At 39.6% G+C, this 83,503-nt stretch carries 85 protein-coding genes, 2 tRNA genes, 1 rRNA gene, 1 other RNA gene, 1 pseudogene and 1 other annotated feature; of the genes and pseudogenes, 47 read left to right on the forward strand and 43 right to left on the reverse strand.

Features of this window, described 5'->3' with window-relative positions; all coding sequences use genetic code 11:
• The 9 genes from ACFQIC_RS14315 to tadA form a co-directional block, all read right to left on the reverse strand.
• A 16S ribosomal RNA gene (locus tag ACFQIC_RS14315) occupies window positions 1-135 on the reverse strand; the annotation flags it as partial.
• Window positions 136-243: 108 nt separating this feature from the next.
• Window positions 244-468 carry a hypothetical protein gene (locus tag ACFQIC_RS14320; RefSeq protein WP_204712313.1) on the reverse strand — a complete coding sequence of 75 codons (225 nt, stop codon included), beginning with the start codon at window positions 466-468 and terminating at the stop codon, window positions 244-246.
• A gap of 12 nt (window positions 469-480) precedes the next feature.
• On the reverse strand, window positions 481-744 hold the full coding sequence (locus ACFQIC_RS14325) for a pro-sigmaK processing inhibitor BofA family protein (RefSeq protein WP_204712312.1): 264 nt from the start codon (window positions 742-744) through the stop codon (window positions 481-483).
• Window positions 745-812: 68 nt separating this feature from the next.
• Window positions 813-1,085, reverse strand: a complete 273-nt coding sequence (locus ACFQIC_RS14330) for a YaaL family protein (RefSeq protein WP_390217279.1) — start codon at window positions 1,083-1,085, stop codon at window positions 813-815.
• Between the two features lie 101 nt (window positions 1,086-1,186).
• A complete protein-coding gene (gene recR / locus ACFQIC_RS14335) occupies window positions 1,187-1,783 on the reverse strand; it encodes a recombination mediator RecR (RefSeq protein ID WP_204712308.1) in 597 nt (198 codons plus the stop codon).
• Between the two features lie 11 nt (window positions 1,784-1,794).
• Window positions 1,795-2,112, reverse strand: a complete 318-nt coding sequence (locus tag ACFQIC_RS14340; RefSeq protein WP_204712306.1) for a YbaB/EbfC family nucleoid-associated protein — start codon at window positions 2,110-2,112, stop codon at window positions 1,795-1,797.
• Window positions 2,113-2,141: 29 nt separating this feature from the next.
• Complete coding sequence (dnaX, locus tag ACFQIC_RS14345) at window positions 2,142-3,845, reverse strand: DNA polymerase III subunit gamma/tau (protein ID WP_204712304.1); 1,704 nt, start codon at window positions 3,843-3,845, stop codon at window positions 2,142-2,144.
• A gap of 198 nt (window positions 3,846-4,043) precedes the next feature.
• An RNA gene (gene ffs, locus ACFQIC_RS14350) (signal recognition particle sRNA large type) lies at window positions 4,044-4,309 on the reverse strand.
• A 65-nt stretch (window positions 4,310-4,374) separates the two neighbouring features.
• Window positions 4,375-4,842, reverse strand: coding sequence for a tRNA adenosine(34) deaminase TadA (gene tadA, locus ACFQIC_RS14355; RefSeq protein ID WP_390217282.1), 468 nt, complete (start codon window positions 4,840-4,842; stop codon window positions 4,375-4,377).
• Between the two features lie 90 nt (window positions 4,843-4,932).
• Here tadA and ACFQIC_RS14360 point away from each other — a divergent pair, with 90 nt between their 5' ends.
• Complete coding sequence (locus tag ACFQIC_RS14360; protein ID WP_204712302.1) at window positions 4,933-6,222, forward strand: glycoside hydrolase family 18 protein; 1,290 nt, start codon at window positions 4,933-4,935, stop codon at window positions 6,220-6,222.
• A 318-nt stretch (window positions 6,223-6,540) separates the two neighbouring features.
• On the opposite strand, the gene ACFQIC_RS14365 is transcribed toward ACFQIC_RS14360, so the two are convergent.
• From ACFQIC_RS14365 to acsA, 5 genes are all read right to left on the reverse strand, one after another.
• Complete coding sequence (locus tag ACFQIC_RS14365) at window positions 6,541-7,311, reverse strand: DUF3891 family protein (protein ID WP_204712300.1); 771 nt, start codon at window positions 7,309-7,311, stop codon at window positions 6,541-6,543.
• A 142-nt stretch (window positions 7,312-7,453) separates the two neighbouring features.
• The gene (locus ACFQIC_RS14370) at window positions 7,454-7,966 is read right to left on the reverse strand and encodes a type 1 glutamine amidotransferase domain-containing protein (protein ID WP_204712298.1); all 513 of its coding nucleotides are present in this window, start codon (window positions 7,964-7,966) and stop codon (window positions 7,454-7,456) included.
• Between the two features lie 91 nt (window positions 7,967-8,057).
• Entirely contained in the window at window positions 8,058-9,371 is a 1,314-nt protein-coding gene (locus tag ACFQIC_RS14375; protein WP_204712296.1) for a lysine N(6)-hydroxylase/L-ornithine N(5)-oxygenase family protein, read from the reverse strand.
• Window positions 9,372-9,385: 14 nt separating this feature from the next.
• Window positions 9,386-10,708 (reverse strand): purine/pyrimidine permease, encoded by a 1,323-nt coding sequence (locus ACFQIC_RS14380; protein ID WP_204712294.1) that lies wholly within the window; start codon window positions 10,706-10,708, stop codon window positions 9,386-9,388.
• 139 nt (window positions 10,709-10,847) lie between these two features.
• Window positions 10,848-12,557 carry an acetate--CoA ligase gene (gene acsA, locus ACFQIC_RS14385; protein ID WP_204712292.1) on the reverse strand — a complete coding sequence of 570 codons (1,710 nt, stop codon included), beginning with the start codon at window positions 12,555-12,557 and terminating at the stop codon, window positions 10,848-10,850.
• A gap of 360 nt (window positions 12,558-12,917) precedes the next feature.
• On the opposite strand from acsA, the gene queF reads away from it, so the two are divergent.
• On the forward strand, window positions 12,918-13,415 hold the full coding sequence (gene queF, locus ACFQIC_RS14390; RefSeq protein WP_204712290.1) for a preQ(1) synthase: 498 nt from the start codon (window positions 12,918-12,920) through the stop codon (window positions 13,413-13,415).
• Between the two features lie 1,108 nt (window positions 13,416-14,523).
• On the opposite strand, the gene aldA is transcribed toward queF, so the two are convergent.
• Window positions 14,524-15,975 (reverse strand): aldehyde dehydrogenase, encoded by a 1,452-nt coding sequence (aldA, locus tag ACFQIC_RS14395; RefSeq protein WP_204711522.1) that lies wholly within the window; start codon window positions 15,973-15,975, stop codon window positions 14,524-14,526.
• A 127-nt stretch (window positions 15,976-16,102) separates the two neighbouring features.
• On the opposite strand from aldA, the gene ACFQIC_RS14400 reads away from it, so the two are divergent.
• Complete coding sequence (locus ACFQIC_RS14400; RefSeq protein ID WP_204711524.1) at window positions 16,103-16,291, forward strand: hypothetical protein; 189 nt, start codon at window positions 16,103-16,105, stop codon at window positions 16,289-16,291.
• A 298-nt stretch (window positions 16,292-16,589) separates the two neighbouring features.
• Here ACFQIC_RS14400 and ACFQIC_RS14405 read toward each other — a convergent pair whose 3' ends face one another.
• The 3 genes from ACFQIC_RS14405 to ACFQIC_RS14415 form a co-directional block, all read right to left on the reverse strand.
• Entirely contained in the window at window positions 16,590-16,841 is a 252-nt protein-coding gene (locus ACFQIC_RS14405; RefSeq protein WP_204711526.1) for a hypothetical protein, read from the reverse strand.
• A 111-nt stretch (window positions 16,842-16,952) separates the two neighbouring features.
• Window positions 16,953-17,051, reverse strand: a complete 99-nt coding sequence (locus tag ACFQIC_RS14410) for a YjcZ family sporulation protein (protein WP_204711528.1) — start codon at window positions 17,049-17,051, stop codon at window positions 16,953-16,955.
• Window positions 17,052-17,196: 145 nt separating this feature from the next.
• Complete coding sequence (locus ACFQIC_RS14415; RefSeq protein WP_204711530.1) at window positions 17,197-17,853, reverse strand: M50 family metallopeptidase; 657 nt, start codon at window positions 17,851-17,853, stop codon at window positions 17,197-17,199.
• 93 nt (window positions 17,854-17,946) lie between these two features.
• Here ACFQIC_RS14415 and modA point away from each other — a divergent pair, with 93 nt between their 5' ends.
• The 4 genes from modA (at window position 17,947) to ACFQIC_RS14435 (ending at window position 20,283) form a co-directional block, all read left to right on the forward strand.
• The gene (gene modA / locus ACFQIC_RS14420; protein WP_204711532.1) at window positions 17,947-18,714 is read left to right on the forward strand and encodes a molybdate ABC transporter substrate-binding protein; all 768 of its coding nucleotides are present in this window, start codon (window positions 17,947-17,949) and stop codon (window positions 18,712-18,714) included.
• A gap of 13 nt (window positions 18,715-18,727) precedes the next feature.
• Window positions 18,728-19,405, forward strand: a complete 678-nt coding sequence (gene modB, locus ACFQIC_RS14425) for a molybdate ABC transporter permease subunit (protein WP_204711590.1) — start codon at window positions 18,728-18,730, stop codon at window positions 19,403-19,405.
• A gap of 13 nt (window positions 19,406-19,418) precedes the next feature.
• On the forward strand, window positions 19,419-20,045 hold the full coding sequence (locus tag ACFQIC_RS14430) for an ATP-binding cassette domain-containing protein (protein ID WP_204711534.1): 627 nt from the start codon (window positions 19,419-19,421) through the stop codon (window positions 20,043-20,045).
• Between the two features lie 67 nt (window positions 20,046-20,112).
• Complete coding sequence (locus ACFQIC_RS14435; protein ID WP_204711536.1) at window positions 20,113-20,283, forward strand: hypothetical protein; 171 nt, start codon at window positions 20,113-20,115, stop codon at window positions 20,281-20,283.
• A 1,277-nt stretch (window positions 20,284-21,560) separates the two neighbouring features.
• Here ACFQIC_RS14435 and ACFQIC_RS14440 read toward each other — a convergent pair.
• Window positions 21,561-22,391 carry an N-acetylmuramoyl-L-alanine amidase family protein gene (locus ACFQIC_RS14440; RefSeq protein ID WP_204711538.1) on the reverse strand — a complete coding sequence of 277 codons (831 nt, stop codon included), beginning with the start codon at window positions 22,389-22,391 and terminating at the stop codon, window positions 21,561-21,563.
• A gap of 213 nt (window positions 22,392-22,604) precedes the next feature.
• Here ACFQIC_RS14440 and ACFQIC_RS14445 point away from each other — a divergent pair, with 213 nt between their 5' ends.
• On the forward strand, window positions 22,605-22,961 hold the full coding sequence (locus ACFQIC_RS14445) for a helix-turn-helix domain-containing protein (protein ID WP_204711540.1): 357 nt from the start codon (window positions 22,605-22,607) through the stop codon (window positions 22,959-22,961).
• 112 nt (window positions 22,962-23,073) lie between these two features.
• On the opposite strand, the gene ACFQIC_RS14450 is transcribed toward ACFQIC_RS14445, so the two are convergent.
• The 3 genes from ACFQIC_RS14450 to ACFQIC_RS14460 form a co-directional block, all read right to left on the reverse strand.
• A complete protein-coding gene (locus ACFQIC_RS14450; protein ID WP_390217287.1) occupies window positions 23,074-24,183 on the reverse strand; it encodes an N-acetylmuramoyl-L-alanine amidase in 1,110 nt (369 codons plus the stop codon).
• On the reverse strand, window positions 24,176-24,475 hold the full coding sequence (locus ACFQIC_RS14455; protein ID WP_390217289.1) for a holin: 300 nt from the start codon (window positions 24,473-24,475) through the stop codon (window positions 24,176-24,178). Before ACFQIC_RS14455 ends, ACFQIC_RS14450 begins: the two co-directional genes overlap by 8 nt.
• Window positions 24,476-24,793: 318 nt before the next feature.
• Window positions 24,794-24,866 (reverse strand) — tRNA-Arg (locus tag ACFQIC_RS14460).
• A 158-nt stretch (window positions 24,867-25,024) separates the two neighbouring features.
• On the opposite strand from ACFQIC_RS14460, the gene ACFQIC_RS14465 reads away from it, so the two are divergent.
• Both ACFQIC_RS14465 and ACFQIC_RS14470 read left to right on the forward strand, forming a co-directional pair.
• Window positions 25,025-25,666, forward strand: coding sequence for a deoxynucleoside kinase (locus ACFQIC_RS14465; protein WP_204711544.1), 642 nt, complete (start codon window positions 25,025-25,027; stop codon window positions 25,664-25,666).
• Complete coding sequence (locus ACFQIC_RS14470; protein WP_204711546.1) at window positions 25,663-26,346, forward strand: deoxynucleoside kinase; 684 nt, start codon at window positions 25,663-25,665, stop codon at window positions 26,344-26,346. Before ACFQIC_RS14465 ends, ACFQIC_RS14470 begins: the two co-directional genes overlap by 4 nt.
• A 21-nt stretch (window positions 26,347-26,367) precedes the next feature.
• Here the strand turns inward: ACFQIC_RS14470 and ACFQIC_RS14475 are convergent, their stop codons facing one another.
• The 8 genes from ACFQIC_RS14475 to ACFQIC_RS14510 form a co-directional block, all read right to left on the reverse strand.
• Window positions 26,368-26,634, reverse strand: coding sequence for a hypothetical protein (locus tag ACFQIC_RS14475; RefSeq protein ID WP_204711549.1), 267 nt, complete (start codon window positions 26,632-26,634; stop codon window positions 26,368-26,370).
• Between the two features lie 221 nt (window positions 26,635-26,855).
• Window positions 26,856-26,948, reverse strand: a tRNA-Ser gene (locus tag ACFQIC_RS14480).
• A 209-nt stretch (window positions 26,949-27,157) separates the two neighbouring features.
• Window positions 27,158-28,432: a serine--tRNA ligase gene (gene serS / locus ACFQIC_RS14485; protein ID WP_204711551.1), complete on the reverse strand. Its 1,275-nt coding sequence runs from the start codon at window positions 28,430-28,432 to the stop codon at window positions 27,158-27,160.
• Window positions 28,433-28,732: 300 nt separating this feature from the next.
• Window positions 28,733-28,954, reverse strand: a binding site (T-box leader).
• 57 nt (window positions 28,955-29,011) lie between these two features.
• On the reverse strand, window positions 29,012-29,605 hold the full coding sequence (pdxT, locus tag ACFQIC_RS14490) for a pyridoxal 5'-phosphate synthase glutaminase subunit PdxT (RefSeq protein ID WP_204711553.1): 594 nt from the start codon (window positions 29,603-29,605) through the stop codon (window positions 29,012-29,014).
• Between the two features lie 42 nt (window positions 29,606-29,647).
• Window positions 29,648-30,532, reverse strand: coding sequence for a pyridoxal 5'-phosphate synthase lyase subunit PdxS (pdxS, locus tag ACFQIC_RS14495; protein ID WP_204711555.1), 885 nt, complete (start codon window positions 30,530-30,532; stop codon window positions 29,648-29,650).
• Window positions 30,533-30,653: 121 nt separating this feature from the next.
• Entirely contained in the window at window positions 30,654-31,991 is a 1,338-nt protein-coding gene (locus ACFQIC_RS14500; protein ID WP_390217292.1) for a serine hydrolase, read from the reverse strand.
• Between the two features lie 106 nt (window positions 31,992-32,097).
• Window positions 32,098-33,567 carry an IMP dehydrogenase gene (gene guaB, locus ACFQIC_RS14505; RefSeq protein WP_204711556.1) on the reverse strand — a complete coding sequence of 490 codons (1,470 nt, stop codon included), beginning with the start codon at window positions 33,565-33,567 and terminating at the stop codon, window positions 32,098-32,100.
• Window positions 33,568-33,938: 371 nt separating this feature from the next.
• Window positions 33,939-34,067 (reverse strand): hypothetical protein, encoded by a 129-nt coding sequence (locus ACFQIC_RS14510; RefSeq protein ID WP_390217294.1) that lies wholly within the window; start codon window positions 34,065-34,067, stop codon window positions 33,939-33,941.
• Window positions 34,068-34,379: 312 nt separating this feature from the next.
• Here ACFQIC_RS14510 and ACFQIC_RS14515 point away from each other — a divergent pair, with 312 nt between their 5' ends.
• Window positions 34,380-35,087, forward strand: coding sequence for a YaaC family protein (locus ACFQIC_RS14515; RefSeq protein ID WP_204711557.1), 708 nt, complete (start codon window positions 34,380-34,382; stop codon window positions 35,085-35,087).
• A 12-nt stretch (window positions 35,088-35,099) separates the two neighbouring features.
• Here ACFQIC_RS14515 and ACFQIC_RS14520 read toward each other — a convergent pair whose 3' ends face one another.
• From ACFQIC_RS14520 to dnaA, 8 genes are all read right to left on the reverse strand, one after another.
• Window positions 35,100-36,200 (reverse strand): HD-GYP domain-containing protein, encoded by a 1,101-nt coding sequence (locus ACFQIC_RS14520; RefSeq protein ID WP_204711558.1) that lies wholly within the window; start codon window positions 36,198-36,200, stop codon window positions 35,100-35,102.
• 79 nt (window positions 36,201-36,279) lie between these two features.
• Window positions 36,280-38,811 (reverse strand): DNA gyrase subunit A, encoded by a 2,532-nt coding sequence (gyrA, locus tag ACFQIC_RS14525; RefSeq protein WP_204711559.1) that lies wholly within the window; start codon window positions 38,809-38,811, stop codon window positions 36,280-36,282.
• Window positions 38,812-38,884: 73 nt separating this feature from the next.
• Entirely contained in the window at window positions 38,885-40,807 is a 1,923-nt protein-coding gene (gene gyrB / locus ACFQIC_RS14530) for a DNA topoisomerase (ATP-hydrolyzing) subunit B (RefSeq protein WP_204711560.1), read from the reverse strand.
• Between the two features lie 34 nt (window positions 40,808-40,841).
• Window positions 40,842-41,126 carry an extracellular matrix regulator RemB gene (gene remB / locus ACFQIC_RS14535; RefSeq protein WP_204711561.1) on the reverse strand — a complete coding sequence of 95 codons (285 nt, stop codon included), beginning with the start codon at window positions 41,124-41,126 and terminating at the stop codon, window positions 40,842-40,844.
• Between the two features lie 9 nt (window positions 41,127-41,135).
• On the reverse strand, window positions 41,136-42,254 hold the full coding sequence (gene recF / locus ACFQIC_RS14540; protein WP_204711562.1) for a DNA replication/repair protein RecF: 1,119 nt from the start codon (window positions 42,252-42,254) through the stop codon (window positions 41,136-41,138).
• A gap of 17 nt (window positions 42,255-42,271) precedes the next feature.
• Window positions 42,272-42,493 carry a S4 domain-containing protein YaaA gene (gene yaaA / locus ACFQIC_RS14545; RefSeq protein WP_204711564.1) on the reverse strand — a complete coding sequence of 74 codons (222 nt, stop codon included), beginning with the start codon at window positions 42,491-42,493 and terminating at the stop codon, window positions 42,272-42,274.
• 407 nt (window positions 42,494-42,900) lie between these two features.
• On the reverse strand, window positions 42,901-44,043 hold the full coding sequence (gene dnaN, locus ACFQIC_RS14550) for a DNA polymerase III subunit beta (protein ID WP_204711566.1): 1,143 nt from the start codon (window positions 44,041-44,043) through the stop codon (window positions 42,901-42,903).
• Between the two features lie 165 nt (window positions 44,044-44,208).
• Window positions 44,209-45,564 (reverse strand): chromosomal replication initiator protein DnaA, encoded by a 1,356-nt coding sequence (dnaA, locus tag ACFQIC_RS14555; protein ID WP_204711568.1) that lies wholly within the window; start codon window positions 45,562-45,564, stop codon window positions 44,209-44,211.
• Window positions 45,565-46,232: 668 nt separating this feature from the next.
• Here dnaA and rpmH point away from each other — a divergent pair.
• The 8 genes from rpmH to ACFQIC_RS14595 all read left to right on the forward strand — a co-directional run bounded on the left by rpmH (window position 46,233) and on the right by ACFQIC_RS14595 (window position 53,105).
• Window positions 46,233-46,367 carry a 50S ribosomal protein L34 gene (gene rpmH, locus ACFQIC_RS14560; RefSeq protein ID WP_204711570.1) on the forward strand — a complete coding sequence of 45 codons (135 nt, stop codon included), beginning with the start codon at window positions 46,233-46,235 and terminating at the stop codon, window positions 46,365-46,367.
• A gap of 83 nt (window positions 46,368-46,450) precedes the next feature.
• Window positions 46,451-46,804, forward strand: a complete 354-nt coding sequence (gene rnpA, locus ACFQIC_RS14565) for a ribonuclease P protein component (RefSeq protein WP_204711572.1) — start codon at window positions 46,451-46,453, stop codon at window positions 46,802-46,804.
• Between the two features lie 77 nt (window positions 46,805-46,881).
• Window positions 46,882-47,643, forward strand: coding sequence for a YidC family membrane integrase SpoIIIJ (gene spoIIIJ, locus ACFQIC_RS14570; RefSeq protein ID WP_204711574.1), 762 nt, complete (start codon window positions 46,882-46,884; stop codon window positions 47,641-47,643).
• Entirely contained in the window at window positions 47,640-48,257 is a 618-nt protein-coding gene (jag, locus tag ACFQIC_RS14575) for an RNA-binding cell elongation regulator Jag/EloR (RefSeq protein ID WP_204711576.1), read from the forward strand. Before spoIIIJ ends, jag begins: the two co-directional genes overlap by 4 nt.
• A 230-nt stretch (window positions 48,258-48,487) precedes the next feature.
• Window positions 48,488-49,864 (forward strand): tRNA uridine-5-carboxymethylaminomethyl(34) synthesis GTPase MnmE, encoded by a 1,377-nt coding sequence (gene mnmE, locus ACFQIC_RS14580; RefSeq protein ID WP_204711578.1) that lies wholly within the window; start codon window positions 48,488-48,490, stop codon window positions 49,862-49,864.
• Window positions 49,865-49,890: 26 nt separating this feature from the next.
• Window positions 49,891-51,780 (forward strand): tRNA uridine-5-carboxymethylaminomethyl(34) synthesis enzyme MnmG, encoded by a 1,890-nt coding sequence (gene mnmG / locus ACFQIC_RS14585; RefSeq protein ID WP_204711580.1) that lies wholly within the window; start codon window positions 49,891-49,893, stop codon window positions 51,778-51,780.
• A gap of 15 nt (window positions 51,781-51,795) precedes the next feature.
• Window positions 51,796-52,512 (forward strand): 16S rRNA (guanine(527)-N(7))-methyltransferase RsmG, encoded by a 717-nt coding sequence (gene rsmG, locus ACFQIC_RS14590; protein WP_204711582.1) that lies wholly within the window; start codon window positions 51,796-51,798, stop codon window positions 52,510-52,512.
• Between the two features lie 95 nt (window positions 52,513-52,607).
• On the forward strand, window positions 52,608-53,105 hold the full coding sequence (locus ACFQIC_RS14595; RefSeq protein ID WP_204711584.1) for a metallophosphoesterase family protein: 498 nt from the start codon (window positions 52,608-52,610) through the stop codon (window positions 53,103-53,105).
• Here the strand turns inward: ACFQIC_RS14595 and nei are convergent.
• The gene (gene nei, locus ACFQIC_RS14600; RefSeq protein ID WP_204711586.1) at window positions 53,087-53,914 is read right to left on the reverse strand and encodes an endonuclease VIII; all 828 of its coding nucleotides are present in this window, start codon (window positions 53,912-53,914) and stop codon (window positions 53,087-53,089) included. The genes ACFQIC_RS14595 and nei overlap by 19 nt on opposite strands.
• Window positions 53,915-54,683: 769 nt before the next feature.
• Here nei and ACFQIC_RS14605 point away from each other — a divergent pair.
• Together ACFQIC_RS14605 and ACFQIC_RS14610 are read left to right on the forward strand one after the other, a co-directional pair.
• Window positions 54,684-54,815: pseudogene (locus ACFQIC_RS14605) on the forward strand (hypothetical protein); the annotation flags it as partial.
• Window positions 54,788-55,123: a DUF2252 family protein gene (locus ACFQIC_RS14610; RefSeq protein ID WP_204711606.1), complete on the forward strand. Its 336-nt coding sequence runs from the start codon at window positions 54,788-54,790 to the stop codon at window positions 55,121-55,123. The pseudogene ACFQIC_RS14605 and the gene ACFQIC_RS14610, both read left to right, overlap by 28 nt.
• Before the next feature lie 509 nt (window positions 55,124-55,632).
• Here the strand turns inward: ACFQIC_RS14610 and ACFQIC_RS14615 are convergent.
• Entirely contained in the window at window positions 55,633-56,289 is a 657-nt protein-coding gene (locus tag ACFQIC_RS14615; protein ID WP_204711588.1) for a hypothetical protein, read from the reverse strand.
• Window positions 56,290-57,700: 1,411 nt separating this feature from the next.
• Between ACFQIC_RS14615 and ACFQIC_RS14620 the strand changes: the two genes are divergently transcribed.
• From ACFQIC_RS14620 to ltrA (ACFQIC_RS14640), 5 genes are all read left to right on the forward strand, one after another.
• A complete protein-coding gene (locus ACFQIC_RS14620) occupies window positions 57,701-57,925 on the forward strand; it encodes a DUF1659 domain-containing protein (protein WP_204708779.1) in 225 nt (74 codons plus the stop codon).
• Between the two features lie 32 nt (window positions 57,926-57,957).
• A complete protein-coding gene (locus ACFQIC_RS14625; RefSeq protein ID WP_204707988.1) occupies window positions 57,958-58,170 on the forward strand; it encodes a DUF2922 domain-containing protein in 213 nt (70 codons plus the stop codon).
• Between the two features lie 80 nt (window positions 58,171-58,250).
• Window positions 58,251-58,382 (forward strand): YvrJ family protein, encoded by a 132-nt coding sequence (locus ACFQIC_RS14630; protein ID WP_204707987.1) that lies wholly within the window; start codon window positions 58,251-58,253, stop codon window positions 58,380-58,382.
• Between the two features lie 1,247 nt (window positions 58,383-59,629).
• A complete protein-coding gene (ltrA, locus tag ACFQIC_RS14635) occupies window positions 59,630-60,958 on the forward strand; it encodes a group II intron reverse transcriptase/maturase (protein WP_204708780.1) in 1,329 nt (442 codons plus the stop codon).
• 650 nt (window positions 60,959-61,608) lie between these two features.
• Entirely contained in the window at window positions 61,609-62,910 is a 1,302-nt protein-coding gene (gene ltrA, locus ACFQIC_RS14640) for a group II intron reverse transcriptase/maturase (RefSeq protein ID WP_204708781.1), read from the forward strand.
• Between the two features lie 330 nt (window positions 62,911-63,240).
• Here the strand turns inward: ltrA (ACFQIC_RS14640) and ACFQIC_RS14645 are convergent, their stop codons facing one another.
• The gene (locus ACFQIC_RS14645) at window positions 63,241-64,110 is read right to left on the reverse strand and encodes an SDR family oxidoreductase (RefSeq protein WP_204708782.1); all 870 of its coding nucleotides are present in this window, start codon (window positions 64,108-64,110) and stop codon (window positions 63,241-63,243) included.
• Window positions 64,111-64,518: 408 nt separating this feature from the next.
• Here ACFQIC_RS14645 and ACFQIC_RS14650 point away from each other — a divergent pair, with 408 nt between their 5' ends.
• The 13 genes from ACFQIC_RS14650 to ACFQIC_RS14710 all read left to right on the forward strand — a co-directional run bounded on the left by ACFQIC_RS14650 (window position 64,519) and on the right by ACFQIC_RS14710 (window position 74,243).
• Complete coding sequence (locus ACFQIC_RS14650; protein ID WP_390217301.1) at window positions 64,519-65,430, forward strand: DMT family transporter; 912 nt, start codon at window positions 64,519-64,521, stop codon at window positions 65,428-65,430.
• 211 nt (window positions 65,431-65,641) lie between these two features.
• The gene (locus ACFQIC_RS14655) at window positions 65,642-66,079 is read left to right on the forward strand and encodes a DUF948 domain-containing protein (protein WP_204708784.1); all 438 of its coding nucleotides are present in this window, start codon (window positions 65,642-65,644) and stop codon (window positions 66,077-66,079) included.
• A gap of 30 nt (window positions 66,080-66,109) precedes the next feature.
• Entirely contained in the window at window positions 66,110-66,559 is a 450-nt protein-coding gene (locus ACFQIC_RS14660) for a DUF948 domain-containing protein (RefSeq protein WP_204708785.1), read from the forward strand.
• Window positions 66,556-66,810 (forward strand): hypothetical protein, encoded by a 255-nt coding sequence (locus tag ACFQIC_RS14665; RefSeq protein WP_204708786.1) that lies wholly within the window; start codon window positions 66,556-66,558, stop codon window positions 66,808-66,810. Before ACFQIC_RS14660 ends, ACFQIC_RS14665 begins: the two co-directional genes overlap by 4 nt.
• Window positions 66,811-66,832: 22 nt before the next feature.
• A complete protein-coding gene (locus ACFQIC_RS14670; protein WP_204708787.1) occupies window positions 66,833-67,369 on the forward strand; it encodes a hypothetical protein in 537 nt (178 codons plus the stop codon).
• Between the two features lie 249 nt (window positions 67,370-67,618).
• Window positions 67,619-67,981, forward strand: coding sequence for a hypothetical protein (locus ACFQIC_RS14675; protein ID WP_204708788.1), 363 nt, complete (start codon window positions 67,619-67,621; stop codon window positions 67,979-67,981).
• A gap of 1,229 nt (window positions 67,982-69,210) precedes the next feature.
• Complete coding sequence (locus tag ACFQIC_RS14680) at window positions 69,211-69,543, forward strand: hypothetical protein (RefSeq protein WP_390217304.1); 333 nt, start codon at window positions 69,211-69,213, stop codon at window positions 69,541-69,543.
• A gap of 162 nt (window positions 69,544-69,705) precedes the next feature.
• Window positions 69,706-70,146, forward strand: coding sequence for a GNAT family N-acetyltransferase (locus ACFQIC_RS14685; RefSeq protein ID WP_204708790.1), 441 nt, complete (start codon window positions 69,706-69,708; stop codon window positions 70,144-70,146).
• A gap of 135 nt (window positions 70,147-70,281) precedes the next feature.
• A complete protein-coding gene (locus ACFQIC_RS14690) occupies window positions 70,282-70,461 on the forward strand; it encodes a hypothetical protein (protein WP_204708791.1) in 180 nt (59 codons plus the stop codon).
• 389 nt (window positions 70,462-70,850) lie between these two features.
• Window positions 70,851-71,717: a nucleoid occlusion protein gene (noc, locus tag ACFQIC_RS14695; RefSeq protein WP_204708792.1), complete on the forward strand. Its 867-nt coding sequence runs from the start codon at window positions 70,851-70,853 to the stop codon at window positions 71,715-71,717.
• A gap of 134 nt (window positions 71,718-71,851) precedes the next feature.
• Window positions 71,852-72,625, forward strand: a complete 774-nt coding sequence (locus ACFQIC_RS14700) for a ParA family protein (RefSeq protein ID WP_204708793.1) — start codon at window positions 71,852-71,854, stop codon at window positions 72,623-72,625.
• Window positions 72,606-73,448 (forward strand): ParB/RepB/Spo0J family partition protein, encoded by an 843-nt coding sequence (locus ACFQIC_RS14705; protein ID WP_204708794.1) that lies wholly within the window; start codon window positions 72,606-72,608, stop codon window positions 73,446-73,448. The genes ACFQIC_RS14700 and ACFQIC_RS14705 overlap by 20 nt, the downstream gene beginning before the upstream one ends.
• A gap of 90 nt (window positions 73,449-73,538) precedes the next feature.
• Window positions 73,539-74,243, forward strand: a complete 705-nt coding sequence (locus tag ACFQIC_RS14710; protein ID WP_204708795.1) for a DUF554 domain-containing protein — start codon at window positions 73,539-73,541, stop codon at window positions 74,241-74,243.
• A gap of 1,524 nt (window positions 74,244-75,767) precedes the next feature.
• Here ACFQIC_RS14710 and yyaC read toward each other — a convergent pair.
• On the reverse strand, window positions 75,768-76,385 hold the full coding sequence (gene yyaC / locus ACFQIC_RS14715) for a spore protease YyaC (RefSeq protein WP_204708799.1): 618 nt from the start codon (window positions 76,383-76,385) through the stop codon (window positions 75,768-75,770).
• A 92-nt stretch (window positions 76,386-76,477) separates the two neighbouring features.
• On the opposite strand from yyaC, the gene ACFQIC_RS14720 reads away from it, so the two are divergent.
• From ACFQIC_RS14720 to rpsR, 7 genes are all read left to right on the forward strand, one after another.
• On the forward strand, window positions 76,478-77,494 hold the full coding sequence (locus tag ACFQIC_RS14720) for a YkvI family membrane protein (protein ID WP_204708800.1): 1,017 nt from the start codon (window positions 76,478-76,480) through the stop codon (window positions 77,492-77,494).
• A 155-nt stretch (window positions 77,495-77,649) separates the two neighbouring features.
• Complete coding sequence (locus ACFQIC_RS14725) at window positions 77,650-78,555, forward strand: mechanosensitive ion channel family protein (RefSeq protein WP_204708801.1); 906 nt, start codon at window positions 77,650-77,652, stop codon at window positions 78,553-78,555.
• Window positions 78,556-78,574: 19 nt separating this feature from the next.
• Window positions 78,575-78,772, forward strand: a complete 198-nt coding sequence (locus ACFQIC_RS14730) for a DUF951 domain-containing protein (protein WP_204708802.1) — start codon at window positions 78,575-78,577, stop codon at window positions 78,770-78,772.
• Window positions 78,773-78,961: 189 nt separating this feature from the next.
• Window positions 78,962-80,059, forward strand: coding sequence for a redox-regulated ATPase YchF (gene ychF, locus ACFQIC_RS14735; RefSeq protein ID WP_204708803.1), 1,098 nt, complete (start codon window positions 78,962-78,964; stop codon window positions 80,057-80,059).
• Window positions 80,060-80,196: 137 nt separating this feature from the next.
• Complete coding sequence (gene rpsF, locus ACFQIC_RS14740) at window positions 80,197-80,487, forward strand: 30S ribosomal protein S6 (protein ID WP_204708804.1); 291 nt, start codon at window positions 80,197-80,199, stop codon at window positions 80,485-80,487.
• Between the two features lie 12 nt (window positions 80,488-80,499).
• The gene (ssb, locus tag ACFQIC_RS14745) at window positions 80,500-80,982 is read left to right on the forward strand and encodes a single-stranded DNA-binding protein (protein WP_204708805.1); all 483 of its coding nucleotides are present in this window, start codon (window positions 80,500-80,502) and stop codon (window positions 80,980-80,982) included.
• A gap of 22 nt (window positions 80,983-81,004) precedes the next feature.
• Entirely contained in the window at window positions 81,005-81,232 is a 228-nt protein-coding gene (gene rpsR, locus ACFQIC_RS14750) for a 30S ribosomal protein S18 (RefSeq protein WP_204708806.1), read from the forward strand.
• 49 nt (window positions 81,233-81,281) lie between these two features.
• Here the strand turns inward: rpsR and ACFQIC_RS14755 are convergent, their stop codons facing one another.
• Window positions 81,282-81,719: an RrF2 family transcriptional regulator gene (locus ACFQIC_RS14755; protein WP_204708807.1), complete on the reverse strand. Its 438-nt coding sequence runs from the start codon at window positions 81,717-81,719 to the stop codon at window positions 81,282-81,284.
• A 220-nt stretch (window positions 81,720-81,939) separates the two neighbouring features.
• Between ACFQIC_RS14755 and hmpA the strand changes: the two genes are divergently transcribed.
• On the forward strand, window positions 81,940-83,166 hold the full coding sequence (gene hmpA / locus ACFQIC_RS14760; RefSeq protein ID WP_204708808.1) for an NO-inducible flavohemoprotein: 1,227 nt from the start codon (window positions 81,940-81,942) through the stop codon (window positions 83,164-83,166).
• Window positions 83,167-83,503 lie beyond the last annotated feature (337 nt).

Raw genomic sequence — 83,503 nt, forward strand, 5'->3', positions numbered from 1 at the left:
GTGTTACTCACCCGTCCGCCGCTCATTCCACAAGTTTCATCCCCGAAGGGAATCCACTTGCTTCTTGCGCTCGACTTGCATGTATTAGGCACGCCGCCAGCGTTCGTCCTGAGCCAGGATCAAACTCTCCATAAAAGTTGAGAATGAATTGCTCATTTGCACATCAAGTGTGCTTGTTTTACTTCCTTCTATATAATAGAAAGAATAATTGACGTACTGGTTGGTTCGTTCAGTTTTCAAAGATCAATTGGTTTGCCGCTTCAAAACAGCGACTAAATAAATATACCATGTTGTGAGTTTTAAGTCAACAACTTTTTCATGGTGTTTTTCTGTTGCTGTATTGCCTTGCGCCGCTCTCTTAATGCGACAAATAATACTATACCACGCAGGAAAAACCTTTGCAACACTTTTTAGTAAATCTCTTAAACTATTAATTAAAGGCAGAAAAAAAGACTGAGTTGTTGCCACTCAGTCCTTCTTTTACAATATCCAAACATGAATAGCTATTAACGATAAAACTCCCGGGACCCCTAATACAGCAGAGGCTGCTGCTGTAAATCCATTAATGGGGATATGAAGACCAAATTGAGCTCCAAATAAATTCACAAAAAACAATAATACCACGGCAATGACTACTCTCATCAAAGCTCGTCCTATCCATTTAATTGGGGAAGCTGGCATTCCTACTACTAACAATAACGGGATAGCTAAACCTAATAGTAGAATGACTAAAACCGGATCCATAAATAACCCCCTGTGTCGTTTACCTTTTATTAGTACAAGTTATGTTACTCGACACAGGGATAGTACATCTATTTAGAAAAAGCAGTAATATTACGGTGTCTTGCCTCCCGTAACAAGTAGAAGTATTTAGCTTTTGCTACAGATAAATCAAGTAACCCCTCTTCACTTGGTTCAATACTATGCTCCATAATATTCTCAAGTGTTTCCCATTCACTCTTCATTCGTTTTATATCAGCCAATAACCGTTGATCCATTGCTTTCTTTTTAGACCTTTTCGTTGTTAACACGTTCATCCACCCTTTGCTTCCCGCATAAACGGCAGTAAGATCTTCATACTTCAAGAATTTGAGTGAAAACAAGAAAGGAAGGTGCGTTTACGCCTGTAATGTTCGATTGGTTTAACTAGTTACCGAAAAAGGGCGTTCCTTACTGACATTTCACTTTATAAGTCCCTTCGACCTTCAAGAGCTTTAGATAAGGTTACTTCATCTGCATATTCCAAGTCTCCGCCAACAGGAAGTCCGTGCGCAATCCTCGTCATTCGTACACCAGACGGTTTTACCAACCGTGAGATATACATTGCCGTAGCTTCTCCCTCAATATTCGGATTTGTAGCTAAAATTAATTCCTCTACGCCTTCATCTTTCAAGCGATTAATTAAGCTTGGAACATTAATATCCTCAGGTCCAATTCCATCCATAGGAGAGATTGCACCATGTAATACATGGTACTTACCATGAAACTCCTTCATCTTTTCCATCGCAATGACGTCCTTAGGGTCTTGAACCACACAAATGATCGTTTTGTCCCTCGATTCATCCTGGCAAATAGAGCAAGGATCCTGGTCTGTGATATGACCACAACTTGTACAATGGGTAAGTTCCCGCTTTGCACTAACAAGCGCTTTACCAAAATCAAGAACATCGTCTTCTTCCATTTCAAGTACAAAAAAAGCCAGACGGACAGCCGTCTTAGGGCCGATCCCTGGCAGCTTTGTGAAACTGTCAATAAGTTTCGATATCGGTTCAGGATAATACATTTATATTCCTCCTAGAACATTCCTCCAGGCATACCTTTGGTGAATTCTCCCATTGTATCGTTCGTTCTATCGTCCACTTGTTTCAGTACATCGTTTGTTGCCGCAATAATTAGATCCTGAAGCATTTCAACATCGTCTGGATCTACAACTTCCTCATTAATCTCAACATCTGTAATTTCTTTTTTTCCACTAGCTTTGACTTTAACCATACCGCCACCAGCTGTTGCTTCAAAGCTTTCCTCGTGCAACTCTTCTTGAGCCTTCATCATTTTCTTTTGCATTTTCTGCATTTGCTTCATCATATTGTTATTGTTTCCTCCACCACGCATTATAAAACTCCTCCTTTTATTGTGTCACTTCAGTCTTGAATATCAATAAGGTTATCTCCAGCTAGTTTTCTAGCCTCAGAAATAAGGGGATCTTCTTCCCCTTCTTCTCTACTCGAAGGCGTTTCACCTTCTATCTCATCACTATTATTTTTCTGCTTGCGTACGTATTCTTCACGCAATTCTTTCCATTTTTCAATAGGAATTGGAATAATAGTTAATGGCTTGCCTGTAAATTCCGTTAGCAAAGGTTCAATCGTCTTCTGATGTTCCAAGGCTAATGAACAGTGAATATCATATCGAAAAGCTAACACAAGTGCTTTAGATGAGGCAGCACTAGGTTTGCTATTCAGTAACGTAGCGTGAGCCGGGGCATTGTTCTGCTTCAATCGCTCCATAAAGGCAGGCCATTGTTCTTGAACTTGCTTAAGCTCTTCTTTAGAGGCTTCGCTCAATACGATACGAATACGTTCATATGGTATATTATAACCGTTTCGGCTCGATCTTGCAGGTGTGCGCTTTTGAGGCTGAGCTTCAGTACTTGCAGTCGTTGGAGGATTAGCTTTTAATTGAGCTATTTCTTTCTCCATTTGTTCAAGTTTCTGTGAGAGCTTTTGCACGACACCTGATTCGACATTTGTTTCCTGAGTTGGTTGCTTATCTACTATATTAAGAATAGCTATTTCAATAAAAACCTTCGGACTCGTTGTCCACTTCATTTCTTGTTGGCACTTGTTGAATTCGCGAATCGTTTGTTGGATCCAACCCGGACTTAGGTCGTTTGTTAAATTTTTAAAAGACTCGTCAGGAATCGCCCGCTCCAAGTTATGTTGCAGATCAGGAGCACTCTGGTAAAGTAAGAGATCACGTAAGTAATAGATCAAGTCAAAAACAAATCGCCCCGGATCTTTTCCTTGTTGAATTAGTTCATCGACACTGCTTAGTGCGTCATTCACTTGTTGACCATTTAATGCCTGAATGACATTGGAAAGTTTGGATTGGGAAACAGATCCCGTCACAGCTAATACATCTTCAACCGTCACTTCATCCTCACTATATGAGATCGCCTGGTCCAGCAGACTTAAGGCATCACGCATTCCACCTTCAGCAGAAAGAGCAACAATTTCAAGGGCTTCACGGTTAACATTAATCTGTTCGGCAACTGTAATTTTCTCCATTCGTTCAACGATAAAGTTTTGTGTAATTCTTTTAAAATCAAATCGCTGACATCTGGATATAATGGTTAAGGGAATTTTATGTGGTTCGGTTGTAGCTAAAATAAAAATCACATGCTTTGGAGGTTCTTCTAAGGTCTTTAATAAGGCATTAAAAGCACCCATTGAAAGCATATGTACTTCATCAATAATGTAAACTTTATAAGAGACTGCGCTTGGGGCGTACTTGACTTTATCTCTTACTTCACGAATTTGTTCTACTCCATTATTTGAAGCAGCATCAATTTCGATCACATCGGAAATGGACCCATCCTGAATCCCGAGACAAGCTGAACATTCATTACACGGCTCTTTAATGGGTGCTTTCTCACAGTTCACGGCTTTCGCAAAAATTTTCGCAGCACTCGTTTTTCCTGTACCACGTGGCCCAGAAAATAAATAAGCATGAGAGAATTTATCTTGCGCAATCGCATTCTGCAACGTACGCGTAATATGACCTTGTCCAACTACATCTTCAAAGTTTCTTGGGCGCCAAACGCGATACAGTGCCTGATAACTCATACAACCGCTCTCCCTTTTTAGTCTCCTACTTACTATTATAACTGAACATAGTATCAGATGTGAACCTTTATAAATGAAGCTCGGACGGCATCTGAATTTCTTTAGATCCACAACCTTTTAAGAGTAATAATCCCTAAGAAAAAGAAGCCGTTATGAAATGTTCATAACGGCTCCTGACATTCAACTTACTTATGTATACCGTGCACCCACTTTCGATGGCTCAACCCCAAGCGTTACTCATGTTCATGGCTCGACCCAGGCGCTCCCGCGGCACACGGGATGATCAGCTTACTGCTGCTTCCTTCCGGATCTGACAGGGTTCACTGGTTCCCATTGCGCAGGACCTAGGTGTCAACACCACTCTCATAAGGCAGACCTTGAAATCGAACCACCTCGAGTGGGAATTCGGCCTCGCTATAGCGGATTGCGAGTGCAGGGCACCGCTACCTCCCCGCTTAGCACGGTATTACCAAGTATAGCGACTTTTATTTTAAAATGCAATGGTTAAGTACACTTAAATTTTTCCATTTCAATTTCCTTTTCTTCTAGCCCGCAACTCTTTAAAAAATACAGTTAAAATCTCACTACATTGTTTCTCAAGTACACCGCTCGCCACCTCAGCTTGGTGATTAAATCGTTCATCCTGTAACAAGTTGATCAAAGTACCCACGCAACCCGCTTTCGGATCAAAGGCACCAAAAACCACTCGTGGTATTCTTGACTGTAAAATGGCACCTGCACACATCGGACATGGTTCAAGTGTGACATATAACGTACATTCCTCAAGACGCCAACTCTCGATCACTCGATTTGCTTTTTCAATGGCAATAAATTCAGCATGGGAGGAAGCAAGCTGTGAAGTCTCCCTTTCATTATATCCTGATGCGATCACTTTATCTTTATGTACGATTACTGCTCCAATTGGAACCTCGCCCATGGACTTTGCTAGATTTGCCTGCTCTAAAGCTAAACCCATATAAAAATCATCCGTAGTCAAAAAAAATCTCCCCTTTTTATAAATGATTTCGTATAAATGGACCGAGTCTCTTCATATATTCATTATAGTTGAGAAAGGAGTGTCTGTGTTATGCAAATCTATGTAGTTTCTCAAGGTGATTCAGTTTATTCCATTGCCAATCAATACGGGGTAGATGCCAATATGATTATCCAAATAAACGAATTAGAAACCCCTGGCGACTTAGTCATTGGGCAAGCACTTGTTATCCCTACTAATGGTCAGTTTTATGTAGTCCAGTCTGGTGACAGCCTATACTCAATCGCGAATAACTTTGGCACAACTGTAGATCAATTAATCCAAGTGAATCAACTGCAGCCCGGTTCAACACTACCCATTGGTTTTCGTCTATACATCCCTGAAGGATCGCTACCAACCATAACATCCAATGCGTATATTGAACCGACTGGAGGTGAAGTCTCAGAAACTCTTCGAAGTTCCGCTGAGAACAGATCGGCTCTATTAACGTATTTAGGACCCTTTAGTTACAGGATTCAGAAAGATGGATCACTAAAAGCCCCACCACTAGATAACTTTCCAGCCATTGCTAAAGCCAATAATACAGGATTAATGATGATTGTTACCAACTTAACAGATGATGGATTCGATGATGAACTGGGCCGAACAATTTTAACAAATGAACAACTTCAGAACACCTTATTAGATAATATTATACAAACAGCTCAAACTGTTGGCTTTCAAGATATTCATTTTGACTTAGAGTTTCTTCCTGTAGATATGAAAGAGAATTATAACCAATTCCTCAGAAAAGCAAAACAGAGATTTTCTAATCAAGGTTATCTATTATCAACAGCCCTCGCCCCTAAAACAAGTGCAGAGCAAACTGGAGAATGGTATGAAGCTCATGACTATCAAGCTCATGGGGAGATTGTTGATTTTGTTGTATTAATGACATATGAATGGGGGTATAGTGGAGGGCCACCTATGGCTGTATCGCCCATCAATAAAGTGAGGGAAGTTGTTAACTACGCACTATCGGTTATGCCTGCTGAGAAAATTTTACTAGGTCAAAATTTATATGGATATGATTGGACCCTTCCTTATGAAGAGGGAGGGGAAATAGCCGAGGCAATTAGCCCGCAACGTGCAATTCAGGTTGCTCGAGAAAATAATGCGGCGATTTCTTATGACGAAGAGGCTCAGGCTCCCTTTTTCACTTATAGGGATAGTGAGGGTAACGATCATGAAGTATGGTTTGAAGATGCTCGATCCATTCAAGCCAAGTTCGACTTAATCAAAGAATTGAATCTTAAGGGTATTAGTTATTGGAAGTTAGGATTGGCCTTCCCACAAAATTGGGTATTATTAAATACCAATTTTAGTATTGAGAAAAATCCTTAGATACTACTTGAAGACAGCCATTTACCACCTGGCTGTCTTTTATTTTTTGCTATGCTCTACTATTTTCCAATACACAGGGATGACGTTGTTGATTGGATGGGAGTCTTCGCGAGTTTTCCGCGGACGAACTGGCGAATCCACAGGAATCAGATTTCGTTAGCCTTTTTGATTCAACTGTTTACGGTTCCGTTCATATCAAAGAATGGTAAAAAGGGGTAGGGGAACGGTGAAACTCCTCCGAAAAGTGAATTGTCCCCTCCCCCCTTCTCTGTTCCCTCATTTATAACTTATCCTTGTTATCGTTTAACACAACCATTTTTAAAAGGAATGAGGAATGAAAACAACACACCGTTCATGGATTTCTGCCTCTTTATAGGCTACTTCTAAACCTTTCTCTTCAATAGAATCTCTTTTCACTAGTCGATAGGGGATTCGGACTTCAAGAGGCTGTTCAAAAGGAAATGGATCTAACGAAACGTGACTTCCATCTATCCATCTTGGCATCACTCCCTCTGGTGCCTCATCAAATTGCTGTCTAAAACCATTACGGAACCATGGAACCTCTTGCTCTTTTGATATACCCGGCTCCTGCATGCAAACATATAAAGATAAATTATCACAAAACTGAAGGCGGTCAAAATGTACTTGAAAAATATCGGAGGGAACACATATTTTCATCATTGTCCTTAAATTTTCACGTCGCTTCTCCTCTTCCATGATAAACTGAATGACCAACGGATCTTCGCTATCTTTTGAAAAAAAAGACTGGTAGTGCTTGCTGCATAAAATCGCAGCATAGATTGAACGATCACTCACTTCTTTAACCCCTCTTTGGTAGGCTGACAGCTTCTCCTTCAATGGATAATCTATGAAAGAATATGGCCGATTACTTGCCTCATTCCAAATTGGGTGCTCATCCAAAGGAATCCATGCTCGATCATGTTGAGATACAGCCCAATCCGCTTCTTCACGTAATTTAGACCGTATCAAAAATTTTCGTTTCCATTGTAGAGCCAATTCTCCAGAAACCATCGCGTGCTCATGTTGATTAATCATTAGAAACTGATCGTCTCGCTCATTTACAATCATTACACTCCCTCCAACCCACATAATATGTTCCTATTATAGTTTATTCTAAAATAAGACGCTATACGACTTCATTCAAAAATGAAAAAGCCACCAAGGTGCTATCCTTAGTGACTTAAATTTAAATGAATAGGGTACTGACTCATTATTTTAGTAGCTTATTCGCTTCACGATTAAAAGCCGGAATATCATCAGGCTGACGACTAGTTACTAGTTGATTCCCACAAACTACGACTTCCTCATCTTTATAAGTCACACCTGCATACTCCAAATCAACAGCAATGGATTTATAACAAGTAGCCTTTCGCCCCTCTAGTGTTTTAGCTGTAATGAGCAACTGAGGACCATGGCAAATCGCAAATACAGGTTTTTTATTGTCCATAAAATGTTTCGCAAACTTCACAAATTTTTCGTCCACTCGTAATTGATCTGGTGAAAAGCCTCCTGGAATAAATAAAGCATCAAAATCTTCAGGATCAACATCATTAATAGATGCATCGATCAACACTGTAGCTTCCCCTTGTTTTCCGGTTACTTCCTTACCAGCATCCCATTCAATAGTAGTGACTTCATGGCCTTCTTTAGAAAAAGCATCAGCTGGCTGCGTATACTCGACATCTTCAAACATAGACGTTATAACACATGCAATCTTACTCATGTCATTATCACTCCTTGAATGTTTTATGATCAAAGTCACAAAAGTAATATTCCCCCGTTAACGAGAATTAAACTATAAACAATCAAGTCAATTATGAAAAGTCCTTCATAGAAAAGGTTTGGAACGCGGAAGCCTTTTGATTTTTATAAATTGTTTTTTTAGCAATCGAATTAATAATATGAACATTTCTATGAACGGATAACCCTAAATTTGTTGCCCCTGCGCCGTGAGAGTGAACGAGATTCGTCAACGTAAAGAAGTGGTGATTACGATCATCTTTGAATACTAATTGATAATCTCTACTCACCCGGTAACTTTTTTCGTCTTCCCATTCAATTTCATCTTGGTAGCGATCTATGAACCAACTCGGGATGTGAGGTTTATATCCTGTCGCTAGGATCACCTTGTCCGTTTGATAAGTAAAGGACTGACCTTCCTGCCACTGTTCGCATGTAAGTAGGTAACCTGAATTATTCTTTTCAATTGACGTTACTTCTGTCATCGGATTAATTACTACTTGAGCATCTTCCCCGCCTGCTGTCTTATGATACAAATGGGTATATAAACGAGAAAGTGTCTCTGGATCAATACCTTTTCGTAAAGAACCAAGCGTCTCTAAGTTTTTTTGACGCTGCTCAAAGGATAATGCATGAAAATAATCAACATATTCAGGAGTGAAAAATTCTTGAGCAAACTTTGCTTGATCTAGTTGAAACAAACCACCAGTTCGTGAAAGCAACGTTAATTTCATATCATTGCGTCTCTTTTCTTCAAACAGATCGAGAAACACTTCTAATCCACTTTGACCGGAACCGACAACCGTTACATTTTTTGAATCTAATAAATTTTCTTTTTCAAATAAATACCGACTCGTATGAACGACATCCTTTTTTGGAAGTCCTTCCATTCCCTCTAAAATATTCGGGGCACTCCCCGTTCCAAGCACCACATGTCTAGAAAAATAACTTTCCTCTTCACCTGTTTCCTCTTCCAATGCGATAACTTCATAATAAGAGGGATCTGCCTGCTTATGGTCAATGACATCTACAATTAAATGACCAAAGTAAAGGCCACTCAGTTGATTTGCTACCCATTGTAAGTAATGATTATATTCTTGTCGCGGAACTTTAAAGTGCTTGTGAAAGTAAAACGGAAACATTCGGTCATGCTCATATAAATAATTCATAAACGTATACGGACTTTTTGGATCAGCAAGTGTGGCTAAGTCTGCTAAAAAGGGAACTTGTAAATCCATATTTTCAATCAACATTCCTGGGTGCCATTCGAATTTTGGAGTTTCATCAAAAAAAGCACCTGTGAGCTCCGTTTGATCTAATAATGCTGCTAATCCAAGGTTAAAAGGGCCGACTCCAATACCAATCACATCATATAGTTGCTTTGTCAATTCATTCACTTCCTTCAGCTAGCTTTTTTAGGCTCTTTCCATAACCATTCCATAATAATAACTAATGAAGTTCCTACCAATAGACCATTGCTGAGTAAATTTTGCATAAGCACAGGGATGCCTACGAACACTTCCGACGGTAAAAACATCAAACCAATTCCAAGCAAAAAAGAAATCGATAAAATGGTTAAACGCCGCTCATCTAATTGTGCACTCACCATATTACTTAAGCCTAACCCCATGAGTTGAACAAATGTTGCAAGTAAAGCTGCATTCGCAATCGGAGCTGGTATACCTGAAATAAACTGAACAAGCGGTGGAAAAAAAGCAATACCTACCATTACTAGCGATGCATATAAAAAAGGTTGTTTTCTCTTTTGTCCAGTTAAGTGAATAAAACCAGAAGAAGAGGCTAAGGGAACGTTAGCAATCGATGAAAACATAGCAGATATACCATGGGTCACACCTAAAAATCCAGTTCCCCGATCCACTTGCTCATATGTATACGAAGCTTTCCCGTATATGGACTGACTCACGGCGACGACAGAAGCTAAAACATTCGATAACAATATAACCGCTGTTACAAATGCTATCGGGATGACATTCCAATCAAATATCGGAACACCCCACGCCCACCATTGCGGGATTGAGATGATAGATACATCTTCCATAAAAGGGGCAGGACCTGACTCTACAGTCAAAGCAAATAGAACCCACCCGCAACTAATCCCTATTAATACAGCAAAGCTCTTTAACCAACCCTTACCTAAATAAGAAAAACCTAAAACTAACAAGAAGGTTAGAAAAGCTATCATAGATTCTAATAACTGGATTGACTTTCCATCATTTTGAGTCCCCAGCATGCCTTCTAGAAAAGTTCCACTTAATTGAACGGTGAGTAAAAACAAAAAAGCTCCCGTTACAAGAGGGGTGAATACGAAAAGCACGCGATGGGCAATTCGAAAAACACCAAATATCACCAAAAATATCCCTGTCCAGATCATGGTAGCTTCAATTGTTCGCAACGTTTCTATTGTATTATTACCCGATTCAGCTCCAGTATAGGCCATAACTGCAAAAATACTAATCCATAAACCTGCAGGGCCTTCCATTATCGGCAACTTATGTCCAAACATTCCTTGTAAAAAAGACGTAATCCCCACTACAAAAAAAGTTCTCTGCATTAAACTGGCCACGTCAGAAAAATTCAAATCAAACAGAGAACCAATAACAATGGGAAGGGCAACAGCGTTCGCTAATAAAAAGACAAACCATTGAATAGTTTCAAGGGTTATTCCTGATAATGATGCCCGATCGTAAAAATGATTATTCGTCATATGTATCACCTGCAAATTCTCTTTTAATCATTTCTTCATCTTACCATAACCAATCTCTACACGAGATAACCCTTGTTTCACGTGAAACATAATTAGACAAATAGAGGCACACAGCAACAAACTGTGTGCCTCTTCTCCTCTATTCTTCTAAGGTTGATGTGTCTCCAGTCGGTAATCCCAATTCCCAAGACTTAAGTAATCGGCGCATGATTTTACCGCTACGTGTCTTCGGAATGGTATCTTTAATTTCAATTTCACGAGGAGCTGCATGGGCACTCAGACCTTTTTTAACGAATTGACGAATGTCCTCTAACAATTCATCTGATTCGCTGTATCCATCACGAAGTGTGACGAAGGCTTTAATAATTTCACCTCTTTCAGGATCTGGCTTCCCAATCACTCCTGCTTCAGCTACTGCTTCATGTTCAATGAGTTTACTTTCAACTTCAAATGGTCCAACCCTTTCACCAGATGTGTTAATCACATCATCAAGGCGGCCCTGGAACCAAAAATAACCGTCTTCATCTCTGTAAGCACTATCTCCAGAAACATACCAGCCATTAATAAAGTAGCTTTCAAATTTACCTGGGTTATCCCAAACAGCTCGCATCATAGAAGGCCAGCCTTCTTTAATGGCCAAGTTGCCCATTTGATTAGCCGGAAGCTCATTCCCTTCATTATCTACAATGGATGCCTTAATACCAGGCAATGGTCTGCCCATGGAACCCGGACGAATATCCTCTGATGGATAATTACAAATAAGCATCGCTCCAGTTTCCGTCATCCACCACGTATCGTGAATACGAAGGTCAAAGGCTTTCAATCCCCATGTAATTACTTCTGGATTTAATGGTTCTCCTACACTTAAGATGTGTCGTAAGGAAGATAGGTCATGTTTTTTAACAGCTTCTTCTCCCGCACTTAACATTTTTCGAAAAGCAGTCGGAGCTGAATACCAGACATTTACATTCTTATCGTCAAGAGTTCCATACCAATCATCAGGACTAAAGCGTCCACCGCGTACAACATTGGTTACCCCATTTAACCACGGAGCAAAGATTCCATAACTTGTACCTGTTACCCAACCAGGATCTGCTGTGCACCAATAAACATCGTCATCCTTAAGGTCAAGAACCCATTTCCCAGTTTGATAATGTTGAATCATCGCATTGTGAACATGATAGACTCCCTTTGGTTTTCCTGTAGATCCAGATGTATAATGCAACAACATTCCATCTTCTAGATCTACCCATTCTATCTCAAAGTCTTCTGAAGCCTTTTGCATCTCTTTTTCAAAATTAATATGATGGTCTGAATCTGAACCACCTACTAATACGATCTTTTCTAAATTCGGTAATTCATTTAGGGGAACGCGCTCTAATAAGTCCGGGGTCGTAATTAACATTCTTGCTTCACTATCTTCCAATCGATCCCTAACCGCTTGTTCCATAAACGCTTCAAATAGAGGTCCAGCAATGGCCCCCACCTTTAAAATACCAAAAAATGCGGCATAAAATTCAGGACTTCTATGCATGAATAAGAAGACACGATCCCCTTTTTCAATTTCATATTTTTTTAATACATTTGCAAATTGATTACTCTTCCGCTTCAGTTGATCGAAACTCAACGTTTCTTCACGGTCAGGTGAAGAATATATAAGAGCAGCCTGATCTTTCTTAGCTGGATCTGCAGCGTGTTTATCAATCGTTTCATAGGCAATATTTACTTTATCCGTTTCACTCCATGTGAAGTTACTTTTCACTTCATCCCAATTAAAATTTTTGTACTTTTCTTCATAATTTTCTAAGTTATGATCTCCTGCTCTTGCTTTGATTGTTTGCATGTCCATAAAATCACCTCATAGAATGAATTTGTGTAAACGGTTTCTTTAAACTTCTAAAAAAAGCTCTCTTCCTGCAATTTGTAAAAACAGAGCTAATTCATAAAATTTTTAAAAGATTTTGTGAATTACTTACTATTTTAATAGAAAGCGTTTCATTTTTAAAGGGATACGCCTAAACATTTACATATTTAGGTCTTAACCCACCCATTTATTGACTTTCCTAACGTGTGTACCTATAATAAATATGCTTCTTTTATAGAGGTTTTAAGCAGATAATCCTCTTTAATAACTAAGGATAGAACGACTTACCGTCACACCTTAAGGGTACGGCGTTTTTTATAGGAAAGAATACAAGGAGGAATTTCTATGACTGGCCGTCAGGATGAACAGCTAACTGATCTCTCATTACTTGGCAATCAAGATAACAATTATTCATTCGAATATAATCCAGAAGTACTCGAGACTTTCGATAATCAGCACCCGAACCGTGATTATTTTGTAAAATTTAATTGCCCGGAATTTACGACCTTATGTCCAAAAACAGGGCAACCAGATTTTGCTACCCTTTATATTAGCTATATTCCTAATATTAAAATGGTAGAAAGTAAGTCTTTGAAACTTTATTTATTTAGTTTTCGCAATCACGGTGATTTTCATGAGGATAGTGTAAACACGATTATGAATGATTTAATCAACCTAATGGACCCTCGCTATATTGAAGTGTGGGGTAAATTCACTCCACGAGGGGGTATTTCTATTGACCCTTATTGTAATTACGGGAAACCAAATAGCAAGTATGAAGAAATAGCCACACACCGCCTTATGAATCATGATCTTTATCCTGAAAAAATCGATAATCGTTAGTAACGGGTTTTGTCATCTATCGCAAACATAAAAAATGTAATATAATACGCCCAACAAATTGCATGCTAATTTGTTGGGCATTTTTTGTTGGTGTAACAGTATTCATTTATAATATACATTAAAATTGGAGTGTAATTTCAGTAGAATAGTTGAAGACTCGATTCCGAGATGATTGTGTGGAGAAAGGGGCGGTGGGGAAGGAGTCGCTTTCCGTGGGCGTGCGCTGAGCCTCCTCAGGCTGGCGCGAGGCCATTGAAAAAGTCCTTTTCTATTAATAATGAACTTTTTGAAAAACACTATCCCAAATTCTAACGGGTTCAGTTTTTGAGTACAAATCATGAAATAACATACGAATGATCGGTATTTAACATATAGAGAGATTGTGGACGATTACAATTAAACTAACGAAACCGTATTGTTGAAGACTTGAATTCGATATGTTTGTGTGAATTTTGGGGCTGCGGGAAACGGCTCGCTTTCCATGGGGCGGGCGCTGAGCCTCCTCGGACTTCGTCGAGGCCACTGAAAAAGTCCTTTTCTATTAATAATGAACTTTTTAGAAAAACACTATCCCAAAATCACATTGTTTTTTCCTGTCAAAGTGGAGGATCAAGTCCAATTTACCCCTGATTTATAAACCGTAAGTGGGGATGGAATTTTTAGGGATTTGCTTTTCTTAAAATTCACCGGACTTTTTCAGTGGCCTCACTTCGTCCTGTGGGGTCTCAGCTGTCCCGCACATCCCATAGGAGTCTCCCCGTTTCCCTCCGCCCCTTTACCATATAAGTGTCTCGATACCCCTTCAAGAAAAGGTAGCCATTCCTAAGTTTGCATGCAAATCTTGATAGTGGGCGGTCCTATTAAAATCCTTGATATAGAGAGGTTCATTGCAATAGAACACGGATAGTGGAAGATAGTCCTTCTGAGAAAGGGACCATGGAAAGCGAGTGATTTCCCGGACCTTCTAACGCCATCCTTTGTAACGGAAACCATCGGAATATCTGAAGTTGAGTCTTTCATAATCTGGGGCTTTAGTTCAATAAGCAATTGAAAAGAAATAAAAGAAAAATGACCCCTCACAAATTTTTGGCGGGGTCATTTTTCACGTTTATTGTTTATCATTTTTATACTGCATATAAACAACTTGCGTAACAAGGAAATCCTCCATACCATGCTTGCCATCAGCTCCGCCAAGACCTGATTTACGCATACCAGCGTGGTAGCCTTGAACCGCCTCAAAGTTTTCACGATTCACAAAAGTTTCTCCAAACTTCAATTCATTTACTATACGCATCGCTTCATTTAAATCTTCTGTATAAACAGAAGAAGAAAGACCAAATTCTGTATCATTTCCTTTTTCTATTGCTTCATCTATTGTCTTAAATGTGGTAATTGGAATAACCGGTCCAAATATTTCTTCCTGCATAATGGCAGAGCTATGATCTACATTGGTTAATATAGTCGGTTTATAAAAGAAACCTTTACCAACTTCATCGCGCTGACCACCAGAAACAACCTTTGCCCCTGACTGAACCGCAGTTTTCACCATAACCTCTACTTCCTCTAAACGATCCTGACTAACAAGCGGCCCCACATCAACTTCTTTATTCTCACGAGGGTTTCCTATAGTAAGTTGCTCAAAGGAATGTTTTAATTTTTCAATAAATTCATCAGCAACATTTTCCTGGACATATACTCTTTCAGCATTTGTACAAGCTTGTCCATTGTTCGCTAAGCGGGACGTATGAATACTTTCAGCCGCAACATCTAAGTCTGCATTTGAAGTGACAATGGCTGGTGCTTTACCACCTAGTTCAAGATTCACTTTTGTAATGTTTTGCGCAGCTGCTTCCATTACTTTTGTTCCTGCAGGTACACTACCCGTCATGGAAACCATATCCACTTTTTCATGCTTGGCCAGTGCATATCCAATTTCGGAGCCAGTTCCTGTAATTAAGTTATAAACCCCTCTTGGTATATCATCCATTCCATCGACAATCTTCGTAAATTCTATCGCCGTATTTGGTGTTTGTTGACTCGGCTTAAGAACAACAGTACATCCCGTGACAAGCGCAGTTGCTACTTTCCGAGCCAATATGAATACAGGGAAGTTCCAAGGTACAATACCAGCAACTACCCCTATTGGTTTTTTATAAATATAAATATTCTCATTCGGACGATCACTTGGAACAATTTCCCCTTCAATTCGACGCGCCCATTCAGACATATAACGGAAGTAATCAATTGCTAGATCTACTTCACCACTAGCGAGTTCATAATCTTTCCCTTGTTCTTCCTGTAACAGATCTATGAAATTCGCTCTATTTTCTTCTATTTTATTACCGAGCTTGCGTACAATCTTTCCTCTTTCAATATTAGGGATTAATTCCCATTCTTTTTGGGCTTGAAAGGCAGATTCCACGGCACGGTTAACATCGTCTGTTGTTGCTTTTGGAGTTTGTGAAATCACTTCTTCCGTAGATGGATTAATAACATCAATCCATTCATTGCTATGTGACTCTGTGTATTCACCATTTATATAAAGTTTATGAGTTTGCATTAAAAATCCTCCTCTCATCATCTATGACGTTTTATTCCACCTTTTATTTTTTCTTAAACAATGGACTTAGTCATTCTTTAGAAATTGTGTTTAAGTTATAATGGGAAAGAGCAAGGGGGATTAAAAATTGAAAAAACAAAACCAGATGTTTATCATTCTCAGTTTCGTAGGAATCGCTAATATTATCACTGCCATTATTTTATTTTTCAGTGTACAAGACCCCATGGTGTCTGGGATGCTTATACTATCAGGAGCTTTATTAATTCTTGGAGGATGGGTAGATCGTAAAGAACGAATAAAAAAGAAAAGGGATTAATTTAAGTAGTTCCGTTTCAGTGAAGAAACGGAACTACTTAGAAATCGTATAATGATTTGATCCTTGTTTCGTCCTTATATATCAACTTATATGTAATACCGATACCTAAATTGGCTTTTCCGTCATCGGTAGGAGGGAAAGTAGGTAGGAGAATAGCTTCCGTTCACAGAAAAAAAGAACTTACAAGAAAAAAGGGAAGCTCCTGCGGGGGAGCTGTTAAGATGAGACCCCTCAGGGCGTAGCTCAAGGAGCCTCAACAAACAGACTGTCTACTTCTTAATAGATACTTATTATATAATTACCACTCTAAAATAAATCCTTTCACTTCCACCGGATCGTCTTCTTCCCTTGCCTGATTAGCAACAAAAAAAGGGTTGTCCTGATCTAGCTCATACTTAATCGAATCAGGATCCAAGTAAAGTTTATACTCTAAATCAGTCACTTTATGCAGAGTAATACCTGCAACGGTTTCTTGGTTCCTTTCTTCATCAATTAGCAAAATATCGATATGATCGTAACCATGACTTTGCAGTTTTTCTTTTAAGTCCATAACTTATTCCTCCAAAAGTCTCATTGTATCTACTAATTCTTTACCCTAATTCAAGATATTCAAACTCACCATTTATGTATTAAAAAAAGCGAGGAAGGCCCCGCTTTTTAATTAGTACCCGTAACCACCTGAGTAAGATGCACCAATAATAATTAACAAAATAAACAATACAACTAACAGCGCGAATCCGCCACCATATCCTCCGCTCATATGAAGTCCCCCCTCTCCTTACTTTCTTTACTACTTTATGTTTAAGGAAAGATAAGGTAAGGGCTATAGCGGAGTTTTTAAAAGAAATACGGAAAGATGAACATTCAACAAATGATTTCTTAAGAATACAGCTGGAAATGGCGAACTATAAAATAAATACTCTTTTTAAAGCTAACCAGGCGAAATATAAAGCCTGAGCGAAAAATAACAGTCCCCAAATGGCTGAAGGAACAAAGGGAGTTACTCTTGAAAGATTGGCTGCATCCCCAGCCTGACCTGGCGAGAATATGCTTAACCACATAATTTCAAAAGCACTAGTGACTGATTCAATCATAACCAAGGAAGCAATAAAAATGAGTACATATTGAATTAACGTTTGATTGCCCGTTCTCAATAACCATATAAATCCTGCCCCGAAAGTAACCAGCCAGAATACACCATATAAATTTCTAACCCAAAATAAGACGTTAACAAACAAAATAGCCAATAAAATATAAATCATCCAGCGGTAATGACCCTTTATAATTAGATAAAAGAAGAAAAATCCTATAAAGGAGGAAAAGGTATAACCAGTGATGCTCGTTAAGAATTGGCTTAACCACGATGTATGCCCCGTCATTGTTACTCCTGAAGTATTAGGGAATAATGAAATATTTTTTACTTCCCCACCTGTTAATAAAGCTGTTAAAGAATGCCCTGTTTCATGAATCATCGTATTGATCATCGCGAAATATTTTCCAACAATGGGTGCCTGAGTTAACAGTAATGCTAAGATTAGACTGAATAAAATTTGTAATTTCAAAACGAGCCCCCTTTCATAATCAAACATCTCTATTTTACTTAAAAATGTTCAATCCGTATAATCAAAGTTATTCAATCAAATAGGAGCTATCCCATGTATACGAAGAAGATATCTTTTTGTTTCATTTTATTATTGATATTATCAAGTTGTTCAAACTCATCAGAAAACCAAACAGAACTAATCATTTCGGCCGCCTCAAGTCTAACAGATGCCATGACAGAAATCATAGATAATTACGAACAAAAAAGACCAAATACTTCCATAACATTAAACTCAGCAAGTTCAGGTAAATTAGCTCAACAGATCCAGCAAGGGGCACCTGTTGATCTAATTATATCGGCTAATAATCAATGGATTAGCCGGTTAGAGACTAGTGAACACATTAAGCACGATAGCATTAGTCAAATCACCCAAAATAGTTTGGTCTTAATAAGCTCTAAAAGTCAAACGACTTCTGTCGATTCTCTTGAAAGTTTAACTTTAGAGCAAAGAGATTCATTTGCCTTAGGAGATCCAGACAGTGTTCCAGTTGGCACCTATGCAAAGCAAGCCTTGGAAGCTAACGGGAAGTGGGATGAATTATCTGACCACTTCGTCTATGCAAATGATGTCAAACAAGTCCTTGCCTATGTAGCCTCAAATAATGCGAAATACGGACTTGTTTATTTTACTGATGCAAAGATTTCTGACAAAGTTGAAGTATTAGATGATATTGACCCAAATACACACAATCCTATTACGTATCCGGCCGCTGTAACTAGTCAAAGTTCACACCCTAAGGAAGCAGAAGCATTTCTATCATACTTAATGAATGATAAAGCCCAGGAAACTCTCAAAACCTATGGGTTCAGGAAAAAATAGAATGGATGATACTATGAACCTTTCACCACTTACCTTATCCTTACAAACTGCAAGCATTGCCACACTTATTGTTTTCATAGCTGGTATCGCTATAGCAAGGTTAATTACGCGGAGAATATTTCCCGGGAAAAGTATCATTGAGTCCATCCTTTTGCTTCCAATGGTTCTACCTCCCACAGTCGTTGGTTTTGGACTCCTTTATTTATTTGGAAATAATGGCCCCATCGGTCAATTGTTAATCGATTGGTTCGGAGTGCAGGTTGTCTTTTCATGGATTGGGGCAGTGATAGCAGCTGTTGTTGTTTCTTTTCCGCTTATGTATCAGAGTGCATCGGCTTCTTTTCAAACGTACGACCCTATGATCGAAAAAGCTGCCCTAACCATGGGAGCTTCAAAATGGAAAGTGTTTTTTACAATATCCTTTCCACTTGCCTGGCCAGGTTTATTGGCTGGGACAGTACTCACTTTCTCTAGAGCCTTAGGGGAATTTGGAGCCACCTTAATGTTGGCCGGTTACATACCTGGAAAAACAGACACGATTCCTCTGGCTATTTATTTTGCTGTAGAAGCAGGGCGTATGGAGGATGCACGTTTTTGGGTAATCATTATTCTAGTTCTCGGATTTAGTTCTATATTATGGCTGAATTGGTGGAGTAAACGAAATATCTTAAGTTACCAAGGTAAAGACTAAGGAGGAGAATTCCATGTTATCTGTAAATATTCATAAAAAGCTTTCCTATTTTGACTTACATGCCTCCTTTGAAATGGATAGTGAGACCGTTGTTTTGGTCGGTCCATCCGGTTCAGGGAAAACCACTCTTCTGAACTGTATAGCAGGTCTAACAAATCCAGATCATGGAGAAATTATTTTCTCGAAGATCCCCTTACTAAAAAACAGTGAAATTAATGTTCCCATCCAAAAACGCAATATAGGCTATTTATTTCAAAATTATGCTCTTTTCCCCCATATGACCGTATATAAGAATATCTCTTATGGAGCTATAAATGAAGAAATCATCAAACAACTGCTACATTCCCTAAAAATCGAGCATTTAGTTAATAAATATCCCCAACAAATATCTGGTGGTGAAAAACAAAGAGTAGCCTTAGCCCGGGCACTAGCTACTAAGCCCAATATTTTGCTTTTAGACGAACCCTTTTCTTCCCTCGATGAAGAAACAAAAGCCGAATGCCATCACGAATTGTTACGATTAAAAAAGGAGTGGCAAATACCAACCCTACTTGTCACCCATAATAAGAGTGAAGCAGCTAAATTAGGCGATCGAATACTAATGATACAAGAAGGTAAACTAACAAATGTGAGTCAATAGACATTTTGAAATAAAAATGAACCTAATGCTGTATGTATTTCTAACGATGTTCTCAGGAGTGGTAATAATGAGTAAATTCATTAAAAATAAACACATACAAAATATCCTGAAATGGGTAATGTTGGGCATTATTTGTGCTATGATTTTAGTCGGTGCTATCGTTGCTTACTTATTTATTTCAGATATGTTCTATCAAGAAGAAAGGGCGATTTTAATAATAATGGAGAATTATCATTAGAATTCAGTGGAAACATTGAGTACTACTATAATCAAGCCTTACAGTTACATAGTCATTTCCACGATTTAGACAATTACAGTGTAAGAAGCTAGGACCTCATTTAAAAACCCTCTCGTTCGGAGCAGAATCATGGTTCCATCATTAGAAGCAGAGAAAGGGGCTCAGGGGAAAAAGTTCGCTTTCTCTCCCAATCAACAACGCCCCCGATTTTCATAAAAGGGGTCCGCTCCACTCTTCATAGTCATGAGGGGTGGGAAAATTCGAGACTCCTGCGAGCGAAACAGTATTGTTGAAGACTTGAATTCGAGATGTTTGTGTGAATGTAGGGGCTGCGGGAAACGGCTCGCTTTCCATGGGGTGGGGGCTCAGCTGTCCCGCACATCCCATAGGAGTCTCACCGTTTCCCTCCGCCCCTTTACCATATAAGTGTCTCGATACCCCTTCAAGAAAAGGCAGCCATTCCTAAATTTGCATGCAAATCTTGATAGCGGGCAGTCCTATTAAAATCCTTGATATAGAGAGGTTCATTGCAATAGAACACGGATAGTGGAAGATAGTCCTTCTGGGAAAGGGATTCGTTTCTCACACATCGAATGGGGGTTTGGGAAGCTCCCCGTTTCCTATCCACCCATCCTTTGCTTTTAATGAACGGGCCTACTGCCTGAGTCGTCTTCTGTGTTCGCTACACCATATGGAACAAGTGTGCAGTTGCAAACTCCCATCTATGAATAACCTACAATTTGAAGAACCCATTACTGAGGTTTCCGTCTGCCTCACAATGGCAAGGAGGTCCAGGAAATCGCGAGACTCCACTTTTAAAAGCGGAGGCGCCTTGGTCAGCGGCGTATGGACTGGACTGAGCTGTCGGAGATAAAGGAAACACAAAGAACATCGTGATTCGATGTTGACTTATCGTACAGAAGCGAGGGAAGTCTCACTAGCCGCTAGGCGCTGGAGCTGGATAACGCCCGATAGGATTGATGAACTAGATGTAGCCTTCGTCCTTATAAGGCGTAAGAGCTGGGATGAACATGATTGGTGAGATCCCGCAGGGCGATAGCCCGAGGAAGCTCGCCACATGCCCATGGAAAGCGAGTGATTTCCCGGACCTCCAAACGCTTTCAACCATAACGGAAACAACATCTCTCGAAGCTGATATTTATGGTGCTAAACATAGTGTGTTTTAGATTTTCTCCACGGTATCGGAACTACTCAGTAATATAACAGGACCTTTTTTACGGCAACTATCAACATGAACGTTTAACATAGCTTTTTCATTATATAACTTGAACATATTTTTCACTCGTTGTAACGTAAAATACTGCCCCGCTAGAGTTGACAGCTTTATATTGGTCGCCACCACCCACGGGAACCCGTGCTGTAATTTCAGGAAAACCATACCCTTTTTTTAGATAACCTACGACATCAGTATCAGACCAAGAGGGTTGATTATAAAATCTTAATTCTCCATCAAAGATGGATTCTACCCGCCGGCCAATAAACCAAGCTTCACTTTGTTCTCGTACATACAAAACATTAAAAAAATCACAAATCCCTTTAGCATGTTCAATGGCCACCTCCTGTTGGAATTCAGCGTCCATCATAAGCATAGCTTCATCTGGATGATCCATAAATCCATTCTCTGATAGCACAGCCGCCATATTAGTTTCACGAAGCACTTGAAAATTTGCCTCTTTAACTCCTCGGTAATTTTGCTTGGTTCCCTTCCGTAAATAACTTCCTATGTGATAAGCAAGTTTACCTGCCTTACGATTTAGGTTTCCAGGGTACACATAGAGTTCAATACCACTTGGATTAGATCCCGTGAAACTTCCATCATAAGCATTATAATGAATAGAAACGTAGGCATCAGCTCCCGCGTTATTCGCCCGTTTTGTTCTTTTTGAAAGTGATGTATCCACATCTGTTGGTGCTACAAGCAATGTGTCGAAACCGTTGCGCTTTAATTCGGTATCTAAATATTTTACAACTTGTTTATTAAATTCATTTTCCCTAATTGAATGTCCTAAATGATCAATATAAGGCGTTCGTTTTCCTGAGGTGTTTTTTCCATGTCCATCATCAAGAGCAATTAAATAAGCCATCATTAACCCACTCACCTTCTCATTAGTTTTTAAATCAAGAGTACGAACAACAGTTATGATTATTTTTGCGCGATTCGCGTAACTCCTTTAACACATTATATTTGTGCGTTTCGCATAAGTCAACGATTAATTTAACACTTCGCGGAAATATTTCCACGTTTCGTGAAATTATAGTATAATTTTTGTAAATGACACTATAATTAAAAGGTGAGATACATGGCTTCATTAGGGGAACGATTAAAACAGGCACGCGAGAATAAAGGTTGGTCGCAAACCCATGTTTGTGGCAACTTGGCCATTTCTAATTCCAGGCTCTCCGGTTATGAACGAAACTATCGAGAACCGGATACAAAAATGTTGACGACCTTAGCTTCACTGTATGAAGTCTCCATTGATTGGCTAACGGGAATGACGAATCAATCACAGCGAGAAATATCCAATCAGGACTTAGACTCCTTGATTAGCGATCCTGAATTGCAAAGATGGTATGTCAGTCTTTCACATTGTAAAGAAGAAGATTTAAGAAAGTTGAAGAAGATATGGGAAATTATAAATGCTTCAAAAGTAGAGTAGCAGAGTGTACATTTAGCAGCATTTTGATCATCTCAAGTTTTTATAAACCTTTGCTTATCACCAAGATAGTAAAAATAAAACTGGATCTATAGAATAGATCCAGTTTTTGATCTTAAAACAAAACATTCCAAGTATTCGGTCCAACAATACCGTCTATCTGTAAGCCGTGACGACTCTGATAAGCTCTAACAGCATCCCTGGTTATCGGGCCATATGATCCATCAACAGTTACTTGAACAGCTCGTTGAACTCGCTGAACATCTTTTCCACTCGATCCTAATTGAAGAGCCTTACCTGGATAGGGCACAATGGCATCTGCTGAAGAAGGTATGTTGTTTCCAATAACTTTCACATACCTTTGGCTTGCTGTAATATAATAAACAGCCCCCTTAGAATTTTTGACCTCATATTGATAACTCCCCTCTACCTTCAGCAATCGACGAATGATCCAACCTTCCCCATAACCAAAGGTTCCTACAATATCCTGATCACTCCATGTAGCTTTGGATCGGAAATTCAAACGGTCACTTCCACGATAAATTGACTCTACTCTAGCTCCCGTTAAAGATGTTGGTTCCTCTACGACTGTCGAGTCTTCGATTGCTTCATTTTGTGGAGGCGGAGAAGGAGCTGATCCATTTACATATTCTACTCCGAAATATTCACAAATCCCTTGGGCATGTTCGCTTGCTACTTCCCTTTGAAAGTCACTGTTAAGCATAAGCAAAGCTTCTCTTTCGTTATCCATAAAGCCATTCTCACTCAGCACAGCTATCATCGTAGTTTCACGCAATACATGAAAGTTATTTTCAATGATACCCCGGTAGTTCTGTTTTGTTCCCAACTTCAAATATTTAGCGATAGATTCTGCTAGTTTTCCAGCTTCTTGATTTCTATGACCGTTATACACATGAAGAGAGATACCTGAAGGACTCGAACTGCCAAAGCTCCCATCAAACGCATTATAATGGATGGCAATATAGGCATCAGCATTAGATTGATTAGCTTGGTTTGTTCTCACCGTTAAGGGGGTATCTTGATCAGTTGGGGCTACCAATAACGTATCAAATCCGCATTGTTTTAACTCTTGATCCAAAAACTTAACCACTTCTCGATTAAACTCATTCTCCTTAATTGAACGACCTAGTGAATCAATATATGGCGATCTCTTTCCAGGAGTGTCCATACCATGGCCATCATCTAACGCAATTAATTTACTCACTTTCTTGATCTCCTTTTGAACAATTCGTATACCCATCCCTGCGGTTTATAATTTCAAATAAACCCGTACCTGACAATCCTGCACCTACTCCAGCCCATAATCGAAGCATCAAATCCATATCTGTTAACGGAAAAGCTAAAGCTCCAAGTAGTAAACCTGTCCCTGTACTGAGCAAAGGGACATAATTTTTAGGCAAGGTAACGGTTCGTTTCACCATTTGAACACTTCCTGCTACAAATGGACTAAGTAGTGTAGCAAAAAGTAATACTTGGTGCATGATTTCATTTTCCAAGGCTCTCACCACCTCTATTTACAATTGAAGACTAGGATAATTGAATTAATTTCGTTAGTAGTCCTTATATCCTGCCTTCTATTTTATCGTACTCATTCTTTCTGATAGCGTGAGAACGTTTGTCCTTATCTACTAGATATTCAAGTAGAAAATCGTTTAAATAAATTCATTTAATTTCATTCCACAGTCAAAAGCCCCCTTCCGAATTCTATATTACGAAAACGGAAGAGGGCTTACGTGCCACTCAATATAGGAGATATAGACCGTGTGCTCAAACGACCAACTTTGCAAATAAAAATATTGCTATTAAAACATTAATGCCCCCGGCAGGATTCGAACCTGCGACACACGGTTTAGGAAACCGATGCTCTATCCCCTGAGCTACGGGGGCGCACCTATCCTATTATACAAAAGTATTCCTTAATTTAAAAGTAATTTCTACTAAAATGCCCTCGAAATCATTACTTCATGTTTCTCGGTGTGGTAAAATGATATTTGTCTGTCAAAACGTATCGAATTTTGTTTCGCCTATATATAAGGAGGAGAAAGATGGGACAATTACCTTTCATAGCTGTCGAAGGGCCCATTGGGGTTGGTAAAACATCTCTGTCTAAAAAACTCGCCTCCCAGTTTGATTTTCAATTGTTGAAGGAAATCGTTGAGGAGAATCCGTTTTTAGGCAAGTTTTACGATAATATAGATGAATGGAGCTTCCAAACTGAGATGTTCTTCCTATGTAATCGAGTAAAACAGCTAGAAGACGTAGATAGGGATTATTTAAAACTCGGAAAACCGGTCGTCGCTGATTACCACATTTTAAAGAATATGATTTTTGCACGTCGCACGTTACGAGAAGAGAAATTTCACAAATATGATCAAATCTTTGAGATACTCACACATGATATGCCTAAACCTAATATGGTAGTTTATTTACATGCAAGTCTCGATACTCTTCTTGAGAGGATCAGAATACGCAATCGTGATGTTGAAGCTAATATTCAACCATCTTATTTACAGCAATTATCACAGGATTATGATGATGTTATGAACCGCTTTGAAGCTACTCACCCAGATATCCCTGTGATTCGTCTCAATGGCGACAATCTTGACTTCGTGAAGCATCAAAAAGATCTAGACTATATCGTTGATCAAGTTCAACATCATTTGAATAAAGGAGAAGTTATTAAATGAACGCACGTGAACGCTACGGAATTCCACACGATAGTGTAATCACTATTGCAGGTACCGTCGGAGTAGGTAAATCTACGATGACAAATGCATTATCTGAAGCCCTTAATTTCAGAACTTCCTTTGAAAAAGTTGAGACAAACCCATATCTTGATAAATTTTATAATAATTTTGAACGATGGAGTTTCCACCTGCAAATTTACTTTCTTGCCGAGCGCTTCAAAGAGCAAAAGAAAATTTTCGAATATGGCGGTGGTTTTGTTCAAGATCGTTCAATTTATGAAGATACAGGAATTTTTGCTCGTATGCACTATGAGAAGGGTACGATGTCTGAAGTTGACTATAACACTTATACTAATTTGTTTGATGCTATGGTTATGACTCCATACTTTCCACATCCGGACTTACTTATATACTTGGAAGGGTCATTTGATGACGTTATCACTCGTATTAAAGACCGAGGCCGGGAAATGGAACAACAGACACCTGTCGAATATTGGGAAGAAATGTTCAAACGTTACGAGAATTGGATCGACAATTTTAATGCCTGTCCAGTGCTTCGTTTAAATATCGCAGATTACGATGTATTGAATGATCAATCAAGTATTGAACCTGTCTTAGAAAAAATAGGGCACTTTATCCAACAGTCACGCAAATGGCGCTCTAGTCATTTGTTAACGTAATCAAACACCAAGTGTCACTGGTTAACAAGTACCAATCAACAGGATAAATATATATTGGTACATTAAAAATGCTCCGAGCAAAAAGCTCGGAGCATTTTCTATAATGTTGCTCTTATGCAGATATTCAATATCATGAGATGTTGTCTGAAATAGGATTTTTTGTTTGGTTGGGAATTTTCTAGTGTCTTTTATACCTTTTGAGAAATGTCGTTCATCAACGATAGGAAGGTGAACATTGAGAACCCTACGGAAAACACTCACGGTGAGAACGGTTGACCGTTCAATCATTTCCCCTGATCTCCTTAACAACGGAACCATGATGCTGTTCCTACCATTTCTCCCAGATATATGTACCTTTTCTGAATAATGAAGGTGACAAGAAAATGATCCCTTGAAAATAACAAAACCGCATCCACTTTCAAAATTTAAGACAAAATAAAAACTCGTTACACTTGGTAACGAGTTTTGTCTATTAATCTCCAATATTTATGCGCGATTGTAATTAAAAATGGAGGAGGAGGGGGGATTCGAACCCCCGCGGGCGGTGAAGCCCCTGTCGGTTTTCAAGACCGATCCCTTCAGCCAAACTTGGGTACCCCTCCCTGTTGACGACAATATATAATATATCATGGTTAAGATATTTCGTCAATAATTTAGTGTACTTTTTTCAAAAAATGTTTTGTACACCTAATGCCACTTAATAAGTATACTAATTCGCATATCTTCCGTCAATAATAGAAGACATTTCTAAGAAAAATTTTATATGAGCCCTCTTAGGATCAATAGACCTTAAGAGGGCTCGTACTGTCACTTATTGAATCACTTCTTTACCACCCATATATGGTTGGAGTACTTCAGGGACTACAACAGAACCATCAGCTTGCTGGTAATTTTCTAAAATGGCAGCAACTGTACGGCCAAGTGCTAAGCCAGATCCATTTAGAGTATGAACAAATTCTGGTTTTCCTTTTTCCTCACGACGGAATCGAATCCCAGCCCGTCTCGCTTGGAAGTCCACAAAATTCGAACATGAGCTAATTTCACGATACGTATCATTGCTAGGAATCCAAACTTCAATATCGTATTTTTTAGCTGCCGTAAAACCTAAGTCTCCTGTACACATGCTCATTACTCGATAGGGAAGCTCCAACAGCTGTAATACCTTCTCTGCATGCCCAGTAAGCTCTTCTAATACATCGTAAGAGTCTTCAGGTTTCGTTAGCTGAACAAGCTCTACTTTATTAAATTGATGCTGACGTATTAACCCTCGTGTATCACGACCAGCCGATCCTGCTTCAGAACGGAAATTCGTACTAAAAGCCACAAATTTCTGCGGCAAGTTTTCCTCTTTTAAGATCTCTTCACGATGAAAGTTTGTAACCGGTACTTCAGCTGTTGGAACAAGGAAATAATCCCAATCTTCTATTTTAAAAGCATCTTCTTCAAATTTCGGCAATTGCCCTGTACCTGTCATAGACGTACGATTGACTAGTTGAGGTGGAAGCATTTCTTGATAGCCATGATTATCTGAATGGAGATCCATCATAAAATTTAATAAGGCACGCTCTAGACGAGCCCCTAGACCCTTATAAAAGACGAAGCGGCTTCCTGTTACTTTAGCAGCTCTTTCAAAATCTAAGATATTTAGATCTGTTGCCACATCCCAATGAGGCTTCGTTTCAAAGTCAAAGTTAGGTATCTCGCCCCATTTTCTAGCTTCTATGTTATCCTCTTCATCCTCGCCTATAGGGACGCTTTCGTGTGGAATATTCGGGATAGAAAGCAATAGTGTCTCAAGACGCTCTTCCACCTGCTTTAATTCTGTATCTAATGCTTTAACGCGATCCCCAACTTCACGCATTTCTTTAATCTTTTCATCAGCGTTCTGCTTTTCCTTTTTTAACAAAGAGATTTCCTTAGAGACTTCATTCCGACGAGCTTTTAGTTCTTCAGTCTCCTGAATCAGTTCACGTCGGCGTAGATCTAAATCTCCAAATGTATCAAGTTCTGATAAATCTTCTCCTCTTTTTTGAAGCTTTTGCTTCACATCTTCAAAGTTTTGACGCAAATATTTCAAGTCTAACATTTATGATTCCTCCTTTAATTTTGGCTGTGATAAATGTTGTTGTTGATAATAGCCCTAGTTGAGAGGCTACGTATCCTCCACAATCGAATCTTTGAAACGACGACGAGACTTCCGCGGGAGAATGATCTAGGCGAGACCCCATAGGGAGTGACAACGAGGTAACGACTCCCTATCATCTTCTTGGAATCGAGTCTTCAAAACCCTGCCCGATATTGATTAGACCTTCCCCCTCTAATAAATATCAACATTAACGTTTAACATAGCCAAATAAATAAAAAACTCTCGTCCCTTTACTTGAAATAAAGGGACGAGAGTTTGATTAATCAATTCCCGCGATACCACCCAGATTAAAGGTACGAGACCTTCCGGCTTACTCATAACGGTGAGGACCGATTTACCCTATTACTCGTTTCAGGTAAATAGCTCAAGGATGGATTCACATTATCCTTTCATCAGTTCCCACCAACCACTGACTCTCTTAAGAAAGAATGATTTGTTACTATTTCCTATCATCGCGTTTAAAATGTACGTTTATAAAATGAAGTCAACTTCATCTTTCACATAAGGGTAACGGATTACTTATAAAGTTGCAAGAGATTTTTTAGCTTTTTCTACCATTTTCACAAAATGATCAGTAATTCTATGATCATTCGTGAGTTCTGGATGGAAAGAGCACGCTAAGAAATTTTCTTGCTGAGCTGCAACGATATTGCCTTCATAAGTTGCTAAAATAGACGTTTTTTCTCCTACCCCTTCAATATAGGGTGCTCGAATAAAGACCGCATTATACTGATGAGCCACACCTTCAATATCAAGGTGAGCCTCAAAGCTTTCGCGCTGTCGCCCAAAAGCGTTACGATGGACACGAATATCCATGAGTCCTAAGTGAACATTGGACGATCCATCAATTTCAGATGCTAACAAAATTAATCCAGCACACGTTCCAAATATGGGCTTTCCTTGTTTTCCGAACTGACGAATGGGCTCGAGAAAGTTATATTTATCAATCAGGCGGCGAATTGTTGTACTTTCGCCCCCTGGGATAATTAACCCATCGATTTCTTTCAATTGTTCAATTTTTTTAACGACAATACCTGTTGCTCCAGATGCTTCTACGGAACGGATGTGTTCACGAAAAGCTCCTTGAAGCCCTAACACACCAATCGTAGTCATGATGCATGTCTCCTTTTACTTAACTTAACCATTTTCCACCATTTACTGACTTCTGTCCTGCATGCGTTGTTCTGGATTGAGTGTATTCATTTCCAATCCTTTCATGGCAGTACCAAGACCTTTAGATAATTCAGCAATTAATTTGTAATCATCATAGTGAGTAGTTGCTTCTACAATAGCACGAGCAAATTTGGCAGGGTTGTCAGATTTGAAAATTCCTGATCCAACAAACACTCCGTCCGCTCCTAATTGCATCATTAGTGATGCATCAGATGGTGTTGCAATTCCACCTGCTGCAAAGTTTACAACTGGTAGGCGACCTTCTTCACGGATTTCTAAAAGAAGATCGAATGGAGCACCATTTTCTTTTGCATAGACCATTATCTCATCATCAGACATTCCGCGAAGTTGACGAATTTGAGATTGAATCTGGCGCATGTGGCTGACAGCTTCTACAATATTCCCTGTTCCTGGTTCACCTTTAGTACGCAACATAGAGGCTCCTTCGCGAATACGACGTGACGCTTCGCCAATGTTACGGCAACCGCAAACGAATGGTACAGTATAATCATCTTTCTTAATATGATAAATTTCATCCGCAGGTGTTAGAACTTCACTTTCATCGATATAATCGACACCCATAGATTCTAAAACACGGGCTTCCGTAATATGACCAATACGTGCCTTTGCCATGACGGGAATAGATACCGCGTTCATCACTTCTTCAACAATTGTTGGATCAGCCATACGTGCTACGCCACCAGCTGCACGAATATCTGATGGAACACGTTCTAGAGCCATGACGGCAACAGCACCCGCTTCTTCAGCAATCTTTGCTTGTTCTGCGTTTACGACGTCCATAATAACGCCACCTTTTTGCATTTCTGCCATTCCGCGCTTTACGCGATCCGTACCTGTTTGAGCCATAATAATTCCTTCCTCCCTGAGTGTTCTATATTTTATTCATTTTAATTTTTTAGACTTTTTTCCTATAGTCTATTGTACCTTATACAAGCGTTAAATCCTATTAAATTAACTGATTTTTTTCTTAGAACCAACCTTTTACTGTATTAACAGCACTTGCAAAAATATCACTAAAGAAATCTCCAATAGCACCTACTGATAACATAAACCAGTTAGCCTTTTCTACACCAGACGTTGTCACTACATCCACTTCTGTACGTAGAGGCTCCCCTGTTTGTAGATCACTATACGTTTCCTCTCCATTATAAACAAGCTCAGCTGTACCAACTTTTTGCCCTTTTTCAAATGGAGCCTGTAAGTTTCCGTTTTTATCTAAAACGTCTTCAGATAGTTTAACATTCACTTCATATTGGTCTTCTTCTCCATTTTTCACAGGAGCTGCAATGCTTGATGCCGTTTCTAACTCTACAGAATTTTCTTTGCCTTTAGAAACATCAAGAGTTGAGTGGCCATCGACTTGATGTCCCGCTTGAAAGAGCTCCTGCTGATTAAATTGTTCTAGTCCATAATCAAGAAGCTTTCTTGTTTCTGCAAATCGTGCTTCTTCACTACCTGTTTTCATTACAACCGAAATAAGACGTTGTCCATCACGTTCAACCGTCGCTGTAAAACAATATCCTGCAAGGTCGGTATAGCCTGTTTTCAATCCATCTAATCCCTCATAACTAAACTGTGCGAGTTGACCTGGCATCCCTGGAAGCATCCAGTTCCAGTTTCTGATTTCTTGACCATCAAAATTTGTTGTCGGGACAGAGGAAAACTCTAATGCTTCAGGATAGTCATTAACTAAGTGATAAGCTAAAATAGCTGATGAACGAGCAGATAACAAGTTGGTATCACTTTGTTCCGTTCCTTCTGGGTAATTATCCCCTAGGTCTCTGTTTTCAAGTCCGGAAGAGTTTACAAACTCATAATCAGTCATACCTAGTTCCTCAGCTTTGTCGTTCATCATTTTTACAAAATCGCCTTCAGAACCAGCTATTAATTCAGCTAAAGCAATAGATGTTGCGTTATCAGAATTAATAGCCATTGCCTCATAAAGTTCACGCACTGTATAATCTTGACTCTGAGTCAGACCAACCCCTGAAAAAGAAGGATCAGCAGATATACTATATGGATAATCACTTATTTGCGTCGTTGTCTCCCATTCTATGTCACCTTTATCAATAGCTTCTAATACAAGGTATTCTGTCATCATTTTTACCATACTAGCTGGAGGTAATGTTAAATCAGAATTCTTTTCGTATAAAATTTTTCCTGATTCTGCATCCACTAAAATGGCTGAATCTGCTTCAATATCTACCGTGTCTGCGTATGTATGGGCAGGATTCCCCAAAACGGTAAATATGCTTAAAACAAGGACCATCCCCACGGCCATTGATGCTTGTAATCTTTGTTTCAACTCTCTCAACCTCCACGAAATATAATATACATCTTAGTTATTCTACCACATGCCTATACAAAAAAATAGACAGGGAAAAGTCCCTGTCTATACTTTATTTTGAGGGTCAAATGGAGTAGTTTGGTGCTTCCTTCGTGATTTGAACATCATGAGGATGGCTTTCTCTCATTCCTGCCCCTGTAATTCTAGTAAATTTGGCATCGTTACGTAGGGATTCAATTTCTTTAGTGCCGCAATACCCCATGCCTGCACGTAATCCACCAAGCAATTGATGAATCGAATCGCCTAAAGGCCCTTTATAAGGCATACGCCCTTCAATCCCTTCAGGAACCAGTTTTTTCGATTCCTGTTCGCTTTGGAAATAACGATCCTTCGAGCCCGACTCCATTGCCCCAACAGATCCCATACCACGGTAAACTTTGAAGCGTCGTCCTTGAAAGATCTCCGTTTCTCCTGGACTTTCGGAAACACCTGCAAGTAAACTGCCAAGCATAACTGCATGTGCACCTGCAGCAATCGCTTTTACAATATCTCCTGAATATTTAATTCCACCGTCAGCTATGATAGGAATATTATGTTTAGATGCTTCCATTGCACAGTCATTCACAGCTGTAATTTGTGGTACACCTACGCCAGCTACTACTCGTGTCGTACATATGGACCCTGGCCCAATTCCTACCTTAACTACGTCAGCACCTGCTTCGATCAATTCACGAGTTGCTTCAGGTGTCGCTACGTTTCCAGCAATAATATTTATTTGAGGATATTTATTGCGAATTCTTTTGACCTGTTCAATCACGCCTTGAGAATGTCCGTGAGCCGTATCAACAACTAAAGCATCTACACCAGCTTCCACTAATTTATCAATTCTTGTCATAGCATCAGCGGTCACGCCTACAGCTGCAGCTACAAGTAAACGTCCTTGTGAATCTTTTGCTGCCATAGGGAATTCGATTACTTTTTCGATATCTTTTATTGTAATTAACCCTTTGAGAGAATTGTTATCGTCGACTAAGGGAAGCTTTTCTATCTTATATTGTTGAAGAATTCGTTCGGCTTCATCCAATGTTGTTCCTACAGGCGCGGTCACAAGATTATCTCGAGTCATGACATCGCTAATCTTACGAGAATAATCAACCATAAACCGAAGATCACGATTGGTAATGATTCCAACAAGCTTCTGCTCTTCATTGTTATTAACTATCGGTACTCCGGATATACGGAATTTTCCCATCAAGTGTTCAGCATCATACACTTGGTGTTCAGGAGTTAAGAAAAAAGGATTAGAAATAACGCCACTTTCCGAGCGTTTCACCCTGTCCACATGCTCAGCTTGTTCTTCTATCGACATATTTTTATGAATGACACCTAGCCCTCCTTGATGGGCCATTCCGATTGCCATTGGAGCTTCCGTAACTGTATCCATCCCAGCACTCAGAATAGGTGTGTTTAATTTTAAAGTAGGTGATAGTTCAGTTGCTAAAGATACATCACGAGGTAAGACGTCAGATTTTGCTGGAAGCAATAGAACATCATCAAACGTTAATCCTTCTTTTGTAAACTTGTCTTCACGCATGCTTAATCCTCTCCTTAAATAGTTTAGGTCCATATGGGTAAAGTAAGTGGGTAAGGTTTTATACTTTCTTATTGTTATTTACAATACGACAATGAATTACCTTTTTCAAGACAAAAAAACAATTCCATTCTTTGTAGAAAATGGCTATGGCGTTAATGTTGATAGTCTCCCGAGTATAGAGGCGAAGTTTATTCAACAAAGCCCTCTGTTTAATAATAAGAAGATCCGTTTGCCGTATGGAGTTTGGGAGGGCAGGAAAAACAGCTCGCTTTCCGCGGGCAGACGCCGAGTCTCCTCGAGCTTCGCTCTGTGGGGTCTCGTCTAGTCCGCTTTTCCCGCAGGAGTCTCCCTGTTTTCCCTGCCCTCCCTCCTTAATTTTCACGAACAGAATCGAATGGGGGGCCTTCTTCCATAATAAAAACAGAGGATAAAAGTGCTGTTATATCAATGGCTACATGGCTATTTCTAAGATTCGTTGATGTTCCGTCCCTCTTCTTCATGGCAAGGTGGTCGGGGAAATGACGAGACTCCTGTGGGATTAGAGGACATGGTGAGACTACCGCAGGACGAAGTCCAAGGAGGCTCACCGTACTCCCACGGAAAGCGAGTTATTTCCCCGACCACCTTCTCCTCATACCGATGACGGAACAGTCGCATTATCTCAAAACCGAGTCTTCAACAATACTGGCCTTAAAACAGAGGGCTTTAACGAGACAAGATAAGCAACTTCCCTAATAAAGCAACAATATTTTTTATAACATAAATCAACAACAAGATTTCACACACCCTAGAAGAAAGAAAGGAGTACAACTTTGCCGAATTCAAATCAAACCTTTTTAACGTATTTAAAAGCTACTTCCCATACAAGAAAATTCTTAATGAAAAAATACCAAATAACAGAAGGAGAACAGGCGAAATTACTGGCCTACGAAAATGCAGAACGTTTCAGTTATGGACTTCAATTAGGAGAAGAATACTTGAAAGCCGCTGCACAAACTCCTTTTAGCGTACAACCCTTACTCTACTACTATAGTCTAACCCACTATTTAAAAAGCTGTATTTTAGTAGTGGATCACAATTATCCGGCTTCAGCCAAAGTTCTTGCACATGGGTTATCTACACGTAAACGAAAAAAGCAACATTACCTTTTTTTAGAAGATGACGTACGCATTCAACCTCAAGGTCTTTTCCCTTTTGCTGCTAAAAGTTTATTCGATATGACTTCTCTCCCTAATAAGGTATCCATGAATGAATTACTTAAACCACTTCCCTGCATGAAGGACATATATAATTATAAGGAAAATACAAGTGATAGCCATTCACTTTTCCCAGATTTAATGGCAATGTTTGCTGTTCTCTATAACCTAAGTATGCTCGTACGTTATGAAGGGGAATGGTGGGGGGAAATGGATAAATTAAGAGATCGTGAAGATTATGTTTTCATTCTACACTTTCTTGAGAGTATGCCAACTCAAATTGCTAATCTTATATCCTCATGGTTAGAAGACCAGTCCAATTAAGCCAACTGGTCTTTATCCATCAAATATTTCTTCTATATGAATATTAGTCTGATCTTTAAGGTGAATAATTTCTTCTGTCTCTTGCAGACGCACCATAGGTTTTGTCGGACTACCGGGTTCTATAAAAATGATTTCAGCCATTTGATTGGTCGTTAGCCTAACTTTTGTCCCTGTAGAATAATTAGCCATTTGCTTAACAAATACTTGAATGACTTCATGATCATAACGGCCAAATTGTTCTTGTAATATTTCTTCTATCACTTTAAATGGTGATTGTTTTCTTCGATATATTCTTTCTGATGTCATCGCATGATACATATCACTAACCGCAATAATTTGACTAAAACGATGAATTTTATTTTGTCTTAAGCCAAGCGGATAACCACTACCGTCTAGACGTTCATGATGCTGTAATATACCTAGCTTTGCATAGTTACCAAGGGAAGAAACATTCTCTACTAATCGATAAGAATAAGTAGCATGCTTTTTCACTTCTTCATATTCTTTTTTACTTAGTGAACCTTTCTGATTTACTGTGTTGGCATCAATTCGAGCCATTCCACAGTCACTCAACAATCCCGCCAAACCGGCCTGTATCCATTCTCCACGAGAATATCCAAGCTTCGAAGCTAAAAATGCTGAGATTAAACCCATAGCAACACTGTGATGTTCTTGATAATGATCATCTGAAGAAAAATGGTGCAAGGTAAAGACTTCTCTATTCGACTTTACAGCCTTTTCTATCAGGGGCACCATAAACTTTCGTATTTCATGCATATCAAGAGGGGATCCACCTTGCCAGCGTTCAAACCATTGCTGGTAGTTTTTTACGACTTCTAAGTAGTAATCTCTAAAGGGGATATCCTTTTCTGGTGAAGCTTTTTTTGGATAAGATTCTGATGGTTCAGAGGTTGTTCGTTCTTGTGGTAGAAATGGACTTCCATTCGATAATTTAGGCCCAACTTCAACGCTTTCGATCATAAATTTATGTAAAACAGAAATATGTAAAGGATGAAGTACCGTATTCTTAGGAATAATCGGTTGATTAGTTTTTCCCATAATTTCTTTAACGATAATACAGCCAGGTTCCAGTTGGGATGGATGTACTTCCATACGTTCACACCTCTTTTATTATGTAAGAAAAAGCCGTTCTGCCGCTAGAATCGACAGACGACTTTTTCTTTTTTTTCTCTTATTCTTCAGGGTCTTGTTCAGGTTCTTGCTCAAGATCTTGTTCATTTGCTGATTCTCCAGCTTCAATTGCTTCTTCTATTATTTCTTCCTGTTCTTTCTCAGACTCAATACGGGCAACTGTAGCTACCTCTTCCTCATCTTGAAGACGAATCAGGCGTACACCTTGCGTATTTCTACCCGTTTCAGAAATGCTTTCAACAGACATTCGAATGAGGACACCCTGAGCAGTAATAATCATCACATCTTCGGTTCCGGTTACAGCTTTAGTCGCTACCACTTTACCGTTCTTCTCTGTTAGATTACATGTGATAATTCCTTTACCACCACGATTGGTTATCCGGTAATCATCAGCTGGTGTCCGCTTACCAAAGCCTTTATTAGTTACGGTTAAGACTTGTAAGTCATTATCAATAATCTCCATTGATACGACTTTATCATCCTCACGAAGCGAGATTCCTTTTACACCAGCAGCTGTACGGCCCATGGTACGAATTTGATCTTCATTAAATCGAATCACAAATCCATTTTGTGTTCCGATCATAATATCCTGCTTGCCATCTGTCAGCTTCACCGAGATTAGCTCGTCATCCTCACGAAGACCGAGAGCAATTAGTCCACCTTTACGAATATTCGCAAATTGGGAAATGCTTGTCCGCTTCGTTATTCCATCTCTTGTTGTGAAAATGAAATACCAATCATCGACAAAGTCTTCGACAGCGATCACTGCATTAATCCACTCATCTTGTTCAACATTTAGCATATTAATGATTGGAATGCCTTTGGCTGTTCGACTAAATTCAGGTACCTCATAACCTTTAGCTCTGTATACTTTGCCTTTATTTGAGAAAAATAGCAGTGTATTATGAGTTGACGTTGATAATAAGTGTTCGACGAAATCCTCTTCATGGGTTCCCATACTTTGAATACCGCGTCCACCTCTACGTTGGGAACGGTAGGTACTCGCTGGAAGACGTTTCACATAGCCTTGGTGGGTTAATGTAACGATTACGGTTTCTTCAGGAATTAAGTCTTCATCTTCAATGAAGTCAGTACCTCCAAGAAGAATTTCAGTGCGTCGCTCATCATTAAAGCGTTCTTTAATGTCAAGCAACTCTTCTCGAATGATCTCAAGAACTTTTTCTTCATCAGCTAATATAGCTTTCAGTTCATCAATCACTTTGATGAGTTCTCGGTATTCATCTTCAATCTTTTCACGTTCTAGACCTGTAAGGCGCTGCAAACGCATATCCAAGATGGCCTGAGATTGCTTCTCAGAAAGGCCGAAACGTTCTACTAAACCATTACGTGCGATTTCAGTTGTTTGAGAAGCACGGATCAGCTTAATCACTTCATCCAAGTGATCTAATGCAATTCGTAAACCTTCTAAGATATGAGCACGTGCCTCTGCCTTACGAAGTTCATAGGCTGTCCGACGTTTGATTACAACTTTTTGATGTTCTAGATAATGCTCTAAACACTGTTTTAAGTTTAGTACTTTCGGCTGACCATCTACTAGAGCCAGAACATTAATACCAAATGAGGTTTGAAGGGCTGTCATTTTATACAAATTGTTTAATAACACATTTGGATTAGCATCTCTGCGAAGTTCGATGACGACGCGTAAACCTGTACGATCTGACTCATCACGAAGATCTGTAATGCCATCAATCTTTTTATCTCGGGCTAAGTCCGCGATTTTTTCAACAAGGCGTGCTTTGTTTACTTGATAAGGAAGTTCTGTAACAATTAATCGGGATTTACCGTTATTTTGTTCTTCGATATTGACTTTTGCCCGAATAGTAATTGAGCCTTTCCCAGTTTCATAGGCTTTTCTAATACCACTAAGTCCAAGGATTTGGCCATGAGTAGGAAAGTCTGGACCGTAAATGTAATCTTCCATTAGCTCCTGGATGCTAATATCTGGATCCTTACTTACAGCCAGCACTCCATCTATAACTTCACCTAATTGTTGAGGCGGTATGTTTGTAGCCATTCCAACTGCAATTCCGGACCCTCCATTAACGAGTAAGTTTGGGAATCGTGCTGGTAAAACGACAGGCTCTCTTTCTGTTCCGTCATAGTTATCATTATAATCAATAGTATCTTTGGTAATGTCGCGCAGTATCTCCATCGAAATCTTGGACATACGTGCTTCGGTATAACGCATGGCAGCTGCTGCATCACCATCTACAGATCCAAAGTTTCCGTGACCATCAACCAACATATTTCGGTAGGCAAAATCTTGAGCCATACGAACCATCGTATCGTATACTGCTGAATCTCCGTGTGGGTGATACTTACCTATAACTTCCCCTACAATACGGGCTGATTTCTTATGGGCTTTATCTGAATGCATACCTAAATCATGCATTGCATATAAAATCCGTCGGTGTACTGGTTTTAAACCATCACGAACATCAGGAAGTGCACGAGCCACGATTACACTCATAGCGTAATCAAGAAATGAAGTTCTCATTTCATGGCTAATATTGACTTCCTCAACGCGCTGGCGTTCGGGTTGATCGACCATTTCATTACCTCCTATTACCTGCAGGGGCTACACATTTTTCTATCTAGTAGTTGTTACAATGCCGCCCGATCTCTTATACATCTAAATTCTTTACGTATTGTGCATTTTCTTGAATGAAATTACGACGTGGTTCTACCTTATCTCCCATCAAAATATCAAACGTTTCGTCTGCACTTATTGCATCTTCAAGGTTTACTTGCAAAAGCGTACGTGTGTCCGGATCCATTGTTGTTTCCCACAACTGTTCTGGGTTCATCTCACCAAGACCCTTATAACGTTGCACGCCAGGCTTAGGAGAGTTTGGTAATTCTCCTAACATCTTATCTAATTGCTTATCGCTATAGGTATAATAAGCCGTTTTCCCTTGTTGTATTTTATAGAGAGGAGGTTGGGCAATATAGATATAGCCATATTCAATTAATGGACGCATGTAACGGTAGAAGAAGGTGAGTAGAAGTGTACGAATATGGGCACCATCAACGTCCGCATCTGTCATAATAACGATCTTATGGTAACGAGCTTTCGTAATATCAAATTCTTCCCCAATGCCCGTTCCTAACGCTGTAATGATCGTTCGAATTTCGTTATTTGAAAGAATTTTATCTAGGCGTGCTTTTTCCACATTGATAATTTTCCCTCGTAACGGTAATATCGCTTGGAAATGACGAGAGCGTCCTTGTTTGGCGGATCCACCGGCAGAATCACCCTCTACAACATACAATTCTGATATTCTGGCATCTTTAGAAGAACAGTCGGCCAGTTTACCTGGAAGGTTAGAAACTTCTAAGGCATTTTTGCGTCGAGTAAGCTCTCGGGCTTTTTTAGCAGCCATACGAGCTCTTGAAGCCATTAAACCTTTTTCCACCACTTTTTTAGCTACACCAGGGTTTTCAAATAAAAATTTCGATAATCCTTCTGAGAATAAGGAATCAGTAATGGTCCGAGCTTCACTATTACCTAATTTCGTTTTCGTTTGTCCTTCAAATTGAGGATCAGGGTGTTTAATGGAAATAATCGCGGTCAACCCTTCACGCACGTCATCACCGGTTAAATTCGGATCTGTTTCCTTATACATATTACTTTTACGAGCATAGTCATTAATCACTCGGGTTAACCCTGTTTTAAAACCTGATTCATGAGTTCCGCCCTCATACGTATGAATATTGTTTGCATAAGAATATAGGTTGCTTGCAAAGCCATCATTGTACTGCATGGCAATTTCAACAGAGATTCCGTCCTGCTCATCTTCAATAAAAAAGGCTTCATGAAGAGGTTCCCGTGTTCTGTTTAGATGTTCAACATAGGACACAATTCCGCCCTCATAGTAATATTCTTTTGGCTCTACGTCACCACGCTTATCCTCTAACGTAATTGTTAACCCTTTATTTAAGAAGGCAAGCTCACGAATTCTGTTTGCTAGTGTTTCATAGTTATATTCTTGAGTTTCAGAAAAGATTTCAATGTCTGGTGTGAATTGTATACGGGTTCCTGTGATTTCTGTATCGCCAATTACCTTTAAATCTTCTTGGGGAATCCCGCGGTGGTATTCTTGGTAGTGAATTTTCCCATCACGGTGAACGAAGATTTCTAGTTTAGAAGAGAGCGCATTAACAACAGAGGCACCTACACCATGTAGTCCTCCGGAAACCTTATAACCTCCACCGCCAAATTTACCACCGGCATGCAAAACGGTCATAATAACTTCTACAGCTGGACGACCAGCTTTCTCATGCATTCCAACAGGCACACCACGGCCATTATCGGTAACCGTGATACTATTGTCTTCTTCAATAATAACTTGGATTTGATCACAATTATCAGCCATTGCTTCATCAATACTGTTATCAACGATTTCCCAAACTAAGTGATGAAGACCTCTCTCGTTGGTAGAACCAATATACATACCAGGACGCTTACGTACAGCCTCGAGTCCTTCAAGCACCTGTATTTGGTTCTCATCATAGGTCTGCTGTCCTTCTAAAATATCTTCCTTCATGGTACCTCACCTACATTTCTCAAGTGGTATATGCTTAAACTTCGGATTCATCTGTATAATCTTCAATTCTATTGAGTGTTGACATCATATTCGCTCGTTTTTTCAACGTATAAACAGATAGTGGACTAAAATAAATATAATCAATCGTGATAACAATAGATTTAGCAGCATTTTCTTCAGTTTCTATGACCCGTTTATTTTTACGTTGGTTAAAAACCATTTCCTCAACTATTGAAGAAGAACTTAATAAACTATAATCTATAATGCTTACAACGTCTTTCGACTGGATCACGTGATCTTCACCAATGTGAATGAACAATGTGTCACCTCATTTCTGAACTTCAATCGTACCTTCTTTCACATGAAAAATTTCCGCTTCTTGTAATGCTTCATGTTCAATTCCTTCGATGCTCGTTGTTGATACAAACGTTTGAACTTTCCCCTGAATGGTATGAAGTAAGTGTGACTGTCGATGATCATCCAGTTCACTTAGGACATCGTCTAATAATAGAATGGGATATTCACCAACTTCACTATGAATCAATTCAATTTCAGCCAATTTTAAAGACAAAGCGGTTGTTCGTTGTTGGCCTTGAGAACCAAACGTTTGCACGTCTTTACCGTTTACATAAAAAACTAAATCGTCCCGATGAGGTCCAGCTAAGGTAGTCCCGCGGTCGACTTCTTTAGACTCTATATCGATAAACTTTTTTTCAAAGCTTGTTTTTATTGTTTCCAAATCCATATCCTCTGATACTTTCACACTAGCATCGTAGGAGATTTCAAGCGTTTCAAGGTTACGACTAATTCCTCCATGGATTGGAATAGCCCACGTTCTTAACAATTGGAGAAATTTGAACCTCCGTTCAACGATCGTTACGGCATGTTCAATCAGCTGATCGGTTAATACGCTTAACATCGTTCGATCAGCTGATGGTTTTCTCTGCAGTTCCTTAAGTAAGTGGTTTCGCTGCCTAAGCACTTTTTGAAATTGTCCTAAATGGTAAATGTATCTTGGTTGGATTTGACCGATTTCCATGTCAATAAACCGACGACGCACCTGAGGGCTCCCTTTTACTAGGTTCAAATCCTCAGGTGCAAACATGACGACATTTAATGCGCCAATATAATCACTAAGCCTCTTTTGTTCGATATGGTTGAGTTTCGCTTTTTTCCCTTTCTTGGAATAGATAATTTCAAGAGGGAAACGTCGATTTCTTTTATATATACTACCTTTTATTTTAGCATACTCTGCGTCCCATTGTATGAGTTCTTTGTCACGAGATGTTCGGTGAGATCGAGTGAAAGCTAAAGCATAGATGGCTTCCATTAAATTGGTCTTCCCCTGGGCATTTTCACCAATAATGACATTAATGGTATGGTCAAAAGTCAATGAGAGCTGATCATAATTTCTAAATGATCGCATTGACAGTTCGTTAATATACATAAAAAGTAGGAAGCCCGTTAATCTTCTCGGGCAACCTCATAAACTCCAAATTCAGGAATTTCAACACTATCTCCCAGGTAAAGTTTTCGTCCACGGCGTTGCTCTCGTTCACCATTTACGTAGACTTCAAATTCTGCTAGAAAAATTTTCACCATTCCACCTGATTCAACAACATTACTTAATTTCAAGAATTGACCAAGTTGAATGTATTCAGTGGATATTTCAATGCGTTCGCTCATAAATTCACCCTATTTTTCGTGGTTTGTCTTGTCTCTCTATTTTACTAAAGATATTGCCTTAAGGAAAGTAAACCGAAGAATATAACAGAAAATAGATAAATTGTCCGTCATTTCTCGTTAAAAAGTAAAAAACCGTCATGATGTGATTTTCAAAACGGCTTTTTAAAAATTGGCTATATTAAAACGTTAATATTACTAGTTGCCTGATTTGAGGAAGGGGGTTGGTTCCGTAAGTGTATCCAATCCCTTAATTTATATTTAGTACCTCTATTATACAAGAACCCCCGTCTATTTAGAAAGTAAATAGCGGGGGTTCTTGATGGATTGGACTTTTTCAGTGGCCTCAGTTGCTTCCCATCTCCTATTCACCTAAACAAAAGCATGATAAGTAAGATCAGCCTAAAAATTTAGTACGTTCGTACCGGAAGAATTAATTGTAAAATTTGATCATCATCGACTGGACGAATAAGGAATGGGCGCATGGCTCCAGTAAATTCGATCTTCACTTGTTCATTATTTACTGCCTTTAAAGAGTCCATCATATATTTAGCACTGAAGGAAATCTTCAATTCCTCTCCTTCAATCGAATTGGCAGTAACCTCTTCAACTACATTTCCTACTTCAGGAGAATTCCCATTAATTTCAATTTGGTTCCCATCTCTTGCAATCAATCGAACAACATTGTTGCGATTTTCTTTAGCTAATAGAGAAGCGCGATCAATTGATTGTAAGAGATCTTTTGTGTCAATTTTTACAATGGTTTTGCTTTGATCAGGAATTAAGCGAGAAGTCTCAGGGTAATTGCCATCTAATAGACGAGATAAGAAATACAAATGTTGTGTTCTAAATAGAACTTGATTTTCTGTCACGCTAATTTCGATAGTATCTTCTGAATCATCCAGAATTTTATTTAATTCATTTAAACTTTTACCAGGAATGACAACCGCAGGCACTTCACCTTGTCCTTCTCTTTTCTCTAAAGGAATTTTACGTGAAGCAAGTCGATGACTGTCAGTAGCAGTGAAATGAAGTTCACCGTTTTCAATTTTCACGTGTACCCCCGTTAGAATGGGGCGCGTTTCTGATGTAGAAACTGCGAAGACAGTTTGTCGAATAAGACTTTTTAATAAATCTATTGGCAATTCAAAACTATCCTCTGTATGAAGTTGGGGTAATTGGGGATACTCTTCAGCATCTTGGCCATTCAAGTGAAATTCCGCTTTTCCTGAACGTATCGTTACATTGCGTTTGTCATCATTTTCTATATCAACATTTTTTTGAGGAAGCTTACGAACGATATCTGGGAAATATTTTGCCTGGAGTACTACACTACCAGGTTCAATATTTTCAACATATACAATTCCATCTTCTTCAGCAGGAATGAAAGATTCAATAGAGATATCAGAATCACTACCTGTTAACTTAACTCCACTAGGTGTAGCCTCTAATTTAATTCCCGTTAAGATTGGAATCGTTGTTCGTGACGAAATAGCTTTCATCACATTCTGTACACTCTCCATTAATTGTTCTCTTTGAATTGAAAATTTCATGGATGAAATTCCTCCTGTATATATTAATTATTATTATAAAAAGTAGTAATAGAAGTCGTAGGGCCTGTGGATTTGTGGATAAACACTTTTTCTTTAAGTCACACATGATTATCCACATGTGTATAAGTTGTTGATGTATGTGACCTACTTATACACACTATTCAGCTAGTGCGTTTTTAATTGTTCTGTGATTTCATCCAATTCTTTTTGGATCTGTTGATCTGTTGCGATCATTTTAGAGATTTTTTCATGAGCATGAATAACAGTTGTGTGATCTCGTCCGCCAAATTCTTCACCTATTTTTGGTAAAGAGAAATCGGTCAATTCTCGAGATAGATACATAGCTATTTGGCGTGGAAAGGCAATCGATTTCGTACGCTTTTTAGCTGGAAAGTCTTCTAAACGAATATTATATTTTTCCCCTACCAGTTCCTGAATAGCTTGAATCGTAATGACACGCGGCTTTGAGCTAGGGATTATATCTTTTAAAGCCTCTGCTGCTAGCGAGGCGTTTATATCATGATTAATTAAGGAAGAATAAGCAACAACTCGTATAAGTGCACCTTCAAGTTCGCGAATGTTTGTATCAATTTGATTGGCAATATAAAGCATGACTTCATTAGGAATATCTAAACCTTCTGCCTTCGCTTTTTTACGAAGGATGGCGATTCTTGTCTCTAAATCTGGAGGCGTAATATCAGTAATCAGCCCCCATTCAAAACGTGAACGTAAGCGATCCTCTAAAGTGGGTATTTCTTTTGGTGGGCGATCACTAGAGATTACTATTTGTTTACTTTCTTCGTGAAGAGTATTAAATGTATGGAAAAATTCCTCTTGGGTTTGTTCTTTTCCAGCTAAGAATTGAATATCATCAATTAACAGAACGTCGACACTCCGATATTTATTGCGAAAATTCACGGCTCTATTATCACGGATCGAGTTAATAAACTCATTCGTAAATTTTTCAGATGATAGATAAACAACTTTTGCGTTGGGATTATGATCAAGGACATAGTGCCCAATGGCATGCATTAAGTGAGTTTTACCTAGACCAACCCCCCCATATATGAATAAGGGATTATATGCTTTTGCAGGTGCCTCTGCTACAGCTAGAGATGCAGCATGGGCAAAACGGTTGCCTGATCCTATAACAAACGTATCAAAGGTATATTTGGAATTGAGCATACTTTGTGTTGACTCTTCATTACCTTTATCTCTTACATTAGCCCTCTTTTTATCTGCAAGTTTTACATCATCGAGTTGATCATCTTTCGTTTCAGGAATAATGAATTTGGTTGATAATTGTGCTCCAGTAACCTCCTGAAGTGTTTCAGTAATGAGACTTTCATATTGATTTTCAAGCCAGTCTCTAGCAAATTCATTCGGAGCAACAATCGTTAACGAGTTTTCGTTTAAAGAGTCAGCCTTGGTTGCCTTTAGCCAGGTTTCAAAGCTTGGTTTACTTATTTTTTCTTTTATCTTTTCTAACGTGTTGTCCCATAGTTCGTGAATATTCTCCAAGTTTTCACCCCTTTCTACAATTTATCAATTTCTGAAAACAAAAAAGCCTTTCGTTCTCTTTTTCGAACGGCGTTAAAAAGATCGAAAGGTGTTTGTATAATGTTTGTTTAACGAAAAAAGCCATTCTTTTGAAATTGTTTGTGGACGAGCATCCTCTTTCTAAAAAAGGGATGATGCATGTTATTATCATTATCCACATTCCTGTTAATAAGTGTTTAAACAACCTTGTTAACACATGTCCACATGTTATCCACAACCTGTGAATACTTTTACATTTGAATTCTGAACAATCACAGTTAAACACAAATATAGTACCAGATAAAGTCACTTCATGCAATGGTTTAGGTGAACTTATCCACAATTTCAACCCCTTGTAGATATTATCCCTCCACAACACTAGATGATGTGAATATCTTGTCGATATTTGTTGTGGATAGTCTTAAAGTAGAGAAAAAACTATACACAGCCCCTGTGAATGTTCTCTGAAAAAGCATAAAAAACGACATCATTCAGTGTTATATAACAACATCTGTTATATAACTGTTTTAACGTGCGGTTGATCTATTGATAGAGAAAGGTCATTGACATAGAATAGGTCATTGCTTATAATTATCGGGAATGCCTTTTAAAAGTATGTAAAGGAATTTTCCTCAGGAGGTGTATATATAATGAAACGCACATTTCAACCAAATACTCGTAAGCGCAAGAAGGTACATGGTTTCCGTAGTCGTATGAGTACGAAGAATGGTCGCAACGTTCTTGCTCGTCGTCGCCGTAAAGGAAGAAAAGTATTATCAGCATAGGCCACTGAAAAAATCAGTGGTCTTTTTTCTAGTCTAAGTTTAGATAAGGCGCGTGCGCTTTTCTTTTCGGAGGTCTTGAGTCCATGAAGAAAACTTACCGAATAAAAAAGAATAAAGAATTCCAACAGATATTTCACCATGGCCAGTCTTTCGCTAATCGACAACTTGTCCTTTATTTTTTAAAGAAAAAGGATCAAGCGCATTTTCGAATTGGGTTATCGGTAAGTAAAAAGATTGGTCATGCTGTCATGAGAAATCAGATTAAAAGATACTTGCGACAGTCTTTTCATGAATTAGAAGGTCAAATTAAACCTGAATATGATTTCATCATCATTGCAAGGAAACCGACTCATCAGATGGGCTTTCATGAAATAAAGAGTAGTTTGACTCATGTCCTTCATAAGTCAAAACTTTTAGATAGAAAGTTGCGAAACTGACAATTTGTATAGTCATGACCTATGGAAAAGTGCTACACTACTCTATAGTGAAAGTGAATGTGTAAGGAGGAAGGACGTTGCGTAACAAATGGATAGCATTACTTGCAATGGCAGGTGTGCTTACGTTCTTATCCGGGTGTACCCAAGTTAACCAGGAAATCACCGAGGATAGTACAGGTTTTTGGAATGAATATATTGTTTTTCCGTTATCTCAAACGCTGCAATTTTTTGCTGATTCTACAGGTGGAAGCTATGGTTTATCCATTATAATCGTAACGATCATTATTCGTTTGGTTCTACTGCCATTAAACGTAAAACAGCTTAAAAGTTCAAAATCGATGCAAGAAATCCAACCACAACTACAAGAGCTTCGTTCGAAGTATAGCTCAAAAGATGCTCAATCTCAGCAGAAGCTTCAACAAGAAACAATGCAGCTATTTCAAAAGAATGGCGTTAATCCGCTAGCCGGTTGTTTACCAATCGTCGTGCAAATGCCCGTTTTAATTGGGTTCTATCACGCGATTATGCGTACAGAGACGATTCAGACTCATGATTTTCTCTGGTTACAACTAGGCACTGCTGACCCATTTCTAGCTATATTGACTGCTGCAACAACTTTCTTACAGCAAAAGCTAATGATGGCGGGCGGCGCGGCTGCTCAAAATCCGCAAATGCAGATGATGTTGTACATTATGCCATTAATGATTGGTACATTTGCATTCTTCTTCCCATCCGCATTAGCCTTATACTGGATCGTCGGTAACATCGTTATGATCTTACAAACTTTATTCATACGTAAGCCTATGATGAAAGATACGACGGGAGGAACAGCCGAGTGAATCAGATAACTGCTACGGGAACAACAGTTGAAGAAGCGGTCCAGTCAGCACTAGAACAATTACAGACATCAAAGGACCAGGTAGAAGTTGAAGTCATTGATGAAGGTAAAAAAGGGTTTTTGGGAATTTTTGGAACGAAACCAGCTATTGTAAAAGTTTCAATCGTTAAAGATCCAGTGCAGGACGCCGAATCATTCATCCTAGAAGTAGCAGAGCAAATGGGAGCGCCTGTTAAAGTAAAGACAGAAGTAAATGGGCGTGACATTTTTATCGAATTATTTGGTGAAAAAATCGCCATGCTCATCGGTAAACGTGGACAAACCCTAAACTCATTGCAATATCTCGTTCAACTTGCTGTTAATCGAGATGCTGATCAATATTATATGGTCATGCTCGATGCTGAAAACTACCGGGCTCGAAGAAAAGAAACACTAGAAACCTTAGCCAATCGTCTCGCCGACAAAGCGTTACGGATTGGAGAATCGGTTAACCTAGAACCAATGCCGTCTTACGAAAGAAAGATTATTCATGCTGCTTTGCAAAACAATAATCAAGTAGAGACGGATTCAGCAGGTAATGATCCCAAACGTCATATTGTTATCCGTCCTTCATAAAGCTAAGAAAATGAAGTAGATGTTATAGAATGTTTCTGTCAAAAAAATTGGCAGGAACATTTTTTTTATGAGTAAATAGAAGAACTTAAAAGTTATACACATGTGGATAAAAACAACCACCCTCTTTCCAAACTACCCCAAAGTATGATAAGCTATTATGTTAGTGAGTTTAATTTTCATCCCCATGTGGATAACTATAGATAAAAAATTCAAGAAGGAGGTGACCGCGTGTGGAAATGGATACGATTACGGCAATATCAACACCAATGGGCGAAGGTGCCATCGCGATCGTTCGATTAAGCGGTCCGGAAGCTGTATCGATTGCAACTTCACTTTTTAAAGGAAAAAATTTAACTCAAGTAGATTCCCATACGATGCATTATGGGAAGTTGATGGATCCGCAAACAGAAGAAATTGCAGAAGAAGTGATGATTTCTGTGATGCGTGCTCCCAAAACCTTTACACGTGAAGATGTCGTGGAGATTAATTGCCACGGTGGACTCGTTTCTGTGAATCGCGTCCTAGAAATTGCATTAGCTGCCGGAGCTCGATTAGCTGAGCCAGGAGAGTTTACAAAGCGAGCATTTATGAATGGACGAATCGACCTTTCCCAGGCGGAAGCCGTCATGGACTTGATCCGTGCTAAAACAGACCGAGCCATGAACGTTGCATTAAAACAAATGGACGGCCGTTTATCCAACCTCATTCAAGAACTTCGTCAAAAACTTCTTGAAACGCTCGCCCACGTCGAAGTGAACATTGACTATCCTGAATATGATGATGTGGAAGAAATGTCGAACGATATGATGAGGCAGAAAACGAAAGAAGTTCAAGAAGAAGTAGATAAATTACTAGAAACTGCACGGCAAGGGAAAATTTTACGAGAAGGGTTAGGCACAGCCATTATCGGTCGCCCTAATGTAGGAAAATCTTCTCTAATGAATGCCCTCGTGCACGAAAATAAAGCCATCGTAACTGAAGTACCAGGAACTACTCGAGATGTAATTGAAGAGTATGTAAACGTACGAGGTGTCCCATTACGACTAATTGACACCGCAGGCATTCGCGAGACCGAAGATATTGTTGAACGTATCGGAGTTGAACGCTCCAGACAAGTATTACAAGAAGCCGACCTCATCCTCCTTGTGTTAAACTATGGAGATGAACTAACAGAAGAAGATAAGAAGCTTTTCGAAGCTGTTCACGATATGAATATCATCGTTATCGTCAATAAAACAGACCTAGAACCGAAATTAGATATTGATGAAGTTAAAAGGTTAACAGCTGATCATCCAGTTATTACGACAGCACTTATTCGTGAAGAAGGCATTGATCAGCTCGAAAACGCCATCTCCAACACGTTCTTCGAAGGCGATCTTGATACCGGCGATATGACTTACGTCTCAAACGTTCGTCACGTGCAGCTGCTAAAAGAAGCAAATCAAGCTTTAGAAGATGCGAAGAACGGTATGGATATGGGGGTTCCCATTGATGTTGTACAAATCGACGTCACACGTACGTGGGAACTACTCGGTGAAATTATCGGAGATGCTGTACACGAAAGTTTAATTGACCAACTGTTTTCACAATTTTGCTTAGGGAAATAATATAAATTAAAGGAGAGACGACCAAAATGACTTACGATGCAGGGCATTATGATGTAATTGTTATTGGTGCCGGTCATGCTGGAGTGGAAGCAGGGATTGCAGCTGCAAAACGCGGTGCGAAGACGCTTATGCTAACACTGAACTTAGATTTGGTTGCGTTTATGCCGTGCAACCCGTCCATCGGCGGACCGGCAAAAGGAGTAGTCGTACGCGAAATCGATGCCTTAGGTGGCGCGATGGGGAAAGTTATCGACAAAACACACATTCAAATGCGTTTATTAAATACGAGAAAAGGACCAGCCGTTCGTGCGCTTCGTGCACAAGCTGATAAACCTTTATATATAAAAGAAATGAAGCGAGTGCTTGAGACTCAAGAGAACTTGACTCTACGCCAAGGAATGGTAGAGAAGATTCTGGTAGAGGATGATCAAATTAAAGGGGTCGTGACGGAAACGAAAGCCGCCTATTATGCTCCCACAGTAATAGTAACGACAGGGACGTTTATGCGTGGGCGTGTGATTATTGGTGACCTATCTTATGAAAGTGGTCCAAACAACCAACGTACGTCTGTTTCTTTATCTGAGCAGTTAGAAGAACTTGGTATTGAAATGGTCCGTTTTAAAACGGGAACTCCAATGCGTGTGAACAGCCGTACAATTGATTATTCTAAGACCGAGATTCAGCCCGGCGAAGAGGAACCGCGTTTCTTTTCCTATGAAACAACGGAATTTATTACCGATCAAATTCCATGTTGGTTGACGTACACCAATGAAACTACCCATCAAATCATTAATGATAACTTGGGTCTTTCTGCGATGTACTCCGGTATGATCAAAGGTACAGGGCCACGTTATTGCCCATCCATTGAAGATAAAATTGTTCGATTTAATGATAAGCCGCGTCATCAGATCTTCCTAGAACCTGAAGGCCGTGACACAGAAGAAGTTTACGTTCAAGGGCTTTCCACATCCCTTCCTGAATTTATTCAAAAGGAAATGATGGAGACCGTTCCTGGACTTGAGAAAGCAGAAATTATGAGAGCAGGCTATGCGATTGAGTATGACTCTGTCGTGCCTACTACACTATGGCCTACACTTGAAACGAAGAAGATTAGTGGACTATTTACTGCCGGACAAATTAACGGCACCTCAGGTTATGAAGAAGCGGCTGGACAAGGTCTAATGGCCGGAATTAACGCAGCTGCCAAATCCCTGGACTTAGACACGCTTATTTTAGACCGTTCACAAGCCTATATCGGTGTTATGATCGATGATCTTGTGACAAAAGGTACCGATGAACCGTATCGTCTGCTAACATCACGTGCAGAGTTCCGCTTAATGCTTCGCCATGATAATGCGGATTTACGTCTTACCGAAATTGGACATCAATATGGTACGATTTCTGACGAACGCTATGAACGCTTCCTTGAGAAAAAGCGTTTGATTGAACAAGAGCAAGCTCGTCTAGAAAAAGTTATATTAAAACCAACTGATGACGTTCAAGCTGCGATAGATGAAGCGGGAGGCAGTCGTCTAAAAGAAGCCGCTCGTGCCACAGACTTGCTTCGTCGTCCGGAAATGACGTATGAATTAATTGCAAGAGTTACACCAAGCGACGTATCGCTAAGTGAAGAAGTAACGGAACAAGTAGAAATTCAAATGAAGTATACAGGTTATATTAAAAAAGCACTCGAACAAATCGAGCGTATGCGCAAAATGGAAACAAAAACGATTCCTGAATCCATCGATTACGATGACATTCATGGGTTGGCAACAGAAGCACGTGATCGATTGAAAGAGGTTCGCCCTCTATCAGTAGGTCAAGCTTCTCGTGTGTCTGGTGTAAATCCAGCTGATGTTTCTATCCTTCTTGTGTATATTGAACAAGGGAAAATTGCCCGCGTTTCTGGCGAATAGGGAAAGGGTGGACTTATGGATACAAATACCTTCCTCACTACACTAAAAGACCAAGGCATCGAATTAGACGACAAACAGCAACAACAGTTTGAGAAATATTTCGAAATATTGGTAGAGTGGAATGAAAAAATGAATTTAACGGCTATTACGGATCGTGAAGGTGTTTACTTAAAGCATTTTTATGATTCGTTAACGGCGGGTTTTTATCATGACTTCAATCAGCCGCTTCACATTTGTGACGTCGGAGCGGGAGCCGGATTTCCTAGTATCCCTTTGAAAATTGCTTTTCCACAAATTAAAGTGACAATTGTCGATTCATTAAAGAAACGAATCAGCTTTTTGAATCACTTAGCCCACGAACTTGGGTTGAATGATGTTGCTTTTTATCATGATCGTGCTGAGAATTTTGGTAAAAATCCGAAGTTTCGTGAAGGGTATGATCTTGTGATGGCACGTGCGGTAGCTCGAATGTCCGTGCTTAGTGAATTGTGTCTGCCGTTAACAGCAAAAGGTGGGTACTTTCTCGCTATGAAAGGTCCCAACTTGCGGGATGAAATGAAACTTGCACAAATGGCGATTCAAACCGTTGGAGGCGAGATTGTCGATGTTCATACGTTTGATCTACCTGAAGAAGGAAGTGAACGCAACATCGCTATTATAGAAAAACGCCGTCAAACTCCTAAAAAGTATCCGCGTAAAGCGGGAACTCCCAATAAATCACCGATCGAATAAGTAGGTCAGGCCACCTTTTTCTTTATAGAAAAAGGTGGTCTTTTTGATATATAAGTGTAATGGCACTTAGAAGGAATAAGACAGGAGTGAAGAATATGGAGATTGTCGTAGTATCTGATACTCATATGCCAAAGAAAAATAAACCGATGCCGGATCGATTAAAACAAGAGATGAAAAAGGCGGACTTAGTCATCCACGCTGGCGACTGGCAAACCCCTGAAGTTTATGAAGAGTTCCAGCAATATGGCAAACTGATTGGTGTCTATGGCAACGTAGATACAGATGAAATAAAGCAACTTGTTCCGCGCCGTCAGATCATAAGTATTCAAGGTTTTTCTATAGGGATTGTCCACGGACATGGAGAAAAGAAAACGACAGAAAAACGCGTGGTTGAAGAATTTGACCAAGAAAAAGTTGATCTTATTATTTTTGGACACTCCCACTTGCCGCTTCTCAAATTTTCAAAGAAAACAATGCTTTTTAATCCAGGGTCAGCGACTGATAAACGGCGTCTCCCTTATTATTCATTTGGAAAGTTAACGATGGGTAGTGAAATTCTTGCCAAGCATATATTTTATAATTCTTTGCTTTGACAAGTTGGGCAATAATAACAACGGCGAGAACCAGCCATGATTTTTATGATTTCTGTACCATCCATTCGACAAGGCTGACCTTCCCGATTAAATACCCAGTACCTGTATTGATCATGAGCGACTCCTAGATCTTTTAAACGTTGAACCAATTCTAAATTATTGGTAATTCCTCCATTTTGATACGATCTCCACATCAAATCAATAGAGGTTCGGGCTGCTTTCTCCAGCTGTTCCACTGTACAATCGATCGGTCTTAGCTCTGGATGAATGCCGGACACAAATAAAATTTCGCTGCGTAAATAATTTCCGATACCGGCGATAAAGGCTTGATCTAAAAGTAAGGAAGTCCACCTTCGCTTTCTAAATCTATTACTTTGGAAGCGACGAACAAGATCTGTGACCGAAACTTTGTCATTTAATAGATCTGGACCTACTTTAGCAATGAAGGGATGAAGTGGCACCTCTTCATCACGTAGGACTTCAATATCTGAGGCGCTATAAAGAAGTGCTGAATTTTTCTCATTATGGATGGCTAACCGAAGCTGACGGTTTGTTTCTGGATAGGCATAGGCTTTGCCTACATACCATTTCCCGTACAATTGATTATGAGAATAGATCGTATAACCATTATCGAATCGTATCAGCATTGCTTTGCCTTTTGTTTCTACTTTTTGTATAGAAGCCGTCTTTAGTCTTTCCTGGTAGTGCTGTAAATGATGAAAGGCAAAAGATATCTCTTTTACAGACTGACCAACGAGTGCTCTTTCTACCTCATCAGCAGCTTTGCGAATTTCTGGACCTTCTGGCATAACAATAAACTCCTTTTGATCAGCTTTCGACATATCCTATCATGAAGAGTTACTCAACATTCTCTTCCATGATCAATTATTTTACTATAGTCCCCTATTTATTAAAAAGAAATAATAAGGAACCTGAATGTGATAATAAGTAGCTCCGATACGGCGAAGAGATTTATGAAAAAACATGCTAATTATCAGACCAAATTGCAACTCAAATAACATAATGGCAACACCTATTGTCAACGTTTAACAGAGCAGGAGGGTTGAAGATTCGATTCCGAGATGATTGTGTGGAGAAAGGGGCGGTGGGGAAGGAGTCGCTTTCCGTGGGCGTGCGCTGAGCCTCCTCAGGCTGGCGCCGAGGCCACTGAAAAAGTGTTTGAATTTAATACGGGAAGAGAATCACAGTCAACATGTTGATTTTAAATAAAATATCAATCGTACATATAGTGGTTGGTTAAGTTGATTCTCTTAATAAATTCACTTTTTCAGTGGCCTCCTGGCGCCTTGCGGGGTCTCATCTAACCCGCGTATCCCACAGGAGTCTCCCCCTTCCCCACCGCCCCTTGCCGTAAGTTTCTATCGGAATCGTGCCGTTCTACCGTTACTGTTAAAGTATGAGGTCGGGGAAATAACTCGCTTCCCGTGTACGGTGAGCCTCCTTGGACTTCGTCGAGGCCACTGAAAAAGTCCTTACAAAGAAAAATACAATGGGACCACCTACTATATATCGGCAGTCTCATTGACATTTCCTTCTATATATTGATTGATTTAGTTTTTGTTCTCTTATATTATCAGCTTTTTAGGAACCTTGCGTAAGGTTGCTGAAACCGGGTATGATGGCGTCGAATTTGCGGGATATTTCGGTACATCCAGTCGTGAATTAAAAAGAAATTTAGACGAGTTAGGTTTCGGCGATCATCGACCGCTTTTGCAGAAGAGGTGGATCCGGAACAGCTGCTTGATAGAAACAGCATGCTTGCGACCGTGGAAACGATGGGGAAAGTAACTGCGAAAATCCACGCGCGTGCGGATTCGGATGTGGATGCTTCCCTTCCGCATGAAAGTGAAGTTGAGATTCTGAAGGCGATCGGCAATCTCGACCGCTTCGTTGACGACCTTACCCAGATGGAAATGTTTTATAAGCGTCAAGTAGAAAAGGATTTTCAGTTGTTCACGGAATGGGTGGAAAAGGAGTTTCAAAAAAGAGAAGAGTAACGAAGGACGGCCCACTTAATTCTAAGTAGTTCCGTTACGGTGGATAAACATACGAAATAGCTTACCAACTAGCTGGCCAAATCGCATATGATTTGGTCTATCTTTTTTTGTGATGTTGATTTTTTAATTAAGAGTGTAATTTCCAATTCATGTTAAAATAAATGTGGAGATTGTGAACCGTACTTAAACGAGCAGGTTAAATGGAAATCAATTATTATAAAACCTCAAAATAATTCATCTTATCTTCAGCTCATCTCTCCTGTTAGGTCCTATTAGAATCTTGAAAAAGGGCCCCAACTGTAGTTATAGCACAGCGGGGGTAGGGTGCCGTTAATCTTCGTTCCCTAACCGTACCTATTACATATCGCACTGAAATTCAAATCGTAGAACAGTTGGCAGCGGAAGGATGTGAGTTTGTATCACAAGCCGGTTGGTTCGATGAAATGACCAGGAAGAAGTGAAAAAAGAGGCTGCCGAATGAAATGGGCAGCCTCTAAAAATTTTAATTGTTATTGAGAGTTATTTTCCATTTGCTCTATAGCCTCTGGATACTTAACTTCATCAAATTCCTCACCTGATGTGTTTTCAATAGTAATGTTTACAGAGTATTCATCTTCACCTTTACCTTCAAATACTTGATACATCATCCCGGACATACCTAGAGTCATGGTAGCAAAACCATCCATACTGTTTTCATATTTCTTCTGGTCTACAACCATGGTGAACTCAGTAAAATTGTCATTATACGTAATGTCTTGAACAGATGAGTAGTCTCCGCTGTTTTTCACTTCCTCTACACTTTCCACGACACCCTTTTTAGTTTCTTTAAGCATTTCTTTATGCGCGGATTTAGACATTTTATAAGTTACAGAACCATTATCGTTCTGTGTTACTTCTTTTACACCTTGTTCCTTAGCTTCTGCTGTGATTTGATCCATGTTTTGTCCCTCTACCATAGAAGCAGGAAGGGTAACTTCAACATTCAGAAGACCTTTATCTACTTCAACCTTCTCTCCATCTTTTTCGTTTTCAGTCTTTTCTTCTGTATTTTCGCCCTCTGCACTTGTAGATGGCTCTTCTGTTGTGTCATTACCAGATTCATCAGAAGAACAGGCAGCTAGAAGACTTAAGATAAGAACAAATATTAATATAGTAAATTTTTTCATTTTTTATCCTCCCTTTGAATTGGTAGACTTCCAATTATAGCAAAATATATTCTTCATTTATATGGGTTTGAAATACAAATGAAACACTTTTGCGTACAAGCGTGAAGTGAAAATGACAGAATCTCTCTTAAAGGGAAGGTTATACATTGATCATCTTTTCCTCGATGGCCAGCATATGGTAATTTAGGTAGTATAAGTACATTATTTTCCAGGTAAGGGCGAGATTCGGAAGCTCTCTAAGCGATGTGAGCCACAATGATTCATTGATTAAGGAGGGTTTATGATATGTCAAAAAAATATATTAATGTAATTCTAAGCATTATCGAGAGATGTTGTTTCCGTTATGGTTGAAAGCGTTTGGAGGTCCGGGAAATCACTCGCTTTCCATGGGCATGTGGCGAGCTTCCTCGGGCTATCGCCCTGCGGGATCTCACCGATCATGTTCATCCCAGCTCTTACGCTTTATAAGGACGAAGGCTAAATCTGGTTCATCAATCCTATCGGCGTTATCCAGCTCCTGCGCCTAGCGGCTAGTGAGACTTCCCTCGCTTCTGTACGATAAGTCAACATCGAATCACGATGTTCTTCGTGTTTCCTTTATCTCCGACAGCTCAGTCCAGTCCATACGCCGCTGACCAAGGCGCCTCCGCTTTTAAAAGTGGAGTCTCGTGATTTCCCGGCCCTCCTTGCCATTGTGAGGCAGACGGAAACCTCAGTAATGGGTTCTTCAAATTGTAGGCTATTCATAGATGGGAGTGGGTGGCTAGGAAACGGGGAGATTCCCAAGCCCCCCCATTCGATGTGTGGAAACGAATCCCTTTCCCAGAAGGACTATCTTCCACTAACCGTGTTCTATTGCAATGAACCTCTCTCTATCAAGGATTTTAATAGGACCGCCCGCTATCAAGATTTGCATGCAAACTTAGGAATGGCTGCCTTTTCTTGAAGGGGTATCGAGACACTTATATGGTAAAGGGGCGGAGGGAAACGGGGAGACTCCTATGGGATGTGCGGGACAGCTGAGACCCCACAGGACGAAGTCCGAGGAGGCTCAGCGCCCGCCCCATGGAAAGCGAACCGTTTCCCGCAGCCCCTATATTCACACAAACATCTCGAATTCAAGTCTTCAATAATACGGTTTAATTGTAATCGTCCACAATCTCTCTATATATTTTAACATAAATCCCAATATTCCTTTTGGTTTACCAAAATCAACATTACAAATTACACCATAATTAGCCTAGTATGTAGCACGTTGACTATAGCTATTGTCACTATGTTATTTGTACTGTTATTTTAGATGTTCTCCAGGGTATCGGAACTACTTATTAAAAAGACGTTCACTTTTTTGTTTTTAAGGACACCTCAACTTCATTTCTATCGATTATAGAAGTGAAAGGAGGTGGTTGACATGGCAGTAACAGCAGATATGGTCAATACACAGTTGAAACTCGTCTTTGAAAATGGCACTGATGAAGAAGGAAATGTAACGTATCGTCGCAAATCTTTTAACAATGTGAAAATGGTAGCAACGGAAGAGCAACTTTATAATGTAGCTATAGCACTTGAAGCTCTTCAACAAAATTTACTATCAACAATTGAAAGAAATGACCGTTCTATTTTAGTAGATCTTTAAAATTAGATGAATCCTAGCCAGGGGGAATAAGTATGAAAAAGCTTGAGTTGAAATTTTTAAATGAAGAAGATAAAGTTGTCACGATTTCTATTGATCAACCTATTGAGCCTGCAGATGAGACTGAAATCAACGCAGCGATGGATGCAATCATTGCTGAAAATTGTTTTTATTCTAGCGGAGGAGATTTAGTTGCTAAGAAGGAAGCCAGAATTGTTGAAAGAAATGTTACGAGCATAGAATTGTAAGGAAGTTAAAGCCGCTATGTAAGAAGATAGCGGCTTTTTCTATAACTTAAAAAGGATAGGGGAAAAGGAAGTGAATTCTGATGGAAAATTGGTTGCCTTTTATAACAGATTTAGGCTTTCCTATTGCGGTGACATTTTATTTGCTTCATCGCATTGAAGGTAAGCTAGATGTGCTTATTGAAACACTACACCAATTCTCAAGCAAGGTATAACGACCAAAGAAGTTGCAGAAATCATAATATAATGCGCGCCCAAATTAACAAGTGATGACCACAATAAATGGTATTAAAAATGCTCCGAGCCCGCTTTTTTGCTCCGAGCATTTTTTTTGTTGGATTATTTAATTAACGCCTCATTATGTGGAAGTAACTACTATGTTAATTGGTATGCTATTTGCTATGTTGATTTTTATAGACCAAGTAGGTAATTATAATTTTGTATTAAAATATTTGTGGAGTTTGTGAAGAATTGATCTTAAATTAACAGAGCAGGATTGTTGAAGATTCGATTCCGAGATGATTGTGTGGAGAAAGGGGCGGTGGGGAAGGAGTCGCTTTCCGTGGGCGTGCGCTGAGCCTCCTCAGGCTGGCGCCTTCCGGGGTCTCATCTAACCCGCGTATCCCACTGGAGTCTCCCCCTTCCCCACCGCCCCTTGCCGTATGTTTCTATCGGACTCATGCCGTTCTACCGTTACTGTTAAAGTATGAGGTATCTGTTATATCTATTGAGCTACTAGTTAAAAAACGAGGTATGGCTAGGAGCTTAATTGGCGTGTATGCCTACCCTTGTAAAACCATTTCCAAATCTACATTACAGGTTAATTTGATGTCCTAAGTGGAACATTTCAATGGCAATAATTACACAGCCCCACGATTTTCACGTATGAGGCTTCTGCTCACGTGAAGATATTTCCGTTCTCCTCAAAAAAGCAAGAAGGTCCGGGAAATTGCGAGACTCCTGGAGCGACCGAGCATAGGTCGTAACATATAGCGGGTGGGATGCCCGTCGAGAAAGGACTAGCCATTCACTCGTAGCGAGTCTTGGAGGGCAGTTTGGTAACAGCTGACTTTAAGCGTAGACAGCTAGGTGATGGGCCGTAAGCCAAAAGGTTGAAGGGAAAAGCTCCGAAATTCGTAATTTAGGAAGGCTGATGCGTTCAGGAGCGTAGAAAGCAACAGGGTTACAGATCGAAAAACGGCAAGAGAGTAACCTCTTCCTCGGAGTCAATGACCACGGCACGTTACACATCGATATGTTACGGCAACTCGGGAGATCCTTTAGGTCTCGATAAGAGTAATGACTGACAAGCGATAATAAAGTGAGGACTGTCAAATGCCTAAAGGAAGTCGGATAGCGTCATAGTACCGAAGAAGCCGGGTAATGCCGGTGGAGGGAAGGACGCTACCTGTGATCGACCTTGAAAGAGAAACATAATCTACACGCAGAGGTGGAATGCATTGTGGAAACGAAACTGACAAGGATATCAGAAGTAGCGAAGTCAGATCCGGACATGAGGTTTACATCCCTTGTCCATCTCTTAGATGAAGAGAACCTCAAACGATGTCACCATGAACTCCCGAAAGGCAAAGCCACAGGCGTTCATGGCGTGACGAAAGAGGGCTATGCGGCAAAACTGGACGAGAATATTCAACAGCTCGTCACACGTCTCAAGAAGAAAGCCTACCGACCCGTCCCGGTGAAACGATCCTATATCGAGAAACCGGGATCGAAGAAGAAACGACCGTTAGGCATCCCGGATCATGAGGACAAAATCATCCAACGGGCGATCACGAAGATTCTCAACGCCATCTATGAACAGGACTTCCTGGACAGCTCGTTCGGGTTTCGTCCAAACCGGAACTGTCATGATGCGCTCAAGATTCTGAATGTATACCTCGAAAAGCGCAAGGTCAATTACGTGGTCGATGCCGATATCAAAGGCTTCTTTGACCACGTGGATCACAAATGGATGATGACCTTCCTTAAACACAGAATCCAGGATCCCAACCTTTTACGAATCATTGAACGATTCCTAAAAGGTGGATACATGGAAGAAGGTAAGTACTACGTAAGTGACCAGGGAACACCGCAAGGCGGCATCATATCCCCAGTCCTTGCGAATGTGTACCTTCATTACGTGTTGGACCTGTGGTTCGAGGAAGTCGTCCGTAAACAATGTAAGGGACAAGCCTACATCGTTCGATATGCCGATGATTGGGTGTGCTGTTTTCAATATCAACAGGACGCAGAAAACTTCTATGAATCGCTGATCAAACGACTGCGGAAGTTCAACCTCGAAATAGCCGAAGACAAAACGAACATCTTACCGTTCGGTCGATTCGCCGAGGAAAGAAGTCGAAGAGAGGGACAAACCAAACCCCCAACCTTCGACTTCCTCGGCTTTACCCACTACTGTGGAAAAAGCCAGAAAGGTACGTTTCGAGTGAAGCGCAAAAGCAGTCGCAAGAAAGTCCGAGCGAAATTGAAGAGCCAGAAAGCCTGGCTGAAAGCGAACCGAACGATGGATATCCGGCTGATCATGGACCGGCTATATCGATCCCTTCAAGGGTATTACAATTATTATTGTATAACGGATAACCTGAAAGCGGTAGGGGACTTCCTAGATGAAGTGAAACGCCTTCTATTCAAGTGGATGAACCGTAGAAGTCAGAGGAAATCGTTTCGATGGGATAAATTTTCCTTATTCCTTCAACGTTATCCCCTGCCGAAACTGCGGACCAAAGTCAACATCTACGAATTAAGAGATGAACTCAGCTATATTCTGTGAATGATGATAGGAAGAGCCGTGTGCGGTAGTACCGCTCGCACGGTTCTGTGAGGAGTGAGGAGCTCATTCGATATGAGCTCCCGCTTACTCGACTGGGATGAACATGATTGGTGAGATCCCGCAAGGCGTAGCCTGAGGAAGCTCACCACATGCCGCGTGCCTAGCAAGCCATTAATTGCTTATTGGTGAAAGTCCAATCCGAGTAAGTGCCAAGACGCTCGGTAGCTGACAGGTGACTGGTAGAGAAATCTTAAGGTTAAAGCCCTGTGCCAGCAAACGAACAGATTGTAACATAAAGTGAATCCTGCCGCTTCGTTAAGAGCCCCTGCCTCATGCAGGACAAGGAGAAGTCGAACCCCGGGCATGTGGGTGAAGACCATGGAAGATGTGATGACCTTGGAATCAGCATCGAAGAATCTCTCGGAGTAGAGGGAGCGATATGTTCGAAAAGGAATGAATGGAACTAGGGAGACCCTCCTCATCATTTCTATAGAAATAAAGCGGAAGCCTATAAATGTGGAATACATGAAGTGGTGGACGGATGAGAGGGAGTCGGAGGAGGTCATAGTACCTGTGATGATTACGACAACAAAACGTAGTCTAGGAAAGGACCTCTGCTTTGTTTGTATGTCTAAAGGAGGTAAGAGTCAGTGAATGTCAAGAAAATGACTAACTACACCGATAATGTTAAAGCTCAAAAACTCTGGAAGACGTTATATCTTTGTGCCAAGGAAAGCCCAACGCGTAGATTTCATGCGCTTTACGACAAGATTTATTCTCCAGATACGTTACGGGAAGCATGGCAACGAGTGAAACGTAAGAGAGGAAGTAGTGGAGTTGATGGACAGACGATTGAAGAAATTGTCGAGGAATATGGGGAAGATCAGTTCCTTGATGAACTCTATATAGAGTTGAAAGAAAAGAACTATCACCCAAGTCCTGTCCTCCGCACTTACATTCTGAAAGACAATGGAAAGAATCGTCCACTAGGAATTCCAACAATCAAAGACCGCGTGGCACAAATGGCAACGAAAATGGTTATCGAACCAATATTTGAAGCTGATTTTCATGACTGTTCGTTTGGTTTTCGTCCAAAACGGAATGCCCATCAAGCGATGGCGAGGATTCGAAAGGCTAGTAAGAAAGGTTTTTGGGTAGTCGACGTCGATATCCAAGGTTATTTTGACAATATTAATCAAGATAAATTAATGAAGCTAGTTGAACAACGAATCAATGACAGGCGGGTACTAAAGCTCATCCGAAAATGGTTGAAAGCAGGGATTATGGAAGAAGGGAATGTCAGAAACCCTCTTACCGGGACTCCTCAAGGTGGTGTGATATCACCTCTTTTAGCGAATATATACTTGGACACCATGGACCAACTATGGGAAAAGAAGTTCAAACATTTAGGAGAAATCACTCGTTACGCAGATGATCTTGTCATCATGTGTAGAACCAAACAACAGGCCTTGGAAAGTATTCGTGCCATTAAGGGAATTATGATGAAGTTGGACCTTACTCTTAATACAGAGAAATCAAAGCTTGTGAACCTTTGGAATGATGAGGATGGCTTTGACTTTTTAGGTTTTCATAATCGGAAGCTCCCGTATCAAAAGAAGGGTGGTTGGACGATCTATGCCATGTCTCACTTCCCAAAGCAAGAAGCCATGAAGAAAATGCGAGCGAAAATCAAAGCGTTTACCGAACCGAGAAGCAAGCTACACATGGACCTCCACGAATTAGTTGAAGGTTTGAATCGTAGGTTACAAGGGTTTAAGAACTATTATCGCTTGTCGCCTGCCTCGAAGAAGTGGTTGAATCGGATAGACTGGTACGTTTTGAAGCGCTTAGCCTTGTTTAACAACAAGAAAAGACAGCGACGCACGCTTCATGGTCATCTGGACGAAGTAGAGAAACAAATCCAGCATAAACTAGTGCGTTTAGCTGACTAGGGTAACCGTAATGCCAAAGAAAGAAGAACATCGGAAAGCCGTATGAGGGAAAACCTCACGTACGGTTTGATGAGGGGGAGCTGAAAGTAAAAGAGGGAGATGTCCCCTCTTTAAAATCAGTTCTCTACTCTACCACGGAAAGCGAGTGATTTCCCGGACCTTCTAACGCCATCCTTGGTAACGGAAACCACCGGAATGTCTCGAAGCTGGCCTCCTCAGGCTTCAACTTCTGCGGTTCACCTTGTACTCTAATCCCACTTTAAACCTTGCATTTTAATCCCTCAAAGCTGGACTACTCAATGAGAAATCAAGCTCCTTTTTCGAGAAAGATTAACTTGTCATAATCATTCCACCATTAATGTGAATGAATTGTCCCGTTATATAAGTGGAATCATCCGATGCGAGTAATACATAGCTTCCTACATGCTCCACAGGCTGTCCAGGACGTCCCATTGGCGTATTCGTACCAAACTGTTCAACTTTATCCTCAGAGAATGTAGAAGGAATCAGAGGTGTCCAGATTGGCCCAGGGGCGACCCCATTGACGCGAATTCCTTTATCAACAAGTTGCTTTGCCATCGATCTAGTAAAAGCTACGACAGCACCTTTTGTAGCTGTATAGTCTACCAGTTGTTCATTGCCAGTATAAGGGTTAACTGAAGCTGTATTGATGATGGTACTACCTCTGTTTAAATGAGGTAAGGCTGCTTTTGTTATATGGAACATAGAAAAGATATTAGTCTTGAATGTGCTTTCCAGTTGCTCTGTCGAAATATTCATAATATCGTCAGTTGGATGTTGCTCTGCAGCATTATTAACTAATATATCTAAGCCACCTAATTCATTAACAGTTCGCTCTACGGCTTCTTGACATACGGTTTCTTCCCCTACATCTCCTGCAATTAAAATCGCTCGGCGACCCTCTGATTCAATTTTCTGCTTTGTATATTCAGCATCGTTGTGTTCTTCTAGATAAGAAATAGCTACGTCCGCGCCTTCTTTTGCATAACCGATGGCAACTGATCGTCCAATTCCACTATCTCCACCTGTAATTAGAGCTACTTTATTAACTAATTTATTTCCACTACGATAATCTTTATCTGCCTGAAGCGGAAGAGGATTCATTTCACCTTCCATACCAGGTTGCTTTTCTTGTTCTTGGCCTGGCTGACCTTCTGTTTGTCGATTCATACGAGTCATTGTTATTTCCTCCTTATTTGAAGAGTTACGTTTTACTTAATTTCCACTGTCACAATTGTTTAAACACCTTTTCAGTAAAAGTATTTGGCTTGTTAAACGTTTATGTTGATATTGTTGAAGACTCGATTACGAGATGATTGTGTGGAGAAAGGGGCGATGGGGAAGGAGTCGCTTTTCGTAGGCTTCAATGTTAATTATCGTGCTATTTGAGTGTTATTTCCAACGTTATTTTACGTTTTCCCGAAAGTATCAGAATTACTTTTAGTCAAATGTACCGCTTCTTTTTTTGTTAATTATAGTAAAAGAATGATAAATTAGAGAAAGAGAATTTGTTACATAGTGATCAACGATAATCTTTACGTGATAGGTTAGCAAGAAAGGGGCGTACTTATGTACCCTTATTTACTTATGATTTTAGTTGTTTTTATGTATGCAGGAAACATTTTAATTGGCAAAGCCATTAACGAATTACCGCCTTTAACCATCACTTTTTTTCGTCTACTCATAGCATTTATCGTACTATTTCCTATTGGATATCGTAGTGCATGGAAAAACAGGTCCGTGTTTTTGCAATACAAAAAGCCGGTCTTAGTATTGGCCTTATCAGGGATTGCTTTGTTTAACATATTTATTTATGGATCTTTACAATTCACGACATCCTCTAATGTAGCAATCCTCGAATCAGCTATACCCGCTGTGACCGTGATTTTTAGTGTGTTTATTTTACAAGAGAAACTAAAAAAGCTTCAGTGGGCTGGGGTTGTACTATCTTTAATAGGGGCTCTTTGGGTTATTATGGACGGAAAATTATTTAGTTTAACATCTTTAGAATGGAATATAGGAGATTTCATTATGATTGGGGCAATTCTTTCATGGTCGATCTATTCAATATTCGTTAAGTTACATATGTTTCGTTTCCCACCCTATGCCGCAGTTCTTGTTATGACTGGGGTAGGGCTGTTGGTGCTTTTTCCTGCTGCAATAATTGAATGGTGGGTTGTAGGGGTACCGTCTTTAGGCAATGTAAATTACTTAATAGCCTTATTATATTTAGGAATCTTCCCATCGTTTATCGCTTTAATATTTTATAATCGGGCTGTGAACTTACTAAGTGCATCTAAAGCTTCAATCTTTTTGAATTTCCTGCCTGTCGTAACGATGATAGGGGCTTCTATATGGTTAGGAGAGCAGATTACGTGGATGCATATTATAGGAGCTATTATTGTTATAGTTGGAGTTTTACTAACGACTCAAGGAGGTAAATTAAAAAAAAGGGAGGAGATTTCAGAATTAACAACTAAGGTGAAGGGTAAGACGTAATCTAGTATTTCTATTAATTGTTTAAATCTATAAACTACTCAATGAACGAATCAATTGGTCCATTAAAAAGTAAATAAGCCAGTCAGTGGAAAAGAAAAGAGAAGATTCTCTTATGTCCAGGCAGATATAATGAATGAAATTTTGAGCAAATTTGACGTTTTATCATTACATATTAGGGTATCTTTTACATAACAAGGAGGAATGAAGGAAAATGTCCTTAACAGCCATTAGCCTACTAATTATAGCCGTAGCTTTTGCATTTATTGCAATATTTGTTGTCAAAGTTTTACTAGCAGTTTCTTCTACAATGAAAAATGTCGCAGGAACTCTTGAGAGTGTAGAAAGTAAGATGGAAGGAATTACGAAAGAATCCGAATCCTTATTACAGAAAACAAACGTAATAGCTGATGATGTTCAACATAAGAGTGAATCATTGAATAGTTTATTTGACACTTTAAACAATGTGGGTACATCAGTGGGACATGTGGGTGATTCTATGAATCAATTATCTGCAAGTGTCTCTAAATCTTCTCAGAAACATTCTGATGATGTAGTCAAGTTTATGAAATGGGGAGATACAGCAATCAACCTATATACGAAATGGAAATTAAGAAAACAAACGTTTGAAAAACCGACCGAGAATAATTAATTAAACTTATGGAGAAATGAGGTTGATTTCATGGATTATTTGGGAATTGGTGTGTTAATTATTGGAATTGCTTTTGCAGTTCTATCTATTTTCCTTATGAAAACATTAAATAATTTAGCGAATGTGTTAAAGGGAGTCGATCGTACGGTTGAGAAATTACCAGAGCAATTAGATGGGGTTATGTCACAAACATCAGAAGTTCTTCATACAAGTAATGATACGTTAGTTGACGTAAATGAAAAGATAAGAGCTCTTAGCCCACTATTTTACATCGTAGGAGATATCGGAGAATCATCCCGTCGATTAACATCATCCCTTGTTGATATGACAAGTTCTATGAAAAAAAGTACGTCTACAGGAGAAGAAAAGGTGAAAGAAAAAGATGCTAGCGGTTTATATGGTGCCGTAGCTCTTGGATATTTTCTTACACAAAAGAGAAAAGCCGTGAAGGAAGCGGCGGCTACAGGTAATAAGTCATGAGTGAAATGGTAAAGGACCGTAAAACAGATAGTAAAATATGTATGGGAGTCGTCCTGTTATTTGGATTTGTTGCCGGCACCTTATTACGTTCAATGACTTCTCCTGATGATCCTTCAATACGTCGAACGACAAAGAATTATGTACAGGCCAAAAAGGATAAGCTGATGACAATTGGAGAGCAGAAATTTAATGAGATCCAGAGCAAAAAGCAAGGGTTACAGGCAGACGCAAAAAAATCCGTAACCCAATAAATTTTAGAGAGGGGAAATAACTATGCCAAACGAACAACAGCAACTACCATCACAAAAAGGGAAGCTATCATTAGCCATTTCGGCAGGAGCTTTAGCTGGAGCAGTCTTTGTATTAGTAAAGAACCCTTCCGCCCGTACGAAAATCAAAGAAACTTCTTTGTGTACAAAAAATTCTGTGAGCCAATATGTAGCAGACGTAAAGGCAGATCCCGCTGGCGCTAAGAACGAACTCGTAGGACGTATTCAAAAAACAGCTTCTATTACAAGAGAAGCATTAAACAAAATTCAAGAAATTTTAGATAACCAAGGTAAGGAAATCACGTACAAAGCTCAAGAAGTAAAAGAAGAATCTGAAGACATCGTTTCGACAGCTAAAGATGCGAGTGAAGATCTAAAGGATGTTGGAGATAAAGTGAAAGAAGCGAAAGATGAATTAACGGAAGCTGGCGAGGATGAAGTAGCGGATGATACTTCTAGTAAAGAAAATCTTTCTGCTGTTCCAGATAAGGCAAAGGATGATAATACGAGCCAGAGTGGAACAAAAAGTCCGATAAGTTAATAGGTTCTACTTATACAACACTCGTAGGATTTAGTTCAATAAAGGATAGTAACCTTTTCTTTGTGAAATTAATAGTGAAAATTATGTGGTTATAAGTAATATTTAAATTGGGATTCATTGTTTTTGCACCTCGCAATTAGACCTTAATGTGAAGAAGGGGTTTTTATTTATCCGATGAAGATAGAAAAAGGACTTATTTGGCCATTGGTCGAATAAAACTACTAGGATAGATAACAAAGGAGAGGTGCTATGAGTAGTGAGAAAAGGTTTGGTTCACCCGTCCGTTCCATCTTTGAAAAGTTTTCAAATGCTACAGATGTATCTCTTATTTATGGAGATCCTATTGAGGTTGGGTCAAAGAAAGTCCTTCCTGTAGCTGAGGCTAAATATCACGTAGGTGGAGGCGGTGGCGGTACCGATGGAAATGAAGCACATCCAGTTAGTTATGGCGAAGGGGGAGGCGGATCTATAACCGTGAAGCCTCTCGGGGTTTATGAGATAACAGAGGAGAAAACTACATATAAGCCTACTTATCACCTTAATCAAATGGCGTATCTTGCATTTTTTATCACAGGAGGTTTGTTATTTTTTCTTAGTAAATTTAAGAAATAGAAAACCTGTTAATGAGTATGACCCAAAAATAAGCTATTCACCTACATTTATGGGCGGATAGCTTATTTTTTTAAGTTGACACAGTTTTTGCTTATTAAAATACAACATTTTTTTCCTTAAGGACTGCCCTTATATTTGTAAGAGTGTGTATGATCGTCTTAACAATCATACAACCATTGTTACTCTTATCAATATCGATGCTCACGAAAAGTGTATACATACTACTAGTTATGCACATTAACGAAGTTGTGCTTGTTGCGCTAACTTAGCAGGATTGTTGAAGACTCGATTCCGAGATGATTGTGTGGAGAAAGGGGCGGTGGGGAAGGAGTCGCTTTCCGTGGGCGTGCGCTGAGCCTCCTCAGGCTGGCGCCTTCCGGGGTCTCATCTAACCCGCGTATCCCACAGGAGTCTCCCCCTTCCCCACCGCCCCTTGACGTATGCTTCTATCGAAATCGTGCCGTTCTACCGTCCCTGTTAAAGCCTGAGATATCTGATATAACAGGGGATATGGCCATCACAGATTGAGCCATTAGATAAGTTAAAAATCGGGTGTGATAGCGTGTTTATATGAAGGGTAGGAGATTACCTGTTGTGTATGACTACCTATCCCCTATGCTCCGATGAAAAGAAACGGAACCACGATTCTTTTATTGAATAATCCGAAGCTTTAAGCGATATGCAAGAAAGCACCTTCCAGCACAATTCTCACTCGTAAGGAATGCTTTTTTAATAGGACCGCCCGCTATCAAGATTTGCATGCAAACTTAGGAATGGCTACCTTTTCTTGAAGTGGTATCGAGACACTAATATCGTAAAGGGGCGGAGGGAAACGGGGAGACTCCTATGGGATGTGCGAGACAGCTGAGACCCCACAGGACGAAGTCCGAGGAGGCTCAGCGCCCGCCCCATGGAAAGCGAACCGTTTCCCGCAGCCCCAAAATTCACACAAACATATCGAATTCAAGTCTTCAACAATACGGTTTCGTTACTTGAAGCACCACATCTAACGCCATCCTTTGTAACGGAAACCACCGTATAAATCAGGACAATGATTAACAAATGTTTTGTTATTATAGGCTGCAATTCACTATAAAATGGGGATTATAATTTCCAGTAAAGTGTGTCAGTTATTTTAGCAGAAACTGTTTCATTTTAAATGACGGTCACATTTATGTTTTCGATTCATAGTTCCACAAAGAATGCCGACCCTTCAATAATTTACCAATATGATAAATATGGGGGAATCGACTGTTCATCATCATTTAAAGATGTTAAAGTCGGCCCGTATCGTTGAATCTAGCAGAGTGGCTTATCAATTACAAAAGCATACAGTGGATACTTTGGGAATTCATTTGGAGCAGTATTTAGAAGAAGGACTAATGAGTGATTCACTCGCAAAGAAGCCATCTGTTTATTCCCGTCCCCATGGAACCGAAATTACCTCGCCTTTTATAATAGTTGGCAATGTTGTTTCATTTTTCGGAGATCAAATATATCTGTTAGCTTTACCTCTCATTGTACTAGTCTTAACCAATTTCCACTTTCGATGGGAATTGTAGCCTTTTTAGAAAGATTGTTGATTTTACTCCAGCCTTGGTTAGGTGTCGTTTTTGATGACATAAATATTGGAATGAGGAAAAATACCTTTTAAGAAGGTAACTCTTTATCTAAAATGGAAATAGAGAAGAAGTGAAAAACTTATCACAGGGGGAAACGTCAACATGTATATATCACACGCAACACGTGAGGAAATTGATGAGATTCTCCCACGAGTCGGAGATTCCCTTGAAGAAGGTTCTCGCGGATATTATGAGGTGGAACAGGATAAAGCTTCACGAATGATGCAGGAAGTTTTACAAAAAGAGGATGGACAAGTTCTAGTCGTAAAAGAAGATAGCCAAGTGGTAGGTTGGATTTTATATGGACAACAAAAGGATAGTTTTACAGGTGAAAGTATAGGGTTTATCTATGATTTGTTTGTATTCGAAAATTACCGAGAACAAGGATTTGCTGAAGCGTTAATAAATAAGGCAATGACTGATTTGAAAATCCAAGGCATGGCTTCTGTAAGATTGGTAGTTTATGCAGGAAACTATGCGAAAAACTTATATGAAAAACTTGGTTTTACCGATAATCGAACAGTGATGACTAAAACGTTATAAATGATAAAATAAATGTTGCTTTTGAACAGTTTCTCTTGGCTATGAATCTTTCTGTATTGCCTGTTTGGTTTAAAATTGCGTAATGTCGTCGAATCTTGATGTTTCACGTGAAACAATGAGAAAAGAGGGATTTATTTGGAAGTAATTTTTATGACTGTCATGTATGTGGTGCTTTGGATCATTATTATTGCTTCTATCTTTTTTATAGTAAAAAGCAGACTAGATTTTAATAAAAAACGTCGGGATGAAATAACTGAAAGAATAGAATCTATCGAGTCTAAGATTGACCAATTGCAAAGTGATAAAAATAGATGATTTTTAGACATGATGAAAGATTGGTATAAAAGTGAAATGATAAGAAGTGTGGAACTTCTATAAAGATGTGAGGTATGGTTAACAGATCTGTTGCTTTTCACATACATGCATTTAACTATTTAATTGTATGAGTCGAAAAATTCAAGAATAACCTCTACAATAAGAGATAGTTTTTAAATATGGATATCAAAATAGCGATCTTTCAATTATTCAATTTACTAGATACTTTTAATAGTCAAAATATGATAAAATGAAGTAAGAGTGAAAAAGGCATACGGACGCGCAGCAGCTTTATAGCCTGCGGCGCTTTTTCCTATTTATTATAAAGAAATGTTCCACGTGAAACATGTTTAATCGTGTGCTTGATCGTAAAAAGGTGGTGTTTAATCGTGTTACATCCTTTTAGCCGTCTGTTCGGACTGGGGGACAAGTCAGATCCGAATAATAGTGAAAATCAAAATGAAGAAGAATATAATCCTGATGAAATTATGCAAGTTCCTGTTGGAAGTATTCAACCAAACCGGTATCAGCCGAGAGCTATTTTTAATGATGAGAAAATTAGTGAACTTGCCCAGACGTTACATACACATGGGATGATTCAACCGATTGTCTTACGTCGGCTAAACGAAGAACAATTTGAGATAATAGCCGGAGAACGCAGATGGCGTGCTGTCCAAACTCTTGAATGGGAAACAATCCCTGCTATCATTCGTGATATGGATGACACGCAAACCGCTTCTGTTGCCCTGATTGAAAATCTCCAGCGTGAAGAACTAACAGTGATTGAAGAGGCTAGGGCCTATGCTAGACTGTTAGAAATTCATGAATTGACGCAGGAGGCTTTAGCTCAACGTTTGGGTAAAAACCAGTCAACGGTAGCAAATAAATTGCGTCTGTTGAAGCTTCCTCAATCCGTACAGCAGGCTGTAATGAATAAGGAAATCACTGAACGACATGCAAGAGCGCTTATAGCTGTTAAGGATGAAGAAAAACAAAGTAAATTGCTTCAAGAGATTATTGAAAAGCAATTGAATGTGAAACAGACTGAGGACCGAATTAGTAAAATTAATGATGATACACCGAAAAAGAAAAAGCCGAAATTAAAAGGTGTCAACAAGGATATGAGAATAGCGATGAATACTATTCGTCAATCTCTCGATATGGTGACAGATACAGGTGTTGATCTTGAAACAAATGAAGAAGATCATGAAGATTACTATCAATTCACTATAAAAATTCCAAAGAAAAAGTCATAAACATAAAGTCTCACCCATCTTAAACAGTCTGAGATGGGTGTTTTTAAAAAAAGAAAAGTTGTAGAGAGAAACATGAGGGTGTGTTTCCGCTTACAGTGCCAATTAATTTAGTAATGAAAGAGGCGGGTGAGAGCATGGGTAAGGTGATTTCCATTGCCAATCAAAAAGGGGGCGTAGGGAAAACCACAACAGCCGTTAATTTAAGTTCATGCCTAGCTTATTTAAACTTCAAAGTCCTTTTGGTTGATATTGACCCTCAAGGAAATGCGACAAGTGGCATTGGTGTTCAGAAAGGTTCTGTTGACCAGTGTATTTATGATGTGTTAGTTGATGGTGTAAGTGCCGAGGACGTGCGGACATCGACCTTGGTTGAAAATTTAGATGCGATTCCAGCTACGATCCAACTGGCAGGTGCTGAAATAGAATTGGTACCGACCATCTCAAGAGAAGTGAGGCTTAAACAAGCCATTGATGAGATTAAGGATGAGTACGACTTCATTATTATTGATTGCCCCCCATCACTTGGACTGCTCACGATTAACTCGCTAACAGCCTCTGATTCCGTATTAATTCCTGTGCAGTGTGAGTACTATGCTTTAGAAGGGTTAAGTCAGCTTTTAAACACAGTTAGATTGGTACAAAAACATCTAAACAAAAACCTCATGATTGAGGGTGTTCTGTTAACGATGCTTGATGCACGAACGAATTTAGGAATTCAAGTAATTGAGGAAGTGAAAAAGTATTTCCAAGATCGAGTCTATCGGTCTATTATTCCCCGTAATGTCCGCTTGAGTGAAGCGCCAAGTCATGGAAAACCTATTATATTATATGATGCAAAGTCACGAGGTGCAGAGGTTTATCTAGATCTAGCGAAGGAAGTGGTGGCAAATGGCGAGAGGGTTAGGTAAAGGTATTAATGCTCTTTTTACAGACTTGGATGCGAAGAATGAAGACAAGCTTCAGGATGTGAATGTGAAAGATTGCAGACCCAATCCATATCAACCACGAAAGCATTTTACAGAAGAAGCGATTGCTGAACTTATGCAATCTATTAAAGAGTACGGAATTCTACAGCCCTTAATTGTACGAAAAAGTATTAAGGGTTATGAAATCGTAGCTGGCGAACGTCGTTTTCGTGCAGCGAAGCAGGCTGAGTTAGATACAGTACCTGTTATTATTCGGGAGATGACGGATGAACAAATGATGGAGGTTGCTTTGCTGGAAAATCTCCAACGTGAGGATTTAACCCCTATCGAAGAAGCTCAAGCCTATCAAAATTTAATGAGTGAACTTGGGGTTACTCAAGATCAGCTGGCTAAGCGACTAGGCAAAAGCAGATCCCATATTGCAAACTTGGTAAGATTGCTAAATCTATCTTCAGAAGTCATGAAAAAAATTAACTATGGATCCTTGTCAATGGGACATGGACGTGCTCTATTAGGGTTGAAGCATCAAGAGAAAATACCTGCTGTCGTGAAAAAGATTGAAGAGGAAGACTTAAACGTACGGCAAGTAGAAAAACTTATTTTAGACCTAAATGAGCGAAAACGTCGTCAGAAAAAACAAGCCCCAGAAAAAGATATCTTTATTAAAGAGAGAGAATCAACTTTGAAGGAACGTTTGGGAACAGATGTGACGATTCATAAGGGCAAAAAGAAAGGGAAAATTGAAATCGAGTTTTTGGATAACGATGATCTCGAGAGAATATTGCGATGGATTGATCATGAATAACGAGACGAAAGCCTGGTAGAATTTCTTCCATACCAGGTCCTTTTACTTTCTTAAAAAGTTTCATGTGAAACATGTAATGGAGCGGTTGCTATGGTTTTATTAGGTACAATTGTCAATGGAATATGTATTATTGTCGGAACATTACTTGGCTTGTTTTTTACTAAAATTCCTGAGCGTTTTAAAGAAACGGTTATGAGTGGTGTAGGTTTAGCTGTTCTGTTAATTGGATTACAAATGGGTTTTGAAACGGATAATATAGTAGTTGTATTGCTTAGTTTGTTATCGGGTGCCATTATAGGTGAAGCCGTACACTTAGAAGAGAGATTGGAATACATAGGTCGATGGATTGAAAGAAAATTTGCTAAACCGGAACAAACATCAACGATCGCTCAAGGCTTTATCACAGCTTCGCTTATTTTTGTGATTGGTGCGATGTCTGTAATTGGTGCATTAGATGGTGGATTAAGGAATGACCATGAAATTTTAATTACGAAAGCTGTTATTGATGGTTTTGTTGCTCTCGTTTTAACATCAACGTTAGGGGTTGGTGTCATCTTTTCAGTTATTCCTGTTGTGTTATATGAGGGGGGGATTGCTTTGTTAGCCACTCAAATTAATCGTTGGGTCCCTCAAGACATGCTGGATTTGTTTATTACGGAAATGACGGCTGCGGGGGGTCTATTGATTGTAGCGTTGGCTTTAAATTTGTTGAAGCTAACAAAGATCCGTGTTGCCAATTTATTACCTTCTTTAGGGATGGTTGGAATTGTTCTTTATATCTCTCAGTTATTTTAAGAGAATCGGCTTATCGTAACGGTTCAGTTGCCGAGGAGAAAGTGATAAGTTGTATCGAATCAGGGGTACAATTCTCACGATGAGTAGTGCCTCATTTTTTTATGGTTTATCTGTGATTATAAGTGTTTTAACATAGCATTTAGTAAAATAAGTTACTGGTTCGTTACTGTATAAGGGATAGGGGTGGTTTTGAAACAACTCGCTTTCCTGCGGGGGAACTGGCAAGCCTCCTCGGTCGTTGACACTCCCTGTGGGGTCTTGCCTAGCTCCTTCTCCCGCGGGAGTCTCGTCGTTTCAAAGCCACCCCATTCGACATGGAATGAACGAACCCCCGACATAGGAAAATGCGTCATACCTATGCTATAGAATAAAGCCTCACTCAATACGATGCTTCCGTTCTCCTCACGAAAGCAAGAAGGTACAGAAAATTGTACATACCCGTCAAGCTAACATGCGAGTAATGCTAAGGAAGAATTATTACTAATAATGGTTTCAATATTTTCACAGTAATGAACGTACCTTCACCATTCGGAGTCAATTAGTTCCAGTCTTAAGAGAATGCGTCTGCCCGCGGAAAGCGAACTGTTTTCCCTGCCCTCCCAAACTCCATACGGCAAACGGATCTTCTTGTTATTAAACAATCTGAGGCTTTAGTTGAAGAAACAAAATAAATTATTAATATAAAAAACGTTCAGATGAATTCTAAATAGTTCCGTTTTGGAGTACAAAAACATATGTAGAGGGAAAAATAGCAACAGAATTATCGAACCAATTAACATACTAAATAACATGTCAATTGGTAAAGAAAAACGCTTGGACATTTTAATATCCAAGCGTTTTTCTTTATATTTTCTACTTCAACTAAAGCATCATTTACTTGAAGACTCAGCTTCGAGAAATGTTGTTTCCGTTATGGTTGAAAGCGTTTGGAGGTCCGGGAAATCACTCGCTTTCCATGGGCATGTGGCGAGCTTCCTCGGGCTATCGCCCTGCGGGATCTCACCGATCATGTTCATCCCATAGGAGTCTCGCGATTTCCCGGACCTCCTTGCCATTGTGAGGCAAACGGAAACCTCAGTAATTGGTTCTTCAAATTGTATATGGTGTGCGAACACAGAAGACGACTCATGGGGCAGTAGGGCCGTTCATTAAAAGCAAAGGATGGGTGGCTATGAAACGGGGAGATTCCCAAGCCTACTTCGATGTGTGAGAAACGAATCCCTTTCCCGGAAGGACTATCTTCCACTATCCGTGTTCTATTGCAATGAACCTATTGCTGCCTTTTCTTGGAGTGGTATCGAGACACTTATATGGTAAAGGGGCGGAGGGAAACGGTGAGACTCCTATGGGATGTGCGGGACAGCTGAGACCCCACAGGACGAAGTCCGAGGAGGCTCTGCGCCCGCCCCATGGAAAGCGAGCCGTTTCCCGCAGCCCCTAAATTCAAACATCTCGAATTCAAGCACAATCTCTTAATTCGTATGTTATTTCATGTTTTGTACTCGAAAACTGAAACCGTTAAGCCTACTGTTGCTGTTTTTTTGTAGCTGCCAAATAGTCTTGATAAGGCTGATGTTCAGATTGTTCATGATTTCGCTTAGACTCTGTTAGCTTAAGAGATGCAGCAATTTTAGCTGACATGTTCATTACATGATGAAGTCTTGTATTCTGTAAAACAACATATTCCATAAAACCGCCAACATTGACCATGCCACTTATGTGAAAGTCTCCAACAGGGGGCAAGTCTTTCTTTAGTGCTGCTCCCGGAGTCAGAGCTCCTGTTCCAAAGGCAACTTCTCCAATAGAAGATTTCTTCCCTAAACAAGCATCGATTGCGAGTGTTATAGGTTGTTGGTGTATCCGATGAATAGCTTTTATTGTGTCCTTTAAATTAAGGGCATGTACAGGCTCTTCAAGTGTCCCGTATACATGCATACCTCGCAGCGTATGTTGCCTTAGCATCGAGCCAACTAAGGGGCCTAATGCATCACCCGTTGACCGGTCTGTCCCTATGCAGACCACAATAATATCTTTTTGAGCGGGAAGGCATTGGAATAAACAATCACTAAGCTTATCACACATGCTAGGATCATCCGTCTGAAAACGGTGCTCGTTCTTAGAAAACTTGTCCTTCCTACTCATAGCCTCTCCTCCAGACACATATTAGTAACAGTATATAAATATATACAAGTTTCTATACGTGGCAAAATACATAGAGTGAGGGGCGGTTCTCAATGATCTCGGGAATAAAATGGATGTTCTTGATCATAGGAACAATGATTGGAGCAGGGTATGCATCTGGACGAGAGTTATGGCAGTTCTTTGGGGAAGAGAGTAGTCTAGCTATTTTGTTGTTTACAATTATGTTCATCATTTGTTGCGTCTCTATTATGCTGATAAGTTATGAACAGCAGTCAGGTCATTATTTACCTGTCCTTCGAGCCATTGTTGGAAAGCATTTGACGGGTGTATATGATGGCATGATTATTATTTATTTATTCACTACAACGGTTGTCATGCTAGCCGGAAGCGGTGCTACACTGGAAGCTTTTAATTATTCATATCGTCTCGGTGTGTTAGCCATTGCGATTCCGCTTATTCTCCTTTTTATTTGGGATATTAAAGGGATTGTTGCCGTGAATAGTTTCGTCCTTCCTTTATTGATTAGCGGATTGCTGTTTGTATTGCTTCTCTTCACCTCTGATCAAAATATCTCCTTATTTGGTGATTTTAAAGAGACAAGCAATTGGATGGCCGCTTTCCCTTTTACAGCTTTAAATGTTCTTCCACTAATTGCTGTGCTCGGAGCAATTGGTAACCGGCTGAAGAGTCGGACAGAGGTTTGGGTTGCCAGTTTAGGAAGTGGGCTAATCCTTGGAGGTATTTCTTTTATATATAATAATAGTCTGATCCAAATCGCTGATGAAATCCTAGTCTATGAAATTCCTTTATTTGCTATTTTGAATCATTATCCTTTTGAGATGATGGTGTTTATGTCCTTTATGATGTGGATTGCGATTTTTACTACTGCTGCTTCAGGAACTTTAGGTTTAGTGACTCGCTTTCGGGATTATTGGAAACAGCCTCTATGGATTGTTGCATTTGCAATCGTGGCTATCATGCTGCCTTTTACCTCTTTTGGATTTTCCGCTTTAATAGGTTATCTTTATCCCTTGTATGGTTTATTAAATTTGTACGTTTTATCCTCCCTACTTATTTATCCAATTGTTCAGCGATTCAAAATAAGTTGAAAACCTGTTAAAATAAAGTGATACTACCATTTGAATGAATGGTTAGTTGAGCGGAATCTTATGTTATGGGCAGTTTTCTCCTTTGCTTCACGTTCATTTATCTTGAATTCTTGAAGTAAGAGTCTTCCTGTCCGTATATGCGGATCTTCCGTATCATGAGAGGCAGGGGAATCACTGTGGAAGAAGTAGTAACTAAGTGGGATGAAGCTATAAATTATGTGACAGGCCCTGATTTGTGGCTGACTTTAGGACAAGGTGTCTTAAAAATTTTATTAATCCTTCTGATATCTTTCATCGTTATAAAGGTAGGGAAGCGCGTTATATCTCAATTTTTTGTACAGAGGCGACAGGGACCCTTTTCCATAACTGAGCGGCGGGAGTCGACGCTTAAAAAGTTAGTTGCTAATACATTAATTTATGTAGTTTACTTCACAGCTTTTATTATGATTTTAGAAACCTTTACATTAGATATAGGTGCGCTATTAGCCGGGGCAGGGATTGCAGGGTTAGCAATCGGTTTTGGTGCTCAAAACCTCGTACGAGATATTATTAGCGGTTTTTTTATCATATTTGAAGATCAATTTTCTGTGGGTGATTTTATTCATGCCTCTGGTGTGGAAGGATTTGTAGAAGAAGTTGGTCTGCGGACTAGCAAAGTAAAAGGTTGGACAGGCGAAGTTCATATTTTACCGAATGGTCATATCACACAAGTAACGAACTATTCGATCCACAATAGTGTATCAATCGTTGATGTTAGTATTGCTTATGAAGAAAACATAGAAAAGGCAGAGCAAGTCATCGCTGAATTACTAGAAGAGCTTCCTGACCGTTATCCTGAAATGGTTGCCGTTCCTGAACTATTAGGCGTGCAGAATTTAGGGGCGTCTGAAGTGGTGATGCGAATCATGGCTGAAGTTGAACCGATGGAACACTTCGCAGCTTCTCGGGCGATTCGAAAAGAAGTGAAAAACCGTTTAGATGAAGTGGGTATTGAGATTCCATTCCCTCGTTTGGTTATGTATTCTCGTCACGATGAAGAAACATCGCCGACCCCATCTTAATAACAGGAGGTTTGTCAATATGCAGGATAAAACATACCATTTAAATGATGTCGTACAAATGAAAAAGGCTCACCCTTGTGGAGAGAACCGCTGGAAGATCATTCGGATGGGCGCAGACATTCGTATAAAGTGTGAAGGTTGTGGTCACAGCGTCATGATTCCAAGGAGAAAGTTCGAGTCTAAATTGAAAAAGATTTTGGAAATAAGTGAACAATAGCTATAAATACGTAAATTTGCTTAATAGATAACGTAATAATTGAATAAGTTAAACATGAAAATGAAAAAACAAGCTTATTTAAGGGCTTGTTTTTTCATTTTTGCATAGGTTGTTATTTTTCGTTACAGTATCTATAATTGGTATGACCAACATACATGTATGTAAATCCTTAAGGAGTGGAAGTTTTATATGGCACTAACAGCTGGAATTGTAGGGTTACCTAACGTGGGTAAGTCTACACTATTTAACGCAATTACACAGGCAGGAGCTTTATCAGCGAACTATCCGTTTGCAACGATCGATCCAAACGTAGGCATTGTTGAAGTACCGGATCCTCGTTTAGACAAGCTTACTGAACTTGTTAAACCGAAAAAAACCGTTCCAACAGCTTTTGAATTCACCGATATCGCAGGTATTGTAAAAGGTGCGAGTAAAGGGGAAGGGTTGGGTAACCAATTCTTATCTCATATTCGCCAGGTAGAGGCGATTTGTCACGTTGTTCGTGCATTTGAAGATGAAAATGTTACACACGTATCTGGTCAAGTTGACCCGGTTTCAGACATTGAAACGATTAATTTAGAGTTGATTTTGGCGGATCTTGAGACGATTACTAAGCGTTTCGATCGTGTTGCAAAAATGGCTCGTCAAAAAGATAAAGATGCTCTAGCTGAATATGCAGTATTAGAAAAACTGCAGGAAGCATTAGAGGGTGAAACACCAGCTCGTGCTGTTGAATTTTCAAGTGATCAGCAAAAGATTGTTAAAGGGCTTCACTTGTTAACATCCAAACCAATCCTTTATGTAGCTAATGTGAGTGAAGATGAAATTGGTGAAGAAGACAACGAGAAAGTTAAAACGATTCGTGAATTTGCTGCGAATGAAAATGCTGAAGTTATTGTAGTTTGTGCAAAAATCGAGTCAGAAATTGCTGAGCTTGAAGGAGAAGAAAAGCAGGAATTTCTTGAAGATCTCGGCATTGCTGAAGCAGGCCTAGACCAATTGATTAAAGCCACTTATAACCTTCTAGGACTAGCTACGTATTTCACGGCGGGCGAGCAGGAAGTGCGAGCCTGGACCTTTAAAGAAGGGATGACAGCACCTCAGGCAGCTGGAGTCATTCATACGGACTTTGAACGAGGATTTATCCGTGCAGAGACGGTATCCTACGATGATCTCGTAGATGCAGGAACGATGAGTGTGGCCAAAGATCGTGGTCGTGTACGTTTAGAAGGGAAAGAGTATTTAGTTAAAGATGGCGATGTTATTCACTTCCGTTTTAATGTGTAGTAAGGATCCTTCCGTTAATGTGTTGTCATTTTAATAGAAATTTGGTATAATACAAAATTGTGAGTAATGAAACTTTAAATTACTCCTTGCTCCTTCAAACAGGAGGAGCCGTTAAGTCCATAAGGAGGTGAATACGGATGAGAAATTACGAAATTATGTACATCATCCGCCCGGATATTGAAGAAGAAGCTAAAACAGCTGTAGTTGAGCGTTTCAGTGGTATTCTTACAGAAAACGGTGCGGAAGTCGAAAATCTTAAAGAAATAGGCAAGCGTCGCCTTGCATATGAAATTAAAGATTATCGTGATGGAATCTACGTAACGATCAACTTCAAAGGTGATCGTGATGCGATCAATGAATTTGACCGCCAAGCGAAGTTCTCGGATGATGTTATCCGCCACATCGCTGTACGTGAAGATGACAAATAAGGAGTTGTTCTGATGTTAAATCGTGTCGTTTTAGTTGGCAGATTAACGAAGGATCCTGAATTACGCTATACACCAAACGGAGTAGCTGTTGCGAATTTTACTGTTGCTGTAAATCGACCATTCTCGAATAATCAAGGTGATCGTGATGCAGATTTTATTAACTGTGTTGTTTGGAGACGAGCAGCTGAAAACCTCGCCAACTTTATGAATAAAGGTAGTCTTGTCGGCGTAGACGGACGGTTACAATCTCGTAGTTTCGACAACCAAGAAGGCAAGCGTGTGTTTGTAACAGAAGTTGTTGCGGACAGCGTACAGTTCCTAGAATCCAAAGGTGGTTCTTCACAAGGTGGAGGTGGCCAACAAGGTTCAGGATTCCAGCCAAATCAGAATCAACAACCAGCAGGCAATACCAACAACAATAATAATAAAGATAATGATCCTTTTGCCGATAAAGGTGAACCGATCGATATATCCGATGATGATCTACCATTTTAGATAAGGAAGGAGTGAATGCAACATGGCACGTCGTGGACGCGGTAAACGTAAAAAGGTGTGTTTTTTCACAGCTAATGGAATCACACACATCGATTTTAAAGATACTGACTTGCTAAGACGTTTCATTTCCGACCGTGGAAAAATTCTTCCTCGTCGAGTAACTGGAACTTCTGCTAAGTACCAACGTAAATTGACTATAGCGATCAAACGCTCTCGTCAAATGGCTCTATTGCCATACTCTGCTGAATAGTATGGAACTTAAAAAGCCGTGAAGTCTACGAATAGACTTCACGGCTTTTTTATTTTATATCCATTAATTCTCTCAGTTCGTCCTTATTGGCTAAGAGGTCCTGTAATGTATATTGATTAAGCACTTCTAGGAATGCCGATAAAGCATCATTTAAAAGATGCTTCAGTTTACAAGCAGGAGTAATCACGCAGTAATTTGTTTCTCGATCAAAGCATTCAAGTAAATGAAAGTCATCCTCCATTGCTTGCACAACGTAACCTATATTTATATCTGCCGGATTTTTCGCTAACTTAATGCCCCCGCTTCTCCCTCTAATTGTTTCTAGCAACCCTAATTTATTTAATTGATGGACTATTTTGCCTAAGTGGTTCTCTGAAATATGAAACACTTCAGAGATTTCTTTCTTTCTTGCAAGTTCACCCTCAGGTTTTGAAGCAGTATAAATCATCACCCGCAAAGCGTAATCAGTGTATTTCTTTAAACGCATAGATTAGACCCTCATTTAGTTTAATTCTTAACTTATATTCTACCATAGGGAAACAAAGAGTGTCTTGATTATTGCTCTTCATGCAAAATTGATCAGAGTTTAAGAAAAGTTTTGATATTTGTCACTAAAGATGTATTTTAAATATTGATTTAAACGAACAGTTGTTTTTATAATAAAGGTGTAAACAAAATACATCTTTAATTAAAAAAGGAGTTTTTTTATGACTACCACAATTTCTTATGAATTAAGTGAAAAGACTATTCAAACTGTTAAATCAACTGTCCCTGTGTTAGCTGAGCATGGGGAAGCGATTACGACTCACTTTTATCAACGTTTGCTTTCGGATCATCCTGAATTGAAAAACATATTTAATATGACGAACCAAATGGCCGGCCGTCAGCCACGTGCCCTAGCGAATGCAGTATACGCTGCTGCGCAATACATTGATAACTTAAGTGCGATTGAGCCTGTATTGAATCAAATTGCAGAAAAGCATCGAAGCTTGAATGTGAAACCGGAACATTATCCAATTGTTGGTGAATATTTATTATTAGCTATAAAAGAAGTATTAGGGGAAGCGGCTACCGATGAGGTGATTGAAGCGTGGGGAGAAGCGTACGGAGCAATTGCTCACACGTTTATTAAAGTGGAACAGGAGAAATACCAGAATACGAGCACTCAAGAAGGAGGATGGATAGGTTACCGTAACTTTAAGGTAATCAAAAAGGTGAAAGAAAGTGATGTGATTACCTCGTTCTATTTAGAATCTGAGGATAGACAATCAATTTCTAGTTTTTCTCCTGGTCAATATATTACGATAAAGGCGACCATCCCGGGAAGTGAATATACCCATTTACGTCAATACAGTCTGTCAGGGGCTCCGGGAAAGAGCTATTACAGAATTAGTGTCAAAAGAGAAGATGGGGAGAATGGCCAACCAGCAGGAATAGTCTCGTCATTCCTTCATCAGCAGCTACAAGAAGGGGATGTCCTTCCTATTACAGCTCCAGCTGGAGACTTTAGTCTAAATAACGAATCTAGTGCTCCTGTTGTGTTGATAAGTGGTGGTGTGGGGCTTACGCCTATGCTGAGTATGCTGATGAACATGGTTGATCAAGGGTCAGAACGAGATATTTATTTCATTCATGCTTCACATAATGGAAGAGTTCATGCATTTAAAGATGATGTGGATCAGGTCGAGAAGCAGGTATCATCTGTTCAAACTAAAGTTTTGTATAGCTCTCCTACTGATACAGATGATGGATATGATAAACATGGGCATATTGATTTAGACTGGTTAAAGTCTACTGTGCCACATGATGCTGAATTCTACTTCTGTGGTCCTGAAGGGTTTATGCGTGCTGTGAATCGTTCATTAAAGGATTGGGAGGTTCCTGAAGAAAAGGTACGTTATGAGTTTTTTGGTCCAGAGTTAAGTTTAAATTAAAATATAGAATATAAAACAAGGGGACAACCTAATAAAGTAAGTAGTTCCGATACCTTGGAGAAAATCCACGCTATGTTTAGCACCAAAAAGTCCTTTTCTATTAATAATGAACTTTTGAAAAACACTATCCCAAAATCTAACGGGTTCAGTTTTCGAGTACAAAACATGATATATCAACGATTATCGGTATTTAACATATAAATTAGCATACAAAATCAGAGATTGTGCTTGAATTCGAGATGGTTGTGTGAATGTAGGGGCTGCGGGAAACGGTTCGCTTTCCATGGGGCGGGCGCAGAGCCTCCTCGGACTTCGTCCTGTGGGGTCTCAGCTGTCC

Source organism: Halobacillus seohaensis (assembly GCF_042663045.1).
In the GTDB taxonomy this organism is placed as follows: Bacteria; Bacillota; Bacilli; order Bacillales; family Halobacillaceae; genus Halobacillus_A; species Halobacillus_A seohaensis.

Bases quoted from the DNA above. Each gene is read 5' to 3' on its own strand.
- ACFQIC_RS14325 (WP_204712312.1), bottom strand. From the start codon at position 744: ATGGATCCGGTTTTAGTCATTCTACTATTAGGTTTAGCTATCCCGTTA.
- recR (WP_204712308.1), bottom strand. From the start codon at position 1,783: ATGTATTATCCTGAACCGATATCGAAACTTATTGACAGTTTCACAAAG.
- ACFQIC_RS14340 (WP_204712306.1), bottom strand. From the start codon at position 2,112: ATGCGTGGTGGAGGAAACAATAACAATATGATGAAGCAAATGCAGAAA.
- dnaX (WP_204712304.1), bottom strand. From the start codon at position 3,845: ATGAGTTATCAGGCACTGTATCGCGTTTGGCGCCCAAGAAACTTTGAA.
- ACFQIC_RS14360 (WP_204712302.1), top strand. From the start codon at position 4,933: ATGCAAATCTATGTAGTTTCTCAAGGTGATTCAGTTTATTCCATTGCC.
- ACFQIC_RS14365 (WP_204712300.1), bottom strand. From the start codon at position 7,311: ATGATTGTAAATGAGCGAGACGATCAGTTTCTAATGATTAATCAACAT.
- ACFQIC_RS14370 (WP_204712298.1), bottom strand. From the start codon at position 7,966: ATGAGTAAGATTGCATGTGTTATAACGTCTATGTTTGAAGATGTCGAG.
- ACFQIC_RS14380 (WP_204712294.1), bottom strand. From the start codon at position 10,708: ATGACGAATAATCATTTTTACGATCGGGCATCATTATCAGGAATAACC.
- acsA (WP_204712292.1), bottom strand. From the start codon at position 12,557: ATGGACATGCAAACAATCAAAGCAAGAGCAGGAGATCATAACTTAGAA.
- queF (WP_204712290.1), top strand. From the start codon at position 12,918: ATGACTGGCCGTCAGGATGAACAGCTAACTGATCTCTCATTACTTGGC.
- aldA (WP_204711522.1), bottom strand. From the start codon at position 15,975: ATGCAAACTCATAAACTTTATATAAATGGTGAATACACAGAGTCACAT.
- ACFQIC_RS14405 (WP_204711526.1), bottom strand. From the start codon at position 16,841: ATGGACTTAAAAGAAAAACTGCAAAGTCATGGTTACGATCATATCGAT.
- ACFQIC_RS14410 (WP_204711528.1), bottom strand. From the start codon at position 17,051: ATGAGCGGAGGATATGGTGGCGGATTCGCGCTGTTAGTTGTATTGTTT.
- modA (WP_204711532.1), top strand. From the start codon at position 17,947: ATGTATACGAAGAAGATATCTTTTTGTTTCATTTTATTATTGATATTA.
- modB (WP_204711590.1), top strand. From the start codon at position 18,728: ATGAACCTTTCACCACTTACCTTATCCTTACAAACTGCAAGCATTGCC.
- ACFQIC_RS14430 (WP_204711534.1), top strand. From the start codon at position 19,419: ATGTTATCTGTAAATATTCATAAAAAGCTTTCCTATTTTGACTTACAT.
- ACFQIC_RS14435 (WP_204711536.1), top strand. From the start codon at position 20,113: ATGAGTAAATTCATTAAAAATAAACACATACAAAATATCCTGAAATGG.
- ACFQIC_RS14440 (WP_204711538.1), bottom strand. From the start codon at position 22,391: ATGATGGCTTATTTAATTGCTCTTGATGATGGACATGGAAAAAACACC.
- ACFQIC_RS14445 (WP_204711540.1), top strand. From the start codon at position 22,605: ATGGCTTCATTAGGGGAACGATTAAAACAGGCACGCGAGAATAAAGGT.
- ACFQIC_RS14465 (WP_204711544.1), top strand. From the start codon at position 25,025: ATGGGACAATTACCTTTCATAGCTGTCGAAGGGCCCATTGGGGTTGGT.
- ACFQIC_RS14470 (WP_204711546.1), top strand. From the start codon at position 25,663: ATGAACGCACGTGAACGCTACGGAATTCCACACGATAGTGTAATCACT.
- ACFQIC_RS14475 (WP_204711549.1), bottom strand. From the start codon at position 26,634: ATGATTGAACGGTCAACCGTTCTCACCGTGAGTGTTTTCCGTAGGGTT.
- serS (WP_204711551.1), bottom strand. From the start codon at position 28,432: ATGTTAGACTTGAAATATTTGCGTCAAAACTTTGAAGATGTGAAGCAA.
- pdxT (WP_204711553.1), bottom strand. From the start codon at position 29,605: ATGACTACGATTGGTGTGTTAGGGCTTCAAGGAGCTTTTCGTGAACAC.
- pdxS (WP_204711555.1), bottom strand. From the start codon at position 30,532: ATGGCTCAAACAGGTACGGATCGCGTAAAGCGCGGAATGGCAGAAATG.
- guaB (WP_204711556.1), bottom strand. From the start codon at position 33,567: ATGCGTGAAGACAAGTTTACAAAAGAAGGATTAACGTTTGATGATGTT.
- ACFQIC_RS14510 (WP_390217294.1), bottom strand. From the start codon at position 34,067: ATGAAGAAGAGGGACGGAACATCAACGAATCTTAGAAATAGCCATGTA.
- ACFQIC_RS14520 (WP_204711558.1), bottom strand. From the start codon at position 36,200: ATGGAAGTACATCCATCCCAACTGGAACCTGGCTGTATTATCGTTAAA.
- gyrA (WP_204711559.1), bottom strand. From the start codon at position 38,811: ATGGTCGATCAACCCGAACGCCAGCGCGTTGAGGAAGTCAATATTAGC.
- gyrB (WP_204711560.1), bottom strand. From the start codon at position 40,807: ATGAAGGAAGATATTTTAGAAGGACAGCAGACCTATGATGAGAACCAA.
- recF (WP_204711562.1), bottom strand. From the start codon at position 42,254: ATGTATATTAACGAACTGTCAATGCGATCATTTAGAAATTATGATCAG.
- yaaA (WP_204711564.1), bottom strand. From the start codon at position 42,493: ATGAGCGAACGCATTGAAATATCCACTGAATACATTCAACTTGGTCAA.
- dnaN (WP_204711566.1), bottom strand. From the start codon at position 44,043: ATGAAATTTTCAATTCAAAGAGAACAATTAATGGAGAGTGTACAGAAT.
- rpmH (WP_204711570.1), top strand. From the start codon at position 46,233: ATGAAACGCACATTTCAACCAAATACTCGTAAGCGCAAGAAGGTACAT.
- rnpA (WP_204711572.1), top strand. From the start codon at position 46,451: ATGAAGAAAACTTACCGAATAAAAAAGAATAAAGAATTCCAACAGATA.
- mnmG (WP_204711580.1), top strand. From the start codon at position 49,891: ATGACTTACGATGCAGGGCATTATGATGTAATTGTTATTGGTGCCGGT.
- rsmG (WP_204711582.1), top strand. From the start codon at position 51,796: ATGGATACAAATACCTTCCTCACTACACTAAAAGACCAAGGCATCGAA.
- ACFQIC_RS14595 (WP_204711584.1), top strand. From the start codon at position 52,608: ATGGAGATTGTCGTAGTATCTGATACTCATATGCCAAAGAAAAATAAA.
- nei (WP_204711586.1), bottom strand. From the start codon at position 53,914: ATGCCAGAAGGTCCAGAAATTCGCAAAGCTGCTGATGAGGTAGAAAGA.
- ACFQIC_RS14615 (WP_204711588.1), bottom strand. From the start codon at position 56,289: ATGAAAAAATTTACTATATTAATATTTGTTCTTATCTTAAGTCTTCTA.
- ACFQIC_RS14620 (WP_204708779.1), top strand. From the start codon at position 57,701: ATGGCAGTAACAGCAGATATGGTCAATACACAGTTGAAACTCGTCTTT.
- ACFQIC_RS14625 (WP_204707988.1), top strand. From the start codon at position 57,958: ATGAAAAAGCTTGAGTTGAAATTTTTAAATGAAGAAGATAAAGTTGTC.
- ACFQIC_RS14630 (WP_204707987.1), top strand. From the start codon at position 58,251: ATGGAAAATTGGTTGCCTTTTATAACAGATTTAGGCTTTCCTATTGCG.
- ACFQIC_RS14645 (WP_204708782.1), bottom strand. From the start codon at position 64,110: ATGACTCGTATGAATCGACAAACAGAAGGTCAGCCAGGCCAAGAACAA.
- ACFQIC_RS14650 (WP_390217301.1), top strand. From the start codon at position 64,519: ATGATTTTAGTTGTTTTTATGTATGCAGGAAACATTTTAATTGGCAAA.
- ACFQIC_RS14655 (WP_204708784.1), top strand. From the start codon at position 65,642: ATGTCCTTAACAGCCATTAGCCTACTAATTATAGCCGTAGCTTTTGCA.
- ACFQIC_RS14660 (WP_204708785.1), top strand. From the start codon at position 66,110: ATGGATTATTTGGGAATTGGTGTGTTAATTATTGGAATTGCTTTTGCA.
- ACFQIC_RS14665 (WP_204708786.1), top strand. From the start codon at position 66,556: ATGAGTGAAATGGTAAAGGACCGTAAAACAGATAGTAAAATATGTATG.
- ACFQIC_RS14670 (WP_204708787.1), top strand. From the start codon at position 66,833: ATGCCAAACGAACAACAGCAACTACCATCACAAAAAGGGAAGCTATCA.
- ACFQIC_RS14675 (WP_204708788.1), top strand. From the start codon at position 67,619: ATGAGTAGTGAGAAAAGGTTTGGTTCACCCGTCCGTTCCATCTTTGAA.
- ACFQIC_RS14680 (WP_390217304.1), top strand. From the start codon at position 69,211: ATGATAAATATGGGGGAATCGACTGTTCATCATCATTTAAAGATGTTA.
- ACFQIC_RS14685 (WP_204708790.1), top strand. From the start codon at position 69,706: ATGTATATATCACACGCAACACGTGAGGAAATTGATGAGATTCTCCCA.
- ACFQIC_RS14700 (WP_204708793.1), top strand. From the start codon at position 71,852: ATGGGTAAGGTGATTTCCATTGCCAATCAAAAAGGGGGCGTAGGGAAA.
- ACFQIC_RS14705 (WP_204708794.1), top strand. From the start codon at position 72,606: ATGGCGAGAGGGTTAGGTAAAGGTATTAATGCTCTTTTTACAGACTTG.
- ACFQIC_RS14710 (WP_204708795.1), top strand. From the start codon at position 73,539: ATGGTTTTATTAGGTACAATTGTCAATGGAATATGTATTATTGTCGGA.
- yyaC (WP_204708799.1), bottom strand. From the start codon at position 76,385: ATGAGTAGGAAGGACAAGTTTTCTAAGAACGAGCACCGTTTTCAGACG.
- ACFQIC_RS14720 (WP_204708800.1), top strand. From the start codon at position 76,478: ATGATCTCGGGAATAAAATGGATGTTCTTGATCATAGGAACAATGATT.
- ACFQIC_RS14725 (WP_204708801.1), top strand. From the start codon at position 77,650: ATGAGAGGCAGGGGAATCACTGTGGAAGAAGTAGTAACTAAGTGGGAT.
- ACFQIC_RS14730 (WP_204708802.1), top strand. From the start codon at position 78,575: ATGCAGGATAAAACATACCATTTAAATGATGTCGTACAAATGAAAAAG.
- ychF (WP_204708803.1), top strand. From the start codon at position 78,962: ATGGCACTAACAGCTGGAATTGTAGGGTTACCTAACGTGGGTAAGTCT.
- rpsF (WP_204708804.1), top strand. From the start codon at position 80,197: ATGAGAAATTACGAAATTATGTACATCATCCGCCCGGATATTGAAGAA.
- ssb (WP_204708805.1), top strand. From the start codon at position 80,500: ATGTTAAATCGTGTCGTTTTAGTTGGCAGATTAACGAAGGATCCTGAA.
- rpsR (WP_204708806.1), top strand. From the start codon at position 81,005: ATGGCACGTCGTGGACGCGGTAAACGTAAAAAGGTGTGTTTTTTCACA.
- ACFQIC_RS14755 (WP_204708807.1), bottom strand. From the start codon at position 81,719: ATGCGTTTAAAGAAATACACTGATTACGCTTTGCGGGTGATGATTTAT.
- hmpA (WP_204708808.1), top strand. From the start codon at position 81,940: ATGACTACCACAATTTCTTATGAATTAAGTGAAAAGACTATTCAAACT.